This is a genomic window from Pseudomonas sp. KB_15 (assembly GCF_052114525.1).
Lineage (GTDB): Bacteria > Pseudomonadota > Gammaproteobacteria > Pseudomonadales > Pseudomonadaceae > Aquipseudomonas.
In genome coordinates this window covers 1-115,343 of sequence record NZ_JBFREX010000006.1, presented here as the reverse complement: position 1 = coordinate 115,343, position 115,343 = coordinate 1, and the positions used below count along the sequence as shown (strand labels likewise).

The following is a 115,343-nucleotide window of genomic DNA, read 5'->3' as shown; positions in this document are numbered from 1 at the left end:
AACGTTTGCAGCCGTGATCGCCGCAGCAACCGGCGCTTCAACCGTTGGCGGCATCGCATCGGCTACGGCAGGCGCTACTGGCGCCGGCACCACTGGCTGTATGGCTTGCTGCGATGCAGGATCAAGCGCCGGATCGACCGGCGCGGCATCGACGACCTGAGCCGGGCCGGCCTCTGACGCATCATCGCCGGCGGTCTTGTCGTCAGCCTGCAGCGATTTGTCGGCAGGCAAGGATTTGCCGCCATCGGCAACCACCGGCTCCCCGGCGGCAGACTTGTCGTCGCCAGCGTCGTTCTTTGCGCCGACACCGCAGGTTTTGTCACGATCAGGCTTGAACGAAGCATCCGCCAACGCATTGGGCTTGTTCTGGGCCTGATTGGCGTAGACATGAGCGAAGCTTGCGGCCTTGTCCCCGGGCTCAGCGACCAGTGCCGGAGGATTGGCAGACGCCGCTTGAGTCTTGGCCTGCCTGGAGGCCTGAAGAAGAATATTGGGGATAACGGGCATGAAACGGTCTCCGCTGCACGGGGCTCGTAAGTACAGTTGGATGAATTAACTGCAAAGGTCGAGCCAGTTTTACTCGAAGGAGATCAAACGCAGCAAGTACTCAGATTTTCGCCGGGCAACGCTGTCGTTCAGCTTCGTACAGAGGTCGGATTCCGGCGAATTCGCGGTCGATTTCACGGACCAGTTCCTGAACGGCTGCCCATGGCAAATCCTTGGCCTGCTTTTCAAGTTGATGACATAGCTCGGTCAGCCTGAGTGCGCCCATGTTGCTACAGCTGCCTTTGAAGCTATGGGCGGTTTCAACGAGCAGTGCGGCACTGTCAGCCGCTCTCAGGACTTTCAGGCGCTCTTCGGAATCCGCAAGAAAGACATCCAGCAGATCCGGATAGGCGTCTTCCATCACTTCCTGCAATGCACTCAGTACGTCGCGATCCACATGTGTGTCGTCCACTTGTTCACTCCTTGATCAAGAATGCGCGGATTATGCCTGAGCCTCCCAGATAAACTCCACGCGTGCACTTCGACCATCGTCGGTCCAGCGGGCATTACGCCCCAATTGGCGGATCAGACTGACCCCACGTCCCGACAGGCGGATGTCATCCACAGGCCTTGCCATCACCCGCTCGACATCAAAACCCCTGCCGCTGTCTTCGATGTGAATCGTCAGGCAACCGCCGTCGTCTGTTGGCGCCACCTGCAAATGCAACCGGACATAGCCTTCCTGCAGCTCGTCCAGCCGGGTATTGCGCTCTTGATAATACCGCGCAAACCCCGAGGCATCGCGCTTGAGGTTCGAATCCAGCCCCAGTACGCCATGCTCCAGCGCATTGGAATAGAGTTCCGCCAGCACACTGTAGAGCGCTCCGCTCTGCGCCCGAAGGCCATGGACCTCAAGCAGCAACTGCAACAGGTAGGGTAACGGATTGAATCGCTTGAGCGTGGCGGCGCGAAACTCGAAACTCACCGACCAGTCCAGCGGACAGGACTGGCCGCTGTCGGAATAGACCAATGCCGGTGGAGTGATCTGCGCCGGCTCCAGCAAGCTGATTTCGACCATGCTGACATCGTCGCGCGCTTCTCCGCCGAAATGACGCAGCGCTTGCTCGATCTCTTCGAACAGCGCACCCGGCTGGCGATTGGCGGCAAACACCTGCTGCAATCGCTGCACGCCAAACAACTGATCGTTGGCGTCGCAAGTGTCGATCACACCATCGGACAGGAGAAACACCCGATCCCCGAGCGCCATGGGAAACACCTCGGTACGCTCATCGAAGGATTCCGGGCTCAGCACCCCCAAAGGCAGGTGCCGCGCCGGCAGAGGCGTGCGCTCCCCACAGGCTATGCGATGCAGGTAACCATCCGGCATTCCGCCGTTCCAGACTTCCACCGAACGACGCTGAAAACTCAGGCACAACATCGTGGCACAACAGAACATGTCCACCGGCAGGATGCGTTTGAGCTTGGCATTCATCTCGCGCAGGGTTTCTGCCAGGCCGTAACCCTTGGCGGTCATCCCGTAAAAGACTTCGGCCAAGGGCATGGCACCCACCGCCGCCGGCAAGCCGTGGCCGGTGAAGTCGCCCAGCAGCACGTGCATGTCTCCGGCCGGCGTGAACGCGGCCAGCAACAGGTCGCCGTTGAACAGCGCATAGGGCGATTGCAAATAACGGATATTCGGAGCGGCAGTCAGGCAGCCGGAGTGCGCCACCTTGTCGAAAACAGCCTTGGCCACGCGTTGCTCGTTGATCAGGTAGTGGTGATGCCTGGCGATCTGGTCACGCTGTTGCAGCACGGTATCCTGCAGCCGCCGCAAGCGATCCATTGCCTTGATCTTGGCAGCGAGAATCACCTGGTTATAGGGTTTCGCCAGAAAGTCGTCACCGCCGACTTCCAGACAACGAGCCAGGGCTTCGCTTTCGGACAACGATGTGAGGAAGATGATCGGCACCAGGGTTTCCCCGGCCAGGACCTTGATTTGCCGGGCCGCCTCGAAACCGTCCATGACCGGCATCATCGCATCCATCAACACCATGTGCGGTTGTTGCCGGCGAAACGCGTCGACCGCTTCGGCGCCGTTGGCCGCCGTCAGCACTTCGTGCCCCTGGCGGCGCAGGATGCTCGACAACAGCAGGCGATCGGCGGCGCTGTCCTCGGCAATCAGGATCGTCAGCGGCTCCAGTGGCTGCATGACAATCAACTGATGTCGAACAGTTTGTCGAAGTTGGAGATGGCGAGGATTTTGCGCACATCGGTACTGCTGTTGACGACGCGCACATCGGAGTCGTCGCCACCGGCATGATCGCGCAGCAAGAGCAGCATGCCCAGGGCCGAGCTGTCCAGATAGGTTGCGTCTTTCAAATCGACGACTATCGAACTCGGCAACTTGCCGTCGGGGCGCTCATAAGACTCACGAAACTCCTGATGCTTGGCGAAATCGAAACGACCCTTGACCGAGATCGTCAGCTTTCGCCCATCGGGTGAGACTTCTGTAACAACTGGCATGTCATGGCTTCCTTGTCATTGGTAAACCTGCTTGTACAAGGTTTAGCAGTTGGTAGAGGTTGGGGCAAGGCTGGAAACATGTGGAGTCAGCGAGATCGCTTTCGCGGGCAAGCCACGCTCCCACAGGTTTTTCGCCAATTTTGAAATGGCGCAAATCCTGTGGGAGCGTGGCTTGCCCGCGATGAACGATAACGCGGTCCACCTGATTCAATACTGATCCTGCCGTGGCAAGCGCTGGGATAACTCGTCCAACAACTTTTGCTCGCGCTTGTCTTCAAGCGCCCGCGCCTCATCGGCATAGCGCTGAACCAGCTTGCGTAAACCTTCGACCCGGGCAAACGCCTGTTGCCAGGTTTCCCGGGCCTTGTTCAGGTTGTTTTGATGCCAGGCCAGGCTTTGCCGCTGCTGGTCGATGGCCGTGCCCAGTTGCGCGAGAAAGCCCTGATAACCCAGCAGCCATTGGCCCGAGACGCCGCCACTGCCGCGCACGATCCATTGTTCCTGATAGTCGAGACGAAAGGCTTCGAGGTCGGCAAGCTTGCTTTCCGCCAGGCGAACCTGCCCTTGAAAGTGCCCCAGGCGCTGGACTGCGGTTTTCTCGGCCTTTTCGGCCATTTCCACCACCGGCGCCAGCCTTCCTGCCCGACTCTGGGCCATGACCGCTTAACCGCCTGCCGCCGGCGCGAAGATCGAAGCGAGATACGCTTCGCTTTCGCCCAGGCTGATGCTGTCGTTGAGGCCCTGGCGCAGGTACTTGACCAATTGCGGTTGCAGGGAAATCGCCAGGTCGGTCTCACGGTCGCCGCCCGCGACATAGGCGCCAACACTGATCAGGTCGCGGCTTTGCTGATAACGCGACCACAGTTGCTTGAAGTACTGCGCACGAGTCATGTGTTCCGGCGATACCACCGCCGGCATCACCCGGCTGATGGACGCCTCGATATCAATGGCCGGGTAATGCCCTTCCTCGGCCAGGCGCCGGGACAGCACGATGTGTCCGTCGAGTACGCCCCGCGCCGAGTCGGCAATCGGGTCCTGCTGGTCGTCACCTTCGGACAACACGGTGTAGAACGCGGTGATCGAACCACCGCCCTTCTCCGCGTTGCCGGCCCGCTCCACCAGTTTCGGCAGCTTGGCGAACACCGATGGCGGATAGCCCTTGGTGGCCGGCGGCTCGCCGATGGCCAGGGCGATTTCCCGCTGGGCCTGGGCGAAACGGGTCAGGGAGTCCATGAGCAGCAGGACATTCTTGCCCTTGTCGCGGAAATATTCGGCGATTCGCGTGCAATACATGGCGGCGCGCAGACGCATCAGCGGCGCATCGTCCGCCGGGGACGCCACCACCACTGAACGCTTGAGCCCTTCTTCACCGAGAATGTGCTCGATGAATTCCTTGACCTCACGACCCCGCTCACCGATCAGCCCGACGACGATGATGTCGGCCTCGGTGAAGCGCGTCATCATCCCCAGCAACACCGATTTACCCACGCCGGTACCGGCAAACAGGCCGAGCCGCTGACCACGACCGACCGTCAACATGCCGTTGATGCAACGAATACCGACGTCCAGCGGCTCGCTGATCGGCTCACGCTTGAGCGGGTTGATGGTCGGGCCGTCCATCGGCACCCAGTCTTCGGCCTTCATCCCGCCCTTGCCGTCCAGTGCACGACCGGCGCCATCGAGCACCCGCCCGAGCATGCTCATGCCCATGGGCAAGCGACCGCTATCCGACAGGGGAACGACCCGAGCGCCAGGGGCGATACCGGCGACACTGCCGACCGGCATCAGAAAAACCTTGGTGCCGGAAAAGCCCATGACTTCGGCTTCGACCTGCACCGGGTGATAACTGTCGTCGTTGATGACCATGCAACGGCTGCCCATGGCAGCGCGCAGGCCCTCGGCTTCGAGGGTCAGGCCGACCATGCGTAGCAAGCGGCCCTCAAGGATCGGCGCACCGGCAAGCTCCGTGGCCTCGGCATAACTGCCCAGGCGCTTGGCGAAACTGGTGCGTTCAAGGCGCATCAGGCGCATCCGGTTCTGGCCCGGCAACCGGTTTGCTGTCGATCGGCAGCTCCAGGCTCAAGTCCGGCGTGGCCGGGTGCAAGGCTTGTTCGTGCAACTGATCGAACAGCTTGTCCATCACCCGCGCGATGCGGGTTTCAACCGTGGCGTCGATGCGGCTGTGTTCCGTCTCGACCCGGCAACCGCCGGGCAGCAGCGACTCGTCCTCGACAATGCGCCAGGTTTCCTCATGGCGCTCGCGCAGGGCTTTGACCTGTTCGAAATCCTGCGGATTGATGTACAGCCGTACATTGCCCACGCCCAGCGGCAGGAGCTTGAGGGCTTCACGCATGACATGCTGGATCTGCGTCGAGTCGATGGCCAGTTCGCGCTCAATCACCTGTTTGGTAATGTGCTGCACGAGGTCGACCAATGACTTTTCAATCTGGGTGTCCTGTTCGGCGATGGGCTCGAACAGGTGCGCCATCAGTTGCTCCAGACCGGCGATCTTGGCAGCCAGCGCTACTTCGGCTTCCTGGCGAACCTTGAGCGTGGTGCTGTGGAAACCTTCTTTCTCGCCCACCGCGAAGCCTTCGTTGTAGGCTTCCTGGCGAATGCTTTCGAGTTCTTCGAGGGTCAGTGGCTGGACTTCCTCCAGCGGCACTTCCTCCATTTCCGGCGGCTCGGGTTCAGGTTCCGGTTCCGACTCGGGTTCCGGCGGGTCGAAACTGGGCAGCGCCCAGGTATCGAAGCCACTGACATCCCTGGCCCGGATCAGGTCAGTGGGTGCATCATCATTCTTGACCATGGTGTTAGATCATTTCCTCGCCGCCCTTGCCGCCGAGAACGATTTCTCCGGCTTCGGCCATACGGCGGGCGATGGTGAGGATTTCCTTCTGCGCGGTTTCCACGTCGCTGACGCGCACCGGGCCCTTGGCTTCCAGATCGTCGCGCAACAGTTCGGCCGCACGCTTGGACATGTTCTTGAAGATCTTCTCCTTGACGCCTTCGTCCGACCCCTTGAGGGCCAGTACCAGTACATCGGAGGACACCTCGCGGAGCAGCGCCTGGATCCCGCGGTCGTCGACATCGGCCAGGTTGTTGAAGACGAACATGAGGTCTTCGATCTGACCGGACAGGTCTTCGTCGACTTCGCGGATCGAGTCCATCAACTGGCCTTCGATCGAGCTGTCGAGGAAGTTCATGATGTCCGCCGCACGCTTGATGCCACCCAGGGTGGTGCGCGAGGCATTCGAGTTGCCGGAGAACTGCTTCTCGAGAATCTGGTTGAGCTCTTTAAGGGCCGCTGGCTGTACGGTGTTCAGCGAGGAGACCCGCAGGATGATGTCCAGTCGAACCTTGTGGTCGAAGTTGCCAAGTACTTCACCGGCCTGATCCGGATCAAGATACGCCACCACGATCGCCTGGATCTGCGGGTGCTCATATCGGATCACATCGGCGACGGCGCGCGGCTCCATCCACTTCAGGCTGTCGAGGCCGCTGGTGTTGCCACCGAGCAGGATGCGGTCGATCAGGCCGTTGGCCTTGTCTTCGCCCAAAGCCTGGGTGAGCATTTTGCGCACATAGTCGTCGGAGCCGATGCCCAGGCTGGTCTGGTCGCCGACGATATCGACGAACTCGCTCATCACCTGCTGGACCTGCTCGCGGTGCACATTCCCCATCTGGGCCATGGCCACACCCACGCGCTGAACCTCTTTCGGGCCCATGTGGCGCAGCACCTGGGCCGCGTCGGTGGAGCCCAGGGACAGCAACAGGATGGCGGCCTTGTCGACCTTGGACAGTTTGGCGGCAACGGCTCGGTTATCACTCATCTGCGTTAATCCACTCTTTCACGACCTGGGCCACACGACCCGGATCTTCTGCCACCAGACTCTTGATTGCGTTCAACTGAGCGTCATAGCCTTCGCTCGGGCTCGGCAGCAGAATGCTTTGCGGGCCGCCGAGGCTGACGCGGTCGTTGGCCAACTCGCCATCCAGACCGCCCATGCCGCCCAACTCGACGTCACTACCGATACCAGCCAACTGCTTGCCTTTTCCGCCACCGGTGATGTTGTTGAGCACCGGACGCAGCACGCCGAACACCAGCACCAGGATGAACAGCACACCCAGCACTTGCTTGACGATGTCCCAGAACCACGGCTGGGAGTAGAACGGAATATCGGCAATCACCTCACCGCGCTCGGCGGAGAACGGCATGTTGATCACGCTGACACTGTCACCACGGCTGGCATCGAAGCCGACCGCATCCTGAACCAGACGAGTGAAGCGCGCCAATTCATCGGCGCTCCACGGCGCACGGGTGGTTTCGCCATTGGCCGGGTTGATCTTGACCTGGTCATCAACGACGACCGACACCGACAGGCGATTCAATCGCCCCTGTTGCTGTTTGGTATGGCTGATGGAACGATCGAGCTCAAAGTTCCTGGTCGATTGTTGACGCTTGTCCGCCGGGTACGGTGCGAGCATTGGCTGACCGGTGGCCGGGTCCATGATTTGCTGGCCGTTGGCATCGATCAGCGGCTGGCCTGGCTGCACCATGCCGGCCGACGCGGTGGCGCCACCGGTGGTTTGTGGCGCGGAGGCCGGCGACGGTGGCTGATTGCTCAACGCCCCAGGCACACCTTGCGGGCCGTTGCTGGCGGTACGCTGTTCGTTGACCGACTGTTCGCTACGCAGGGCAGGCTGGTCCGGATTGAACTGCTCGGAAGTCGACTCGACGGCGCTGAAATCCACGTCGGCCGAGACTTCGGCCTTGTAACGATCGTTGCCCAACACCGGCTGCAGGATGTTATGCACACGCTGGGTGAGCATGCTTTCCATGCGACGGCTGTAGTCGAACTGCTTGCCGGCCATGGTCAGTTCGGAGTTTTCCGCCTGATCCGAGAGCAGGTTGCCCTTCTGGTCGACGACAGTGATCTGCGACTTGCTGAGTTCGGGAACGCTGGTTGCCACCAGGTTGATGATGGCCACGACCTGGCCTGGTTCGAGGGAGCGACCGGAATAGAGTTCAACCAGGACCGAAGCGCTGGGCTTGCGTTCGTCGCGCACGAACACCGAACTTTTCGGGATCGCCAGGTGCACGCGGGCACCCTTGACGTTGTTCAGGCTGGAAATGGTGCGGGCCAGTTCGCCTTCGAGGCCGCGACGATAGCGGGTCGCTTCCATGAACTGACTGGTGCCCAACCCCTGTTCCTTGTCGAGGATTTCAAAACCGATGTTGCCATCGCTGGGAGTGACACCAGCAGCCGCGAGCTTGAGCCGCGCACGGGACAGGTCATCGGCCTTGACCAGCAAGGCACCGGAATTGGGTTCGACGGTGTACGGAATATCGGCAGAGGCCAGGGTCTCCATGACCTGCTTGGCGTCCAAGCCGGCAAGGCTGCCGTACAGAGGCCGGTAGTCCGGTTGCTGGGACCACAACACCACGGCAAAACCAATCGCCACGCTCGCAGCCAGGCCGACCAACAGGCCCACCTGACGCAACATGGTCATCTCGGAGAGGTTTTCCAGGAAGGACAACCCGAACAGCGGCGGCTTGCCGTCTATCGGAGTGGCCTTGGCCGGAACGTTATCGGCGACTGCTTCTGCCATGACTCAATCTCGTCCTTTAAACCGGCATCTGCATGATGTCTTGGTAGGCCTGAACCAGCTTGTTGCGCACCTGGGTCAACGCCTGGAATGACACACTGGCCTTCTGCGAGGAAATCATCACGTCTGTCAGGTCGACGCCGCTTTTGCCGATTTCGAAGGCACTGGCCAATTGAGTGGAAGCCTGTTGGGTGTCGTTCACTTTATTGACGGCCTGACCGAGCATGTCGGAAAAGCTGCTGCCCACCACTTCAGGGACGGCAGCCGACTTCGGCGCAGACATGGCATCCATTTGCATGGCGCGCATATCCAGCATCAACCGATTGAATTCAATACCTTGGCTCATGGTTTCTCTCTTTGACGACCCGCATTTTTTTGACACTCACTCGGCGGGTTATGAGGTGTTAGCAACAAGGGTGCCAGCTCCATGGCCTCTCTGAATAAAAGCCCTTCCCAGACTCTGATCCCAACGCAACTCTGTAGGAGCGAGCCTGCTCGCGATGGACCCAGGAGCGACGCATTTATCCTGCAACTGCGCGTTATCGTTAACGACCATCGCGAGCAGGCTCGCTCCTACAGGGCCCAGGCGCAGGCTAGCGGTCAGGTGGCGAACAGATAGCCTTCCACATCCATTCCGGCATCGCGCATCTGCGCCAGCTTGTAGCGCAGGGTCCGCGGGCTGATGCCCAGGCGCTCGGCCGCCTCTTTGCGGCGACCGCGCTCGGCGCGCAGGGTATCGATGATCATCTGGAACTCATGGCGACGCAGATCATCACCCAGTGCACCGGCCGACTCGGACTCGACTTCCACAGGACGCACCGTAGCCTGCGCCAATGCCGGCAATGGCGCGCAAGTCACCGACCCGGCCAGGCAGAAATCCTGTGGCTGGATCAAGCCACCCTGCTGCAGAATCAGCGCACGCTGAATCGCGTTGTCCAGTTCGCGCACGTTACCCGGCCATGGATAACCGATCAGGCACGCCTGGGCCTCGGGCGACAATCTGGCAGCCGCATGCTTCATTTTATTGACGTGCTTGGCCAGCAGACGCTCGGCCAGCGGCAGGATGTCGGCGGTGCGCTCGCGCAACGGACGCCAGGCCAGGGGAAACACCGACAGGCGATAATAGAGATCTTCGCGGAAGCGCCCCGCCGCCACCTCACCCGCCAGGTCGCGATTGGTGGTTGCGACCACGCGAATATCCAGCGTGATCGGTTTGCGCGCCCCAACCCTTTCGACCTCGCGCTCTTGCAGCACGCGCAGCAATTTGGCCTGGAGCCCCAGGGGCATTTCGGAAATTTCGTCGAGCAGGAGGGTGCCGCCGTCGGCCTGCTCGAACTTGCCGGCTTGCGCGGCAATCGCGCCGGTGAAGGAGCCCTTCTCATGACCGAACAAGGTCGCTTCGAGCATGTTGTCCGGGATCGCCGCGCAGTTGATCGCAATGAACGGCTGGCTGGCGCGAGGAGAATGCTGATGGATGTAACGCGCCAGCACTTCCTTGCCCGTGCCCGACTCGCCCGAGATCAACACCGTGGAATCGCTGCGTGCGACCCGCGCCGCCAGTTCGAGCAACTGCGCGCTCGCCGGCTCGAAGGCTACCGGCCCCTCACCCTCGGCCAGGCCAAGATTGCCCAGGGCATGACGCGCCACCAGATCGAGCAACGCCTTGGGCTCGAATGGCTTGACCAGATAATCCGCGGCGCCCTGGCGCATCGCATCGACCGCACGCTCGACCGCACCGTGAGCCGTCATCAACAACACCGGCAATTGCGGCTGCCGCGCTCGCAGCATGCCCAGCAACTGGTGGCCGTCCATGCCCGGCATGTTGACATCGCTGACCACCAGGCTGAAGGCCTCGGCGCCGACGGCAACCAACGCCTCTTGCGCCGACCCCACCGCCTTGTAATCGTGTCCTGCAAGCAATAGCGTATCGGCCAGTGCCTCGCGCAATGCACGGTCGTCCTCAACCAGTAAAACCTTGATACCCATCAGTGTCACTCCGCTCCTTGAGCGTTGCTGAACAACGGCAGGATCACCTGCGCGCAAGTGCCGCGACCGAGCCGCGAACGCAACTGCAATTCTCCCTGATGAGCACGCGCCACCGCCTTGACCACGGTCAGGCCAAGACCTGTGCCGGTGGCCCTGGTGGTAAAAAAGGGTTCGCCCAATCGCGCCAGAACGGCGGCATCGATACCCGAGCCACTGTCACTGACGCACAGGCGCAGGTTGTTGCCGCGGGTGTAGAGATGAATCTTGAGGCGCAATTGACCGGCACTGGCCTGAATGGCGTTTTCGATCAGGTTGAGGATCGCGCCGACCAGCGTATCGCGATTGCACAGCAACTCCCCCGAATGACTGTCGCACTGCCAGCGGATCGGCAAATCCTGCACGTGGGTCAGCGCTGCCGCTTGCAACGACTGCATCAATTGACCGGGCGTCACGCGGTCGGTCAGTGGCAACTCGCCCCGGGCGAACACCAGCATGTCGCGCACCTGGTGCTCCAGCTCGTGCAGGCGCTCCTTGAGGCGCCCGGCAAAACGCTGCTGGGTAGCGACCGGCAGCGCTTGCTCGGTCAAATGACTGGCGTACAGCAACGCGGCGGACAATGGCGTACGTATCTGATGAGCCAACGAAGCGACCATGCGCCCCAGCGACGACAGACGCTCATGGCGGGCCAGTTGATCCTGCAGATGGCGGGTTTCAGTCAGGTCGTTGAGCAACACCAACTGGCCGGGCTCGGCGTCCAGCGAACGCGTGGCGATCGACAGACGCCGACCATCCTTGAGGGAGACTTCATGACCATCGTCTTCGCGAGGCGCAAAACAGCGGGCAATGACGTGACGCCACAATTCACCTTCCAGCGGCAGCCCCAGCAACTCGCACGCCGCCGGATTGGCTTCGCGCACGATGCCCTGGGCGTCTATGACGATGACACCGCCAGGTAACAGATCAAGGAGGTTTTGCAGGCGGTTGGCCAGGCGTTCTTTTTCCGCCAGCTCCTGCATGCGCTGTGCGCTGACCACTGCCAATTCACCCTTGAGCTCGGTGACCCGGGCTTCAAGCATGCTGTAGGAGTCGGTCAACTGGCTCGACATCTGATTGAACAGCGCGAATGCCTGCTCAAGGCCAAGCCGGCTCGCCTGCTCTACGGACGACGGTTGCCGCGAAGCATCCCCAAAAGCATCTGAGGCAGGAGATATCTGGGCGGCTTGGGGCATCGTGCTCTCTCGCTTGGCTGACCGTCAGTGAAACGGAACGTTGCGAGGGACGTAGCAATACCCGTGCCTAAAAAAAACTTCTTATAAATGAATGGATTGGAAAACAGGCGTCAATCATCCGCCTGTTCATCTCCATCTCGACGGCTCATGCCGTACTTGCGCATCTTTTCCACCAGCGTGGTACGACGGATACGAAGCCGCTCGGCCGCGCGCGCCACAATGCCATTGGCATCATCCAGCGCCTGCTGAATCAACCCCTGCTCCAGCCCACCGAGGTAGTCCTTCAGGTCCAGGCCTTCCGGAGGCAACATGGCATTGGCCGTGAAGTCTTGCGTATGACCGTTGATGGCCACGCGTTCTTCCAGATCGCTGCGCAGACTGTCGACCATTTGCTCGTCTTCATCGTCGACATAGCGGAACTTCTTCGGCAACTCGACCACGCCGATCACGCCGTACGGATGCATGATCGCCATGCGCTCCACCAGGTTGGCCAGTTCGCGGACGTTGCCTGGCCAGCCATGACGGCACAGCGACATGATCGCCGCCGAGTTGAAGCGGATCGAACCGCGCTTCTCGTGCTCCATGCGCGAGATCAGCTCGTTCATCAGCAGTGGAATGTCTTCGACGCGCTCACGCAGCGGCGCCATCTCGATCGGGAACACATTCAGGCGGTAGTACAAGTCTTCGCGGAAGGTGCCGATCTCGATCATGCTTTCGAGATTCTTGTGGGTCGCCGCAATGATGCGCACGTCGACGCTCTGGGTCTTGTTGCTGCCCACGCGCTCGAAGGTGCGCTCCTGCAATACGCGCAGCAACTTGACCTGCATCGGCAGCGGCATGTCGCCGATTTCATCGAGGAACAGGGTGCCACCATTGGCCAGCTCGAATCGACCGGCACGACTGGTGATCGCACCGGTGAAGGCGCCCTTCTCATGACCGAACAATTCGCTTTCCAGCAACTCCGCCGGGATCGCCCCGCAGTTGACCGGCACGAACGGCGCTTCGCGGCGCTTGGAATGGTAATGCAGGTTGCGCGCAACCACTTCCTTGCCGGTGCCGGACTCCCCGAGGATCAGCACGCTGGCATCGGTATCGGCGACTTGCTGCATCATCTGGCGGACATGTTGAATCGCCCGGCTGGTGCCGACAAGACTGCGGAAAAGGTTGGGTTCGCGATGACGACCGCGCTCGCGAGCCTGGTCGTACATCTCGCGATAGACCTGGGCACGGTGCAGCGAGTCGAGCAACTTGCTGTAGCTGGGCGGCATTTCGAGGGTCGAAAGCACTCGACGACGCTGGTCTTCCGGCAGGTCAATGGAAGAATTATCGCCCATCAGCAAAACCGGAAGGAACTCATCCCAGGTCGAGAGTGTCTTTAACAAGCCCAGAAGTGTACCAGGAGCATTGACCGTCCCGATCAGGACACAGATTACTTCACGACTTGACGACAAAGAGCCGACAGCCTGCTGCCAGTCATGGCTACCGCAGGGTAAATTTTCTTCGCCGAGAAAATTTAAAATCACCGCCAGGTCGCGGCGGCGGACGCTATCGTCATCAATCAGCAGAATTTTGGTTTCACGCCACATGCAATAGCAACTTCCCTAGTCAACTCAATGCCCAAAATGTTGGGGCAAGCTAGACGCTTGCAGACACGTTATGCCTGAAGACGACTGAAATCTGGAACCAGCCACTAGTTAAGTCAAAAAACCGTGCACAGTCAAATTTATGGCGCACTATGTCTGGATTAACTTGGGGTTAATTAACCAAACAGATGGTAAACCTTTGATGCCTTTTGTGCTTGGTTGATCTGCGACATCTCTTCGACTATCGCCTGACGCTCGCCCATTGTCGCCGTCAGCAACTCTTTGTATACCACCAACAACCCTTCCAGATTGCTCCGCACCGCGTCTTCGTCGATCGGCGCTTCACTGAGCACCTCGTCGACGCACTCACGACAGGCCGCATCCAGTTCGCCGATGGCATCCCAGTTACGCTCCGCCAGGGCGTCGATCAGGGCTTCGCGGGTTTCCTCTATGCGCCGCAGTGCTTGACTCATGACGTCATCCTCAGGCCCTCGGGCCTATTGATTGGCAATTGCATCCCAACCGCTTTTCAGGGTTTCAAGCAAACCCGATACCTCGTCGATGATCGCCGCGTTGTTATCGCGATTGGCTTCCATCAGACGGGTCATCATGTAGGCGTACAAATTGTCGAGCTGTTGCAGCGAAGCCGGATCTTCGGTCTTTTCCGGGTTCAAGCCATCACGCAGGCCGATGATGATGTCCACGGCCTTACCCATCATCAATCCCTTGAGTGCGATGTCGCCCCGCTCCATCGCGCCTTTGGCCTGGGCCATGCGGTCCAGCCCGCCCTCCATCAGCATCTGCACCAGGCGATGGGGGTTGGCTTCAGAGATCTGGGCATGGGAATTGACCTTCTGATATTGGCGAAGGGCTCTCATGGGGTTCATGTTTCTACCTCGTGACAGACAACAGCTTGAAATTGGAAAGGCTCTGATCTTTATGTCGACTGGTCGACACATAACTTTAACGCAGACCCGCTACCCAAGAAAAAACCCAGGTACTGTCATTACAGACTGCCTGGGTTTTTTATGCCTGATCCAGATCAGTCCGACTTCGGATTGTTCAGCGCATTGAGCGTGGTCATGATGCTGTCGCTCTGGGCGCGCAGCCTGGCTACCAGGGAGTCCATCGCAGTGTACTTGGCGGTCAGGCTTGTTTGCAGGCTGGTCATCCGCGCATCGAGGGATTCCTGCTGCTTTTTCAGGTCAGTCAGGCTGTCGCTCAGGCTCGACGAACGCGCGGCAAAAACCCCGGTAGTTTTTTGCGCGAAGCTGTCAGTGGCGGACTTCATGCGCGCAAGCAAACCGGTATCGCCTGAAAAGATTCCGTTGATATCAGCGGCATTGGTCAGTGCCGCAGCACTAAACGCCTTGTCATCGATCGAGAGCAATCCTGTCTTCTGGTCAGTCTCTACACCAAACTGGGCGAGGGACTTCATCTGACCGGTGCCACCCATGGCGTTCAACTCTGTCCGTACCGCCGACATCAGCGAACGTAACGAGGCATCCCCCGTCAGACTACCCGATGTCACCGAGCCATCGGCGTTGGTAGTGACCTTGGTCTCGCTGTTGACTGCCGAAATCAGAGCGTTGTAAGTATCAACAAAGCCTTTGACCGATGACTTTAGCGTCGAAGTATTTGCAGAAACCGTGATGGTGGCCGGGGTCGCCGCCCCACCACCCGATGGAACTGGAGAAACACCTGTCAGCTTTAGCGATATCCCGCTAACAGCATCGGCAATGGTATTGCTCTTGGAATCCATTGACACGCCATCGAGTACGTACTTGGCGTTCTGTGGTGTAGAAAGTATCGAAGTGCCGGTTTCCAGGCCAGAGCTGCCCAATAAAGTCAGATCCGAGCCAATACCGGTGGTGGACGAGGTCAAAACCATTCGAGAACCACTGGCATCAGTCAGGATGTTCGCACTCAAGCCCTGGTTCGCATACTGGGAGTTGATCGAGTCACGGACCTGTTGCAACGTCGCGCCGGCAGGAACACTGACATCGAACGAGTTAGTGCCCTGCTTGATAGTCAGCATGGTCGGTGTAGAACCGGCGTTGACCACTGAGGAAGCACCATCAGCGAAGACCTTGGTCGAAATTTTCGACGCAGTTGCCAACTGAGTGACCAACAGCGAGAAATTGCCCGCCGCCGCGCCGTTCCCGGTGGTCACGGTGGCGACTTTTTCGTCAGAGGAATTACCACTCAAGCCGCTGAAGCTTGATGTGGCTTTCATGTTGTCCATCGCGCCGCGGAAAGCGTCCAGCGCTGCCTGGATTTTGCCGATAGACGACAGCGAGGTGGTTGCTTTCAGCGTTTGGTTGTTGATCTGCGTCTGCTTCGGCGCTCTCTCGGAGTCCACCAAAGACTTCACAATCGCCTGGGTATCGATGTTCGAACCAATACCGCTAACCGTTGTACCCGCCATCATCTCTCTCCTTATCCAGTGGCTGCCGTTTTCTTGACCAGGAACGCCTTAAACAGCGACAGCAACAAAATTCATGCCAGCTCAGACCTTGCCGTCAAACAACAAACTACTGGCGTCCGACAGGCTTTGGGCCAGTTTTAGTGCAGCTTCCGACGGGATCTGACGAATCACGAGACCCGTTTCGGTTGCGATGACCTTGACCACGACCCGGCCAGTGGAGTCATCAATGGAAAAATCCAGGTTGCGCTGGGCCGCCTGGACAAATTCCTGAATATCGGTGACCGCTTTTTCCAGCTCGTCCCGTTTTGGCTCGGAGTTCGAGGCTTTCACCTCTTCAACCTTGGGCTGCTCCGGTTTTCCAGCGATATTCGGCATTACGCCCTGAGGGGCAACGGCGGGATAGGACTGGTTCAACTTGACGCTCATATCCATGCCTAATCTCCTGATCATGAAAAAAACAAAAGGGCGCGTAAACGCGCCCTTCCGTCATTCACCAAGCGATGGAATTAACCCAGCAGCTTCAGTACAGCCGATGGCAGCTGGTTAGCTTGCGACAGGATCGCTGTGGAAGCCTGTTGCAGGGTTTGTTGCTTGGTCAACTGAGCAGTTTCCGACGCGAAGTCGACGTCCTGGATCACGCCACGAGCAGCAGTGGAGTTGTCCGAGATGCTGCGCAGGTTGGCAACGGTGTTATCGAAACGGTTTTGTACAGCACCGAGGTCAGCACGCTGGGAGTCGATGTTGCTGATCGCCTTGGTGATCACGTCGATTGCGTTTTGCGCGTTGGCGGCAGTGGTCACGTTGGTATTGGAAACTGTGGTCTTGGCGGAGCTGACAGAAAGAGCACCAAACATGTCGGTCAAACCACCGGCAGCGGCTTCAGTCATCGAGTAGCTGGAGCTGGAGTTCAGAGAGACCGCACCAGTGGCGATAAAACCGTTGGCAAGACCAGCAGAGCCGCCGAGGGCGCCAGAAGCGTTTTTGGTTGCAACGGTGATATCACCCGCTGTACCCAAAGTGACGTTAGTGAATTTAAGGTTTTCGCCGGTATCAGATTTTACCGACAGGGTATTCGCTTTGGCATCAAAGTTGACACTGATACCCAATTTGGCAGCGCCCGACTTCAGTTGATCGGCCAGATCAGAGAGGCTGGTCACACCAACAAAGGAAGTTGTAGCACCACCCACCGTCAAGTCGAATTTAGCGGCAGCAATAGCAGGAGTGGCGGTAGTGAAAGTAGCTTCAGTGCTGGCAGAAGCAGACAGACCGCTAACAGCGCCGTCCAGCGCAGCAGCGATAGTCTTGGCCGAAGCACCTGCGAGGGTGTTCACAGTAACACTTTGACCACTACCGTTTACAGTGATCGCGTTGGCCCGAACACCGGTCGCAGTTGGTGTGATGCCAACGCTTTTTACTTGCTGCGAACCAATGTTGCTAGCCGATACGTCACCCAGAGTCATGTTGATAGTCTGGTTAGCGTTGGCGCCTACCTGGAAAGCGGTGGTACCGAAAGAACCGTCCAGCAGGTTACGACCACCGAAAGTAGTGGTGGTAGCGATACGGGTCAGCTCGGAGCTCAGTGCGGAGTATTCAGCGTCGTTCGACTTACGGTCTTCAGCGCTTGGCGAGCCGTTCGCGGAAGCCAGAGCCAGGGTACGCATTTTCTGCAGGATGTTGGTGGATTCCTGCATCGCGCCTTCAGCCGTTTGCGCGATGGAGATACCGTCACCGGCGTTCTTGATGGCAGTGCCCAGGCCGTTGATCTGGCTGGTCAGACGGTTGGAAATCTGCAGGCCGGCAGCGTCGTCTTTAGCGCTGTTGATACGCAGGCCGGAGGACAGGCGCTGCATCGAAGTTTGCAGATTGCCGGAAGCTTTGTTCAGGTTGTTCTGAACGGTCAAGGAAGCAAGGTTGGTGTTTACGGTTAAAGCCATGACGAAATCCTCGTTGGATGGATACTGCGGCTTCCGGCCCTGGCTACCGCCTGGTGTGGCCTAGAGAACCTACGTAATAGTTATCGTCGTGATGAGGCTTTGCTTGAGGGGTTTTTTTGAAATTTTTAGTGGCAGGGTGCCAGCCCTTTATTTTCAAGGCATTGGAGCCAGAAAGTCGGCGTCAGAAAAACGCAAAACGCCCGGAAATGTAAATTTCCGGGCGTTTTTTATTGCCACTGCGACCGAGCCGGTCAGCCGCGATAAAGAATCGCCGAGCCCCACGACAGGCCTACACCGAAGCCGCTGATGGCCACACGGGTCCACTTGGAATCGAACACGTGGTTCTGCAACAGCAGCGGAATACTCGACGAGACGGTATTACCGGTTTCGAGCATGTCCTTGACGAACTTCTCCGGATCACCTTCTTCAAAGCGGCGTGCCACGGCATCGACGATAGCCGCACTGCCCTGGTGAATGCAGAAGGCATCGATATCCTGCGCTTGCAGATTGGACTCATCCAGCAACTCATGCAGGTGCGCCGGGACTTTCAACAAGGCAAAGTTGAACACCTGACGACCATTCATGAAGAACACACCGTCAGAGACTTTCAGATGCGGCGCACCGGAACCGTCAGTGCCGAACTTCGACTTGCCGAGCTGCCAGACAGCGTTTTCGCCCATCCAGGTGGCGGTAGCGGCATCGCCGAACAGCATCGTGGTGTTGCGGTCTTCCGGGTCGACGATCTTCGAATAAGGATCGGCGGTGATCAGCAGGCCATTTTTCAGCCCTGCCGCTTCCATGAAGCCTTTGATCGCATAGATGCCGTACACGTAACCGGAACAACCGAGGGAAATATCGAAAGCGGCGACATGGGTCGGCAAGCCCAGCTTGTCCTGAACGATTGCGGCGGTGTGCGGCAACCCTTCTTCATCACCGTTCTGGGTGACGACGATCAAGCAGTCAATGGAATCACGCTTGAGTTCTGGACTGGCGGCGAACAGCGCATTGGCCGCTTCGACACACAAATCGGAAGTTTCCTGATCAGCATCCATGCGCGGCAAAAACGCAGAACCGATTTTGCCAAGGATAAAGGTTTCGTCCTTGTCGAACTTTGCACCCTGGGCGTAATTATCAATCCCGGCTGCCGGCACGTAACTCGCTATATTTTTTATGCCAATCATTATGGCTTCCCAATAATAAACAGCTGAACATCGCCGCTCGCTGAATCGAGGGCGTCTACAGTCAGGGCCTGGCCCCAGAGGAGGCAACATCGGGGCTCAAGAAAAACACCTTGAACAGCCCGCCACCTTCACCGCCCGCAGACAGGATACAGTGAAGATGCGCGTTTTGACTGACGGGTCACTCAGAGTTCACCGCTTTATTTGATTTTGTGGTCCAGATCCCGCCCCGCCCCGCCTCGCTCTACCCCCAAAAAAAGCAAAAAAAAGCCAGCCCCCTGTGACAGGGGCTGGCCGCGAGCGGTCAAGACCGACTCAAAGCTTGTTGAACAGGCTCAACTGGGAAACCTTGGCGAAGGCCAGTTGCGCGGCCTGCAGCATGGTTTGCTGCAAGGTCAGACGCGTCAGCACTTCCGCCGGGTCGGCATTCTTGATCGAGTTACCCGTCGATTCGTTGATCAGGCCGGTGCTGGAGTTCTGGTCCGTCTGCATGTCCATCACATTGCCCCGGGCACCGATCGCGCCACGCGCCAGGTCGACCTGATTCTTGCCGTTGTTCAGGTTGGCAATGGCCGAAGCCACCGTGTCTTCCAGAAAACGCTGCGCGGTCGGGTTGCCCTGGGTCGGCGCGTCGAGCGCCGAACGCAGCTGGCTGATGGTGTCGAGTACGCTCTGAGTCTGGTGCGTATTGACCGCGATATCGAACTGGTCACCCGAATTGAGCACGCCGGGAGGCGTGCCGCCACTCAGGGTAAAGTCGACACCGGCCGCTGTCGCCACGCCAGCCACCACGGTCCCTGAGGTTACCGGCGTGCTGCTACCGGTCAACGGACGGGCGTACAGATCGAAGGTCCCGGGACCGGTGAACTTCAGGACCGCCCCGCCTTCAGGGAAAAAGCTGTTGTAATCAGCGGCGTTGCTCACCGTTGCATTGCTCACGACAACCGTCGATCCGTTGCTCGGGGCACGATTGCTGACGAAGCTGTCCGGCTTGGCCGACAACTCGAAACTGTGAGTGGCGATGAAGCCATCGATGTTGGTGGCGTTATCGCCAGCCTGGGGAGTGATGTCCAGTTTGAACGTCACGCCGCGGAAGTTGATGTCGGAGCCGCCCTTGGCATTCGGGTCGAACACCCCTCCGCCAGTCGCCTCGGCAGTCCTGTCGGCGCCGGTGGCATCGGTGATCACGAACTGGGTGCTGCTGGTGAACTGCAACTTGTAAGGCTCGCCGCCGCGGAAGTTCGCATCGAAGGCCGGACCGGAGCTCACCAGGCCTGGCGACAGACTGACGCGCCCATCATCGACGGGTGGCGTGAGCATGGTGGTCGAACTGCGAGCGGCGTTGATCGCCTGCTGGAAAACGTCCCAACCGGTATCGTTCAGGCCCAGCGACATCGAGTCACCGATCTTCAGCTCCAGTTGAGTCTGGTCACCCTGATAGCTGTAGGTGCCGTCACTGTTGCGCACAAACGGCTGAGTATTGTTGCTGGCGCCGGAGAAGATGTACTTGCCGTTGGCGTCCTTGCTGTTCATCAAGCTCAGCAACTGCTCTTCGGACTGCTTGAGTTCTGCGGCAATGGATTTACGGTCATCGTCATTCAACGAACCGCCACCGGCACGTATCGCCAACTCGCTGACTTTTTGCAGTACGTTGTTGACGCTGTCCAGCACGCCCTCTTCTTGCGCTTGAGCCGTGTTCAACGCGTTGATGTTGGTGGTGTACTGACCCAACATGGCTTTTTGCTGCTCAAGTTGCAGAAGGCGGGCTGCGCCGACCGGATCATCCGCCGCCGTCTCAAGCTTGATGCCGCTGCTGGCCTGCTCGGCCGTCTTCATCACGTTATTGAGGTTGCGAGAGTAGTTGGCAGCCGTCGTCGCGTAATACTGTGCTGTAGAAATGCGCATGTTCCACGGCTCCTTAAAGGGCATTGATCAGAGTGCTGAAAATTTCCTGCGCAGTCTTGATGATCTGCGAAGACGCCGTGTAGTACTGCTGAAACTTGGTCAGGTTACCGGCCTCTTCATCGAGATCGACCCCCGACAGCGAGTCACGGGCGTTTCGCGCCCCGGTCAGGATGGTGTCAGTGGCCGTACCGTCCATCTGGGCCTGCTTGGTCTGGGAACCAACGCTTGACACCAGGCCACCATAAGCCTCGGTAAAACTCACACCCGGGCTAGTGGCAGTGGCACCCACCGTTGCCTTGGTTTGCAGACCGAGCAAGGCCGAAGCGTTGCGGTTGTCGGTGCTGCCGGCCGCGGTCATGGAAATGTTGAAACTGTCGCCCGAAGCCGGGCTGCCGCTGACGGTCATCCCCACGCTGAAGGTTTTGGCGTTGCCACCGGCATCGGTGTAAGGCACGGCAATGTTCAGGTCGTTGTTCTGTCCTGGCACGATGTTGCCGGTACCGATGCTGTTGCCCTTGGCGTCGAACACTTCATAGGCCGTGGCGCTGGTCATGAGCATGCGAACCGGCATCGATGCCTTGACCGCCGTCTGCACTTCCAGACGCTGGACCGGATCGTAGATATCCAGGGCAGTGTTCAGTTTCGGCTGACTGACAGCACCGGTGCCGTCATTGCCCGAGGCTTTGGAAGAGCTCAGCGGAGCGGCCGTAGCCAGGGTTTTGGCGTCGGTCATGACCGTGGTCATGTCCGCGGCGGAGCTGCGCGTCGGGGTAATCTTGAAGCTGTCGCCGGCGGTTACCGAACCTGCGTTCAGGCTCAGGCTGAAGCCATCGATGACCGGATCAGCAGCAGGAGGTGTTGCGAAAGCGAAGTTGCCCATGTCGGTGTTATCCGACAAGCGACGCACGTTGTAGCCCGTGGCCGTGATGGACACCTGATAGTCACTGGCCTGCAGCTTGCTGGTGTCCTTGATCGTGACGTTCAGGTTGCCGGAGGCCGGGTTGTTGCTCGCACTGGCGATGCTGCGCTGACTGATGGCCGCCGCGCTGTTGATGTTGTTGAACAGCGCCGCGCCGAAGTTGCCGTTCTGGTCCAGGCCCTGCCCCAACTGCTTGTTGACCTGATCCGCCACAACCATGGCGATGCGACCCAGGCCATTGACCGCTGGCGTCAATACTTCAGTGCGATAGCGCATCAACCCCCCCATCTGGCCGCCGCTCATCACGCCCGTGATGTCGATCGACGAACTGCCACGATCCATGATGATCGAGGAACGGGTCGGGTCGGTCGGGTCTGCCGCCATGCGCAATTTATTGACCGTGTCGCCGACAACCAACGGCTGGCCGCTACCCAGGTAGATATCCAGCCGGCCTTCGGTTTCGGTGACCTGAGTGCCGACCAGCTCGTTGAGCTGGCGAATGGTTTCGTTGCGCTGGTCCAGCAGCTCGTTGGGCGCGCCACTCGAACCGCTGACTTCACTGATTCTCTTGTTGTACGCCGCGACAGTCGATGCCAGCTTGTTGACCTGTTCGGCCATCGAGCCCAACTGATCGTTGATGTAGGTGTTCTGTTGCGTCAACTGCTGGGACATGGCGTTGAAGCGGCTGCTCAAGCCCTGGGCATTGGTCAACAGCGCCTGGCGTGCAGCGTTGTCGTTGGAGCTGGCGGACAGCGTCTGCAACGACGAGAAGAACGACTGCAGTGTTTTGGTGATGCCGGTGCCACTGTCGGACAGCAGTTTGTCCACCTGAGTGGCCTGCCCCAGATAAGCCTGCGCATACCCGTTGAGCGAAGTAGTGGTCTGCAACTGTGCATCGAGGTAGCTGTTGTACACCCGACGCACATCGGCCAGCGTCGTGCCGGTGCCGATGAACACATTGCCGTACTGAATAGAGCCTTTGGTGCCCTGTACAGTTTGTTGGCGCGAGTACCCGACGGTATCGACGTTGGAAATGTTATTACCGGTAGTCACCAACGAAGCGTGGCTGGCGGACAGCCCCGACATCCCGATATTGAGCAAACTCATGGTTCAGACCTTATACCTTGTGCCTATAAAGGCGTGGTGGAAACGCCCGCCGCAGCGTAGTTCTGGTAACTCGTCATCTGCCTGGCTATCTGCGAAATCTTGCTTGCGTAGTCCGGGTCGGTTGCGTAACCGGCCTTCTGCAACTCGCGTACAAACTGTTCTGGGTTATCGGCCGACTTCACGACATCTTGATAGCGATTATTGGTCTGCAGCAAAGTCACAAGGTCGTGGAAGCTGTCCTTGTAAGAGTCGTAGGAACGGAACTGCGCCGTCTCCTTGACCATCTGCCCGTTTCTGAATTCGCTGGTGATCGCCCGCGCCGAATTGCCCTGCCAACTGTTGCCGGCCTTGATGCCGAACAGGTTGTGGCTGCTGCTGCCGTCCTGCTGGCGCATGACCGATTTGCCCCAACCGGTTTCCAGGGCTGCCTGAGCCACCAGGTAACGTGGATCGACACCAATCCGGGCCGCCGCTTCCCTGGCCATCGGCAACATGGTGTTGACGAAATCGTCGGCGGAATTGAAGGCTTTCTTCGCCGGCGCCAGAGGAATCTGCGCCATGGCGCGACCGTAAATCTGCATGCCACCGCCGGCAGCCTGCTGCGCGTTCGCCAGCCAGTCGCCGTTGTACAGCGCCCCCGAGCCGGTGGTCGTCGTACGCTCTGGCAATTGCGTTTTATGGACCGTCGTAGCCGTGGTCGTCGCCGAAGGCACCAGCCCTGCCAACAAGCGATCAGCCAGCTTCGGCGGCAATGCCAGGCGTCGCTGATTGATCAGCGCCATGTCATTGCGATGACCACCCTCACCCGCCTCCTGCGGCGCATGGACCGAGCGCGAAGCCCACAACGGACGCTGGCCATTGACCCGCGACAGCGGTCCGTTGATTGCCGCCGTGCCGGCCGCCACCGGCGTTTGCACGGCTGCTTTCGCGGCCTCTTGCCTGGCCAGAGACGCTGCGGCGGCCTCACCCGGCGCCAGCGGTTTGTTCTTCGACATCTGGCGCATCAGCACGTCTGCCAGGCCGATACCACCGCCCTCGCGGGACATGGAAACGGCCAACTGCTGGTCGTACATTTCCTGGTACTGCTTGGCCGCCGGGGTGTTCATCGGATTGTCCTGCCCCAGCGCCTCGGTGGCCGAGCGCATCGACTTGAGCATTTCCCCGAGGAACAGCGATTCGAACTCCTGCGCCACCTTGCGCAGGTTGCCGTCGCTGTTCTTGTCGCCGACCTTGAGCTGATTCAGACGATTGAGGTCCGAATAGGAGCCCGAATCGCTGCTGCTGACCAGACCGCTCTTGCGCATATCCACGATGGCCGTCCTCAGATCACGATCAGGTCGGCTTGCAGGGCGCCGGCCTGCTTCAGCGCTTCGAGGATGGCCATCAAGTCACCCGGTGCCGCGCCGACCTGGTTCACCGCACGCACGATCTCGTCGAGGGTGGTGCCAGGGCCGAACTTGAACATCGGCTTGGCTTCCTGCTGGGCGTTGACCTTCGAACGCGGCACCACCGCCGTCGTGCCATTGGACAGCGGGCCGGGCTGACTGACGATCGGGTCTTCGGTGATGGTCACGGTCAGGCTGCCGTGGGTCACGGCGGCCGGGGAAACCTTGACGTTCTGGCCGATCACGATGGTGCCGGTACGGGAGTTGATGATGACTTTCGCCACCGCCTGGCCCGGATCGATTTCCAGGTTCTCCAGGATCGACAGGTAGTCGACCCGCTGGCTCGGATCGAGCGGCGCGGTGACGCGAATCGAACCGCCGTCGATGGCCTGGGCCACGCCAGGGCCGAGCATGTCGTTGATCTTGTCGACGACGCGCTTGGCTGTGGTGAAGTCGGAGCGGTTGAGGTTCAGCGTCAGGCTGTTGCCCTGGTTGAAACCGCTCGGTACCGCGCGCTCCACCGATGCACCACCGGGGATGCGACCGGCCGACGGAACGTTGACGGTGATCTTCGAGCCGTCGCGCCCTTCGGCATCGAACCCGCCAACCACCAGATTGCCCTGGGCCACCGCATAGACGTTACCGTCGATACCTTTGAGTGGCGTCAGCAGCAATGTGCCGCCGCGCAAACTCTTGGAGTTGCCGATGGACGAAACAGTGATGTCGACCTGCTGCCCCGGCTTGGCGAACGCTGGCAAATCGGCACTGATCGACACCGCCGCGACGTTCTTCAACTGCACGTTGCCCGAGCCCGGCGGCACCTTGATGCCGAACTGCGAGAGCATGTTGTTGAAGGTCTGCAGGGTGAACGGGGTTTGCGTCGTCTGGTCACCGGTGCCGTTAAGCCCGACCACCAGGCCGTAACCGATCAATTGGTTGGAGCGCACGCCGGAAATGCTGGCGATGTCCTTCAGGCGCTCGGCTTGAGCATTGAAGGCTGCCGACAGCATCAGGGCGGCCACCATAAGGTGTTTGAAGTTCAACATGCTCAACGGGAAAGCCACCTAGAAAGGGAACAGCGGGCTGAGGAAGAAACGGTCGAACCAGCCCGGCTGACTCGCATCGGCAAACGAGCCGGTGCCCGAGTAGGTGATGCGTGCATCGGCAACACGGGTCGACGACACGGTGTTGTCAGTAGAGATGTCATCGGCGCGAACGAGGCCGGCAATCCGTACCAGTTCATCGCCGGTGTTGAGGGTCATCCACTTCTCGCCGCGCACCGCGATGATGCCGTTGGGCAACACATCGGCGACGGTCACGGTGATCGAACCGGTCAGGGTGTTGCCCTGCGCCGCCTTGCTGTCACCCTTGGTCGCGCGGTCGCCTTCGTAGCTGGCGCTCAGGCTCAGGTCGCCATCACCGAACGGGTTGTTGGTGGTGGCGCTGGTGCCGAACAGCGAGGTCAGGCCGATGTTGGCCTTGCTGTTCTTGCCAATTTGCGAGTTGGCGTTTTTGCTGGCCTGGGTCCTTTCGTTCAGGGTGATGGTGATGATGTCACCGATCCGGAACGCCTTGCGGTCGCTGTAGAGGTTCTGTTCGAAACCGGCCTGGTAGATCGAGCCATTGTTCGCGGCCGCCGGCAACGGCGTGCGCGGCAACACCGGAGCGTAGTAAGGGTCATTGGGCTTGGGCGTCGCAGGCACGCAACCTGCGAGCGCGGCGATCCCACTCAGTGCCAGAACAGATACATAGCGATTCATGACCCTACCTCACGGTGTTGCAGGCAGCCTCATGGCCGCCTCATAGACTGATTACAGATTCTGCGTTACGAACGAGAGCATCTGGTCGGCGGTGGAGATCACCTTGGAGTTCATCTCGTAGGCACGCTGGGTGGTGATCATGTTGACCATCTCCTCAACGGTACTGACGTTGGACGTTTCCAGGGTGTTCTGCAGGGTGGTGCCGAAACCGTTCAGGCCCGGTGTGCCGACTTGCGGCGCGCCACTGGCAGCGGTTTCCAGGAACAGGTTGTTGCCCACTGCCTGCAGGCCGGCCGGGTTGATGAAGTCGGCGGTTTGCAGGTTGCCGATCACCTGGGCAGCCGGGTTGCCGGCAACGGTGATGGACACCGTGCCGTCGCGACCGACCGTGAAGGTCTGCGCGTCGTTCGGAATGACAATGGCCGGCTCCAGGGCAAAGCCGCTGGCGTTGACGATCTGACCGTTGGAGTCCAGGTGGAACGTACCGTCGCGGGTGTAGGACGTAGTGCCGTCCGGTTGCAGGATCTGGAAGAAACCGCGACCGTCGATGGCCATGTCCAGTGGCTGCTCGGTGGTTTGCAGGCTGCCGGCGGTGAAGTTTTTCTGGGTGCCGACGATGCGCACACCGGTACCCAGTTGCAGACCCGACGGCAGTTCGCTGTCCTGGGTCGACTGGGCGCCTGGTTGACGCTTGATCTGATAGAGCAGGTCCTGGAACTCGGCGCGGTCACGTTTGAAACCCGTGGTCGACACGTTGGCCAGGTTGTTGGAAATGGTGGTCAGGTTGGTGTCCTGGGCGGACAAACCTGTTTTGGCAACCCATAGAGCCGGAAGCATTCGATTCTCCTCGTGCGCCTGTTTTACGGCGCGACGTTCTGGTAATTAGCTGATCTGCAAGACCCGAGCCATGGCCTGGTCATCGTCTTTGGCGGTGTTCATCATCTTGATGTGCAGCTCGAACTGCTTGGACAAGGCCAGTACCGAGGTCATCTCTTCCACGGCATTGACGTTGCTCGACTCGAGGAACCCGGACACCAGCTTGACGTTGGCATCGGCCTGCGCCGGCTTGCCGTCCTTGGTGTGGATCGAACCATCCAGGCCCTTGGTCATGTTCTTGAGGTCCGGGTTGACCAGCTTGATGCGGTCGACTTCAGCCATCACCCGAGGCCCCTCGCCCATCGCGCGGATGCTGATGGTGCCGTCTTCACCGACTTCGATCTGCTGCTCGGGCGGCACCGCAATCGGCCCGCCATTGCCCATGACCGGCATGCCGTTGCCGGCGCGCAGCACGCCCAGGGCGTCAACGTTCAGGCTGCCGGTGCGCACATAGCTTTCACCGCCGTCGGGATTCTGTACGGCAATCCAGCCGTTGCCTTGCACGGCAACGTCGAGGTCGCGACCGGTTTCCACCATTGAGCCGGGGGAGAAATCGGTGGCCGGGCGCTCGGACATGGCAAACGCACGCGCCGGAAAGCTGTCACCGAACACCGGCATCGAACGGGCCTGCTCCAGGTCTTTCTGGAAGCCGTTGGTGGAGATGTTCGCGAGGTTGTTGGCATGAGCCTTTTGCGCCAGTGCATTCTGGCTGGCGCCGGTCATTGCCACATAAAGGTACTTGTCCACACTCTGTCCTCTGCCTGCCGGACGTTTGCCGTCCACTGCTGTACTGCTGAGCCATAAGCAATTAGCAGACCAACTTGTTTTTGGCGGCGCCAGGCCCGGCAAACAGGGGGCTTTGAGGATTCAGAGGGGATTTGTGATTTGTATCAGAGACGAAAAACCGGCGGTGTCATGCCGCTTACGGCAAACGTCGACCTCAAGAGTTCGCCGAAACCCCTGTAGCAGCTGCCGAGCCTGCGAGGCTGCGTTCGGCGGCGAAGCCGTCGTAAATTCCGCATGCCTGGTCTTCCTGGCACACCGCTGCGTCTGGCCTCACGACGGCTTCGCCGCCGAACGCAGCCTCGCAGGCTCGGCAGCTGCTACAGGACCTAGGCGATACCCGACTCTTTGCCGACGTCGTACTCACGCAACTTGTTGGCAATGGTGGTATGCGAAACCCCCAGGCGCTTGCCCAGTTGCCGACTGCTCGGATGCTCGGAATACAGCCGCTCCAGCACGGCTTTTTCGAAACGCCCGACGATTTCGTCCAGCCCCCCCTCCAGCGAAAAATCGCCAAGGGGCTGACGCACGCCATAATCCGGCAGGCGAATATGCTCGGCCTTGACCGTGCCGCCGTCGCACAGGGAAACCGCCTGGAACAGCACGTTCTCCAGTTGCCGCACGTTACCCGGCCAATGGTAATGACTGAGCCGCTCCATGGCCGCCGGAGCGAGTTTGGGCAGCGGACAGCCAATCTGCCGGCTTGCCTGATCGAGGAAGTGCTCCACCAGCGGCGTCAAGCCGTCGAGGCATTCGCGCAACGGCGGGATGTGCAGCGACAACACATTCAAGCGGTGATACAGGTCCTGGCGGAACTCGCCGCGAGCGCACAATTCGGACAGGTCGACCTGGGTCGCGCAGATCACTCGCACGTCGAGGTAGACCTCTTCATCACTGCCCACACGACGGAAGCAGCCATCCTGCAAAAAGCGCAGCAATTTCACCTGCAAGCGCGGACTCATTTCCCCGACGCCATCGAGAAACAGCGTACCGCCCGCCGTCAATTCCAGCAGCCCGAGCTTGCCCTCGGCCCGCGCCCCTTCAAAGGCACCCGGGCCGTAACCGAACAACTCCGTCTCGGCCATGGACTCCGGCAGACCGGCGCAATTGAGCGCCATCAATGGCGACTGCCCGCGAGGACTGGCCAGATGGCAGGCCCGCGCCAACAACTCTTTGCCGGTACCGGTTTCGCCTTCTATCAACAGCGGCGCATCCAGTGGCGCCATGCGCCGTGCTTCGCGCACCACCGCGGCCATGACTTTCGAGCTCTGGAAGATGCTGTCGAAGCCACGCAACTCCTGCTTGCGCACGTTGTAGATGCGTTCGCCCACCCGGTCGGCGCGGTGCAGCGTCAGCACCGCACCGGCCATGGCCTCGCTGTCGTCGTGTTCCGATTGCAATGGCGCGATGTCGGCCAGGAACACATCGCCCTTGACCTTCACCCGCAGCCCGTTGATCCGCGACTTGTTGGCGCGCACCAGTTCCGGCAGATCGAAATCTTCGGCGTACCGCGACAGGGGAATCCCCGGCACCTCGTCGACCCGCACCCCGAGCAACTGCGCCGCCGCACGGTTGGCCGCGACGATGGAACCGCCCATGTCGATCGACAGCACCGGAAACTCCAGCGCACCGAGCAGTGCATTGAGCTCCATGTGCCGACGCTCGCTGGGCATCAGCCCTACACGCTTGACGCCAAAAACCCCGGCAATCGCTTCGAATTTCGGTCGCAAGGCCTGGAACTGAATGTTGATCAGGTTCGGGCAATGCAGGTAGATGGCATTGCCATGCTCACCGCCCACCTCGCCGCGGGCCACGTTGATCCCGTACTCCACCAACAGATTGAGAATGTCGCGCAGGATGCCGATGCGGTTCTGGCAATGGACTTTGATACGCATATAAAGGCCCGAAAAAGCAGTGATTGAACCTGTGGGAGCGAGCTTGCTCGCGATAGCGGTGGGTCATGCAAATTAATCTCTTCTGACACACCCTCATCGCGAGCAAGCTCGCTCCCACAAGGGTATTGCAGCGCCTTCGGGCATATTTTTCTGCCGAGGCACTCAGAAAGTCGTCAAGATTATGTGACAGACAAAGCGCTTTTCATACCTGCAAATCTCAGTAGCTACGCGCCAACCACCATAACGTAACGAAAACTTTACGATTATCGAGGGGTTTTCCTGCCCGAGACGCCGAGCACCTGCTGCAACGGTGCAATCCTTGGGGTATTTCTAGGTCCATAGCAGTACATAACAAGAACGAAATTCCCTAGCAGGAGAGCAGCATGAAGCAGACGCAATACGTGGCTCGCGAGCCCGATGCGCAAGGTTTTATCGACTACCCCGCCGAAGAACACGCGGTGTGGAACACGCTGATCACTCGTCAACTGAAAGTGATCGAAGGGCGTGCGTGCCAGGAGTACCTGGACGGTATCGAAAAACTCGGTCTGCCCCACGACCGCATTCCTCAACTCGGCGAAATCAACAAGGTCCTCGGTGAAACCACCGGTTGGCAGGTTGCCCGGGTTCCCGCACTGATTCCCTTCCAGACCTTTTTCGAACTGCTGGCCAGCAAGCAGTTTCCGGTGGCGACCTTTATTCGTACCCGCGAAGAACTGGACTACCTGCAAGAGCCGGACATTTTCCACGAGATCTTTGGTCACTGCCCGCTGCTGACCAACCCCTGGTTCGCCGAATTCACCCACACCTACGGCAAACTCGGCCTCAAGGCTTCGAAGGAAGAACGCGTGTACCTGGCGCGCCTGTACTGGATGACCATCGAGTTCGGCCTGGTCGATACCCCGCAAGGCCAGCGCATCTACGGCGGCGGCATTCTGTCTTCACCGAAGGAAACCGTTTACTGCCTGTCGAACGAGCCTGAACATCAAGCTTTCGACCCGCTGGAATGCATGCGCACGCCTTACCGCATCGACATCCTGCAGCCCCTGTACTTCGTTCTGCCGAACCTCAAGCGCCTGTTCGACCTGGCCCACGAAGACATCATGGGCATGGTCAAGCAAGCGATGCAGCTGGGTCTGCACACACCGAAATTTCCGCCAAAGGCTGCGTGAACCGCGACTTTTGCTGACAAGTGAGTCTGTCAGTCACCGTCGCTTTGGTTTAGCGTGACGGTACTGTCGACCGATATAAAAACACTCGATTTCAGGAAACACACCATGTCCACTTTGAACCAAGCCCATTGCGAAGCCTGCCGCGCCGACGCCCCACAAGTCAGCGATGAAGAACTGCCGATCCTGATCAAGCAGATCCCGGACTGGAACATCGAAGTACGTGACAGCATCATGCAGCTGGAAAAGGTCTTCCTGTTCAAGAACTTCAAGCACGCCCTGGCGTTCACCAACGCCGTCGGTGAAATTTCCGAAGCTGAAGGCCATCACCCGGGCCTGCTGACCGAGTGGGGCAAAGTCACCGTGACCTGGTGGAGTCATTCGATCAAGGGCCTGCACCGCAACGACTTCATCATGGCCGCGCGCACTGACGAAGTGGCCAAGGACGCCGAGGGCCGCAAGTAATGCATTTCGACGCCATCGGTCGAGTGCCTGGCGACCCGATCCTCGGCCTGATGGAGGCCTACGCGCAGGACCCGAACCCGCGCAAGTTCGATTTGGGCGTGGGTGTCTACAAAGACGCCCAGGGCCTGACGCCGATTCTCGAATCGGTGAAGCTTGCCGAGCAGCGCCTGGTGGACCGTCAGTCCACCAAGACCTACATCGGTGGGCACGGCGAGCCGGCGTTCGGCAAGGCCATCAATGAGCTGGTGCTGGGCGCCGACTCGAAGCTGATCAGCGCACAACGCGCCGGCGCCACCCAGACTCCGGGCGGCACCGGAGCTTTGCGTCTGAGTGCGGATTTCATCGCCCAATGCCTGCCGGGGCGCGGCGTGTGGTTGAGCAACCCGACCTGGCCGATCCACGAAAGCATTTTCGCGGCCGCCAAGGTCAAGGTCAGCCACTACCCCTACGTCGGCAGTGACAATCGACTGGATGTCGATGGCATGCTGGCGGCGCTCAACGAAGCCCCCAAGGGTGACGTGGTGTTGCTGCACGCCTGCTGCCACAACCCGACCGGTTTCGACCTGTCCCAGGATGACTGGCAGAGGGTGCTGGAGGTAGTACGCAAGCGCGAACTGCTGCCACTGATCGACTTCGCGTATCAAGGATTCGGCGATGGTCTGGAACAGGATGCCTGGTCGACCCGGCTGTTCGCCGCCGAGTTGCCGGAACTGCTGATCACCAGTTCCTGCTCGAAAAACTTCGGCCTGTACCGCGACCGCACCGGCGCGCTGATTGTCTGCGCGAAAACCGCCGACAAGCTGACCGACATTCGCAGCCAGCTGGCCAACATCGCCCGCAACCTGTGGTCGACGCCGCCAGATCACGGTGCTGCCGTGGTCGCGACCATCCTTGGCGACCCGGAGCTGAAAAACCTCTGGGCTGACGAAGTGGAAGCCATGCGCCTGCGGATCGCCCAACTGCGCAGCGGCCTGGTCGAAGCACTGGAGCCTCACGGTTTGCGCGAACGCTTTGCGCACATTGGCGTGCAACGCGGGATGTTTTCCTACACCGGCTTGTCGCCGGAGCAGGTCAAGCAACTGCGTGAGCATCACAGCGTGTACATGGTCAACTCCGGCCGGGCCAACGTCGCAGGCATCGATGCCACGCGTCTGGACCTGCTGGCCGAGGCGATTGCCAAGGTCTGCAAGTAACCTCCCAAGGCCTGCCCCCCCTGTGGGAGCGAGCTTGCTCGCGATAGCGGTCTATCAGTCAATCTCACCGTTGAATGACACTCCGCCATCGCGAGCAAGCTCGCTCCCACATTTGTTCTGCGTCGCTGTTACCGACCTGTCTAGAAGTTCCCATCCGTCGAAACAAATGGATATAAAAGTCTGTTTGTCATTTTCAGTGCTGTATCCTGCCCAGGCTTTCTTTAAAGCGCGGATCTACCAGATCTATCAACAGACTTAGCGAGGAGCGCGACTATGCACGAGATTCCTAATCTCCCCTTCCCAAGCCTGCACGTACCTGAGCAGACGACCACGCAGCAAGCCGGAGCTCAACAGCCCCAGCCGAAAGAAGCCACTGACAGCCGCCAGGCTGACAGAGAAGACTGAAACACCCGCCGTACAGACCGTGTGGAAAGCGCTAACATGCGCTTTCCACACTGCCTGAAACGCGAGCCTGCACCATGACCGATGAATTCAGCGAAACCTTTGATGAAAAGCAGGCCAGCGTCCTGATCGGCACCGCCGAGAAAATGATCGAGATCTGGAATCGCCTCTCCCCCGAGAAACAAGCCGCCTTGCTCGCCCGTTTCGGCACCCAGGAAAATGCGCTGGCCGCCCTGGTCACCACGCAGCTGGTTGCTCCCGCCAAACCTGAATGACGCCGCCCGGCAAATAGTTTTACTTTTTCACAACCTGTGACCGTCCACACCGCTATCATAAGCAGCCTATCTATCCTGCTTTACCGTGGACCTTTACCCATGCCTGAAAACCAGCGCCCCCTGGCGGTCACGCTGCAAGTTGTTTCCATCGTCCTTTTCACCTTCATCGGCTACCTGAACATCGGCATCCCCCTGGCCGTATTGCCCGGTTACGTCCACAGCGACCTGGGCTTCGGCGCGGTGATCGCGGGTCTGGTGATCAGCGTGCAATACCTGGCCACCCTGCTCAGCCGCCCGTATGCCGGGAAAATCATCGACAACAAAGGCAGCAAGCTGGCGGTCATGTACGGCCTGGCCGGCTGCGGCTTGAGCGGTGTGTTCATGCTGATCTCCGCCTGGACCCAGAGCCTGCCGGCCTTGAGCCTGATCAGCCTGCTGATCGGCCGACTGGTACTCGGCAGCGCGGAAAGCCTGGTGGGCTCGGGCTCGATTGGCTGGGGCATCGGCCGGGTCGGCGCGGCGAATACCGCGAAGGTCATCTCGTGGAACGGGATCGCCAGCTACGGCGCTCTGGCTGTCGGCGCGCCCCTGGGGGTGTTGCTCGTCCATCAACTGGGCTTGTGGAGCATGGGAGTGAGTATTGTGTTGCTTGCCATTCTCGGTCTGCTGCTGGCCTGGCCGAAAACCGCCGCGCCAATCGTTGCCGGTGAGCGCCTGCCATTCATACACGTGCTCGGACGGGTCTTCCCCCACGGCTGTGGCCTGGCCCTGGGCTCCATTGGTTTCGGCACCATCGCCACCTTCATCACCCTGTATTACGCCATGCAACACTGGGACAACGCGGTGCTGTGCCTGAGCCTGTTCGGTGCCTGCTTCATCGGCGCGCGCTTGCTGTTCGGTAACCTGATCAACCGCCTCGGCGGCTTTCGCGTAGCGATTGCCTGCCTGTCGGTGGAAACCCTGGGATTGCTGTTGCTGTGGCTGGCACCCGATGCGCATTGGGCACTGGCGGGGGCTGCGCTGAGCGGCTTCGGCTTTTCGCTGGTGTTTCCGGCGCTGGGAGTAGAGGCGGTCAACCTGGTGCCGGCGTCCAGCCGTGGCGCGGCCGTCGGCGCCTATTCGCTGTTCATCGACTTGTCGCTGGGGATCACCGGGCCACTGGCCGGGGCGATTGCGGCCGGGTTCGGTTTCGCTTCGATCTTCCTGTTCGCCGCCCTCGCCGCCCTCAGCGGTTTGATGCTGAGCCTCTATCTGTACCGCCAGGCACCGAAGCAACGCGAAGCGCGGGACGCCCGTTAGAAATCGACCTTACCGCGCCCGGCCTTGATGTTGCCGCGCTTGCTCTTGGATTCGAGACGACGGGTCTTCGAGCCGAGGGTCGGTTTGGTCGGGCGGCGCTTCTTCTCGACCTTGATGGCACTGAGGATCAACTCGGTCAGCCGCAACAGCGCATCGGCGCGGTTCTGCTCCTGCGTCCGGTACTGCTGGGCCTTGATGATCAACACACCGTCGCTGGTGATGCGGCTGTCGCGCAGCGCCAGCAGCCGCTCCTTGTAGAACTCGGGCAAGGACGACGCCGGAATGTCGAAACGCAGGTGCACGGCACTGGAGACCTTGTTGACGTTCTGCCCACCGGCGCCCTGGGCGCGAATGGCCGTCAACTCGATCTCGGCATCCGGCAGATGCACGTTGTTGGAAATGACCAGCATGGAAAAACGTCCGTATTCAGAGCGTGCAGGATACCGCGAATCAGATACTGAACACGCCACTAAACCCTGTGGGAGCGAGCCTGCTCGCGATGAGGGCGTGTCAGTCAACATCTGACTAACCTGACACACCGCTATCGCGAGCAGGCTCGCTCCCACAGGGTTTGGTGTCATGCCATGAATTCGATAGCCACAAAAAACCCGGCACATGGCCGGGTTTGTTGTTTCTGCGCGGAGTTACTCCACTGCGACCTGCAAGGCACGCTGAGCACTGCGCTTGTTCTTGATGCCGTAGCAGACCCACATGAACACGAGCCACACCGGAATCGCATACACCGATGTCTGAATCCCCGGAATCAACAGCATCACGCCCAGGACGAACACCACGAACGCCAGGCAGATGTAGTTACCGTACGGGTACCACAGGGCCTTGAACAGCGGCGTCTGTTTGGTCTTGTTCATGTGCTGGCGGAACTTGAAGTGCGAGTAGCTGATCATCGCCCAGTTGATCACCAGAGTGGCAACGACCAGCGACATCAACAGTTCCAGCGCGTTTTGCGGGATCAGGTAGTTCAGCAGTACCGCGATCAGCGTCACGGCAGCCGAAGCCAGGATCGAACGCACCGGCACGCCGCGCTTGTCGATCTTCGCCAGACCTTTCGGCGCGTCACCCTGCTCGGCCATGCCCAGTAGCATACGGCTGTTGCAGTAGGTGCCGCTGTTGTACACCGACAACGCCGCGGTCAGGACCACAAAGTTGAGGATGTGCGCGGCGGTGTTGCTGCCCAGCATCGAGAACACTTGCACGAACGGGCTGCCGCTGTAGGAGTCACCGGAGGCGTTCAGGGTGGTCAGCAAGCTGTCCCACGGGGTCAACGACAGCAGGATCACCAGCGCACCGATGTAGAAAATCAGGATCCGGTAGATCACTTGGTTGATCGCTTTCGGGATCACGGTTTTCGGCTTGTCGGCTTCGGCAGCGGTGAAACCGAGCATTTCCAGACCACCGAAGGAAAACATGATGAAAGCCATGGCCATCACCAGACCGCTGACACCGTTCGGGAAGAAGCCACCGTGGGACCACAGGTTGCTCACCGCCGCTTGCGGGCCGCCATTGCCGCTGACCAGCAGGTAGCTGCCCAGGGCAATCATGCCGACGATCGCCACGACCTTGATGATCGCGAACCAGAACTCGGCCTCACCAAACACTTTGACGTTGGCCAGGTTGATCGCGTTGATCAGCACRAAGAAMGCKGCCGCGGAGGCCCAGGTCGGGATGTCCGGCGCCCAGTAGTGGATGTATTTGCCGACCGCCGTCAGCTCCGACATGCCCACCAGAATGTACAGAATCCAGCAGTTCCAGCCCGACAGGAAACCGGCGAAGCCGCCCCAGTACTTGTGCGCGAAGTGGCTGAAGGAGCCGGCCACCGGATCTTCGACGATCATTTCGCCCAGTTGGCGCATGATCATGAAGGCAATGAAGCCGCAGATGGCGTAGCCGAGGATCATCGACGGACCGGCGGATTTCAGCACCCCGGCCGAGCCGAGGAACAAGCCGGTACCGATCGCGCCACCGAGGGCGATCAATTGAATGTGGCGATTTTTCAGGCCGCGTTTCAGCTCGCCTGATTGCGGGTGTTGTCCACTCATGAAAAGGGTCTCACGCAAGGTTTGATGATGTTCAGTAGACGTTGCTGCTCAGGAAGTCCGTTAAGCGGCACCGATCAAACCCCAGCGCAAGCACCAGGAGTTCAGCGTATTTACAACGGTCATGCGTCACCTGTTTGTTTTTATCTGTGACGAAATCGAACCCGACACGCTCGTGACGCGACGGAGTGAACAAGGCGGATAGCCTTGAGGTTTGCGCAGATGCGCAGGAGGTCACAGGTAAAACGCGGCGCATTGTACACCCGTAACCCCCTGCTGCCAGACCCGCTGGACAAGCGTGTCTATGGCCGGGATTGCCTGTGTCCGCCCCGAGGGGCTCGGGCGGCTGCAAAAAATGGGTCAGACCCTTGCGGATCATTGACGGGAAAGGCAGGAAAACCGCCTCTCGCAGAGCGATGGAGATGGAATACGGCGTTCATTGCGCCTCCTTTTTGTTATGCACCTGCACGACAGGCATGGCGCGCATGACACCCTGCATGGAGCGTTGAAACAAGCGGGCTAGAGCGCGGGGAGAAGGACACAAGGCAATGGCGCGTAAGTATTTTCTTACGGCGTTCGAGGAGGGGCGATTTCACGGGGTTAATCTGTGGATTTCGTCAGCATTTCTTTACAGCGCGTAAACCCGGGTTTCCATATTGGAGTGCTCAGTGCGGCGACTGACGCCATCGCGAGCAAGCTCGCTCCCACAGGGAAATGAGTTTGCCCGGAGAATCGCGATCAAAATGTGGGAGCGAGCTTGCTCGCGATGGCGTCCTCAAAAACGATACGGACATAAATCCAGACGAAAAAAAACGCCAACCCGAAGGTTGGCGTTTTTAACTTGTCGCTTGCAGCTTGAAGCTTACCGCTGCCTCACTCCGGCTTACGACGCCCAAAGCCCGGACGCTGGCCGGAACCGGCCGGTGCGCCACGGCGCTTGCCCGATGGCGTGTCACCGTCGACCAGCTTGATACCCGGACGCTTCGGCGCCGGCTTGGCCGGGCGCTTGGTGTCGGCCGGGCGATCGGCTACCGGCGTACCACGACCTTCGCCACGCTCGGCACGGCCATTTGTCGGACGTGGCGTGCGTGGACCGCGTTCGCCGTCCTGACGCGCAGCAGGCTTGCGACCTGGACGCTCGCCTTCGATCTGCGGCTCGCGGCTGGCACGTGGCGCGGCAGGTGCGGCAGCTGCACCAGCGGCCGGACGCAGGGTGCGTACACGCTCGGTCTTGGCCATCGGACGCGACGACTTGCGCTGCATCCGGTCAAGCTTGTCTTTGCTCTTGGCGTTCATCTGCGGCATCGCGACCGGCGTCAGGCCGACCTCGGCACTCAGAATGTCGACTTCGTACTGGCTCATTTCGCGCCAGCGCCCCATCGGCAGGTCGGAGTTGAGGAACACCGGACCGAAACGCACGCGCTTCAGACGGCTGACCACCAGGCCCTGGGATTCCCACAGACGACGAACTTCGCGGTTACGACCTTCCATCACCACGCAGTGGTACCAGTGGTTGAAACCTTCACCACCTGGTGCCTGCTTGATATCGGTGAACTTGGCCGGACCGTCTTCGAGGACCACACCGGCTTTCAGACGCTCGATCATCTCGTCGTCAACTTCGCCACGCACACGTACCGCGTATTCACGGTCCATTTCGTAGGAAGGGTGCATCAGGCGGTTGGCCAGCTCACCGTCGGTGGTGAACATCAACAGACCGGTGGTGTTGATGTCCAGACGACCGATGTTGATCCAGCGACCTTCTTTCGGACGCGGCATCTTGTCGAACACGGTCGGGCGGCCTTCCGGATCGACACGGGTGCAGATTTCACCGTCGGGCTTGTTGTACATGATCACGCGGCGCACCGACTCGGCGGCCTCTTCACGCTTGATCACCTTGCCATCGATGGTGATGGCGTCGTGCATGTCGACACGCTGGCCAAGGGTGGCGTCTTTGCCGTTGACCTTGATGCGGCCGTGGCTGATCCAGGCTTCCACGTCACGGCGCGAGCCGACGCCGATACGGGCGAGGACTTTCTGCAGTTTTTCGCCTGCTGGGCCGATTGGCTGGTCGTCTTGCTGGTCTTTGATACTCATCTGGGCACCTCCCGGTGTGGTCTGAAAACTGGGTACTTGGGCGAAGGGATCGCCGAAGGGTCGCGAATCATACGCGCATGCGGGCGATTGCGCATCAGAGACTAGCTGATCAACGCAAGGTTATTTGTTTTTCCGCCGACCGGTGACACGCAACTTTCTGTATACACAACTCCCTGTAGGAGCGAGCCTGCTCGCGACAGCGTCAGATCGGTCACATCTATGCCGGATGTGCCAACGTCATCGCGAGCAGGCTCGCTCCTACAGGGAATTGCATCAGTCTTCGAATTCGCGGCGTTCGGCCTCGATCGCTTCGGCCAGGGCCAATGCTTCGGCTTCTTCGTCGCTCAGTTCAGGCTCAGGCTTTGGCTGCTCAAGCGCAGCAACCGCAGCCAGGAGTTTTTCCCGGGCTTCGGCAACGCCGAGGATGTCGTCGGCCTGCTCCGGTTCAATTTCCGGTTCAGGCTCGGGCTGTGCCGCTTCGACTTCTGGCTCGATGACCGACTGTTCCGAATCGAATTCAGGCGATGCCCCATCACGCAGCAAGTCGTCGAAGTCGGTCTTGAGCCCCTCCTCCATGCTGTCCAGCTCCAGCAATAGCGTGTGGAAACTGGTTTCTTCTTTCGGCTCTTCCGGCTCGGCGCTGGCATCGGCCAACTCTTGCAACCCGGCGGGCACGGGGGCGTCGTCGAAATCGAGCACCGGGTCCGGTTCCAGCTCGCGCAGTTCCGCCAGCGGTGGCAAGTCGTCGAGGTTTTTCAGGTTGAAGTGATCGAGGAACGCCTTGGTGGTCGCGAACATCGCCGGTTTTCCGGGTACGTCGCGGTAGCCGACGATACGGATCCACTCGCGCTCCATCAGCGTCTTGACGATGTTGCTGTTGACCGCCACGCCCCGCACGTCTTCGATTTCGCCCCGGGTGATCGGCTGGCGATAGGCAATCAGCGCCATGGTTTCCAACATGGCACGGGAGTAACGCTGCGGGCGCTCTTCCCATAGACGTCCGACCCACGGCGCAAATTTCTCACGAATTTGCAGGCGATACCCCGAGGCCACTTCCTTCAGTTCAAACGCGCGGCCATCGCAGGACTTCGCCAGAATCGCCAGGGCCTTCTTGAAGACTGGCGGCTCCGGCCGCTCGCCTTCTTCGAAGAGTTCGAACAGGCTTTCCAGGGATTGCGGCTTTCCCGAGGCCAACAGAAAGGCTTCAAGCAAGGGTGCCAGATCACGGGGTTCAGTCAGGTTCATGTTTCGACTCGTTATTCGGCTCGGGCTCGCACGTGGATCGCGGCAAATGGCTCATTCTGCACCAGCTCGACCAGGGATTCCTTGACCAATTCAAGGATCGCCATAAAGGTCACCACCACTCCCAAGCGCCCTTCTTCAGCGGTGAACAGCTCGACAAACGGCACGAATCCGCCGCCTTTGAGCCGCTCCAGCACATCGCTCATGCGCTCTCGGGTAGACAGCGCCTCGCGGCTGACCTGATGGCTTTCGAACATGTCGCCACGGCGCAGCACCTCGGCCATGGACAGCAGCAACTCGGATAAACGCACGTCCGGCAACAACTTGCGCGCCCGGGCTTGCGGGGCATCGAGCCTGGGCACCACCACGTCGCGACCCACGCGACTCAGGCCATCGATGCCTTCGGCGGCGGCCTTGAAACGCTCATATTCCTGCAAGCGACGGATCAGTTCGGCGCGCGGGTCGTCTTCTTCATCTTCGACGGTTTCGGCCCGTGGCAGCAACATCCGCGACTTGATCTCGGCCAGCATCGCGGCCATCACCAGGTACTCGGCGGCCAGCTCCAGGCGCACTGACTGCATCAACTCGACGTAGCCCATGTACTGGCGGGTGATTTCCGCCACCGGGATGTCGAGGATGTTGATGTTCTGCTTTCGGATCAGATAAAGCAGCAGGTCGAGGGGGCCTTCGAACGCCTCGAGAAAAACTTCGAGGGCATCCGGCGGGATGTACAGGTCCAGCGGCATTTCCATGACCGCCTGGCCATAGACCATGGCGAAGGGCAGTTCCTGCTGGGCTCCGGCCTGACTGTCGACGGGTTCTACTGCGGACATCTAGGCCTCGACCATGAACGGCGCAGGGTCGCCGCAACCAACGCGAATGACTTCCGGCTCGCCGTCGGCGAGGCTGATCACGGTGGACGCCTTGATCCCGCCAAAGCCGCCGTCGATGATCAGGTCGACCTGGTGTTCGAGCAACTGGCGCATTTCATGGGGGTCGCTCAACGGATCTTCATCGCCTGGCATGATCAGGGTCACGCTCATCAACGGTTCGCCCAGTTCAGCCAGCAGCGCCAAGGCAATCGGGTGGCTCGGCACGCGCAGGCCGATGGTGCGTTTCTTGGGGTGCAACAACAGCCGTGGCACTTCGCGGGTAGCGTTGAGGATGAAGGTATACGGCCCCGGTAGATGGGCCTTGAGAATGCGGAACGTACCGGTGTCGATCTTGGCGAACAGACCCAGTTGCGACAGGTCGCTGCAAATCAGCGCAAAGTTGTGTTTCTCATCCAGTTGCCGCAGGCGCCGAACGCGCTCCACGGCCACCTTGTCGCCGATCTGGCAACCTATGGCGTAGGAAGAGTCTGTGGGATATATCACCACCCCGCCCTTGCGGATGATCTCGACCGCCTGTTTGATCAGGCGCGCTTGCGGGTTTTCCGGATGAATCTGGAAAAATTGACTCACGTTCTCTACCTGTTCAGACGGCGGCAATAATTGGGTCATGTTTGAATCGACACCATAGCGGCGGCAGATCCTCCGGGAGTGGCCGGTATTCACCGATCTCCGACCAGCCTCCAGGGCCATGAAAATCACTGCCCGCGCTGACCAGCAGACCGAACTCGCGGGCCAGAATGGCCAGGCTGCCCACTTGCTCGGCAGGTTGATAACCATTGACCACTTCGATGGCGTGGCCCCCCGCTTGAATATAGTCGGCAATCAGACGACGACGCTTGCTTCGAGTGAATTCGTAGTGCCAGGGGTGTGCCAGGCTGACCCAGGCCTTGGCCGCGCGCAGGGTCTCGACGGTTTCTTCCAGGGTTGGCCAGTGTTGCTTGACGTCACCCAGCTTGCCGGCGCCCAGCCATTTGCGGAACGCCTCGGCGCGATCCTTGACGAAACCTTCACGCACCATCCAGTCGGCGAAATGCGGGCGGGCCGGCGCGTTACCGCTGTCGCCCAGCTCCTGCTGGATCTTGCGGGCGCCTTCCAGCGCGCCCGGCATGCCTTTCAATGCCAGTTTGCGGCTGATTTCCTCAGAGCGCAGCCAACGGCCATCATGCAATTTGGCGATGGCCTCGACCAGCGGTGCAGCATTCACGTCAAAACCGTAGCCCAATACATGAATGGTCGCGCCGCCCCAGGTGCAGGACAATTCGACGCCGTTGACCAGTTGCATCCCCAGCGCGGTGCCCGCGTGCCGGGCCTCGTCGAGGCCTTCAAGGGTATCGTGATCGGTCAAGGCCAGGACTCGCACGCCTTTCTCGAACGCTCGCGCCACCAGAACCGCAGGCGCCAGGGCGCCATCGGAGGCCGTGCTATGGCAGTGCAAATCAACATTCACAGGGCTTTGTAACCTCAAATCAGCTGGCGCTATCGCGCGCCCATATGTTTGTTATTATGCCGCCACATCCTGCTTCTGGCTGCCACTGTGAAACAATTCATCGATTTCATCCCGCTCCTGCTGTTTTTCATCGTCTTCAAAACCGATCCACGGGTCGTCGACATCGCCGGCCATGAGGTCACTGTAGGCGGTATTTACAGCGCCACCGCGATGCTGATCATCAGTTCCCTGGTGGTCTACGGCACGCTGTTCGTCAAACAGCGCAAGCTGGAGAAGAGCCAGTGGCTGACCCTGATCGCCTGCCTGGTCTTCGGTAGCCTGACCCTGGCGTTCCACAGCGAGACGTTCCTGAAGTGGAAGGCGCCGGTGGTCAACTGGCTGTTCGCCCTGGCGTTCATCGGCAGCCACTTCGTCGGTGACAGCCTGCTGATCAAACGCATCATGGGCCACGCGCTGACCTTGCCGGAACCGGTCTGGACGCGCCTGAACATCGCCTGGATCGTCTTCTTCCTGTTTTGCGGTGCCGCCAACCTGTTTGTCGCGTTCACCTTCCAGAGCTACTGGGTCGACTTCAAGGTCTTCGGCAGCCTGGGCATGACTTTGCTGTTCCTGGTCGGCCAGGGCATCTACCTGTCCCGCCACCTGCACGATGCCGACACCACTACGCCAAAAACCGAGGACTGACATGCTTTACGCAATCATTGCCACAGACGTCGCCAACTCCCTGGAAGCCCGCCTGGCCGCACGGCCTGCGCACCTCGAGCGCCTGCAAGTGCTCAAGGGCGAAGGTCGCATCGTATTGGCCGGCCCACACCCGGCGGTCGACAGCAATGATCCGGGCGCAGCGGGTTTCACCGGCAGCCTGATCGTCGCCGAATTCGATTCCCTGAGCGCCGCCCAGGCCTGGGCCGACGCTGATCCGTACATCGCCGCAGGCGTCTACGCCAACGTTCTGGTGAAGCCGTTCAAGCAAGTCCTGCCGTAAAATCCTGCTCCGCGATGAACCTTGTCGGTTCATCGCGTTCTCAATCGCTCATTATTCTCGTTTGCCGGCCGACAACTTGCCCAATACTCGTATTGGAATCAGGAGTCGCGATGCGCAAGGGTCCGTTGTGTCTGATGTTGTTCACGTTGTCGGTCGTGGCGCCCGCCCACGGTGAAGAATACGCCGAGGGTGGCAATTCAACGCCTCTTTCCTTGAGCGCCGGCAGCCAGATCACCGAGTTGCAGCAACGCTTGAAAGAAAGCGAACGGCAACGGGAAGAACTGAACAAACAATTTCAAACCGCCGTAGGCGAACGCGAAAGCCCGCTGCTGGCCCGGTTGCGCCAGGAGAACCAGCGTTTGAAGCTGCAACTCAAGGAAGCCCAGGCCAGCAGTCCACTGCCGCGCCTGCTGACCGACCAGCAACAATGGTTCGTCACTGGCGCCGGGGTAGCGCTATTGGCTCTGCTCTGCGGTATCTTCGCCAGTGGAGCAAGTCGAAAACGTCGACAATGGCTAAATTGAGTGAGTCATGAGCGAGCTGTTACTTATTGATGATGACCAGGAACTGTGTGAGCTCCTGAGCAGTTGGCTGAGCCAGGAAGGGTTTCAGGTACGTGCCTGTCACGATGGCCAGAGCGCACGCCGCGCGCTGGCCGAAACCGCCCCGGCGGCCGTGGTGCTGGATGTGATGTTGCCCGATGGCAGCGGCCTGGAACTGCTCAAGCAGTTGCGCAGCGATCACCCGGATTTGCCGGTGCTGATGCTCTCGGCCCGGGGCGAGCCCCTGGACCGTATCCTCGGCCTGGAACTCGGGGCCGACGACTACCTGGCCAAACCCTGCGACCCACGGGAACTGACCGCCCGCCTGCGCGCAGTCCTGCGCCGCAGCCACCCGGCAGCGGTGTCCAGCCAGATGGAACTGGGTGACCTGTGTTTCAGCCCGGTGCGCGGCGTGGTCAGCATCGACGAACAGGAATTCACCCTCACTGTCTCCGAAAGCCGCCTGCTGGAAGCCTTGCTCAAGCAGCCCGGCGAACCCCTGGACAAACAGGAACTGGCGCAGATTGCCCTCGGCCGCAAGCTGACCCTGTACGACCGCAGCCTGGACATGCACGTCAGCAACCTGCGCAAGAAGATCGGCCCACACCCCGATGGCCGGCCGCGCATCGTCGCCCTGCGCAGCCGCGGCTATTACTACAGCCTCTGAAACTGTGGGAGCGAGCTTGCTCCGGGCGGCGATCCGACGATGGACGTGAACGATGACGCGCACTGTCTGACAAGAAGCGCCGACCTCGAAATCTTCGCGAGCAAGCTCGCTCCTACAGTTATCTGAAGTTTTGTCAGGATCGCTGAAGACCGTCTTTACCCAAGCTTTACCCTTCGCTGACCGCCGCTGACCTTGATCTGCGTAATCTGTACTCATCCGGAACGTACCGGGAACGAGACAAGGAGATACACCATGCGCAAGACTCTTATCGCTCTGATGTTCGCTGCTGCCCTGCCGACCGTTGCCATGGCCATGCCAGAAGGCGATGGCTCGATGAACGGGCCAATGGACGGTTCGCACCATGGCGGTCAGATGCACGGCATGCACGGTAAAGGCCCCTACAGTCAACTGGACCTGAGCCGCGAACAGCGCGAGCAGATCCGCAAGATCATGGGCCAGCAGATGCACGAGCGTAAGCAACTGGTCGAGAAGTACCTGGAAAAACTCTCGCCAGCCGACCAGAAAGCCATGAAAGACGAGATGACCGCCAAACACCAGAAAGCCGAAGCCGATGTGCGCGCGGTGCTGAAACCGGATCAACAGAAGAAATTCGACGAAATCCAGAAAAAACAGGCCGAGCGTCGCGCTGAATGGGCCGAGTTCAAAGCCTGGAAAGCGCAACAACCGCAAAAAGCGCAATAATGAGCTGAACTTGGACCCGACGGCTCAATACCGTTGGGTCTGACACCACACCAATCACTATGGGAGCGAGCTTGCTCGCGATGGCGTTCTTTCAGTCACATTGATGTTGAATGTGCCGACGCAATCGCGAGCAAGCTCGCTCCCACATTAGTTGCGTTTGCTTGAGGATTTTCCGTGCGTTCATTGTTCTGGCGTATCCTGGCCAGCTTCTGGCTGGCCATTGCTCTGGTTGCAGGGCTTTCCATCCTGCTCGGGCACATGCTCAACCAGGACGCATGGATTCTCAGCCGCCACCCGGGCCTCAACACGCTGGCCGAACAGTGGACGCAAACCTACGAAAGCCAGGGCGAAGACGCAGCTCAAGACATTCTCCAGCAACGCAAACGCCAGTATCACATCGACGTTCAGGTGCTTAACGAAAGCGGCGATCCGGTTGTTCGCGGCACCTTCCCCAGACGTGCGGCGGCCTTTGAGGCGCGTCAGAACAATGATGACCGACGCTTGCCATGGCGGCGTCTGACCGATGAGTTCACCAGCGAAAAAACCGGCGACACCTACCTGTTCATCTACCGTATCCCGCACCCGGAACTGGACGCCTGGCACCGCGAGAGTCTGCTCTGGCCGCTCAGTGCGCTGGGGATCGCCCTGGTGGTGCTGACCCTGTTCAGCCTGCTGGTGACCTTTTCCATCACTCGCCCGCTCAGCCGTCTGCGCGGAGCGGTGCATGACCTGGGACAAACCGCTTATCAACAGAACAGCCTGGTCAAACTGGCCAATCGTCGCGATGAGTTCGGCGTCCTGGCCAACGACTTCAACCGCATGGGCGCACGCCTGCAAAGCCTGATTGGCAGTCAGCGGCAACTGCTGCGGGATGTGTCCCACGAACTGCGTTCGCCCCTCGCCCGTCTGCGTATCGCGCTGGCGCTGGCCGAACGGGCCACCCCGCAGGAACGGGAGCAGCTTTGGCCGCGCCTGACCCGTGAGTGCGACCGACTGGAAGCGTTGATCAGCGAAATCCTGGTGCTGGCGCGGGTCGACTCCGATAACGCCAGTGCCGAAGAGGTGGACCTGAACACCTTGCTCAATACCCTGCAAAAGGATGCGCAACTCGGTTCACCCGAGCAGCTCGTCCACCTCGAAGCCGAATCGCAACTGAATCTGAAGGGCTGGCCGACCATGATCGAACGGGCCGTCGACAACTTGCTGCGCAATGCCCAGCGCTTCAACCCGGTGGATGGCCTGCCGATCGAACTGCAGGCGCTGCGTCAGGGTGAGCGGATCGTCGTGACCGTGCGCGATCACGGGCCAGGGGTCAGTGCCGAATATCTGAGCCAGCTCGGTGAGCCGTTCTATCGGGCGCCGGGGCAGACAGCGGCCGGACACGGCCTGGGCCTGGCCATCGCCAGGCGCGCGGCGGAGCGACATGGCGGCAGCCTGGTGCTGGCCAATCACCCCGAGGGCGGTTTCATTGCCAGTCTGGAGTTGCCGTTGGTTCCGGGGGCTGTCGTACAACCCTGAGGCTGTCCCCCCAACTATCTGAATGACACAGATCTACTGTGGGAGCGAGCTTGCTCGCGATGGCGGTTTTTCAGTCACTTCAATGTTAAATGTACTGCCGCTATCGCGCTCCTACAGGGTTTAGGGTTTACCGGACCAGGCGCTGACGAACTCGGCCAGGTCCACCTTCTCGGCCACTCGCGGTTCTTTCTGCGGCGTGCCCAGGTACAGGAAAGCAATCACCTCTTCCCCTTCCGCCAACCCCAGCCCCTTGGCCACATGCGGCGAATAAGCCAGGTCACCGGTACGCCATACCGCACCAATACCCTGCGCATACGCCGCCAGCAAAATCCCGTGGGCCGCACAGCCGGCCGCCAGCAACTGCTCGGACTTCGGATACTTGACGTGATCCTGCAACCGGGCAATTACCACCACCACCAACGGCGCCCGCAGCGGATTACTGCGCGCCTTGTCGATGGCCGCTTCGCTGACTTCGCCGTCCGAAAGCTTCGCCGCTTCGGCCAGCAACTCGCCCATTTGCTCGCGCGCCGCGCCTTCCACCGTCAGGAAGCGCCACGGCTGCAAGTGACCGTGGTCCGGGGCGCGCATGGCGGCGCCGAACAGCACCTCGCGCTGCTCGGCAGTGGGTGCAGGATCAATCAGTCGTGGAACGGAAACACGGTTGAGCAAAGCGTCGAGAGCCTGCATCGGCTACCTCCTGAAAAATTTGTGCGGCTATTCTAGCTGCAACTGCCGCAACAGTGCCGGTTTACATGCCCTGCCTCACGGGTAGAATGGCGCCCTTTCCACCATCAGCCGAGCGGACCTCATGGCGTTGCCGACCTTACGGATCATTGGTTTCATCATCGGCATCTTCCTGATCACGCTGGCGATCTCCATGGTCATACCCATGGCCACGCTGGTCATTTTCGACCGCACCAGTGATCTGCCCTCGTTCCTCTGGGCCAGCATGATCACCTTTGTCGCCGGTTTGGCGCTGGTGATTCCGGGGCGCCCCGAGCACGTTCACTTGCGCCCCCGGGACATGTACCTGCTGACCGTCAGCAGTTGGCTGGTGGTATGCATCTTCGCCGCGCTGCCGTTCCTGCTGACCCAACACATCAGCTACACCGAYTCATTCTTCGAAAGCATGTCCGGCATCACCGCCACTGGCGCAACCGTACTCAGCGGTCTGGACACCATGTCCCCCGGCATCCTGATGTGGCGCTCCCTGCTGCACTGGCTGGGCGGCATCGGTTTCATCGGCATGGCGGTGGCGATTCTGCCGCTGCTGCGCATCGGTGGCATGCGGCTGTTCCAGACCGAATCGTCGGACCGCTCGGAAAAAGTCATGCCCCGCTCGCACATGGTGGCACGGCTGATCGTGGCGGCCTACGTAGGCATTACCATTGTCGGCAGCCTGGCGTTCTGGTGGGCCGGGATGAGCCCGTTCGATGCGATCAACCATGCGATGTCGGCGATTTCCACCGGTGGCTTCTCTACCTCCGACCAGTCTTTGGCCAAGTGGCCGCAACCGGCGGTGCATTGGGTCGCGATCGTCATCATGATTCTCGGTGCCCTGCCGTTCACCCTGTATGTGGCAACATTGCGTGGTAACCGTCGGGCGCTGATCAAGGATGAACAGGTTCAAGGCCTGCTCGGCATGCTGCTGGTGACCTGGCTGGTACTCGGCACCTGGTATTGGTGGACTACCCAGCTGCATTGGCTGGAGGCGTTGCGGCATGTGGCGCTGAACGTGACGTCGGTAGTGACCACAACCGGTTTCGCGCTGGGGGACTACAGCCTGTGGGGCAATTTCTCGCTGATGCTGTTCTTCTATCTGGGGTTTGTCGGCGGTTGCTCCGGCTCGACCRCGGGCGGCATCAAGATTTTCCGCTTCCAGGTGGCCTATATCCTGCTCAAGGCCAACCTTAACCAGCTGATACACCCGCGCGCGGTGATCAAGCAGAAGTACAACGGCCACCGCCTCGACGAAGAAATCGTGCGTTCGATCCTGACCTTTTCGTTCTTCTTTGCGATCACCATCTGCGTGATTGCGCTGCTGCTGTCGCTGCTCGGCGTGGACTGGATGACCGCCCTCACCGGCGCGGCCAGTACCGTGTCCGGTGTCGGCCCCGGGCTCGGTGAGACCATCGGCCCGGCAGGTAACTTCGCGACCCTGCCGGATGCCGCCAAGTGGATTCTGTCGTTCGGCATGCTGCTCGGCCGACTGGAGATCATTACTGTGTTTGTGCTGTGTATTCCGGCATTTTGGCGTCATTGACCGCGTCAGGTGCTTGCATCAGCCGCATCCGGTACTCGCCGGGTGTGGCGTCGAACCAGCGGCGGAAAGCGCGAAAGAAGTTGCTCGGATCGGCAAACCCCAGCAAGTAAGCGATTTCCAGCAAGGTCATGTTCGGTTGCGCCAGATACTGCTCGGCCAGTTCGCGCCGGGTATCGTCCAGCAGCGCCTGAAAACTCGTGCCCTCTTCCTGCAAGCGCCGTTGCAAGGTGCGCTGGGAAAGATGCAGTGTCTGCGCCACGGTGTCGCGCTTGGGCTCGCCCTGGGGCAACAGGCGGCACAACACCTGCCGCGCCTTGTGCGTCACGCGGCTTTCGGAAAAGCGCGCCAGGTACTCGCCGGCAAAGCGGTCATGCAGCAACGCCATCGCCTCGTTGGCCGTCGGCAACGGCGCTTCCATGTCCGAACGCTCGAAAATCAGCGCATCGTAAGGTGCGTTGAACAACAGCGGTGCGTGAAAGGCTTGCTTATAGGGTTCCAGGTTGGCCGGCTCGGCACCTTGGAACAACACTTTGCGTGGTTGCAACGTACGCCCGGTCAACCAGCCGCACAACGCCAAGGCACAGGCCAGCGAAGCTTCGGCGCTTTGCCGGGTCGGCGGCAGATGGTCGCCATGCACCGTCAGAATCAGCGCATAGTCTTCTTCCAGCAGCTTGAAACTCAGGTCGGCGCTTTCGGCGATGATCCGCTGATAACGCACCAGACGCTGAAAACCTTCGGCCAGTGTCTGGCTGGACATCAAGGCGTAACCCGTCACATGAAACTGCGCCGGTCGCACCACCTTGCCCATATTCAGGCCGATGGCCGGATTGCCGGACAGTTCGACCGCGCGTTGCCACAGCCGTGTCATGGAATCTTGCGGGAAGCGTGCATCCGGATCATCCAGTGCCGCGTAGTCGAGCCCCAGCTGTTTGAACAGAACCCGGCAATCCAGGCCGTCCATCTCCAGCGCTTTGACAATCCCCATCGCCCAGCTTGCAGAAGTCGTTCGTTCGCTCATGGCGTTTTCTTACTTGGTGAGCCGCATGCTACGGCTATTGACCGAAGGATACTAAAGTGGCGCCTATTGTCAGTGGCTGATGCCATTGATCACTCTAGACTCAAATAAGCTACCCGCAGAACAACTTGCAGTCAGAACAATAACCACAGAGATCGCAGTCGTGGAAAACATCAGACGTTTCAGCAGTTTCGCTGAGTTCTACCCGTATTACCTCAGCGAACACAGCAACAGTACCTGTCGCCGACTACATTTTATCGGCACGACGCTGGTTATCCTGATACTGGCGCTGACCATTGGTCGGGGCACCTGGATGCTGTTGTGGGCCCTGCCACTGGCCGGTTACAGCTTTGCATGGGTCGGGCATTTCTTCTTCGAAAAGAACCGTCCGGCGACGTTCCAACACCCCTTCTATAGCCTGCTCGGTGATTTCGCCATGTACCGGGACATGGTTATGGGGCGCGTTCCCTTCTAGCTGACATCCGTCACAAGAGAGTTGCCTGTGAATGCCAATGCCCGCTTCACCCACATGAAGGATGGCACGCAGGAAGACTGGGCGATCATCGCCGCAGACTTCAGTGCCTATGCGCGACAATTGCCGGCACGGATTGCCGCGCACCTGCAGTTACTGGAGGGTGATTTTGGCGGGTTCCCGGTGGATCGCCTGACCCACTCCCTGCAAACCGCCACCCGCGCCTGGCGCGATGGCCGCGACGAAGAATACGTGGTCTGCGCCCTGCTCCACGATATCGGCGACACCCTGGGTTCCTACAATCACCCGGACATCGCGGCGGCGATCCTCAAGCCGTTCGTCAGCGCCGAGAACTTGTGGATGGTGGAAAAGCACGGGATTTTCCAGGGCTACTACTTCTTCCATCACCTGGGCATGGATCGCCATCTGCGTGAGCAATTCCAGGACCATCCGCAGTACCAGGCGACCGTCGAGTTCTGTGCCAGGTACGATGCGGCGGCGTTTGATCCGGCGTACGACACGCTGCCGTTGAGCTTCTTCGAACCGATGATGCAGCGGCTGTTTGCGCACCCCAGGAACTCGATTTACAAGGCGGCGATGCAAGAGCACGCGCCGGCCTGACAGGACCGCTTCGCGGTCCATCGCGAGCAGGCTCGCTCCCACAGGTTTTGCGGCGGCCACGGATTTTGTGTTCGCTACAAATCTACTGTAGGAGCGAGCCTGCTCGCGATGAGGTCCGCACGGGCACAGTGATTATCAAGCCAACTCGGCGACTTTCGTCGCCTTCAACTGCGCCTCCCGCGCCTGGGCATCCGCCAGGCGATACAACTCGATCGAGCCATCCCAATGCTCGATCAGCGCGGTGCACGATTCCACCCAGTCGCCGCAATTGAGGTAGTCCACCTCGCCGACCTTGCGAATCTCGGCATGGTGAATGTGCCCGCACACCACGCCGTGCAGCTCGCGTTTGACACACTCGTGGGCGATGGCTTCTTCGAAGTCGCTGATGAAGCTGACCGCGGTTTTCACTTTGTGCTTGAGGTAGGCCGACAGCGACCAGTAGCCGTAGCCATATCGCGCGCGCCAGTGATTGAGCCAGCGGTTGAGGGTCAGGGTGAATTCGTAGGCCGAGTCGCCGAGAAAGGCCAGCCAGCGATGGTAACGGGTAATCACATCGAACTGGTCGCCGTGAATCACCAGCAGATGCCGGCCGTCGGCGGTGACGTGTACGGCTTCGTCCACCAGCTGGATATTGCCCAGGATCAGCTTCGAATAACGGCGCAGGAATTCGTCATGGTTGCCTGTGACGTAGATCACTTCGGTGCCGCGCTTGCTCATGGTCAACAGGCGACGGATCACGTTGGTATGCGCCTGTGGCCAGTACATGCCGCCCCGCAGTTTCCAGCCGTCGATGATGTCGCCRACCAGATAGATCTTGTCTGCGTGATAACCCTTGAGAAACTGCGACAGGTGTTCAGCCTGACAGTCCCTCGTGCCCAAATGCACGTCGGAAATCCATAGCGTCCGCACACGTTGCTTACGAGTGGGCTTGGCGAGCTCGGCGCTGGTCATGGGCAACCCTCTGGACATGTTTTATAAAGTTTGCGCTGGTCGAGTTAATGGTCCATGACAGCACCAAGTCAGTCGTGTGACAGCGCTTATCAGCCTGCCCGGGTGTAGACTGGCGGCCTGATACGGGAGACCTGCGATGAGACCGATCCTCACGCTCCGCCAATACAGCCACGACCTGATCGTCCACAGCCACGAACACGCKCAACTGGTRTTCGGRCTSTCGGGYGCRCTGGATTTCGAGGTCGAKGGSCKTGGCAGYCAGGTGGTGCAGCAGAGCTTCGTCGTGGTGCCGTCCGGCGCCCATCATGCTTGCGGCAGTGCCAATGGCAGTCGCTGCCTGGTGCTGGATGTGCCCAGCGAGCAATGGGTAGCTGAGTCCTTGGGTGATCACGCCRAATCCAGCCGACGCTTGCTCGACAACGCCGGCCGCCTGCCCCTGGACGCCGGGCAAAACCAATTGGTCAGTTGGCTGGCGAACAGTCCGGTCGATGATCCGCTGATCGCACAACAAGGCGCGGTGCTGTTACTGGCCAGTCTCAACAACGCCAGGCACGACACGCTCGGCGGTCGGCGCCTGCCCTATGCCGCGCTGAATGCACACATCGATCAGTACGCGGCGTATCCGCTGCAGGTGGCCGACCTGGCCCGTGTGGCAGGCCTCTCCAGTGCCCGTTTGCATGCTCGATTCGTGRCCGAATGCGGGCAGACGCCAATGGACTACATCCGCAGCCGACGCCTGCATATTGCCGTGGGCTTGCTGCGCAACTCGGCGCTGCCCATCGGTGAGATTGCCTGCCGTGTCGGCTACAGCTCCCAGAGTGCCTTTGCGGCGGCGGTGCTGCGCGAGTTCGGGGTATCGCCCGGGAAACTGCGACGCGAGGCTGGCGACAAAGGACGATAGTCTGCCGACAGACTTGATGGGCGATTACGCGCTTCAATGAGGCCTCTGTTCGTTTGTCGTTAAGGATTGCAATGACTCCCCGTACTGCCCTTGGCGCCTTGCATATCGGCGCATTGATGTTCGGCCTGACCGGCGTGTTCGGCAAACTGGCTGCCGCGTCACCGGCGATCATCGTATTCGGCCGTGCCGCTTTCGCCGTGCTCGCGCTGGCGTTCTTTGCACGGTTCGCCAGCCAGACGCGCTGGCAGAAACTCGAGGCCGTGGACTGGCGTCGACTGCTGCTCAGCGGCTTGTTGCTGGCCGGGCACTGGGTGAGTTTCTTCATTGCGGTGAAAGTCGCAGGCGTGGCGATTGCAACGCTCGGCTTCGCCAGTTTCCCGGCATTTACCGTGGTCCTTGAAGGTCTGATCTTTCGCGAGCGCATTCGCACCAATGAAATTGTACTGGTGCTGCTGGTGAGTGTCGGCCTGGTGCTGGTCACGCCTGATTTTGATCTGGCCAGCGGCGCCACCACCGGCCTGCTGTGGGCCGTGGGTTCCGGATTGTTGTTCGCCCTGCTGTCGCTGACCAACCGTGCCAGCTCCGGGCGCGTCCCGCCAGTACAAGCAGCGCTGTGTCAGAACGTGGTGGTTGCCCTGTGCCTGCTGCCGGTGGCGGCGCCGCAATTGAGCGAAGTGCGTGCCATCGACTGGCTGTGGATCGGCCTGCTCGGTGTGTTCTGTACCGGTGTCGCCCACAGTCTGTTCGTCGCCAGCCTCGCGGTGATCAAGGCACGCACTGCCGCCGTGGTGTTTGCCCTGGAGCCGGTCTATGGCATCACCGTCGCCTGGTTGCTGTTCAACGAAAACCCGACCCCGCGCATGTTGCTCGGGGGCGTGCTGATCATTATGGCGATTGTGGTGTCCAGCAGGTTCTCAGGTGGTTCCAGCAAGAAAGCCGTTGCTGCGGAGGCTGCGTCTCACTGAGTGCGGTCGTTGTGGCCCAGGTCGCGATCCGGGTCGATCTGGTCACGGACCCGCTGCTTGAGCACTTTGGCCTCAGGGAAGCCACCGTCCGCCTTGCGCTCCCAGATCTGCACGGTGTCACAGTAAATATGAAAGACCCCGCCAGTGCCCGGCACCAGAGAGACTTTGCCCAGGTCATCACCAAAGGTGCTGAGCAGTTCCTGGGCCAGCCAGGCCGCACGCAACAGCCACTGGCATTGTGTGCAATAGGTGATGACGATTTCCGGTTTGCTGACGGTCATGATGGGACGTAACTCCAGAGTTTGACGACGCCGCTATGATAGCCCGGCCGGTGGCTGCCGGGACGGCGAAGCAGGTTGCGCCTCTAACTCGAACGCAGGCTCGATCATGGCCAGAGCAGCCGGCTGCTCGTACTCGTTTGGGCTGATCACGTCCCAACTCGACGCCATCGACAGCTCCTCCAGATTGAGCCGGTATTCATCGTCAGTGGCGGATTCGCTGGACATCGCCAAACCCGGAACCACCACCACGGCAGCAGCGACCGGGAGGGAACGACAACTATCGACCCGCTCAAGCCCTTCATTGGCTGGCACCCCGTCGCGATGCACAGTGGGCGGTTGCATGACGGGGGGCCACATCACTGGCTCGGTAAAGAGCTCCGCCAACGGCTCATGCGGCGACGGCAGAGCCACTGACGTTGTGGCCTGATGTTGCCGGTGCCAGCGGCGAACTAACCAGCCCAGCGCCAGCAACGCCATCAGCGCTGACACGCCGGCAATCGGCTGCCAGCCAATCCCGGGGTTTTCAACAATAGCGGGGGCTGGCGCCACGGCGTCATTAGCAATGGGTTGCGCCTTTACCTTCTTGAGTTCCGCCAGTTGGGTTTGCAGCTCAGCCAACTGCTCTTTCTGGCCGGCGATCAGCTCATCCTGGCCTTGAAGCTTCGCGTTGAGCTCATCGACAGTGGTTTGCAACGAGTGGTTTTGCAGGGCGCTGGCGGCCAGTTGTTCGACAGCGGGATCAACCACGGGAACGTCCGTTTCCGGCGTCGCCTTTGCCACGGGTGACGGCAAGACGACCGGTTGAACACTGGGAAATGCAGACGCCGCAGAGCTGGAAACCGGTTCATCGGTGGCGGGAACAACACCTGGCGCACCCGGCGGGTCGATCAGTACCGTGTACTCGCGTAATAGCCGACCGTTGGGCTGATTGAGCTGCACGAGGAAATTCAGGAACGGTTCACTGACCGGTTTGCTGGAGGTCACCTGGATCAAGGAGCGATTACCGCGCAGGACCGGGGTGAACTTCAGGTTGTCGAGGAAAAATACCCGGTCGACCCCGGCACGGCTGAACTCGTCTGCCGTTGCCAGGCGCACCGACAACTCGTCCTCTTCCAGGCCAGCCGCATCCACCAGGGCGATTTCGGCACGCAGCGGTTGATTCAGCGCCGAATGCAGGGTGATTTCACCCAGGCCCAGCGCAGGTGCCCATGCCGAATAAGTGACAGTGGCCCCGGCCAGCAACCACTGAGAACCACCGCGTAAAACCAATCGCCAACACTTGAGCATGAGCATCCTTGAGATCTACAGAAACTACCCGTACGCGTTCGTACATCCGTTACGAACACGATATTGCCGAGTAGTTCTTATAGTCTGCCCAATGCGGTCTCTCAAAAACCTGGGGGTCGGTTATGCCTCAAGACTTTTCAAGGTTGCCCAGGATGTGCCCGTGAACCCGCATGCACACCTTCAAATCCGCCTCATCAACGCCTTCGAACAGCTCGTGACGCAGTTGCGTGGCAATGGTTTCAATTTGTTCGATCAGGGGAAGCGCCGGCGCGCAGAGAACGATTTTTTTCGCCCGACGGTCTTCCAGCACCGCCTGGCGTTGCACCAGGCCCTGACTTTCCAGGCTGTCGAGCAAACGGGCCAGGGTCGGGCCTTCGACGCCGACGCTTTGTGCCAGCTCGCGCTGGGTTGGTGCTTCTTCGAAACGCGCCAAGTGCAGCAGCACCAGCCAGCGTGCCTGGGACAAGCCCATACCCGCCAGTCGGCGGTCCAGTTCGGCACGCCAGCCACGGGACATCTGGGCCAATTGCATGCCAAAGCGGTGTTGATCGGTTAACGGCATAAAACACTCATGATCAGACTGAAATAAATAAAAACTAATTATTAGTCAGCTAAGCATGAGCCTCGACTTGAGGCAAGGCTAGATCTGTACTGAATCGTTACATCAGCACTACAGGTGCCTCAAATCTCGAATTCCGACTGCAAGGCCGCCCRAACGCAGTACAACACCCCTTCCGGCACCCTGCCAGCGAACAACGCGGCAATCTCGGAAACCGCCGGCAACTCGCCTTCGCCGTCAAGGAAGGCGTCCTGCACTTCACCCATCAGATCTTCAGGCAGATCCAGCGCCTGTTCCAGCGACAACTGCTGCTTGCCGATCGCTTCGGCCAGCATGGTGTAGACGTTCTTTTCCGAGCATTGCAACTGTCCGGCGATCTGTACCGGCGTCATTCCGGCCCGCGCCAGAGTGATCAGTTCATGACGCACGTCAGCCACCGGTTTCGGCGCCTCGACCTGGCCGCCGAGCACCTCGAGGAAGGCCTCGCCGTAACGCTCCAGCTTGCGCGCACCAACGCCGCTGACCGTGGCCATTTCCGCCAGCGAGGTCGGCTGGCTGCGCAGCATCTCCAGCAAGGTCGAGTCGGGGAAGATGACATACGGCGGCACGCCATGTTCTTCGGCGAGCTTGCGCCGCAGGGCACGCAGGGCTTCCCACTGTTCGCGCTCCTCGCCACGGACCAGCTGGCTCGCCTGGCTCTTGCTGCTTTTCGCCACGGTTTGCGCCTTGAGATCGCGGCGCAACTCCAGGGTCACCTCACCTTTGAGCAGCGGCCGGCAACTGTCGCTCAGGCGCAGGCCACCGTAGCCTTCGAGGTCGATGTCGGCCAGACCTCGGGCCACCAGTTGGCGGAACAACGAGCGCCACTCGCCCTCCGCCATCGCCTTGCCAACACCAAACACCGAAAGATGCTGATGGCCGAAGTTGCGGACCTTTTCGTTGTCCTTGCCCAGCAATACATCCACCAGGTGTCCGACACCGTAGCGTTGACCGGTGCGGTAGATCGCCGAAAGCGCCTGTCGCGCGGGCTCGGTAGCATCCCAGGTCTGCACGCCGTCGACGCAGTTGTCGCAATGACCGCAAGGCTGGGGCATGTCCTCGTCGAAGTAGGCCAGCAGCGTTTGCCGACGGCAGCGGGTTTCTTCACACAGGGAAAGCATGGCGTCGAGCTTGTGCTGCTCCAGGCGTTTGTGGCGCTCGTCGCCTTCGGAGTTCTGCAGCATCTGCTTGAGCATCACCACGTCTTGCAGGCCGTAGGCCATCCAGGCGTCCGCCGGCAGGCCGTCACGGCCGCCGCGACCGGTTTCCTGATAGTAGGCCTCCAGGGATTTCGGCAAATCGAGATGCGCGACAAAACGCACGTTGGGCTTGTCGATGCCCATGCCGAACGCCACGGTGGCAACCATGATCAGGCCTTCTTCGTTGAGGAAGCGCTTCTGATGGTAAGCCCGCAAATCGTTGGGCAGACCGGCGTGGTACGGCAGCGCCGGGAAGCCTTGCTCGCTGAGAAACGCAGCGACTTCCTCGACTTTCTTGCGCGACAGGCAATACACGATGCCCGCATCGCTACGGCGTTCGGCGAGGAACGCCAGCAACTGCTTGCGCGGCTGTTCCTTGGGCACAATGCGATAAAAGATGTTCGGTCGGTCGAAGCTCGACAGGAAGCGCTCGGCGTCTTGCAGGTGCAGACGGGTGACGATTTCTTCCCGGGTGCGCTTGTCGGCCGTGGCGGTCAGGGCGATGCGCGGCACATCGGGGAACATTTCCGCCAACTGGCCCAGTTGCAGGTATTCCGGGCGGAAATCGTGGCCCCATTGCGAAACGCAGTGCGCTTCGTCGATGGCGAACAGGGCGATGTTCAGCCCCTGCAGGAAGGACAGCATGCGCGGCTGGACCAGACGTTCCGGCGCCAGATAGAGCATCTTCACTTCACCGCGGCGGATGCGGGCGGCGAGGTCGCGCTGTTGCTCGGCGCTGAGGGTGGAGTTCAACGCGGCGGCGGCCACGCCCAGCTCTTCAAGGGTGGCGACCTGGTCGTCCATCAGAGCGATCAGCGGCGAGACCACCACTGCCAGGCCTTCGCGCAACAGCGCCGGCACCTGGAAGCACAGGGACTTGCCGCCACCGGTAGGCATCAGGACCAGGGCATCGCCGCCGCTGGCCACGCGCTCAATGATTGCACCCTGACGGCCACGGAAACTGTCGTAGCCGAAGATGTCCTTGAGGACGCGTTGAGCCTGTTCGAGCATAGGAACTCCAAAAATCACCGAAACATCCCTGCAAGGCTGGTTCAGAACCCGCAACGTTGCACCGACAAATCGTAAGTGCGCATTGCATGACGCTTCACATTTCAGCCGTGACGCCAGCAGGGCATCACAAAACGCGCGAGTATACCCGAGCCCCGTCCGGCAAAGGGCACCGCTGATAAGACACCCGCAAACCTGTGGAACATAAAACCTGTGGGAGCGAGCTTGGTCCGGGCGGCGTTCCGACGAAGAGGCCATCACAGCCACCATGGATGTTGCCTGCCCCACCGCCATCGCGAGCAAGCTCGCTCCCACATTGATTGCGCCCTTAACTCAATGGTATTTGCCGTGCGGCTGGCCCAAGCGCTCAAGAAGGCCTAGAATTCCCGCATCGAACATTCCCCAAGGTAGTCCTTTAATGTCCTTCGCTGAGCAACTAACCCGCCTGCAAGTCTTCCTCGACGCTGATGAACTGCATGACGAGGCGCTGGACTACGTGGCCGCCCACGGCTACCTCACCGCGCTGTCGATCTGTTCCGAAGTGGTTCCCGACCGTGAATGGATCGACGCTCTTTTCGCCGAAGAGCCGCATTACAGCGGCGAAGCCCAGCGCGAAGAGATCGAAGCCACGCTGATCGGCCTCAAGGCCCACATCGCCCGCCAACTGGCCTCCGACGAAGAGTTCGAGCTGCCGTGCGACCTCGATCTGGGCGACGACCCGGACGATTCCGAACTGCGCGGCTGGTGCATCGGTTTCATGGAAGGCGTGTTCCTGCGCGAAGAAGCCTGGTTCGAAACCGCCGAAGACGAAGTCAGCGAAATGCTGCTGCCGATCATGGTCGGTTCGGGCCTGTTCGACGAGCAACCGGAGTTCTCCGACATTGCCGCCGATGCCAACCTGATGGACGACATGATCGTGCAGATCCCGGAAGCCCTGACCGCGCTGTACCTGCTGTGCAACGCACCAGACGAAAAACCGGCGATTCTCAAGCCCCGTCACCACTAAGGTTCTGCCTATGGACAACCCCATAGGCAACCGCCCCCTGATGTTGCGCTACGTGCTGCTGACCATCGGCTGGCTGAGCGTAGCGCTGGGGGTGATCGGGATTTTCCTGCCGGTATTGCCCACCACCCCCTTCCTGCTACTGGCGGCCGCCTGCTTCGCCCGCAGCTCCCCGCGTTTCTATCAATGGCTGGTTGAGCATCCACGGCTTGGTCCATGGATCCGTGATTACCTCGATGGCAACGGCATCCCGCTCAAGGGCAAGGTCTACGCCATCGGCCTGATGTGGGCGAGCATCCTGTTCTCCTGTTATCTGGTGCCGCTGCCTTGGGCACGGGGGTTCATGCTGACCAGTGCGGTGCTCGTGACTTTCTACATCCTCAAGCAGAAAACCCTGCGCAAATCCTGAAGTCACCGTTAGCTATTTGTGGCGAGCCCCGTCCGACGACCTGCCCTACCCCGGCAAAAACTCCACCTAAACTTCACCCACCTACACTCGAGCAGCCAGACATGGCCCGTAGTCTGCGTAGTCCAGGATGGCCAGCGCTCCGGATTCGGCTCGGCGGCCGGTTACTGCTGGCCGGTTTGCTACTGACCGTATTCAACGGGGTCCGGGCCGACTGGGATTTTGCGCTGATTCTGCAATCCGTTGAAAATCGCTACGGCCCCCTTGGACCGGCGCGAGGCCGGATCGAGGCATGGAGTCAATTGCTGCAGAGCGCACGCGGCGCCCCCGAACCCGAGCAGCTCAACGCGGTGAACCGCTTCTTCAATCAGCAGTTGAATTTCCAGGACGACACGCGCATCTGGCAACAGACCGATTACTGGGCCACGCCGGTCGAAGCCCTGATCAAGGGTGCCGCCGACTGCGAGGACTACGCCCTGGCGAAATATTTCAGCCTGCGCCGGCTCGGCATTCCCAGCGAAAAACTGCGCATCACCTACGTCAAGGCCCTGAGCCAGAACCAGGCGCACATGGTGCTGACGTTCTACAGTACCCCCACGGCTGACCCACTGGTGCTGGACAACCTGATCGGCGATATCCGCCCCGCGTCCCAACGTAAAGACTTGCTGCCGGTGTACGCCTTCAACGCCGAAGGCCTGTACCTGCCGGGCAAGAACGGTGGCAAGCGCAGCAGTAACTCGAAAAAACTGTCGCGCTGGCAGGACGTGTTGAAAAAGATGCAGGCCGAAGGGTTCGACATCGGCGACGGTTAGCCGCCATGGCAAGGAGCGATATATGACACTGCGTAAACAGTTGTTCCTGGCCATCTGCCTGTTCCTGCTGGTGGCGTTCAGCGGCAGTTTTTATGCCAGCCTGGAAAGCTCCCGCGAGCAAACGCTCAGTCAGCTGCGCGCCCACGCCCAGGACGCGGCCACCGCGCTGGGGTTGTCGCTGACAGCACAGGTCGATGACCTGGCAATGATGGAGCTGATGGTCAGTTCTATTTTCGACAGCGGCTATTTCAGCAGCATTCGCGTCATCAGGCTCAAGGATCAGCAACCCCTGGTGGAACGCAGCGCTCCGACGAAAATCGACGGTGTGCCTGACTGGTTCGTCAACCTGGTCGACCTGCGCCCGGAAGGTGGCGACGCCTTGATCATGCGTGGCTGGGAACAACTGGCACGGGTCGAAGTGCTGAGCAATCCGCAATTCGCCCTGGCCAAGCTCTGGGACAGTACCCTCGGCAGTCTGATCTGGTTGCTGTTGTGCGGGCTGTTCAGTGCCGTGATTGGAGGATGGATGCTGCGCAGGCAATTTCGCCCACTCGACAGCATGGTCCGACAAGCTGAGGCCATCAGTAAACGCGAGTTTCTCAGCCTGCTGAAACTGCCACGGACACCGGAATTGAAACGGGTGGTGCTGGCGATGAACCAGATGGTCGAGAAACTCAAGGCGCTCTTCGTCGAAGAGGCTGCACGCAGCGAAAAACTGCGGGCCGAATCCTATCTGGACAGCCTTACCGGCCTGGCCAACCGGCGCCTGCTCGACGAGCAACTGGCCGACCATTTACGGGTGTGCGAACAGAGCCGCGATGGCCATTTGTTGATGTTGCGGATCAATGACCTGAACGGGCTCAACCAGAGACTGGGCGGCCAACGGACTGACGCACTGATCTGTGCCGTAGGCGAATTGCTCAAACGCCTGACTCAACTGCCGGAACGTCGCACCTGGCTGGCGGCGCGCAATCGTGGTGGCGAATTCAGCCTGTTGACACCGGGTCTGGACGCCGAAAGCGCTGCGCGCCTGGCCGCCGATGTCAGCGCCAGCCTGGAGAACCTGCGCCTGACCGGCGCCAGCGATTGCATGCCCGTCGCCCATCTGGGCGTGGTCGCCTACCGACCCGGTGAGCCGGTCAGCACCGTACTCCTGCGCCTTGACCAGGCACTGACGGAGTCCCGGCAGCATCCCGAACGACCCTGGGTGTATTTGGGCCACCGTGACACCGCGCCGAATCACTCCCAGCACGATTGGCGCACCTGGATTGACGATGCCTTGACCGAGGGAAAAATGCAGCTGTACTTCCAGCCCGTCGTGCAATGCGTCGACACCCGCCAGGTGCTGCATCACAAAGTGCTCGCACGCCTGCTCGACCCACAGGGCGAGGCGATTGCCGCCGGGCATTTCCTGCCGTGGATCGAGCGTCTCGGCTGGTCGGCACGCTTCGACCTGACGATGCTCGAGGCCACGCTGGACGACCTGGTGGCCAACCGCAGGCCCTTGGCACTGAGCCTGTCCGGGAGCACCCTGCGCGACCCGGTGCAATGGCGAACAATCCTCGACCTGCTCGACTCCCTACCGGAACTGGCGCCGCTCCTGACCCTGGAAATCGATGAGCGCCAGTTGCCGTCCCCCGAAGAACTGCAGCGTTTGAGTCACAGCCTGCTGAACACCGGCTATCGAATCGGCCTGCAACACTTTGGCGGCCGCTTCAGCCAGATCGGCAACCTCACCCATTTGGGCTTGGCGTACCTGAAAATCGATGGAGCCTACATTCGCAACATCGACGAGCAGACTGACAAGCGGGTGTTCATCGACGCGATCTTTCGCGCGACCCACAGCATTGATTTGCCGCTGATTGCCGAGATGGTCGAAACGTCGGGGGAGTTGGTGGCCATCAGAGAGCTGGGTGTTTTTGGCGCGATGGGGCGGTTGATCGGGCCGCCGAAACCAAGCTTGCCAGGCCTCCAATGCAACCTCGACCATTGACCTGAAACCAACTTGCACCTGTTACTTAGGACAGTAGGCAGGCTATCTGACGAGGTTTTAAATCACTCCGGCACCCAAACTTTTTCAATACCCGGAGTTATCATGACCGCTAAACCCCCGAAAACCTCGGCAATCACGCCAAACACACAGAGTGAAGCAATAGCGAAAGTAACCTTCGATGAAGTCCGAGACAGCAGCGGTAATCTCGTTGGCAAAAACAGCGTTACTTTTGACAGAACCCTGAATTTCAAGGGTACGGCCGGCGCAACTACGGAGCTCTGGATTCGCGATGACGAGATCAGATTCACTGACGTGACGAGCGATGGTTCAGGAGGCTGGACCAAACAGTTCACACTGCCGGGCCTCAAGCGCTACAGCCTTGACGCTTTGGAAAAAAAACCGCCTCAAAGTTCTTCCTTACAGTACATTTTCGTTTTGGCGACCGAGACGCCGATCATCGACAAAGTCACTGGCAAGGATGGCCTGATTCAAGATGGCGATACCTACGACGGCGACTCGCTGGAGTTCTCCGGCTACGCACCTCCCGGTATGGAAGTAGAAGCGTTCAACGGCGACACCTCCACAGGCAAGAAAGCCACTGTCGATCGTGACGGGCTGTTCAAACTCCCCTTCGACGGGCTTACCGCTGGCAACTTCAGCATCAAGATCAGGGCCGCCAATGGCAAAGAGTCCAGCGCGTTCACCTTCCGCGTCGTATTGGATGTGGAACTGAGCCTGGATGATGTCCTCGAATCCGAAGGCGGCCCTTCTGTTCCTGAAGCTGGCACCACCGACAAGAATCAGTTGATCATCAAGGGGCATGCCATGCCCGGTGAGAGCATTCAGCTACTCAATGGCGGCGCCCCCATAAAAGATGCCGTCGCAACTGCTGATCCCGGCGATGGTGCCTGGAAAATTCTGCTCGATGTGACAGACGGCGCCTACAGCCTCGCTGCCAAGGCGGACTATGGCGATGGGGAAATCACCGCACCGCCCCGCACCTTTACCGTGGAATCCACCATCAAACCGCACAATACCCGTGTGTACGATTCGGACGGCCTGATCGAGGACAGCGGTAACACCCCATACAACTATGTAATTGTCAGGGGTGATGCGGCCCTGTCAGCGCAGATCAAGCTAAAGATCAATGGCGTCACCGAGCCGAGGCCGGAACCGACCGACGATACGGGTAAATGGGCCAGATTGGTTACACGCCTGGAATACGAAACCACTTATCAATTCATCGCGGTGGCAGACTATGGTGACAACTCAGAGTCTAATCCCTGGACGATTACTACCGGGGTACTGCACGTATAAGCAGTCATCGGAAGCGTTAAAGACTCCAGTGGCCAGGCAGAGCCCTGGTTAGAAACTATTGAATGAAAAAACCGCTTAACGCGGTTTTTTCATTCCTTTATACCAAGCCATTAAAACCCGCCATCCCTTACACAGGAATGACGGATTTTTTCGTCCAGGCTTTCAGCTCACACCGTATCCACCTTCAACGAATGATCGTTGAGCATGCCGTTGATGATGGTCGCCGTGTCATGCCCGCCCGCGATCACCCCACCCGCCCCCGGCGTTACACCGTAATGGCTGGCCAGGTTGACGCCGGCCAAGTCGATGGTCTGGTTCGGGGCGGCACCGGCCATGGCGCTGACGTCGATGCTGGTCACCGTCGACGGCCCGCTGCCGGTGACGGTGAAGTGCAGGTAGTCATCCAGCGAAGCCGTGGTGCCGTTTTCTCCTTGCAACAGTTGCGACAGATCGAGCTTGTCGGTGCCGGGCGTGAAGTCGGTGATCAGGTCATGACCACTGTTGCCCTTGAGCCACTGGAAGGTATCGGCTCCCGCCCCGCCGGTGAGGGTGTTGTTGCCCAGGCCACCGATCAGCCAGTCATCGCCGCCCCCGCCATTGAGGATGTCGTTGCCCAGGCCACCGTTGATCACGTTGCTGTTGTTGTCACCACTCAGGGTGTCGTTGAAGTTCGAACCGGTGAGGTTTTCGATACCGGTCAGGGTGTCCGTGCCCGCCCCCAGGGTGTTCTGCGCAGCGAGCAGGCTGAGGTCGACCGTCACCCCGGCGGTGGCGTGGGCGTAACTGGCCGTGTCGATGCCCGTGCCGCCATCGAGGATGTCATTGCCCGGGCCGCTGAAGAGCAAATCATTACCGGCACCGCCATGCAGCTCGTTGTTGCCAGAGCCGGCGGTGAGCACATCGTTGCCGTCGCCGGCATTGATGATGTTGTTGCCCGTGCCCGCCACCAGGGCATCATCCCCGCTGGTGCCGGTGAGGGTGTGGCCATTCTGATAGCTGATGGTCAGGCTGGCCGAGTCGCTGCCGCCATGGTTGTCGTTGGCGGTGTAGGTGCCGTGGTAGTCCGGGGTGACATCGTGCGCCCCGGCGTAGTTGACGGTCATGGTCAGTTGATAGTTTTCCGCCGCATTCGTATTGCCGCCACTGGTGTTCGTGATGTTGGTCATGTGGATCTGGTAAGTGCCATCCGCGCTTGCGGTGATGGTGCCGCCATCGGCGATGCTTACGAACGCCCCACCATTGAGCGAATACTCCATCGTGACGTGCCCGGCTGCCAGGTTGTGATCCAGGTTGAGCGTCTCACCCTGTTTCAGCTTGACCGTGATGAGGTCTTCATTGTTGCCATCGGAGCTGTTCGCTTTGTCGAGATAGCCACTGATCACCAGCAGCGCCGTCATGGTCGCTGCGTTGGCCGCAAAGGCATTGCGCACGTCTGCCAGACTCTGGTTGGCGGGGGTGCTGTTGGTGCCGGCGAAGCTGATCGCACCGGTGCCGGTGAAGTCCGCGCCCTTCGCTATCCAGCCGGTGTTGAACGAGGTTGGTGTCGCCGAGAGTTGATCGCCGTTGGGGTCGGTGTCATTGGCCAGCAACAGTTCGCCCGGCACCACGACGGTGCCCGAGAGCACGTTGGTGATGACGTGGTCATCGGTGGCCACTGGCGGTGAGTTGGGGATCACTTTCACGGTCAGCGTCGAACTGGCCAGGTCGCCGTCGTTATCGCTGGCGGTGAATGCGATGTTTTCGGTGATCAACACCGACGTGGTTTTCTGCGAAATGTAGACGTACTCACCGGTGTCGAGATTGATCTGCAAGGTACCGCTGTTGTTGGTGGCAATGCTCAACGTGTTGTCCACGGTGTTGAACGTGCCGTGGTTGAGCCCGCCGCTGAAATTCAGCGAGCCCTGGTTACTGTTGCCGCTCGGATCGTAGGTGTACGTGGTGCCGTCCACCGTGATGGTTTTGATGAAGCCGCCATCGGCGCCGAAGGTACCGCCCTCGCCCAGCAGCGAACCGGTCACCGGTGCGCCGATCACAGTACCGGATAGCACCGAGTTGAGCTGGTTGAGGTCGGTCACCACCACCGAATTGGTGTCGGTGTGACTGCTGCCGTCATAGGCCAGTGGATTGAGGTTGGCGTTGCTCACGCCGCTGCCCAGGCCGATCGCGTAGTTCTTGATGTTGTTGGCATCGAGGAAGGCTTTCAGCGCGGTCTCGTCGGCAGTGCCGATTTCCTGGCCGGCAGTGGGCTTGCCGTCGGAGAAGAAGTAACCGACGTTTTGCGCGCCGACCAATTTGCCCGAGGTATTGAACGCGGTCTGCATGGTCGCCACGGCCGCGTCGTAGTTGGTGCCGCCGTTTGCAGTGAGGCCGGCCAGCAGTGTCTTGGCGGTCGCAACATCGACCCACATCGAAGTCCTGTCGGTGGCGCTGCTGCTGAAAGTGACGAGTTGCACTTTCACATCGCCGAGGTCGTCGTATTTATCCAGCAAGGCACTGATGGCCTGTTTGGCCAGTTCCAGCCGCGACAGGCCCGACACGCCGGAAGGGTCGGCCATGCTGCCGGAGATGTCGAGCACGATCAGCAGGTTGGAATCGATCTCCACTGCCGCCACCGAGCGATCCGTTGCCACCGCCTTGGGCACGTCATCGACAATGTTGACCACGATGGTGCTGGTGCTGCTGTTGCCCAGCGCATCGGTGGCTTTGTAGGTGAAGCTTTCACTCAGGCTGTTCGGTCCGTCGTTGGCATTCGGCGAGGTTTTCGGCGCCGAGGTCAGGGTGTAGGTGTAGCTACCGTCGGGGTTGAGCAGGATTTGCCCGTAAGTACCGGTGGCACTGCCGACCAGGGTGTAGGTGAGCGCACCGCTGGCACCCGTGACCGAACCGACCAGGGTGCCGGACGCGGTTTCGCCAGTGTTACCCGGGTCGCTGCCGGTGACCGTACCGGCGGCCAGGTCCTGCCCGTCCTTGCTCAGATCGAGGGCTTTTTCGTAGACCGTCACATCGCTATCGGGGTTGGCCTTGATGTTGCTGTTGGCCACATCGATGGTGATGGTGGTGGTGCTTTCATCGCCATCGGAATCACGCACGGTATAGGTAAACGTATCGGTGGCCCCCGGCTCGCCGACCGAGTTCTGGTTGCTGTGATACACCGCGTTGCCGTTGGCATCGAGGGTCAGGTAGCCATAGGTGCCATTGATCTGGTTGCCCAACCCGCCGATGGCCGACGTCGAGGTATTGCTACCGGCTCGCACGCCGACCACCGTCGCTGGACCATCGGCACCGCTGATGTCGTTGCCCAGCACACTGATGTTGACGGTGCCCCCCTCCACTACCGACGACGAGTCAGGTTTGGCGCTCGGCAAGTCATCGACGATGTTKACATTGATCTGCCCGGTCGCACTGTCGCCATCGGTATCGGTGGCTACGACGTTGAAGTTCTCGGTCAGGCTGTTGGCGCCGTTGGCCGTCGGATGGGCTTCGTTATCGTTGAGGGTGTAGCTGTAGCTCACGACGCCCGTGGCGGCGTTGAACCCGGTGATGGTCAGGGTGCTACCCAGCGGGGTGGTGATCGATTGCGGGAAGCCGGTGGTCACGCCAGCCGTGACCACGGCGATCCCGCCGACGGTCAGGGTTTGCAGGCCATCGAGAGCATTCACGGTGAAGGTGCCGCTCTGGGTCAGGGCCGACGCGTTGGGGCTGCTGCCGTCGCTGAGGTTTTTCTCGAAGACGGTGAGTTCGCCACCCTGAACGTTCAAACCGCCAATCGTGATCGGGTCATCGTTGTTGTGGATCTGCAGCACCAGGTAGGCGTTGCTGCTGTCACCGTCCGAATCGGTGAGGGTGTAGGTGAACTTCTCGATGCCGTCGCCGCCGCCGTGCAACGCCTTGAAATCGGCATCGCTGGTGTTGAGGGTGTAGGTGTARGTRCCGTTSGCRTTSAGCACCAGRGTGCCGTAAGTSCCGGTAAAGGTGCCGGGGGTAATGGGGCCGGCGTTTTCGCCGAGTGTCACGCGGTCGGCGCCTTGCACATCATTGCTCAGCACATTGCCGTTGAGGGTCAGCAGGGTTTCCGAAGCGGTACTGGTGTTGCTGTCGTCCACGCCATACGGCAGGTCGTCGACGATGTTCACATCAAGGCTGCCGGTGKCAGTGCTGCCGTTGTCGTCGACCACGGTCACGGCGAACTGTTCGGGCAGGCTGTTGGCGCCGTTGGCGGTCGGGTGGGCTTCGTTATCGTTGAGGGTGTAGCTGTAACTCACGACGCCCGTCGCCGCATTGAATCCGGTGATGGTCAGGGTGCTACCCAGCGGSGTGGTRATCGATTGCGGGAAGCCGGTGGTCACGCCAGCGCTGACCACGGCGATCCCGCCCACGGTCAGGGTCGTTACGCCATCCAGCGCGGTGACGGTGAAGGTGCCGCTCTGGGTCAACGCTGTGGAGTCCGGTGCGCTGCCGTCGCTGAGGTTTTTTTCGTAGACGGTCAGCTCACCGCCATACACGTTGAGGCCGTTGAGGGTCACCGGATTGTCGTTGTTGTGGATCTGCAGCACCAGGTAGGCGTTGCTGCTGTCGCCGTCCGAATCCGTGAGGGTGTAGGTGAACTTCTCGATGCCGTCGCCACCGCCGTGCAGGGCTTTGAAATCGGCATCGCTGGTGTTGAGGGTATAGGTGTAGGTGCCATTGGCGTTCAGCACCAACGTGCCATAAGTCCCGGTGAAAGTGCCGGGGGTGATCGGCCCGCTGTTTTCACCGAGCGCTACCCGGTCGGCGCCTTGCACATCATTGCTCAGCACGTTGCCGTTGAGGGTCAGCAGGGTTTCCGARGCGGTACTGGTGTTGCTGTCGTCCACGCCATACGGCAGGTCGTCGACGATGTTCACATCAAGGCTGCCGGTGGCAGTGCTGCCGTTGTCGTCGACCACGGTCACGGCGAACTGTTCGGGCAGGCTGTTGGCGCCGTTGGCGGTCGGGTGGGTTTCGTTATCGTTGAGGGTGTAGCTGTAGCTCACGACGCCCGTGGCGGCGTTGAACCCGGTGATGGTCAGGGTGCTACCCAGCGGGGTGGTGATCGATTGCGGGAAGCCGGTGGTCACGCCAGCGCTGACCACGGCGATCCCGCCGACGGTCAGGGTCGTTACGCCATCCAGCGCGGTCACGGTGAACGTCCCGCTCTGGGTCAACGCCGTGGAGTCCGGTGCGCTGCCGTCGCTGAGGTTTTTCTCGAAGACGGTGAGCTCGCCACCCTGAGCGTTCAAACCGCCAATCGTGATCGGGTCATCGTTGTTGTGGATCTGCAGCTCTAGATTGGCGGTTCTGCTGTCGCCGTCCGAATCGGTGAGGGTGTAGGTGAACTTCTCGATGCCGTCGCCACCGCCGTGCAACGCCTTGAAATCGGCATCGCTGGTGTTGAGGGTGTAGGTGTAGGTGCCGTTGGCGTTGAGCACCAAAGTGCCGTAAGTGCCGGTAAAGGTGCCGGGGGTAATGGGGCCGGCGTTTTCCCCGAGTGTCACCCGGTCGGCACCTTGCACGTCGTTGCTCAGCACGTTGCCGTTGAGGGTCAGCTGGGTTTCCGAGGCGGTGCCATTGCTGTCGTCCACGCCATACGGCAGGTCGTCGACGATGTTCACGTCCAGTGAACCGGTCGCGGTGGTGCCGTTGTCGTCGACCACGGTCACGGCGAATTGCTCGGGCAGGCTATTGGCGTCGTTGGCCGTCGGGTGCGCTTCGTTGTCGTTGAGGGTGTAGCTGTAACTGACGACCCCGGTCGCCGCATTGAATCCGGTGACGGTCAGGGTGCTGCCCAGCGGCGTGGTGATCGATTGCGGGAAGCCGGTGGCTACGCCAGCGGTGACCACGGCGATGCCGCCCACGGTCAGGGTMGTTACGCCATCCAGCGCGGTSACGGTGAASGTSCCGCTYTGGGTCAGGGCYGGTGCGTCGGGGTTGCTGCCGTCGCTGAGGTTTTTTTCGTAGACGGTCAGCTCACCGCCATACACGTTGAGGCCGYTGAGGGTCACCGGATTGTCGTTGTTGTGGATCTGCAGCACCAGGTAGGCGCTGCTGGTGTCACCGTCCGAATCCGTGAGCGTGTAGGTGAACTTCTCGATGCCGTCGCCACCGCCGTGCAGGGCTTTGAAATCGGCATCGCTGGTGTTCAGCGTGTAGGTGTAAGTACCGTTCGCATTCAGCACCAGGGTGCCGTAAGTCCCGGTAAAGGTGCCGGGGGTAATCGGTCCGGCGTTTTCCCCGAGCGGTACGCGGTCGGCACCTTGCACGTCGTTGCTCAGCACGTTGCCGTTGAGGGTCAGCTGGGTTTCCGAGGCGGTGCCATTGCTGTCGTCCACGCCATACGGCAGGTCGTCGACGATGTTCACGTCCAGTGAACCGGTGGCAGTGCTGCCGTTGTCGTCGACCACGGTCACGGCGAACTGTTCGGGCAGGCTGTTGGCGTCGTTGGCCGTCGGGTGGGCTTCGTTGTCGTTGAGGGTGTAGCTGTAACTCACGACGCCGGTGGCGGCGTTGAACCCGGTGACGGTCAGGGTGCTGCCCAGCGGCGTGGTGATCGATTGCGGGAAGCCGGCGGCCACGCCAGCCGTGACCACGGCGATGCCGCCCACGGTCAGGGTCGTTACGCCATCCAGCGCGGTCACGGTGAAGGTGCCGCTCTGGGTCAACGCCGTGGAGTCCGGTGCGCTGCCGTCGCTGAGGTTCTTTTCGTAGACGGTCAGCTCACCGCCATACACGTTGAGACCGTTGAGGGTCACCGGATTGTCGTTGTTGTGGATCTGCAGCACCAGGTAGGCGGTGCTGCTGTCGCCGTCCGAATCGGTGAGCGTGTAGGTGAACTTCTCGATGCCGTCGCCACCGCCGTGCAGGGCTTTGAAATCGGCATCGCTGGTGTTCAGGGTGTAGATGTAAGTGCCGTTGGCATTCAGCACCAGGGTGCCGTAAGTCCCGGTGAAAGTGCCGGGGGTGATCGGTCCGGTGTTTTCCCCGAGTGTCACCCGGTCGGCGCCTTGCACGTCGTTGCTCAGCACGTTGCCGTTGAGGGTCAGCAGGGTTTCCGAGGCGGTGCCATTGCTGTCGTCCACGCCTTGCGGCAGGTCGTCGACGATGTTCACGTCCAGTGAACCGGTCGCGGTGGTGCCGTTGTCGTCGACCACGGTCACGGCGAACTGTTCGGGCAGGCTATTGGCGTCGTTGGCCGTCGGGTGCGCTTCGTTGTCGTTGAGGGTGTAGCTGTAACTCACGACRCCCGTGGCCGCATTGAACCCGGTAATGGTCAGGGTGCTGCCCAGCGGGGTGGTGATCGATTGCGGGAAGCCGGCAGCCACGCCAGCCGTGACCACGGCGATGCCGCCGACGGTGAGTGTCGTCACGCCGTCGAGRGCGGTGACGGTGAAGGTGCCGCTCTGGGTCAGCGCGGTGGMRTCCGGTGCGCTGCCGTCGCTGAGGTTTTTCTCGAAGACGGTGAGCTCGCCACCCTGAGCGTTCAAACCGCCAATCGTGATCGGGTCATCGTTGTTGTGGATCTGCAGCWCCAGGTTSGCGGTTCTGCTGTCGCCGTCCGAATCGGTGAGGGTGTAGGTGAAGGATTCGCTGCCATTGCCACCGCCATGCAGGGCTTTGAAATCGGCATCGCTGGTGTTSAGGGTGTAGGTGTAGGTGCCRTTGGCATTSAGCACCAGGGTGCCGTAAGTCCCGGTGAAAGTGCCGGGGGTGATCGGTCCGGTGTTTTCCCCGAGTGGTACGCGGTCRGCGCCTTGCACGTCGTTGCTCARCACGTTGCCGTTGAGGGTCAGCAGGGTTTCCGAGGCGGTACTGGTGTTGCTGTCGTCCACGCCTTGCGGCAGGTCGTCGACGATGTTCACRTCRAGGCTGCCGGTGKCRGTGCTGCCGTTGTCGTCGACCACGGTCACGGCGAACTGTTCGGGCAGGCTATTGGCGTCGTTGGCCGTCGGGTGCGCTTCGTTGTCGTTGAGGGTGTAGCTGTAACTCACGACGCCCGTGGCCGCATTGAATCCGGTGACGGTCAAGGTGCTGCCCAGCGGCGTGGTGATCGATTGCGGGAAGCCGGCAGCCACGCCAGCCGTGACCACGGCGATGCCGCCGACGGTGAGTGTCGTCACGCCGTCGAGGGCGGTGACGGTGAAGGTGCCGCTCTGGGTCAGCRCGGTGGCATCCGGTGCGCTGCCGTCGCTGAGGTTTTTCTCGAAGACGGTGAGCTCGCCACCCTGAGCGTTCAAACCGCCAATCGTGATCGGGTCATCGTTGTTATGGATCTGCAGCACCAGGTTGGCGGTGCTGCTGTCGCCATCGGCGTCCGTCAGCGTATAGGTGAAGGTTTCCGTACCGTCGCCCCCGCCGTGCAACGCTTTGAAATCGGCATCGCTGGTGTTCAGGGTGTAGGTGTAGGTGCCATTGGCATTGAGCACCAACGTGCCGTAAGTGCCGGTGAAGGTACCGGGGGTGATSGGCCCGCTGTTTTCCCCGAGCGGTACGCGGTCAGCGCCTTGCACGTCGTTGCTCAACACGTTGCCGTTGAGGGTCAGCAGGGTTTCCGAGGCAGTGCCATTGTTGTCATCGACTGCTTTGGGCACGTCGTCGGTGATGCTGATATCCAGCGTACCGGTAGCGCTGTCGCCATTGCTGTCGCTGGCCACCACGGTGACGTGTTCGACAAGACTATTGGCACCCTCGCCGCTTGCATGGGTTTCGGCACCGTTGAGGGTGTAGCTGTAACTGACGACGCCCGTGGCCGGGTTGTAACTGGTGACGGTCAGCGTGCCGCCCAGCGGGGAGGTGATCGACTGCGGGAAACCTGCCGCCACGCCGCCGCTGATCAAGTTGATCCCGCCGATGCTGAGGCTGGTCAGCCCGTCTGGCGCATTGATGGTGAAGGTGCCGCTTCGTGTCAGCAAGCCTTCGTTCCTCGCCGAACCATCGGCCAGGTTGGCTTCATTGACGGTCCGCTCGCCATTCTGCTCCGACAGGCCATTGAAGGTGACCGGATTGTTCGGCACCTCCGGTGTCACTGGCGGCACCACAGGCGCATCGGCCGCTACAGTGTTGTCCGGATTAGCGTTCAGGCGCTCTTCGGGAAGTTCGGGAATGCCATTGAAACCGGCAGTGGGGAAGCCGATGATCGGGTCGACTCGCCCGCCCACTTCTTCAAGCAGGACGAAACTATGGCCACTGCCCTGAACGCCGCCCGGCACACCGGTAGTCGTGGCAGGCCCGGCAGCGGTGGCTTCAGCGGTCTGCGTCGGGTCGTCGCCCGCCGCAATGGCTTTTTGCAGCTGTTCGACATCGGTCAGTTGCGCTTGGCTCGGCGTCACCGCTTCAGGCGAGTCCACATGGGGAATCTGATTGGCGAGCAGCTGTGAAGTCATCTGCATGCTGCTGCCGCGCCCGAGGGTCAGTTCCTGGCCATTTTGCAGATGCACCGCCACCGCCCCTTCAGCGCCGGTGTTCAGTTGGTCGCCGGCGAACAACCGGTCCCCCTCGACCAAAGCACGCCGGGTACCGTCGCTCGCAACCGCGAACACCTGGCCGATGACCTTACTGACGATACCGATGAGCGTTGCCATGGTGCACTTCCTCCGCTGCCAACCGCTGTCGGCACCTTGTTTGAGCGAAGAACGTGCGCATGGCTCAAGCGGGTTGTCTGGCGGATCGTGTTCCGGGTGCCGGTTTACTTGAGTAAGCCGCAGCCCCGGCAACAATCTCGCCCAGCCAGTCGCTCACGGCGCTGTTTACGGTTTGGGGAAAAACCCTCTGCAATCAATGGCATCGGATCCCCGTGCGCAACAACGTTGCCTGTGAGCAATGCGTAACGATCTCGAATCAGTAAAGTGACAAAAAACCGTCGCCTCCAGATCGTTCGCATCCCTCCCCTCCAGCACTTCTCCGCTCTATGTCGATAAGTGGATTGGAACTTTCCTCAAACCCCGATGAGCGCCCTAGAGCCCATAAAACAAGGGCTTTCGAATTGAACAATGTGCTGGATTTTGCAGAGCTCATAAGTTTTTTTTGGCATACACGCTATGAAAAAAATTTCTTAGCTACGCTCCAGAATGTTCTTAGCTCTTTTGTTAAAGAGGTGAAACAACTTTACCTATAAAAGTCGTCAAATAATTGGCGACTGATAAGCACCATCAGGAATCAGGGAGATGTAAATGCGCCTATTAACCCCCCTCTGCAGCGCGGTTCTTTTAGCCATGGCCTGCTCGTCCCAGGCTCATGCCATGACGCTGACCGAAGCAATCCAGAGCACCATCGCGACCCACCCGGAGCTGGCATCGCGGGTGGACAGCCGTCTGTCGGCTGATGAGGACGTGAAGGTCGCCAAAGGGGGCTATTATCCATCGGTTGATCTGAACGCCGCCTACGGGCGCGCGTACAGCGATAACACCAATACCCGGGCGCTCACCCCCAGCGGGCACAACACTGAAACCTTGAACTACACCCAGTCGGAATTGCGCCTGCGGCAAATGCTCTTCGACGGGTTCAACACCGCCAATGAAGTCCAGCGCACCCAGGGTGTGGTCAACTCGCGAGCCTATTACGCCCAGGGTACGGCTCAGGACTTGGCCCTGCGCACCACCGAGGTCTACCTCGAAGTGCTCAAGCGCCGCGAACTGGTGACACTGGCCAAGAACAACCTGCAAGCGCACTTGCGGGTCAACGACCAGATCGGCCTGCGCACCCAGCGCGGTGTGGGCAGCAACGCCGATGCCGACCAGTCCTCGGCTCGCCGGGCACTGGCAGAAAACAACCTCGACACCGCCGAAGTTGATCTGGCCGATGCCGAGTCGAACTTCTACGCCGTTGTGGGGCGCATGCCCGATGAACTGGAAACCCCGCCGTCGATTCGCGGCGAAGTCCCCACCTCGCTGCCCGAAGCCCAGCAGAGCATGGTGGAAAACAACCCTTACCTGAAATCCGCCCAGGCCGACGTGCAATCGGCTGAAAGCCAGTACGAAGTCGCCAAGTCGCCGTTCTACCCACGCTTCGACGCCGAGGCGGCAGTGGGCGCGAACAACAACGTGCAGGGTGACGAAGGCCATGACAACGAATGGCGGGTCGGCGTGATCATGAACTACAACCTGTTCCGCGGCGGCAGCGACAAGGCGCGCCTGGCCTCTGACTCGCACAAGATCAACCAGGCCATGGACATCCGTAACAATGCCCTGCGCCAGCTCAACGAAAACATTCACCTGGCCTGGAACGCCATGGTCAATGCCAAGAAACAAACCCCGACCGCCCGTGAATACGCCGACACCAGCAAGCGCGTACGCATTGCCTATCAGGATCAGTTCGGCCTCGGTCAACGGACCCTGCTTGACCTGCTGGACAGTGAAAACGAACTCTACAACGCCAACCGTCGCTACACCGAAGTGCGCTACACCGAAGAGTTTTCGATGTACCGCGTCCTGGCGAACATGGGCCAGTTGTTGAGCAAACAACGGGTCGTACTGCCCGCCGACGCGATCGCCCAGACCGAAGTGAAAAACGAAGCTCGTCTGCCTGAAATGAAGTAGTGCATGGGAGGGTTCAATGACCAGCATGGAACCCGGCAACACCGGTGTCGATCCGCGCCTGAGCTTCGATGACCCGCTTCTGGACGGTCTGTTGATCCTCTGCAAACTCCACGGCGCGACAGTCAGTCGCGCCAGCCTCAGTGCCGGGCTCCCCATGGCACACCAACGCCTGAGCCTGGACCTGCTGCCCCGTGCAGCGGCCCGGGCCGGTTTGCAGGCGCGCTTGCTGCGCCGTGACCTCAAGGACATTTCCCCGCTCAACCTGCCCGTGCTGTTGTTACTGAACAACGGCCGCACGGCTGTCCTGCGCCGTTATGGCGAGGACGGCAAGGTGCTGATCCTGCCCAGCGAAGCCGACGGCGGCGAGCAATGGCTCAGCCCTGAAGAGCTGGCCGAACACTACAGTGGCCAGGCGTTGTTTGCCCGGCCACGCCACGAACTCGAAGACTTGCGCTCGCCGCTGGTGCCTCGGGTCCACGCCTGGTTTCGCGATACGCTGAAGCTGTCGAAATGGCTGTACAGCGATGCAATTCTGGCGAGTTTCCTGATCAACCTGCTGGGTCTGATGGTGCCGCTGTTCGTRATGCAGACCTACGACCGSGTGGTGCCGAACCAGGCCACTTCGACTTTGTGGGTGCTGGCGATCGGTCTGCTGATCGGCACCGCTTTCGAACTGGTGCTGCGGATCGTGCGCGCGCACTTGCTGGATACCGCCGGCAAGAAAACCGACGTGATCCTGTCGGCCACCCTGTTCGAGCGCATCACCGGCATGGCGATGAAAGCGCGGCCGGCGACCATTGGTGGTTTTGCCCAAAGCATTCATGACTTCCAGGGCCTGCGGGAATTCCTCACCGCCGTGACCCTCACCAGCCTGATCGATCTGCCCTTCTGCCTGTTGATGCTACTGGTGATCGGCCTGCTCGGTGGCTGGCTGGTGGTAATCCCCATTCTGGCGTTTCCCATCACGATCATCTTTGCCATGGTGATCCAGGTACGCCTGCGCGACACCGTGCAAAAGAGCCTCAGCCTCGGCGCCGAACGCCAGGCACTGTTGATCGAAACCCTCAGCGGCCTGGAAACCCTCAAGGCCTGCAGCGCCGAAAGCGAACGCCAGCACAAATGGGAAAGCACCCACGGTACCCTCACCCGCCTCGACAGCCACGCGCGCAACCTCTCGGCCCTGGCCACCAACGGCACGCTCTTCATCCAGCAACTGTCCGGTATGGCGACCATCGTTGCCGGGGTCTACAGCATCATCGCCGGCAACCTCAGCGTCGGTGCCCTGGTGGCCAGCTACATGCTGGGCAGTCGGGTGCTGGCGCCACTGGGACAGATCGCCGGCCTGATCACCCGCTACCAGCAAGCGCAACTGACCATGAAAAGCACTGACGCGCTGATGGGCCTGCCCCAGGAGCGCGACGCCAGACAACGGCCGCTGGAGCGCACCCAACTGCAAGGCGCGCTGGATGTTGTCGGCGTGAACTTCCACTACAACGGCCAGAGCTCTCCGGCCCTGGCCAATATCAGCTTCAGTGTGAAACCCGGCGAGCGCGTCGGCATCATCGGCCGCAGCGGCTCAGGCAAAAGCACCCTGGCGCGGCTGGTGATGGGGTTCTACGAACCGGATGAAGGCCAATTGCTGCTCGATGGCCTGGACCTGCGGCAACTGGACGTCGCCGACCTGCGCCATCAAATCGGCTACGTCGCCCACGACCTGCCGCTTCTGGCCGGCAGCCTGCGCGACAACCTGACCCTCGGCGCGCGCTATATCAGCGACTCACGCATGCTCGAAGTGGCGGAAATGACCGGAGTTACCGAACTGGCCCGGCAACACCCGCACGGCTTCGACCGGCCCGTGGGCGAGCGCGGACAGTTGCTGTCCGGTGGTCAGCGCCAGGCGGTTTTGCTGGCCCGGGCATTGTTGCTCGACCCGCCGATTCTGCTGCTCGACGAACCTACCAGCGCCATGGACAACAGCAGCGAAGACGTTCTGCGGAAAAAACTCCACGACTGGGTCCAGGGGAAAACCGTGCTGCTGGTGACTCACCGCACCTCGATGCTGAGCCTGGTGGACCGGCTGGTGGTGCTGGACAACGGACGGATCGTCGCCGACGGGCCGAAAGAAGCAGTCATCGATGCACTGCGCAAGGGCCGTGTCGGCTCTGCGGCTGTTTAGGAGTGGCCCTCTAGATGCGAATACACAACCTGTGGCGAGGGAGCTTGCTCCCGCTGGGTTGCGAAGCAGCCCCCTCGTTGTGTCATCTGGATCGCGCCAGCAGTTTTTGCGACGGCTTCGCCGCCGGACGGGAGCAAGCTCCCTCGCCACAGGATTGTGTTCGGCACTATTTCTCTTAACTGACGGGTATCGCCCATGTCTGCTCAAACGCCAGATTCAGCGCCCCGAGGCTACTTCAACAGCTTCGGCAAAAGCGCCGAAGTCGAATTCATGCCGGAAACCGCCGGCGCCTCATTGCAGGACTCACCACGCTGGTCGCGGATCACCGTGTGGCTGGCCGCCGCGCTGCTGATCAGCGCGCTGGTCTGGGCCAAATTCGCCGTGTTGCAGGAAGTCACCATGGGCGAAGGCAAGGCGATTCCCTCGAGCAAAGTCCAGGTGATCCAGAACCTCGAGGGCGGCATCGTCACCGAGATCTTTGTGCGCGAAGGGCAAATGGTGAACAAGGGCGACACTTTGCTGCGCCTCGATGACACCCGCTACCTGTCGAACAAGGGCGAAAGCGAAGCCGATCGCTATGCCTTGACCGCGCAAGTCGAACGGCTTTCGGCCGAGGCTGAGGGCCGGCCGTTCAAGCTATCAGAAGAAGTGATCGCCAAAGCCCCGCAAGTGGCCGAAGACGAGCGTTCGCTGTACGAGCAGCGGCAACGTCGACTCGCGAGCGAGCAGCGCACACTGACCGAGCAACTTCGGCAAAAAACCCAGGAGTTGGCAGAGTTCCGCTCGAAACAGGGGCAGTTCAGCTCCAGCCTGGCGCTGCTGCAACAAGAGATGAACATGTCCACCCCGCTGGTGGGCACCGGCGCCGTGTCACCGGTGGAAATCCTGCGGCTCAAACGCAGCGCCGTGGAGATTCGCGGCTCGCTGAACGCCACCACCCTGGCCATTCCCCGGGCCGAATCGGCGATCAACGAGATCAAAAGCAAGATTGATGAGTCGGAACAGACCTTCCGCTCGGAAGCCGCCAAAGAGCTGAATGAGAAACGCACCGACCTGTCGAAAATCACGGCATCGAGCATCGCCATCGACGACCGTGTGACCCGTACCACGGTGGTATCGCCGGTACACGGCATCATCAAGGTGTTGAAGGTCAATACCATCGGCGGCGTGGTCCAGCCCGGCAACGACATGGTGGAAATCGTGCCGCTGGAAGACAACCTGCTGATCGAAGCCAAGGTCCGCCCGCAGGACGTTGCGTTCCTGCATCCGGGTCAGAAAGCCATGGTCAAGTTCAGTGCCTACGACTACACGATCTACGGCGGCCTGAGCGCCAAGCTGGAACTGATCGGCGCCGACACCATCACCGACGACAAGGGCAACAGCTTTTATCTGATTCAAGTGCGCACTGACAAAAACCATCTGGGCGGGGATGTGAAACCGCTGCTGATCATCCCGGGGATGGTGGCGACAGTGGACATCATTACCGGGGAGAAAACGGTGCTGGATTACTTGCTTAAACCGGTGTTGAAAGCGCGGACCGAGGCGATGCGGGAGCGGTAGTTTCTGGCTGAGATTTTCTGGTGATTGATCTGGCCTCATCGCGAGCAAGCTCGCTCCCACAGTGTCCGTGTTGTACACAAAATCTGCGAACACGACAAAACCTGTGGGAGCGGGCTTGCCCGCGAAGAGGCCGGCACATACAACGATCACCTGTCGGCATGATTACGCTGGTAAACCTCCTCCCCCATCGCCGCAATCTGCCCCTCGATCAACGCTTCAAACGGCTTTAACAACGGCGCAAACGACGTCGGTGCCTCAAGGGTTTCAAGCGCCTGCACAATCGCCTCCACCGTCGACAGCGCCCCCGGTCCCGGTGCCTTGCGCAGCCGATAACGGGACACACCGCCTTCGGCCAGCGTCACCCTCGGCAACGCCGCCAGCAGCGGATTGAGGTGCAGCATCTTGCGCGCCTTGCGCCAGGTGCCGTCCGGGACCACTAACAACATCGGTTCATCAGATGAGCTATAGGCTTTCATCGGTTGCACTTCTTCGCCCGGAAACAACAACCGCGCCTGATATCCCGGCTGATTCAAAAGCGTGGGCAAATTCTCAAATACTTCTCCCACGATCAACTCGGCATTGTTCAAGCCCAACGCCGCCAACCGCGCCGTATTCAGCGCATGGTTCACTTCGCTCGGATGCTGCAACAGCAACACCCGGGTGCGGCTGTCGAGGTTCGGGATCAACGGGCACAGGCAGTGGGTTTGCGGGCGCAGGCAGCGCGGGCACTGGATTCTGGACATATTCTCAGGCCTGATTCAGTTGGGCTTTAAGCAAGTCGCGGAACGTCTGGATCAGCGGCTCGCGGCTACGGCCCCGACGCACGATCATCGAGAACGGCGCCTGATAACCGAAGGTTGCCGGCAGCAACACCCGCAAGTCGCCCTTGTCGGCCCAGGCCTGGGCGTAGTGCTCCGGTAGATAGCCGATGTAGGCGCCGGACAGCACCAGTATCAACTGGGCTTCCATACTTTCTACTGTCGCGGCGCTGTGCTTGAAGCCGTGACGCGCCAGTTCAGCCTGGCTCCAGTAGCCGCGGCCGACCATGCGCTGCTGGGTGATGACTTGCTCGGGAATGCGCCGCTCGTTGAACAGCGGATGGCGCGTGCTGCAATACAACCAGTGTTGTTCACGGTACAGCGGCATGTACACCAGACCGCTCATGCGCGTGGAAAACGCGCCGATGGCCAGGTCGAGACGGTTGTCCTGCACACCGAGTTGCAATTCGTAAGGGCTCATCACCGACAGGTGCAAGTGCACGGCCGGGTGTTCCTGGCTGTAGGCGCCGATGGCTTCGGCGAACGGCAGGGCCTTGTCGCTGACGGTGGAGTCGATCACTCCAAGGTTCAAGGTACCGCGCAACTCGCCCTTGAGCGCGGCGGCGTATTGCTCGAAGCCTTCGAGTTCACCCAACAGGCGCAGGGTTTCCTGATGGAACAGTTCGCCCTTGCTGGTCAGGCTGAATCCGCCACGGCCGCGATGGCAGAGCACCAGGCCGAGGGCTGCTTCGAGCTGACTCATGTAGGTACTGATGGCCGACGTCGAGAGGTTGAGCTCCTGCTGGGCGTTGGCAAACCCCTGATGCCGCACCACGCTGACGAAGATGCGCAATAGTTTCAGGTCGGGTAAAGCGTTGGCCATGGGGGCTCCAGCAGCAACACAAAAATCAGGTGGACGATAACGCTCTGTAGCAGCTGGCGAAGCCTGCGTCCGGCGGCGAAGCCGTCGTGAAATCAGGCGACGCGCTGTTTCAGGAAAACCTCGCGTTCAGGTTTTGACGACGGCTCCGCCGCCGAACGCTGCCTCGCGGTGCTCGGCAGCTGCTACAGAGAATACGACAAGTCTATCGCCGTCCTCGTCATTAGTTTAGAAAAATCTGAACTAAGTATTTGCCCGTAGCGATTCTTCCCGGCCACTACATTTCGCAGAATCGGCCCACAACGGTGCCCGTACCTTCCGTGAACGGCGCAACCCTATAAATAAAACAACGACGATGAGGCCCTACCCGTGGACAAGATTCTTCACCAACCACTGGGCGGCAACGAAATGCCGCGCTTCGGCGGCATCGCCACCATGATGCGACTCCCCCACTTGAGTACCGCTGCCGGTCTGGACGCTGCCTTCGTAGGCGTGCCACTGGACATCGGTACCTCGCTGCGCCCTGGCACCCGCTTCGGGCCTCGCGAAATCCGCGCTGAATCGGTAATGATCCGCCCGTACAACATGGCGACCGGCGCTGCGCCGTTCGACTCGCTGTCGGTTGCCGACATCGGCGACATCGCGATCAACACCTTCAACCTGCTGGATGCCGTGCGGATCATCGAAGAGTCCTACGACAATATCCTCGAACACGATGTGATCCCGCTGACCCTGGGCGGCGACCACACCATCACCCTGCCGATCCTGCGTGCCATCCACAAAAAGCACGGCAAGGTCGGYCTGGTKCACATCGACGCTCACGCKGAYGTGAACGATCACATGTTCGGCGAGAAAATCGCCCACGGCACCACCTTCCGTCGTGCTGTCGAAGAAGGCCTGCTGGACCCGGACCGCGTTGTGCAGATTGGCCTGCGCGCCCAGGGCTACACCGCTGACGACTTCAACTGGAGCCGCAACCAGGGCTTCCGTGTGGTTCAGGCCGAAGAGTGCTGGCACAAATCGCTGGAGCCTCTGATGGCTGAAGTCCGCGAGAAAGTCGGCAACGGTCCGGTCTACCTGAGTTTCGACATCGACGGCATCGACCCGGCCTGGGCACCGGGTACCGGCACCCCGGAAATCGGTGGCCTGACGACCATTCAGGCGATCGAGATCGTTCGCGGTTGCCAGGGCCTCGACCTGGTCGGTTGCGATCTGGTAGAAGTCTCGCCCGCATACGACACCACCGGCAACACCTCGCTGCTGGCCGCCAACCTGCTGTACGAAATGCTCTGCGTACTGCCTGGCGTAGTCCACCGCTGAGGATGGTTCATGAACGAACGCGATCAGGTTTTGAAAGCCGCCGCCGATCTGGTGTCCGCTTTTGCCCGTAACGATCGCGAAGCCTACTTCGGCGCGTTCAGCGCCGATGCCAGCTTCGTCTTCTATACCCTCGAACAGCCCCTGCTGTCGCGCGACGCCTACCAGGCGATGTGGGACAGCTGGCGCTCAGAGGATGGCTTCGAGGTGCTCTCGTGCACCTCAAGCAACGCTTTCGTCAGCCTGCAGGGTGATGTGGCGATTTTCATCCATGACGTAGCCACCGAGCTGCGCATGCAAGGGGAGCAGCACTTTAGCCAGGAGCGCGAGACGATTGTTTTCAAGAAACAAGCGTCTGGCCAAGAACAACAAGGCCTATGGCTGGCCTGCCACGAACATTTGTCCGCGATGCCGGAAGGGCTGCCACCCCCTTAGCCAACACAGGTGACGCTCACGCACGATGAGCGCGCCTTTATGATCGGAGCTGATCATGAATAACAACAACAAAGACCAAAGCCTTACGCAAATTGAAACCTACGGGGTCGAACAGATCCCGGACAACGAACGCACTGCAGGCCCGACGGACTTGTTCCGGATGATCTTCGGTGGTTCCAACACCTTTGCTACCGCCGTCCTCGGCAGTTTCCCGGTACTGTTCGGCCTGTCTTTCCAGGCAGGCGTCTGGGCGATTGTGCTGGGCGTATTGCTGGGTTCGCTGATTCTCGCGCCAATGGGCCTGTTCGGCCCGATCAACGGCACCAACAATGCCGTGTCTTCCGGTGCGCACTTCGGCGTGCACGGGCGGATCGTCGGTTCGTTCCTGTCGCTGTTGACCGCCATCGCCTTTTTCTCGCTCTCGGTATGGAGTTCGGGTGATGCGCTGATCGGTGGCGCCAAACGCCTGATCGGCCTGCCGGAAACCGACCTGACCCTGGGCCTGGCCTACGGTCTGTTCGCGATTCTGGTACTGACCGTGTGCATCTACGGCTTCCGCTTCCTGCTGTGGGTCAACAAGATCGCGGTGTGGAGTGCCAGTCTGCTGTTCCTGCTGGGCATCTTCGCCTTCGCCGGTCCTTTCGATGCGAACTACGCCGGCACCGTGAACATGGGGCAACCGGGTTTCTGGGCGGCTTTCATCGGCGCGGCGCTGGTGGCCATGAGCAACCCGATTTCCTTCGGTGCGTTCCTCGGCGACTGGTCGCGCTACATCCCGCGTGACACCTCCAAGCGCCGSATCATGGCGGCGGTGGTGATTTCGCAGATCGCGACCTTCATCCCGTTCCTGTTCGGCCTGGCCACCGCGACCATCGTAGCGATCAAGGCACCGGACTACATCGCGGCCAACAACTATGTCGGCGGCCTGCTGGCAGTCTCGCCGAGCTGGTTCTTCCTGCCGGTGTGCCTGATCGCAGTGATTGGTGGCATGTCCACCGGCACCACCTCCCTCTATGGCACCGGGCTGGACATGTCCAGCGTGTTCCCACGGGTGCTGTCGCGGGTCAAGGCCACGCTGCTGATCGGTGTGATGTCGATTGCCTTCATCTTCATCGGGCGCTTCGCGGCCAACCTGGTACAGAGCGTGTCGACCTTCGCCGTGCTGATCATCACCTGCACCACCCCGTGGATGGTGATCATGATCATCGGCCTGCTGGTGCGTCGCGGTTTCTACTGCCCGGATGACCTGCAAGTGTTCACCCGTGGCGAGAAAGGCGGCCGCTACTGGTTCACCCACGGCTGGAACTGGCGTGGCCTGGGTGCCTGGATTCCGAGCGCGGCCGTCGGCCTGTGCTTCGTGAACCTGCCGGGACAGTTTGTCGGGCCACTGGGCGAAATGGCCGGTGGTATCGACATCAGCCTGCCGGTGACCCTGGGCCTGGCCTCGCTGGTGTACCTGGCGCTGCTGAGCCTGTTCCCGGAACCGCGCGAAGTGTTCGGCCCGAACGATTCACGCAGCAAGAGCACGGATTCGCTCGCTAAACCGGCGATGCGACAAGTCGCCTGATGTAGCACAAGACCTGTGGGAGCGAGCCTGCTCGCGATGAACGATAACGCGGTGCCTATGACAGACCGCAGCGCCTGAATCGCGAGCAGGCTCGCTCCCACAGAAATGCCTTTGTTTCACCATAAAAAAGACAATCGGAGACACGCCGTCATGGCTTTGGATTTATTCGTCGTACTCATCTACGCCGCCGCGATGCTGATACTCGGCTACTACGGCATGCGCAAGGCCAAGACCAACGAAGACTTTTTGGTCGCCGGTCGTAACCTCGGCCCAAGCCTGTACATGGGCACCATGGCTGCCACGGTTCTGGGCGGCGCGTCCACCGTGGGCACCGTGCGTCTGGGCTACGTGCATGGCATCTCCGGTTTCTGGCTCTGCGCCGCACTGGGTTGCGGGATCGTGGCGCTGAACCTGTTCCTCGCCAAGCCGCTGTTGAAACTGAAGATCTACACCGTTACCCAGGTACTGGAAAAACGCTATAACCCGATGGCCCGCTCCGCGAGCGCAGTGATCATGCTGGCGTACGCGCTGATGATCGGCGTGACCTCGATCCTGGCAATCGGCACCGTTCTGCAAGTGCTGTTCGGCCTGCCGTTCTGGATCTCGGTACTGCTCGGCGGCGGCGTCGTGGTGATCTACTCGGCCATTGGCGGCATGTGGTCGCTGACCCTGACCGACATCGTCCAGTTCGTGATCAAGACCGTAGGCCTGATGTTCATCCTGTTGCCAATCTGCCTGTACCGCGTTGGTGGCTGGGATGAGCTGGTGATGAAACTGCCGGCGGCAAGCTTCAGCTTCACCACCATCGGTTGGGACACCATCATCACCTACTTCATGATCTACTTCTTCGGCATCCTGATCGGTCAGGACATCTGGCAACGGGTGTTCACCGTCAAGACCGCCAAAGTGGCTCAGGTTGCCGGTACCGCTGCCGGTATCTACTGCATCCTCTACGGTCTGGCCTGTGCCCTGATCGGCATGGCTGCACACGTACTGATCCCGGATCTGGACAACGTCAACAACGCCTTCGCCGCCATCGTGAAACTGTCCCTGCCGGACGGTATCCGTGGCCTGGTCATCGCTGCCGCACTGGCCGCCATGATGTCCACCGCCAGCGCTGGCCTGCTGGCCGCTGCCACCACCCTGACCGAAGACTTGCTGCCGAAACTGCGTGGCGGTAAACAGTCGAGCCTGGCGATCAACCGCCTGTTCACCCTGTTGACCGGCTGTGTGGTTCTGGCCATTGCCCTGGTCGTGAACGACGTGATCAGCGCCCTGACCCTGGCCTACAACCTGTTGGTGGGCGGCATGCTGATCCCGCTGATGGGCGCCATCTTCTGGAAACGCGCCACCACCGCCGGCGCCATCGCCAGCATGGGCATGGGCTTCGCCACCGCGCTGCTGTTCATGTTCAAGGACGGTCTGGACGCCAACACCCCGATCTACTACAGCCTCGGCGTTGGCCTGGTGAGCTTCGTGCTGGTCAGCCTGCTGTCCCCTCGCCCGGTGACTGTGGCCAGCGCTGCCTAAACTGAAAAGAACGGATTAACTTTTTCTTCGACGAGTGTGGCGTCGGTTGCCACACTCGTTTTTTTTCGTCTGAAGGAAACGGGCTATGAAAATCGTCAGTCGCGACCAATGGTTCGAGGTGAAACCGCTCAGTGACGGCATCCGCCTGATTCACGAGCCGTACATCCGGCCTTTCTACCGCTGCAATCTCTGGCACATCCAGGGTCGTGACAAAGACCTGCTGCTGGACAGCGGCTCGGGCCTGGTCAGTCTGCGCGAGCAACTGCCGTGGATCACCGAGCGGCCGCTGGTGGCCGTGGCCAGCCACTGCCATTTCGATCACATCGCCGGTCATCACGAATTCGCTGAACGGCTGGTGCATCCGGCCGAGGCGGACATTCTCGCCGCACCGGATGGCGACAACGACCTGAGCAAAGCCTTTGTCGGCGACGACATGTTCGAGGCGCACCCTGATTGTCCGCTGTGCTACGCCGAATACCGGGTCAAGGCCGCGCCGGCCACGGGGTTTGTCGAAGATGGAGATGTGCTGGACCTGGGTAATCGGGTGTTGCAGGTCGTGCACACACCGGGACACTCGCCGGGTGGTATCTGCCTGTACGAAGCCGCCACCGAGACCCTGTTCAGCGGCGACATCATCTACGACGGACCGCTGATCGAAGACGCCTACCACTCCAACCTCGATGACTATGCCCGTAGCCTGCAACGCCTGCACGCGTTGTCGATCCGCACGGTGCATGGCGGGCATTTCGGCAGTTTTTCCGGAGAGCATTTGCGCAGCATGATTGACGAATGGCAGCGTTCACACGGCTAAAGCCTGCTGTACTCAACGGCAGGAACTGCATCGGCAGGAAGAATTACAACTACCTCCTAGAAGAACGTTCATGAAAGAAGCTGCCGTTCGTGCTGTCGTGCATCGCTTTATCAGTCGCCTGCTGGAAGGTCGGGATGACTTCGACGACAACACCAGCCTGGCGCAGTTGGGACTGGATAAAGAAGATATCGCAGAGCTGATCTTCCATCTGGAAGATGAGCTGGGTGTAACGGCGTTTTCCGTTGAGGAAGACCGGATACTCAAGACCGCTACGACGGCGAATGACTTGAGTCGGTTTTTACTGGAGATTGGGCGGTATTGAGGCGGTGAATGGCAAGCATGCTGTTCTGTGGCGAGGGGGCTTGCCCCCGTTGGGCTGCGGAGCAGCCCCAAGACCCTTCAACCCGGTTACATCTGGCGGACCACATCAGGCGATTTACGACTGCTTCGCAGCCGAACGGGGCGGTGCGGCGTTCCGACAAGCCCCCTCACCACAACAAGCCCACCCTCACTAGCGATCCGGAGCCGTTACCGGCGACGCTGCTGGCGTCGGCGCTGTTCGTCGTCTGTACGAACAGGCACGGGTTGCAGCGGCGGTTCGATCAAACCGAGAGCCACGCCCAGGTCATGCAGCCAGTTTTGAATTTTCTCTTTCATGGTGCCCCCTTCAGGGTAGTGCCGAGCGGCCGAAATTCTGTAGCCCCTTCGCACAGATAATAGTCCGAAGTCCTACGCAATGCTCGCGCAAAGTCGCAATGATCTGTTACTGAATCCATCACAATCAGCCTGTGTTCAGGCAATTTCCTGCGCCTGCACCGGTGCCGGCGGAAAAACCACCTGTTGTTGCTCGATCCAGGCATTCAGGTTGGCCCCGACCATGCCCTTGCGCCACATCAGCCAGGTGGTAGCACTGGCGAACGGTTCGGCCAACGGATGCACGGCCACACTCTCACGGCCCGGCAGGCTGGCGAGCATCGACTCCGACATCAGCGCCACACCGGAACCGGCAATCACACACGCCAGCATGCCCGGATAGGACTCGATCTCCATCGCCCGGCCCATCGCCGCATGGTCATGGGCGAACCAGGCCTCCAGGCGCATGCGGTAGGAGCAGCCCTGGCGAAAGGTAAACACCGCGCGACCTTCCACATCCAGCGCGCTGCGCACGGGCGGATGATCGGCCTCGCTGATCAGCACCAGGCGCTCGTCGCACAAGGGCACTCCGTCGAGCCCGGCCAGTTCCATGGGGCCATCCACCAGCGCCGCATCGAGTCGGCCGGTGAGCAGGCCTTCGAGCAATTCACCACTGGGTCCGGACTGTACTTGCAGGTTCACGGCCGGATACAGGCGGTGGTAGCGCGCCAATAGCCCCGGAAGGTGAATAGCAGCCGTGCTGTACATGGTGCCGAGCACGAAGTCGCCCGCCGGTTGCCCGCCCTGCACGGCTGCGCTGGCTTCGTCGCGCAAGGCAAACAGCCTGGCGGTGTAGTCCAGCAGGACTTTTCCCGCAGGCGACAACTGCAAGCGCTGACGCTCACGCAGGAACAGTTCGACACCCAGTTGCTCTTCCAGCTGCTTGAGCCGGGTCGACAGGTTCGACGGCACTCGATGCAGCCGTTCGGCGGCCCGGGTTATGGACCCTTCCTCCGCCACCGCCTGGAAGATGCGCAATTGGCTGAATTCCACGACATTCTCCAAAAAAGAACAAGTTACTCACTATTATTCATTTTTAAAGAAAGTCAATCAGTCCTAGCCTGACGGTCATTGATCCACTAAACGGAATCCAGACCATGTCTCCCCTGATTCGCTTATCCGCCAGTTTCGTTGCCCTGATGATGGCCATGGGCATCGGCCGGTTTGCCCTGACACCGCAACTGCCGCACCTGCTCAGCGAAGGTCAGATCGACCTGACCGCCGCCGGGCTGATTGCCGCCGCCAACTACCTCGGTTATTTCATTGGCGCGGTAGACGCCATGTTTTCCCGGCGTCCCGCGCAAGTGCGCCGGCGTTTGCTCGGCGGATTGTGGCTCTGCGTACTGCTGACCCTGGCTTCGTTCTGGGCCAATGGTTTCTGGTCGCACCTGCTGCTGCGCTTCGGCACCGGCGTGGCCAGCGCCTGGGTGCTGGTGATGATCACCGCCCTGAGCCAGCCGCTCGCGGCAGCGGCCGGGCGTCCAAGGCTCGGTGCCCTGGTCTTCGCCGGACCGGGTTTAGGGATTTTTCTGACCGGTTTGTTGGCACTGGGCTCGAATCTGCTGGGCCAGACATCCGCTACCTTGTGGCTGGTATACGCCGCCGTAGCGCTGGCGATGTTGCTGGGGATTGTGCCGTTCCTGCCACAACCGGACGCGAACGCGACCGCAGCACCCAGCGCCAACGCGTCGCACACCCGAGGCATCGGTCGCCTGGGCTTGATCTATGCCTTGTACGGATTGGGCTACATCATTCCGGCGACCTTTTTGTCGCAAATGGCCAACGCGCAATTCCATGGCCAATGGCAGGCCGATCTGTTCTGGCCGTGCTTTGGCCTGGCGGCGGCAACCGGTGTAGTGCTGGTGAGTCTGCGACGGCAAAAAACCGGCGCCACGCGTCACTGGCTGATGGCGACATTATGGCTGCAAGCCGCTGGCGTGTTCGCCTGCCTGCTGGGCAACGGGCCAGGTCTGGCATTGGGCGTGATCCTGTGCGGCACGCCGTTCCTGGCCTGCATGCAGCTGGTGATGCAACGCTCCCGGGAACTGGCGCCCCACGCCACCCAGCGCAATGCCGGCCTGCTGACAGCGTGCTTTGCCGTGGGCCAGCTCAGCGGGCCATTGCTGGCGGCGCTGAGCAGTCATTTCAGTGGTGGTTTGCAGCCGGCACTGGTGGTCGCCGGCTGCGGCCTGCTGATCGCCGGCGGCCTGTTGCTCGCGCCGCTCAGTGCTGCCCGAGGGCTTTGCGCAAACGACGGCGCAACCACTGCTCAGCGCTGACAAAAGTGATGCCCGCCAATACCAGTACTGCACCGATGATGAAGTTCAGGCTCAGTTCCTCGCCCAGCAGCACCACACCGAACGTGACGCCGAACAACGGCGTCATGAACGAAAACACCGCGAGGTTCGCCGCCAGGTAACGGCGTAGCAGCCAGAACCAGACCAGGTAACTGAAGAACGACACGACGATGCCCTGAAACAGCACACTGGCAACCGCCACGGTGGTCAGGCTGACATGAGTGATCTGGCCGCTGAGCAGCGCGATCAACAACAGACCGAAGAAACCGACAATCAACTGATAGAACAGCGTCAGAGTCACCGGCGCTTCCGACAGGCGCGAGGCGCGTACCACTACGGTGGTCGCGCCCCAGGCGGCACCCGCCAGCACACCCAAGGCATCGCCCATCAACATGCGGTAATCCAGATTGTCCCAGGACACGCCCCCGGCAAACGCGATGGCAATCCCGATGAAGGCCAGGACAATCCCCAGCCATTGCAACGGCCGCAAACGCTCACTCGGCAGCAACCAGTGCACACCCAATGCGGTGAAGATCGGCGCGGTGTAGAGGAACACCGACATGTGCGCCGCCGTGGTGAGTTGCAGGCCTTCGGAAATGAAAAAGAACTCCAGGCCGAACAAGGCACCGGCCAACAAGCCGCCCCGCCACGTCGAACCCACCTGGTTCCAGCCACCCTTCCAGCAGATCAGCAGCCCGACCAGCAAAGCCGACATGCCGGAACGTCCAGCCGCCTGCATCACCGGCGCGATATCGGCCGCCGCCCACTTGATCATCACCTGCTGGACGCCCCAGACCAGGCACAACCCGACCATCACTTGCAGGGCAAACCCGTCGGTGCTGCGCCGGGTGGCGCTCACCGGAACACCTCGATTACACAATTCATGGCAGAGACTCGACAGTCAAAACAAAGCCCCGGCCTACTGGTTGAACAGAAAGACCGGGGCGAAAAAGGATGCTGTCGATTATTAACCAGATGGCCAGAAAATGCCGCCTGTCAGAGACCTTTACTTCTCTGGTGGCGCCATCCTGGCCCTCTGTATTGTCAGGCAATCAACTGAGTTCGATACGGTCGGCATGAATGACAATCTGGCCATTCTTGTACAATGTACCGATGGCCTTCTTGAAGTTGCCTTTGCTGACACCGAACAGGCTGCTGATCAACGCCGGATCGCTCTTGTCGCTGACCGCCAGGGTGCCGTTGTTTTCGCGCAACCTGGCGAGAATCTTCGAGTTCAGGCTGGTGGCCGCTTCCTGACCGACCGGTTGCAGGCTCAGGCTGATCTTGCCGTCGGCGCGAACTTCCTTGATGAATCCCTTTTCTTCTTTACCGGCGCGCATGAACTTGAAGATTTCGTTCTTGTGGATCAGACCCCAATGCTTGTTGTTGATGATGGCCTTGAAGCCCATGTCCGTGGCTTCGGCCACCAGCAGGTCCACTTCCTGGCCCGCGGTGTAGTTGGCCGGGGTCTTGTCCAGGTAGCGGTCCAGGCGCGCGGTCGCGGTGATGCGACGGGTGTGCTTGTCGAGGTAGACATGCACCACCACATACTCACCCGCCGTCATCTGACGCTTCTCTTCGGAGAACGGCAGCAACAGGTCTTTCGGCAAACCCCAGTCCAGGAATACGCCGATGCTGTTGACTTCAGCAACTTTCAAACTGGCGAATTCACCGACTTGAACTTTCGGCTTTTCAGTAGTTGCGATGAGTTTGTCATCGCTGTCCAGATAAATAAAAACGTTGAGCCAGTCTTCATCTTCGCTAGGAATATCTTTTGGAATATAACGATTAGGCAGAAGGATTTCGCCATCCGCGCCACCGTCCAGATATAAACCGAAGTTAGTGTGTTTAACCACTTGCAAACTGTTGTAACGCCCGACTAAAGCCATGTCCAATACCCTCATTGCGTGGGCGACATTCTACCCGGTTTTAAGCACCGCGTTCGGCCCCCGGCCCGGTGGCACGAGAAAATCCTCTGAAGGCCTCAATTTTCCTGGGTTTGCATCGCACGCCTGGCCGCTCGTCAGACCGATCCGGGCATTTACGCCACGCTCAGGCAAGCGTAACGCTGTATTTCACCAGGCAATGTTCTTAGTTAAAACAGCGGCTTAGACGTCTATTTCGAATAGTGACCGATGACTGATTACCCCGACCTCATGAGTATTGCGAGGGGATATTTGCCAAGCAATTATCAGGTGTTTCCTGTACGATGCCTGGCCAAGTTAATTTTCTACAGGTTAATGGCCGCCATGCGTGTAAAAGCATCCACCAGCAAAGCAAAGCCAGCTCCAGCCGTCGAAACCAGCGAATCGATCAACAGCCAGATCGCAGCGTTCCTCAAGTCCGGCGGTGAAATCCAGCAAATTGCCAAAGGCGTCAGTGGCCAGACGTTCGGCCCGTCCAAGCAGATCACCCTGGGCAAAAAGTAATCCCCTCGCGTCACCTGGTCCCAAAGCGCTTTGAGCTTCGAAGCGCTTGGACTGGAACCCTCGCTTCTCCCCTGCGCCACTCCATCAGATCCTGTGAAAATCATCGACCTCGACTTGAACTACAGTGATTTCAGCCTGCGCGATGGGCTGGTTACCCTCAAGGCCGAAAGCGCATTCTATTGATCGGCTGAACTGCCGGGCTCATCCTGGGTTCACATGAGAATCAGACCCGAAGGCTGGCTTTCGCAAGGATTCGCCCATGTCCCGCTGGTTTAAACTTTTCGCCGTTGTGCTGACTGTCGCTCTCGCCCTCGGCGCGTGCAGCCGCGTGGGCCTGGCCTACCGCAATCTCGATGTGATCATCCCGTGGACGCTCAGCGACTACCTGGACATGAACGGCGAGCAAAAAAACTGGCTGAACGAACGCCTGAAGGAACACCTGAGCTGGCACTGCACCACCCAGTTGCCCGGCTACCTCGACTGGCTGGACCGCCTGCAAACCATGATCGCGACCGACCAGGTCACCGATGCCGCATTGCAGGCCCGCTCCCACGAAGCCGAACAAGCGATCGCCGAGATCGCGCGGGAAATCACCCCATCGGCCATCGAGTTGTTGCAAGGGCTGGATGACAAGCAAGTCGCCGAGATGAACGATGCCTTTGCCAAGGACCAGCGCAAATACGAGGAGAAATACCTCAAGCCCTCCCTCGACCGGCAGATCAAAGAGCGCGGCGAGCGCATGGAGAAGCGTCTGAACGACTGGCTCGGGCCACTGAGCGCCACCCAGCGACAGCGGGTAACCACATGGTCCAGCGCCTTGGGCGAGCAGAACACCCAGTGGATTGCCAACCGTGTCCATTGGCAGAAGCAATTCAGCGCGGCCGTTGCGCAACGCCAGAGTCCACAATTCCCACAACGAATCGAGACACTTCTGGTCAACCGTGAGAGTTTGTGGACACCCGCCTATCGCCAGGCCTTTGCCAACACCGAAGCTCAGGCACGTTCGCTGTTCGTGGATCTGATGGCTGAAAGCACACCGAACCAGCGCGAACGATTACTGAAGAAGATCGAGGGTGTAAGGAAGGACTTCAGCGACTTGAAGTGCTTGAAAGCGGCGAAGCAAAGTTAAGCCCGGCACAATTCCAATGTGGGAGATTCTATGGTTGAGGAAATGCCCTCAACCTGCTTTTGGTTGGTATTCGCACTGCCCCTTCAGCCGGGCATTTGCTGACGACCGACCGGCGGTATGTCGAATTCCACGCAAGCCAAACGACTAGGCTGTGTAAGTCACCTCCCCGCCCCTCGCAGGAGAACACAGCATGAACATTCAGAATCATCCCGTCGTGTCGCGGGAAGAATGGCTCGCCGCACGCAAACAGCACCTTGCCCACGAGAAAGCCTTCACCAAGGAAAGAGACAAACTCAGCGCCGAACGCCGCGCCCTGCCCTGGGTGAAAATCGACAAGGACTACCGCTTCCAGGGGCCAAGCGGCGAACTGAAACTGGCCGACCTGTTYGGCGRCCGCAGYCAGTTRGTCATCTACCACTTCATGTTCGCCGAGGGCTGGGACGAGGGCTGCCCCGGTTGCTCGTACCTCAGCGATCACATCGACGGCGCCAACCAGCACCTGGCTCACCACGACATCGCAGTGGTGGCGGTTTCCCACGCGCCGTTCGCTGAATTCCAGGCGTTCAAACGGCGCATGGACTGGAAGTTCGACTGGGTGTCGTCAGCAAGATCTGATTTCAACTACGACTTTGGCGTCACTGCCCGAGCCGAAGATGTCGCCGCCGGAAAGGCTACGTACAACTACGAAAAAACCGACGGCTCCGAGGAAGAACTCCCCGGTCTCAGCGTGTTTTATCGCAATGACGCCGGGGAAATTTTCCATACCTACTCCACCTATGCCCGGGGCCTGGACATGCTGGTCGGTGCTTACAACTATCTCGACCTGACACCCAAGGGCCGCAACGAGGAGGAGATCATGGAATGGGTGCGGCATCATGACAAATATGAGGAACAGGAGAGGTCGAGCTGCTGCCATGGTGGTTAGCCCCAGACACCGAGGCGCGGCCTTCGTCGGATCGCCGCCCGGAGCAAGCCACGCTCCCACACACAAAATATGTGTTCACACACAGCCCCCTGTGGGAGCGGGCTTGCTCCGGGCGGCGATCCGACGAAGAGGCCCGACCATTCAACACAAAGTCCCCAGATTAGAAACAAGGCCCGGACAATGAACGTCACCCTCAAAACCTTGCCCCCCGCCCGTGTCGCCTACCTGCGCTACACCGGCCCCTACGGCCCGGAAATCGGCACCTTCTGGCGCGAAACCGTCGCCCCGTGGATGATCGAAAACAACCTGCTCAACCGCGTGCGTTACGGCATCGGCCACGACGACCCGAGCACCACGCCAGCGCAATACTGCCGCTACGACGCCTGCGTCGAAGTGCCTGCCGACTTCGAACCGAAATACCCGTTCGCCGTCACCATCCTGCCCGGCGGCCGCTATGCCGTCGCCGAATTCACGGGGCCAGCCAGCGAAATTCCAGCCGGCTGGTGCGAAATGTGTACACAGTGGATGCCGCAAAGCGGCCTGGAATACGACCAGCGCCCGGGGTTCGAACGCTATCCGACAGAGGCTTCCTACGATGAAAAGACCGGGGTGATGGCGCTGCAGATGTGTATTGCGGTGAAAGACTGATCGAGACGGGCATCCCAGGCCCGCCCATACCTTTGACTGAACTCCCCCCCGAATAGTGTCAGTTGATTGATCAGCGCTTGAGGGAACTGGAATCGGCAGAAAAAAAATGAGAGTTGATACACATCAGACATAAAAAAACCCGGACACTGTCCGGGTTTTTCGTGGGGCGCATACAACGACTTACTCAGCCGCTGGCGCTTCCGGCTTGCGGCGCTTGAGCGGCGCCATGCCGTCCTTGCTGACCAGGGAGTCGCTCTTCGGCCGGTTGGCGCTCTTGCGCTTGGTCGGGGTCTTGGCGGCAGTTTTTTTCTTGTCGCCCTTGGCGTCGGTCTTTTTCTTCTTCACGCCGACGGCCTTGCCCGAGGCCTTGACCTTTTTCGGTCCGCCGTAGGTGCCTTTGACTTCCTTGATGGTACGGCGCTCGAAGCTCTGCTTGAGGTAGCGCTCGATGCTCGACATCAGGTTCCAGTCGCCGTGGCAGATCAGCGAGATGGCCAGGCCATCGTTGCCGGCGCGGCCGGTACGACCAATGCGATGCACGTATTCGTCGCCGCTGCGCGGCATGTCGAAGTTGATCACCAGGTCCAGGCCGTCCACGTCCAGACCGCGAGCGGCGACGTCGGTGGCCACGAGAATTTTCACGCCGCCCTGCTTCAGGCGGTCGATCGCCAGTTTGCGATCCTTCTGGTCTTTCTCGCCGTGCAGCACGAACGCTTTGTATTCCTGCGCCACCAGGCGGCCGTAGATACGGTCGGCCATGGCCCGGGTGTTGGTGAAGACGATGGCTTTCTGGTAGGTCTCGTTGGCCAGCAACCAGTTGACGATCTGTTCTTTGTGCTGGTTGTGGTCAGCGGTAATGATTTGCTGGCGGGTGGTGTCGTTCAGCTGGCTGACCGCGTTGAGCTGCAAGTGCTCAGGGTTGTTCAGGACCTTGGCGATCATTTCGCGCAGGCCGGAACCGCCAGTGGTGGCAGAGAACAGCATGGTCTGCTGACGGTTGGTGCACTCGTCCACCAGACGCTGAACGTCCTCGGCAAAGCCCATGTCGAGCATGCGGTCGGCTTCGTCGAGTACCAGGACTTCGACTTCCTTGAGATCGAGGTTGCCGGCGTTCAGTTGCTCGATCATCCGGCCCGGCGTACCGATCAGGATGTCCGGCACCTTGCGCAGCATGGCGGCCTGGACCTTGAAGTCTTCGCCGCCGGTGATCAGGCCGGACTTGATGAAGGTGAACTGCGAGAAGCGTTCAACTTCTTTCAGGGTCTGCTGGGCCAGTTCGCGGGTCGGCAGCAGGATCAGGGTCTTGATGCTGACGCGGATTTTCGCCGGGCCGATCAGACGGTTGAGGATGGGCAATACGAATGCAGCGGTTTTGCCGCTACCGGTTTGCGCCGTCACCCGCAGGTCACGCCCCTGGAGCGCCAGCGGAATGGCCGCGGCTTGCACAGGCGTTGGCTCGACAAATTTCAGCTCGGCCACGGCTTTGAGCAGGCGTTCGTGCAGGGCGAATTGGGAAAACACGGGTGCTACCTCGAAGAAATGCAAAAAAACAGCTGCATAGGGTAACGGTTTCGAGCGCTCAGGCCGAGTTTCTTTATACAAATGGCGGTAAACAGTTGGTTTTTTGTTGCCTGATTTTTCCTCAAACGTAATACAAAGCGTCTTAAATGCTCTAATCCCCTCTCGCGCCCTACAGAAGAATCGTTTTTAACCATGGATATCAAACAGCTCTGGATCAACGCCCTGGACCTTTGGGGCGCCCTCGACCAGCACCCGCTCGTGCATTCCAGCCTGGCGCTGCTGCTATTGCTGGCCATTGCGCTGTTCCTCGGACGGGTGGCGCGCTACCTCATTCTGCACGCGGCCAAAATGCTYGGCCGCCAGCCGGCCTTGCACTGGGTCAATGATTTCCTGCAGAACAAGGTGTTCCATCGCCTGGCGCAGATCACGCCTTCGCTGGTGATCCAGTTCGGTCTCAATCTGGTGCCGGACCTGAGCAAGACCAGTCTGGGTTTCCTCGGCAACGTCGCGCTGTCCTTCACCTTCCTGTTTCTGCTGCTGGCAGTCAGCGCCCTGCTCAATGCCCTGCTGGACATCTACGCCCGCACCGAGCACGCCCGCACCCGCTCGATCAAAGGCTATGTGCAACTGGCGAAAATGGTGTTGTACGTGTTTGGCGCGATCATCATCGTCGCGACCTTGATCGACCGCTCGCCGCTGTTGCTGCTGTCGGGGCTGGGTGCCATGTCGGCGGTGATTCTGCTGGTCTACAAGGACACGCTGCTGTCGTTCGTCGCCAGCGTGCAGTTGACCAGCAACGACATGCTGCGGGTCGGCGACTGGATCGAAATGCCCCAGGTGGGCGCCGACGGCGATGTGGTGGACATCACCTTACACACAGTCAAGGTGCAGAACTTCGACAAGACCATCGTCTCGATTCCAACCTGGCGCCTGATGTCCGAGTCGTTCAAGAACTGGCGCGGCATGCAGGCTTCCGGTGGCCGACGGATCAAGCGCAGCCTGTTCATCGACGCCAGCGGCGTGCGCTTCCTGCGCGACGACGAGGAGCAGAAGCTGTCCCAGGTGCACTTGCTCACCGACTACATGAGCCGCAAGCAGGCCGAACTCAAGGCCTGGAACGAGGCCCAGGGCAACGTCGCGGCCATGTCGGCCAACCGCCGGCGGATGACCAACATCGGCACTTTGCGCGCCTATGCGCTGGCCTACCTGAAGAGTCATCCGGGGATCCAGCCGAACATGACCTGCATGGTCCGCCAGATGCAGACCACCGCCCAGGGTATTCCACTGGAAATCTACTGCTTTACCCGCACCACGGCATGGGCCGACTACGAGCGGATCCAGGGGGATATTTTCGATTACCTGCTGGCGGTGCTACCGGAGTTCGGGCTGAACCTGTATCAGCAGCCGAGCGGGACGGATTTGAGAGCCGGGTTGTTACCGGCGGTGTTGGGCGCAAGCCATATTCCCGAGCAGGAAAAACACTTCATGTAATTCCGAGCGATTGAGGAGTGGCGCCGATCCGATCATAAGTGATCAAGAACCCACTTTTGAACTGCCGCCGTATCGTTTATATCCCCATCAAAAACAAACTGGGGATCATAACTTTGGTTATTTCCTCGCGCTCGGCCTCTCCATACCTTTAACGGTAGCCAGAACTCGGCACCACTCGGCAGCGTTTGAGCGCCTATATCAATGTAAAGCGTATCGGCGCTCGTTGGTAACCCCAAATGGACAACCCCCGGAACAGCAAGAACGACGTCCGCAAAGTCGAGACAGGCACTCGCGCAAAATGAGTCAGTAACCAACGCAAGCTTACCTTTAAAACCCTGGGTATCGCCTCCTCTCGAACCATCTTGATCGACCGAGGAAGCGCTGGGCTGACGCAACCAGTCTTTCTTTTCGTGAAGTGCGAACTCCATCGACCTGGTTAAACTAAAAACAAATTTATAAGCTTCACTATTTTTTCCATAGTCGTTTTCCATGGTAGTGAGAGCTTTATTTAGCGTTGAGAGTGCAAAAGGAGAAACTCGCCACATCGCATACGCACGAGATGACTCATCCAGGCTTTTTACCCATTTCGAGCCTAACAGAGCAGACAGCATTTCAGCCCCCACTAAACTGTTACCTCCGCGATTGCCTCGTGTATCAAGCACAACCAGGTTGGCATCATCGAGACTCTTGATGACGTCGAGCATTTTATTGAGGGAAGCATTCTCGGCTGCTGATGGCATGAAGTTGGATACATGTATCCAATATCGCCCGCCTCCCAGATTCTTGAGCGTTTGGGGTGGTTGAGGCTGGCGCAGGAAAGCCTCCAATTGCCCGGAATCTTCTTGCCATAACAACGTAAAGTTTTGTCTTACTCCATTTGGGAGAGCAACCAAACAGCTTTTTGACAAGTCCCTCGCCAGTACGGGATAGCTTGCATCATCGACAGTTAACTGCTTAGCCAAATGTAACCAGGTCGACTTCAGATCAAGTCTACGATCAACATAAGGAGATATTTCGCTCCCTAGTATCTCGCGGACTGATTTGTTATCACACGATATAACCTTGGAATCAATCGGTGGTAGCGGTACAGGCCAATTTTTAGCAACGTGCTTTACAACGAAACTCTGACCTCGCATATCCAAAATGAAACCCGCCCAGGAAGAACTCCCTTTACCAGGTTGATTCAGCCCTACGTGTCCATCCTTGAAGCCCGCGATGTAAAAATCAAGTACGGCTTGAGAGTCTTCCCTTGAATTGACACGTTTCGCCAGCTGACTAGCTTCCAGATAACCCCGTTCGACCCAGTCTGTAAAAGACTCATTATTACTGTCTATAGCACCCGGATGAGAATCAACTATCAGTTGCCGAATAACAGAAAGATCATTAACAGTTAGCTCCCGCCAATTTTTTACAGGCACTTCATCAGCCAATACAAAAGGCGACAACACAACAAAAAGAAGCATCAAGCATAAGCTTTTAAGGGGAAAGGCATTAGCATTACAAGTCATTTAAAACACCAAAAAAGCAGACAAATGATGATCACATAGATGTCATCTGATCATTGCGCGGCTAATGCCCAACCGACTGATCCACACCGCCAGCAAAATCACCGAACCACCGAGCAACAACCGCCCCAGTTCTTCATGCTGGTTCCAGATCAGCAGATTGATCAGCAAGCCCACGGGCACATGCAGGTTGTTCATCACCGCCAGGGTTCCGCCATTCACCATGCACGCGCCCTTGTTCCACCAATACAAACCCAGCGCAGTGGAGACCAGACCGAGGAACAGCAGCACGCCCCATTGCAACGCGGCTTCAGGCAGGAAGTTCTGTTTGCCGAACAGCAGGAACGCCGGCAACGCAACCGCCAGTGCGCCGAGATAGAAATAGCCGAAGCGTCGGTAATGCGGCAAATCGCTTGGGTGGCGGGCGACCAGGTGTTTGTAGAGCACCTGCCCGGCGGCATAGGTGAAGTTGGCCAGTTGCAGCAACAGGAACCCCATGAAGAAATCCGGGTTGATCCGGTCAAAGCGAATCACCGCCGCCCCCGCCACCGCCACCAGGGCCGCGACCAGGGCCCAGGGGTTGAAGCGACGATTCAGAGCATCTTCGATCAGGGTCACGTGCAACGGCGTGAGGATGGTGAACAGCAGCACTTCCGGCACCGTCAGTACGCGAAAGCTCAGGTACAGGCAGACGTAGGTCACGCCGAACTGCAAGGCGCCGATCAGCAGCATGCCGCGCATGAACGCCGGCTCCACCGAGCGCCAGCGGGTCAGCGGGATGAACACCAGCCCAGCCAGCAGCACACGCACCAGCACTGCGAAGTAACTGTCGACATGACCGGCCAGGTATTCGCCGATCAAACTGAAGGAAAACGCCTGAATCAGCGTGACAAAAAGTAGATAGCCCATGCTCGCCTCGTTTCGAATGGCGGCGACGATAACGGGTTTTGCTACTGATCGCGAACAGTCAGCTAATACAAAACCTGTGGGAGCGGGCTTGCTCGCGAAGAGGGAGTGTCAGTCGACATAAATGTGGGATGAAACACCGCTTTCGCGAGCAAGCCCGCTCCCACAAAGGTTGTGTGTCCGCTCAAAAAATCCCGGGCAAAAAAAAGCCCGATCTCGCTAAAGCGTTCAATCGGGCCAGAGCACTCAGGAGCAACAAGTGCGAAGGGAGGTTCGATGCGCGTACAGGCTTGAAGGGTTGCGCCAGGTCACTAGACCATCCAGCGGTTATCTGGCGATTAACCGGTCAGGCCACTTGCGAAAGCTTGGCGTTCGCCTGGTTCAGGCCTTTCTCCTGGAAGTCACCGCCCAGGTTCATGCCTTCGGCGTGGATGAACGTCACGTCGTGGATACCGATAAAGCCCATGACCTGACGCAGGTACGGTTCCTGGTGATCGGCGGCGCTGCCGGCATAAATACCGCCGCGAGCCGTCAATACATAGGCGCGTTTGCCGCTGAGCAGGCCTTGCGGGCCGGTTTCGGTGTACTTGAAGGTCACGCCGGCACGCAGCACATGGTCGAGCCAGGCTTTCAGGGTGCTGGGAATCGCAAAGTTGTACATGGGTGCGGCCATGACCAGTACATCGGCGGCGAGCAATTCGTCGGTCAGCTGGTTGGAGCGTTCCAGGGACGCCTGTTCGATGTCGCTGCGCTGCTCGGCGGGTTTCATCCAGCCACCCAGCAGGTTGATGTCCAGGTGCGGCACCGGCTTGACGGCCAGGTCCCGGACGGTGATCTGGTCATTCGGGTGGGCGGCTTTCCACTGGCTGATGAACGTCTGGGTCAGTTGGCGGGAAACCGAGTCTTGCTGACGGGCACTGCTTTCGATGATCAGAACGCGGGACATGGGATGTAGCCTCCATCTGAGAATGCTGTAGGTCGATGGAGTGAAGGTTAAACAGAGTCATATCGATGAAAAAGCGCAAATAACTGCTATAACCCATCAATAAATTCGTTTATAAGCTCAGCATGCATTACCTCTGTAGGAGCGAGCCTGCTCGCGAGGCGTCGTGTCATTCAATTTTTCTGTTGCCTGACACTCCGCTATCGCGAGCAGGCTCGCTCCTACAGAAGACCCTGGCGTCATTTCGGGGTGCAAGTCAGCTCGATGCGCAGCTTGATAATGTTGCGGCTGAACTTGACGGTGGCATTTTTGTGCTTGCCGGCCGGTACGTCGATCTTGCGGGTACGCGGTGCTTCCGGGCCATTGATGAAAACGGCCTTGCAGCTTGCATCGACGTCGCCGTAGTTGGCCACCTGAATGGAGCCGATGTCGTTATCCGTGTCGTAGGTCTGGTAATCGATCTTCATGCCGTTGAGGTCTTTCTTCACATCGATCGGGTAAGCCATCGCCGTCAGCGGCAGCAGCGCCAGCAGCACACAACAGATTTTTTTCATTCAGCAGCCTCCAGTAAGGGCTGCCAGCTTAGGACAAGAGGAGCTCAACATGAAAGCGCCCCGCGTGACCCTTGATCAATGGCGAACGCTGCAGGCCGTGGTCGATCACGGTGGTTTCGCCCAGGCCGCCGAGGCGCTGCATCGCTCGCAATCATCGGTCAGCTACACCGTGGCACGCATGCAGGATCAGCTCGGCGTGCCGTTGCTGCGCATCGACGGACGCAAAGCCGTGCTGACCGAAGCCGGCGGCGTGCTGTTGCGCCGCTCCCGGCAACTGGTGAAACAGGCCAGTCAACTCGAAGACCTGGCCCATCACATGGAACAGGGCTGGGAAGCCGAAGTGCGCCTGGTGGTCGATGCCGCTTACCCAAGTGCCCGCCTCGTCCGCGCCTTGACCGCGTTCATGCCGCAAAGCCGTGGCTGCCGGGTGCGCCTGCGTGAGGAAGTGCTGTCGGGTGTGGAGGAAGTTCTGCTGGAAGGCGTGGCCGACCTGGCCATCACCGGGTTCAGTATTCCCGGCTACCTGGGCGCGGAATTGAGCGACGTCGAGTTCGTCGCGGTCGCCCACCCGGAACATCCCCTGCACCGCCTCAACCGCGAACTGAACTTCCAGGACCTGGAAAGCCAGATGCAAGTGGTAATTCGCGACTCGGGCCGCCAGCAACCACGGGACGTCGGCTGGCTCGGTGCCGAACAGCGCTGGACCGTCGGCAGCCTGGCCACCGCCGCAACCTTCGTCAGCAGCGGCCTGGGTTTTGCCTGGCTGCCCAGGCACCTGATCGAGCGGGAACTCAAGGAAGGTACGCTCAAGCTGCTACCGTTGGATCAGGGCGGTAGCCGCAACCCGAGCTTTTACCTGTATTCGAACAAGGACAAACCACTGGGACCTGCCACGCAGATTCTCATCGAACTGCTGCGCACCTTTGACACCGCACCACTGGACGCGCCGTTCGCCGCCCCCGAACAAGCCTGACACGGAGTGTATGCATGGCCTATTTCGAACACGAAGGTTGCAACCTGCACTATGAGGAATATGGCCACGGCACGCCGCTGCTGYTGGTCCACGGCCTCGGTTCCAGCACCCTGGACTGGGAAAAGCAGATCCCGGCATTGGCCACCTGTTACCGGGTGATCGTCCCGGATGTACGCGGTCACGGTCGCTCGGACAAACCCCGGGAGCGCTACAGCATTGCCGGATTCAGCGCTGACCTGATTGCACTGATCGAGCACCTCAATCTCGGTCCGGCACACTATGTCGGCCTGTCCATGGGTGGCATGATCGGCTTCCAGCTGGGCGTGGATCAGCCGCAACTGCTCAAGAGCCTGTGCATCGTCAACAGCGCGCCGGAGGTCAAACTGCGCAGCCGCGATGACTACTGGCAGTGGTTCAAGCGCTGGAGCCTGATGCGCGCCCTTAGCCTGGGCACCATTGGCAAGGCGCTGGGCGACAAGCTGTTCCCGAAACCCGAGCAGGCTGACCTGCGACAAAAAATGGCCGAACGCTGGGCAAAAAACGACAAACATGCTTATCTCGCCAGCTTCAATGCCATTGTGGGCTGGGGGGTCCAGGAACGACTTTCCAAGGTTACCTGTCCAACCCTCATCGTCAGTGCCGACCGTGACTACACACCGGTGGCGCTGAAGGAAAACTACGTAAAACTGCTGCCCGATGCGCGGCTGGTGGTGATCGCCGATTCACGCCACGCCACGCCGCTGGACCAGCCGGAACACTTCAACCAGACACTGCTGGAGTTTCTGACCGCAGTCGACACCACCACTCAGGATCACTGACCCATGCTGAAAAAAATCGCCCTCGCCGCAGGCTCCGTCCTGTTTGCCGCCAACCTGATGGCGGCAACGCCTGCCAAGGCACCGCACGTGCTGCTGGACACCACCAACGGCCAGATCGAAATCGAACTGGACCCGGTCAAGGCCCCGATCAGTACCAGGAACTTCCTTGAGTACGTCGACAGTGGCTTCTATAACAACACGGTTTTCCACCGGGTGATTCCGGGTTTCATGGTCCAGGGCGGTGGCTTCACCCAGGCCATGCAGCAAAAAGACACCAAGGCACCAATCAAGAACGAGCACAACAACGGCCTGGTCAACGTTCGCGGCACCTTGTCGATGGCCCGTACTTCGGTGCCTGACTCGGCCACCAGCCAGTTCTTCATCAACGTCAAGGACAACGACTTCCTTGACCAGGGCGACGGTTACGCGGTGTTCGGCAAAGTGGTCAAAGGCATGGACGTGGTCGACATCATCGTCAATTCGCCAACCACCGTTCGTAACGGTATGAAGGACGTGCCGGCCGACCCGGTGTTCATCAAGTCGGCCAAGCGCATCGACTGAGACTAAGCTGGACAAGGATGTCCGAGCCGTTGCCGGTGTTTGCCGGCAACGCTCAAACCGTTAAAAGGAGAGCCCGTTCGCGGGCGAACAACCGATGCTTTATCGCCGCTTTGAAAAACTGATCGATGTTTTCCGTGAAGCACCGACGGCGTCTCCGCCGGACCGGGTTTTCCCTTTTTACACTTATTACCTCAAGCAGGTCTGGCCGAGCTTCGCCGCCCTGTTGATCGTCGGCCTGATTGGTGCATTGATCGAAGTGGCGCTGTTCAGCTACCTGAGCCGCATCATCGACCTGGCCCAAGGGACGCCGAACATCAATCTGTTCCAGGAACACGCCCTCGAACTGACCTGGATGGTGGTGGTTGCTCTGGTGCTGCGCCCTATATTCGTGGGCCTGCATGACCTGCTGGTGCACCAGACCCTGAGCCCCAGCATGACCAGCATGATCCGCTGGCAAAACCACAGTTATGTGCTCAAGCAGAGCCTGAATTTTTTCCAGAATGATTTCGCCGGGCGCATCGCCCAACGCATCATGCAAACCGGCAACTCACTGCGCGATTCCGCCGTGCAGGCCGTCGATGCGCTGTGGCATGTGCTGATCTACGCCATCAGTTCGCTGGTGCTGTTCGCCGAAGCCGACTGGCGCCTGATGATCCCGCTGCTGACGTGGATCTTCGCCTTCATCGGTGCCCTTTGTTACTTCGTGCCACGGGTCAAGGATCGGTCGGTGGTGGCGTCTGATGCGCGCTCCAAACTCATGGGGCGGATTGTCGACGGCTACACCAATATCACCACCCTGAAGTTGTTCGCCCACACCAACTTCGAGCAGCAATACGCCCGCGAAGCCATCAAGGAGCAGACTGAGAAAGCCCAGCTGGCGGGTCGCGTGGTCACCAGCATGGACGTGGTCATCACCAGCATGAACGGCTTGCTGATCGTCTGCACCACCGGCCTGGCCCTGTGGTTGTGGACGCAGTCATTGATCAGCGTGGGCGCGATTGCCCTGGCCACCGGCCTGGTGATCCGTATCGTCAACATGTCCGGCTGGATCATGTGGGTGGTGACCGGCATCTTCGAAAACATCGGCATGGTGCAGGACGGTCTGCAGACCATCTCGCAACCGGTCTCCGTCACCGACCGCGACCAGGCCAAACCCCTGGCGGTGGCCCGTGGCGAAGTGCGCTTCGAACAGGTGGATTTCCACTACGGCAAGCAGAGCGGGATCATCGGCGACCTCAACCTGAGCATCAAGCCCGGTGAAAAAATCGGCCTGATCGGCCCGTCCGGTGCCGGCAAATCGACCCTGGTGAACCTGCTGCTGCGCCTGTATGACGTCGAAGGCGGACGCATCCTGATCGACGGCCAGAACATCGCCGACGTCAGCCAGGAGAGCCTGCGCGAACGCATCGGCATGATCACCCAGGACACGTCGCTGCTGCACCGCTCGATCCGTGACAACCTGCTGTATGGCAAACCAGACGCCACCGATGCCGAACTCTGGGAAGCCGTGCACAAGGCCCGGGCCGACGGTTTCATTCCTTCACTGTCGGACGCTGAAGGCCGCACCGGTTTCGATGCCCACGTCGGTGAGCGCGGGGTGAAACTCTCCGGTGGCCAGCGCCAGCGCATTGCCATCGCCCGCGTACTGCTCAAGGACGCGCCGATCCTGATCATGGACGAGGCCACGTCGGCACTGGATTCGGAAGTCGAAGCGGCGATCCAGGAAAGCCTCGAAACCCTGATGCAGGGTAAAACCGTGATCGCCATCGCACACCGGCTCTCGACCATCGCCCGCATGGACCGGTTGGTGGTGCTGGAAAACGGCCAGATCGCCGAAACCGGCAGCCATGCCGAACTGCTGGCCCATGGCGGTTTGTATGCGCGCTTGTGGCAACACCAGACCGGTGGGTTTGTCGGGATCGATTGATCTAATGAACAACACACTTCCCCTGTGGGAGCGAGCTTGCTCGCGATAGCAGATTGACATTTAACATTGGTGTCGACTGACAAACCGCCATCGCGAGCAAGCTCGCTCCCACAGGGATAAGCGCCATACCGTAAGATCGAAAAAACCGCCAGACCCCGTCAATCACGGGGCCTGGCGGTTTTTTGTGCCTGCTGGAATTCTGAAAAAACCCTGCTGTACTCACTGCAACGTTCTGGAGGTGGTTCTGCAGTCCATCGGCTGGATGCTCAAGGCGGCATAATCTCGAAAGGGCTCACTCTCATGTCTCTGTTAAAACGTTCGGCTACAGAGTTGGTAGGTACGTTCTGGCTGGTGTTGGGTGGTTGCGGCAGTGCGGTGCTGGCGGCGGCTTTTCCGGATGTGGGGATCGGTCTTCTCGGGGTGTCCTTCGCGTTTGGCCTGACCGTGCTGACCATGGCCTTCGCCATTGGCCATATTTCCGGTTGTCATCTCAATCCTGCGGTATCCCTCGGCCTCGTGGTGGGTGGGCGGTTTCCGGCCAATGAATTGCCGGCCTACATCATTGCCCAGGTCATTGGCGGTGTGATTGCAGCCGCCCTGCTGTATTTCATTGCCAGCGGCAAACCCGGTTTCGAACTGGCGGGAGGATTGGCATCCAACGGCTATGGCGAACACTCGCCTGGCGGCTATTCGATGGCGGCAGGGTTTGTCTGTGAACTGGTGATGACGGCGATGTTCATCCTGATCATCCTCGGCGCCACCGACAAACGTGCACCGGCAGGACTGGCACCGATTGCCATCGGCCTGGGGCTGACGCTAATCCACCTGATCTCGATCCCCGTCACCAACACTTCGGTCAACCCGGCGCGCAGCACCGGCCCGGCGCTGATCGTCGGCGGCTGGGCGATTCAACAACTGTGGATGTTCTGGGTCGCACCGCTGCTCGGTGCAGTCGTCGGTGGCGTGCTGTATCGCTGGCTGGGCAAGGAAGACAACTGACACGCTGCACGGTGAAGATCAGCCCTGTCGATAAGGCAAGGCTGACTTCGCGTCTTCTGCATAAGCCAGTACCCCCAACCGCTCCTGCTCCAGAAAGTCCTTCACCGCCGCTTTTAATCCCGGATGCCGCAAGTAGTGCCAGGAATGCGTAATGACTGGCTCGAATCCGCGAATCAGTTTGTGCTCACCCTGGGCTCCGGCATCGAAACGCTGGAAACCGTTGGCAATTGCGTAGTCCATGCCCTGGTAGAAACAAGTCTCGAAATGCAGGCGGTCGAACTCCGCCAGACAGCCCCAGTAACGCCCGTAGAAACTGTCGCCCCCCACCAGGCTGAAAGCCATCGCCACCGGCCGTGAACCCTGCCTGGCCAACACCACGCGAATCGACTCGGGCATGCGTTCGGCCAACAGGCTGAAAAATTCCCGCGTCAGGTATGGCGCCTGGCGGCGCACCGCATAGGTATTGGCGTAGCAGGCATAGACGAAATCCCATTGCGCCTGGTTCAGCTCCCGCCCTTGCAACCATTCGAACTCAAAGCCCTGCCCCGCCACCTGCTCTCGCTCCTTGCGCATCTGTTTGCGCTTGCGCGAACTCAGCACGTCAAGGAAGTCCTGGAAATCCCGGTAGCCGCGATTCTGCCAGTGGTATTGACAGCCAACGCGCTGCAGCCAGCCGGGCTGCTCGCTCAGTGCCGCGTCGGTGAACGAATCGGTGAAGTTGATGTGGGCGCTGGAGAGCCCTTCGAGCTCAAGGTAGCCCGGCAGGCTTTTCATTAACTCGAAGCCGTCTTCGACCTTGGCCGCCAACAGCCGCGGCCCGGTGACGGGACTGAACGGCACGGCAGTCAACAGTTTGGGGTAGTAGTCGATGCCAGCGCGTTCACAGGCATCGGCCCAGGCGTGATCGAACACGTATTCGCCGTAGGAATGCCACTTGCGATAACTGGGTAGCGCGGCGATCAGGCGGACACCTTCAACGTGCAGCAAATGCTCGGGCTGCCAGCCGGAATGGGGGCCGACGCTGCCGCTGTCTTCCAGTGCGCTCAAAAAAGCGTGACGCAGAAAAGGCTGAGTCTCGGGCACCAGGGCGTCCCAGGTCTGCGGGGCGATTTCTGACAGTCTTTGCAGGCGTTGCAACGGCATCACCATCCTCACTCTTCATGGCGTGAAAGCCCCGCGAGTATCGCCTATCGCTCTGTATTGCACACGAGCAAAACGACGACAGTGCTCTAACTCAATAGTTCAAGACGACTCTGTATCGTCATCGACATGACATCACATCGCCACCGCTCTGTCATAAACCATCGCGATACTGGCGCCTGTTTTTAGAGCGCCGGGTTATACCCGGTCACTGTTTTCCGCCCCTAAGTGGTCGGTTGTGCCCCGGATGGCTCTGTCATCCCCTCTCATCTTCGGAGATTGATATGCGTCTTGCTTCCACGAAAACTGCGGCGGCCTTGTGCGGTGGCCTGCTGTTGGCCATGAGTGTTCCGGCCAGTGCCGCAGTCGACGCCAAACTGCTCGACATGCTCAAGGCTAACGGCTCGATCACCAACGCGCAGTACAGCGAACTGCAAGCCGAGCTGGCCAGGGATCAGAAAGACCAGCAGATCGCCCGTCAGGCTCAGCAAGAGACTAACGAGCAAATCGCGGCCACCGCGAAGAAAACCGACGCACTGAGCACCTTCGACCAGAAGCTGGCCTGGGCCGCCAAGACCCAATTCAAGGGTGACGTGCGTTTCCGTGAAGAAACCGTGCACAACGATGGCGTGCCAAACAACAAGGACCAGGATCGTCAGCGCATTCGTGCCCGCCTGGGTGCCTACAGCGAAATCAACCCGCAGGTCGACACTGGTATCCGTATCGCTACCGGCAGCAACGACGACGCTCGCTCGACCAACCAGGACCTGAACAACTACTTCGACAAGAAGCAGATCTGGCTGGACCAGGGTTACATCGACTACCACCCTGACGCGATCAAGAACCTGCACCTGGTTGGCGGCAAGATGCCGCAACAATGGGTGAGCATGGGCGACATCATCTGGGATAGCGACATCAACCCGGAAGGTCTGGCAGTCACCTACAAATACCCGTTGAGCGGCAGCACCGAGCTGTTCGGTAGCGCCGGTCACTACACCCTCAAGGACAACGTCGACGGTGAAGGCGTGCAGTTCAAACACGACCTGCGCCTTTACGCTGGTCAGTTGGGTGGTCGCTTCGCCATTACCGACAGCATGAAAATGACGTTGGGCGGCAGTATCTACTCCTACGACAACGACAGCAGCAGTGCCTGCCCTACCTCCGGCACCGTTACCACGCCATGCGCCCTGGCCGTCAACGGCAACAGCCCGAACGAAACCTTCAAACTGTACGAAGGCTTTGGTCAGCTGGACTTCAGCAACCTGCCAGTTCCGCTGTCGATCTACGGTCAGTACGTCAACAACACCGATGYAAGCAACGACCAGGACACTGGCTGGTTGGCCGGTGTGAAGTCCAAGGTCTACGGCTTCAATCTGGACTACAACTACCGCGACGTACAGCGTAACGCTGTGGTGGGTGCCTTCACCGACTCCGACTTCGCCAACGGCTTCACCGGTTCGCGCGGCAGCAAGCTGAAAGTGAGCTACGACCTGGACAAGAACTTCGCCCTGGGCGCGACCTACTTCATGGCGACCTCGGACCAGACCAACGCCAACATCAAGAAAACCGATTCGGACATCAACACCCTGCAACTGGATGCCGAAGCGAAGTTCTGATTCACCCGCTACACGACCCGGGCAAGGAAGCCCGGGCCGCTTTTACAGCCTGGCGTTGATGTATCGGTCCCCATCATCCTCCGATACATCAACGCCGGGCTGTTTTCACATCCCCGCTGCACCCATTCAATTGTGGCGAGCGAGCTTGCTCGCGCTGGACTGCGAAGCAGTCCCGGAACCAGCCACCGAGCTCTGCAAGTAGAACTTCCCCGTAAAAAACGTGCGCATTGCACTTGATGGGCAATTTCCATCCGTTCATTGAAATCGAAGCCGAGGCTGACAAACAGCGGCCCCGCCGTGTCACGTTTAGCTGCTTTATCGTCGTCCCCCCTCGGAAAACCACTGGCGGTCATAGTCGTATTGCGCCCGGGTGGAGTACTGCATTGCCCGATCCTGGATGCGGAGCAAGCCTTTGCCGGGCAAGTTGGCTTCACCCGCGATGCCTGCGGCATTGAACGGCATTTCCCAGCCCAGCAAACGCACTTGTGTACCAAAGCTGCGCGCAGCAGAGACCTCGCAACGGCGTAGCCCCCCCAAATAGCGACACGGCGCGATATCGACGCGTCACCCGAGCAGGTACCATTCAACCGCTTGTTCGTGTCGTGTGATCCTGTCGGAAAAGGGCCAAGTGCGCATCTGGTAGCGCTCAACCAGCTGCGTCGGCAAGATCTCGCCCTGTTCGAAATACCGAGCGACGCTCCTGTCCACTGAGTGATGGCGGGGAAGCCAGCCAACCTTCCAGTATCCACTTACCGGACAGACTTGGCCGCTGTGGCAGTTCGGTGCCGATAAATGAGATTGGCTGAATGCAGGCGATCCCGGTAGCCCCTGACCCGTGGCCGGGTCGAGAAGCTTGGCTTTGGCCAGTTGGTTGATCAGCGCTTCGCTGGGTTTTTCAGGCGGGACATTGGCCAGGCGCTCTTCGAGCCATTGGAGCTTGCCGTCCCAGGCGGGCAACGTGGCGGGTGGCAGAGGAACAATCTCGTTGATCTCGGGGACTTTGGGATTGGCGTAGGAGTAGCCCGAGAGGATTTTCCAGATTTTTTCGTAGCGATCGGCGCGTTCGAGGTCTTCCTGTTGGCCGAGGTAGTGCAAGCGATCATCTGGCGTAGGGCCACGGAAGCCTTCTTCCAACCACCCGGCAGCGCCGTCGTTACCAGCTGCAACGCCCATCTGGAAGACCTCAAGCACTTCTTGGTACTCCCCTTTGTTTTTAAGGTTGATACCCAGAGCGACGGCTGCCTTGCCATTGCCCTGTTCAGACGCACAGCGGCGCATCTGCCGCGCAACATCCGGGGCAATGTTGATCGGCGCCAACTTGTCTGCGACAGAGGCTTGAGCCAGCGCACTACCTTCATCAGCGGCTTTACGGTAGTAACGCAACGCCATTTCGTGATCCTGCTGCAACCCAGCCACACCGTGCTGCAGGAAGATACCGACAAAGTAATATCCCGTTGCCACTCCCGCGTTGATCAGTTGCTCACTCATGCGCAAATGCTCTTCACCACGGAGTTTGAAAGTACCGCGCATCGCACCGTTCTGCAGATTGATATTGGCCTTGTAGTGGCCGTTTTCACTGGCGATGCGATATAGACGTTCGATCTCGCCATCGACAGTCTTGTCCTGCTTGAGTTGGTTGTTCTTTTGCAACCAGCGCGCGTAATGGAACAGCACATCGGCCTCTGCGGGCGGCGCCGGAATTGCTTCCTGTTGGCAGGTGAACGCGAGATTAACGTTGATATCGGTGAGCGGGTTTACAACGTCCGCAGACAAAGGCTCGGCACTGTTGGCACCACAACCGGTCAAGGCGATGAGCATCCAACAGCCCCATAAATACTCAGGCCTCACCGAACAGCCTCCATTCGATATTTTCCTCCTCGACCGTCACTCGGTCGGCGAGCAGGAATTGGCTGTGACGATGTTTGACGTTCAGGGTCGGCATGATCTCGCCCTTCTCGAAGCGCCGGGGTTCGCCTTTTTCCAGGCGCGCCCCGGATTGACCGGCGATACTTTCCGCCAGCCAATAACCGGTATGCGTGCAGGCTTGGCCGCTGTTGCAGGTCGGTCTTTTGATGTAGTCGATCTGTATAAAGGCCGGGGAGCCCGGCATGGGCCGGCCGGTGGCGGGTTCGAGGACTTTGGCCTTGGCCAGTTGATGAATCAGTGCTTCGCTGGGTTTTTCGGGCGGGACATTGGCCAAGCGTTCTTCGAGCCATTGGAGCTTGCCGTCCCAGGCGGGCAACGTGGCGGGTGGCAGCGGGACGATCTCGTTGATCTCGGGGACTTTGGGATTGGCGTAGGAGTAGCCCGAGAGGATTTTCCAGATTTTTTCGTAGCGATCGGCGCGCTCGAGGTCTTTCTGTTGGCCCAGGTAGTACAGCCGATCATCCGGCTCCGGACCACGGAAGCCTTTGCTCAAAAAAGAAGCCGAAGTACTGTCACCGGCAGTTGCCCCAAGTTGGAATGCTTCGAGCGCTTCCTGATAACGCCCTTTCGTCGATAAATTAACCCCTAGCGCTCTTGCAGCTTTGCCGTTTCCCTGTTCAGCGGCGCAACGGCGCATTTGCCGAGCAACGTCCGGTGCAATGTCGATCGGCGCCAACTTGTCGGCGATATATGCCTGGCCTTGTGCATTACCCTGGTCGGCGGACTTGCGGTAGTAACGCAACGCCATTTCGTGATCCTGCTGCAATCCAGCCGAACCATGCTGCAGGAAAATGCCGACAAAGTAATATCCCGCCGCAACGCCCGCGTCGATCAATTGCTCGCTCATGCGCAAATGCTCTTCACCACGGAGTTTGAAGAAACCACGCACGGCACCGTTCTGCAGATTGATATTGGCCTTGTAGTGGCCGTTTTCACTGGCGATGCGATATAGACGTTCGATCTCTGCATCAACAGTCTTGTCCTGTTTGAGTTGGTTGTTCTTTTGCAACCAGCGCGCGTAGCGGAATAGCACATCGGCCTCGGCGGAGGCCGTGGGGATCTGCTCGTGTACGCAGTTGAAAGCCATATTGGCCTTGGCTTCAGTCAAAGGGTTCAAGGGCATTTTCTCGGTCGAAGTAGAAGTAGGATTACTGGTATCGCAGGCGACCAGCAGCAGGCATGACAGCAGCAAGAGCCGGCGCATCAGTCGAGGTCCGACAGGTCGGATTCGCCGAAATAGAACTCGACGAGGGGGGCGTAGGGAGTCAATTGTTCCGATTGAAAGTCTTTATTCCGATTGATGATTTCTTCCCACGCTTCGAACGCCTTTTCCGGGTCATCCTGCGCACCCAATCCATTCGTATGCATCTCCCACAACCGCCGCCGCAGCCCCTGCGTCACGCTCGCCCACTCATGCGCAATATTCAGTTCGCTATCCACCTGCATGCTGCGGGTGTTGATGTTGGCTGAGCCGTGAGTGGTGAACACATCGTCGACGATCATCAGCTTGGAGTGGATGTACACCGGCATCCAGGGCTTACCGGCGGGCGAGTCGGGGGCGACCAGTGAGCACACATGGACTTTCAGGCCGGTTAATTCCGGGAGTTGGGTAAAAGTCTCACCCTCGATTGCCTCGATTTGGCTCTGGAGTGAGGCTTTGCGCCAATCGTTGTCCAGAGTCTTGCGCCGCTGCGCTTCCTTGGCCTCGTCGCTGAGATCGGTTCCGCCCAATGCGTCGGTGAGTTTCGTTAGCGTGACCAAGGCATGCTGCTCCAGGCGTTCGCCCAGACCGGACTCCAGCGCGGCGGCCTCGGCTTTTGCCTTTTCAATCCGCCGTAACCTTGTGATTGCAGGCATGGTATGGCCGCGCCCGAGGCTTTCGAGCATGCGCTGGGTGTTCACGGTGCCGGAGCCTATGCCGGCTTTGCTTGCATTGGTGATCACAAACAGGTGCAAGGGACCGTGTATGGCGGGGTCGCGCCCGGCCTTGGTCTGGCCGGCGGCAACGGCCTTGATCAATTCGGCCAGGGGCGGCCAGCGGAAATACTGGTTTTCGATATAGATGAACTGGGTCGCGTTGTTCACCGCTTGCAGGTAAAGCTTCTCGATATCCCGTTTGCCCTCCTGGGCCTGGGTGCGCAGGATCTGCGCGATCTGTCGGTTGGCGTCCGGGGAGCATTGCAGTTGCGGCCCTACCTCTTTGGCTCGGCGCAGGTCGAGCAAGTCCTCACCGGTTTCCTTGCGCCAGGCGCTGGCGAAGTTGTGATGCAGGTGTTCCAGGATCGGTCCGCTGACCTGGCTTGAAATGTCCTGACGAGGGGTATCGCCACGCGGGCCCTTGTTGGGGGCGGGTTTGGTGTCCTTGTCACGGTTCACCGCAAAATGGTCATTGGTGTCCCAGTACTCGTCGAGCATGTTGTGCCCCATCACGAAACCGACGGCGCGGTCCGGCAGTTCATAATCGACGAGGACCGTTTTTTGATGATGGGTCGCTGTCGCCGTCAGGATGAATTGCGTAGTGGCGCTGACCTGCGGGTCGAGACTTTTGTATTTCGCCTGATGGGCTATTTCGGCCCGTTCAAACACGCTGAAACCACGACTGACGAATACCGGCACGTTGCGCGCCACCCGCATCGCAGGCGCCAGATGGTCACTGAACGCGCATCGGGCAAACCACTGGCGGTCGTAGGCATATTGATCATCCGTGGAGGGTTGCAGCTCCCGATCGTAGTATCGGAATGGGCCTTTACCGGGCAGGTTGGCTTCTCCGGCTTTGCCGGCGGTATTGAATGGCATTTCCCACCCCAGGATCCGCACCTTGACGCCTTCGCGTGCCATGGCCATCAGTAATTCACCGATACACGGCTCCTGGCCATTGCGGATGAAGTACATCGACGGCTGGAAACCCCAGCAGATGATGTCGACAGTTGCCTTGGCCTTTGAAATGGCCTGGTGCACGGCCCGGAAGGCTTCCTCGCCATTGATCAATGGTTGATAAGTCGCCATGGCGGGAGGGTATTCGGTATTGCGCACATACCATGGCGGGGTACAGGTCACCTCTTGGGTGTGCTGGAGTGCGACCGGTGTGACGATCTCGTATTGGCTCATGGTGTTTTCCCTTCCTGATCACTGGCTCCTTCCATCACCGTGGCATACAGGCCTCGGTGATCCGTGTGCGATGTGGGTTGACTCACCTCGGCGTGGGCTCGCGAGGGATGGTTATGCAAGCCGCGATTGGCCAGTTGCGCCTGTTCGGCATTGCGGTAATCGGTAGGCACCGGGATCTGGTAGGTCACACCGTTGGCCATGACCAACCGGTAGCCCCGTGTCACGACCTGATGATCGATTAGCAGTTGCCCGGAAGCGTCCAGCACACCTTGCTTGAGCTCGGCACCGTCGGCGTAAAGCGTGTAGGGCATGCCTGCCCAGACTTGGTGGTTGGCGTTGGGGGCTTGCGATACGTTGAATCGCAGCATTTGTTTGGACAGGCTTTGCGGGTAATCCGGATGTGTGGCCGTCATGCTCGCCGCACCGCTGTATTCGAAATGCGCCGCCTTGACCTTGTGGTCGCCCGCCGTGCCCGATTCGATGCCGCTCTGTTCCAGGCTGAGGTAGCTGCCACCGCCGTTGAGGACGATTTTCTTTTTCGCGGTGATGCGGACTTCGTCTTCGGTGCTGGTGATGTCCAGGCCCAGCCGGGCGATCAGTTCCAGCTTGTCGTTTTGCGCTTGGACGCTTATCGGCCCCTGATTGGCAATCAGCTTGATCCCCAGCTTGCGCACGAACAGGCTCAGCCCCTGGCCGACGCCGATGAACAGGCGCTTGACCACGCTGAGGTGCGCTGCGCCGCCGGCGTTGAGCATCAGGTTGTCCTGCGCCGCCAGTTGCAGGTGCTTCCCGCTGGTGAAGGCGATGCCTTGCGGGGCGCTGAGCAGCAAGACCTGGGACTTGAGCTGTTCGAGGTCCTGGCGCAGCAGGTTCAACTGCGCGGCCACGTCCGCCGGCTCGGCGTGGGCGGCCTGGGCGTCGACCGACAGCTGCTGCAGCTGTTCGCCGGCCTGTTGCAGGCGGCCGACGGCAGCGTCCATGTCCAGCACCGGGCCCTGCGCCTTGGCCTGCGCATCCGCGCTGATGAACAG

101 protein-coding genes (1 of these 101 running past the window's edge) are annotated in these 115,343 nt (G+C 60.0%); 42 read left to right on the top strand and 59 right to left on the bottom strand.

The genetic code is table 11. The features are described 5' to 3' along the window. The 27 genes from AB4Z35_RS09905 to AB4Z35_RS09775 all read right to left on the bottom strand — a co-directional run. Positions 1-507, bottom strand: partial view of a flagellar hook-length control protein FliK gene (locus AB4Z35_RS09905; RefSeq protein WP_442096852.1) — the beginning only. Its footprint begins 852 nt before the window's first position; 507 of the gene's 1,359 nt are visible here — the first part of the coding sequence; it begins with the start codon at positions 505-507; the stop codon falls past the left edge of the window. 100 nt (positions 508-607) lie between these two features. Then, a complete protein-coding gene (locus AB4Z35_RS09900; RefSeq protein WP_442096851.1) occupies positions 608-958 on the bottom strand; it encodes an Hpt domain-containing protein in 351 nt (116 codons plus the stop codon). Between the two features lie 30 nt (positions 959-988). Continuing rightward, positions 989-2,695, bottom strand: coding sequence for a SpoIIE family protein phosphatase (locus AB4Z35_RS09895; RefSeq protein ID WP_442096850.1), 1,707 nt, complete (start codon positions 2,693-2,695; stop codon positions 989-991). 5 nt (positions 2,696-2,700) lie between these two features. After that, a complete protein-coding gene (locus AB4Z35_RS09890; protein ID WP_108231295.1) occupies positions 2,701-3,009 on the bottom strand; it encodes an STAS domain-containing protein in 309 nt (102 codons plus the stop codon). A 207-nt stretch (positions 3,010-3,216) separates the two neighbouring features. Continuing rightward, positions 3,217-3,666: a flagellar export protein FliJ gene (fliJ, locus tag AB4Z35_RS09885; protein ID WP_007983386.1), complete on the bottom strand. Its 450-nt coding sequence runs from the start codon at positions 3,664-3,666 to the stop codon at positions 3,217-3,219. Between the two features lie 6 nt (positions 3,667-3,672). Next, on the bottom strand, positions 3,673-5,031 hold the full coding sequence (fliI, locus tag AB4Z35_RS09880; RefSeq protein WP_008001767.1) for a flagellar protein export ATPase FliI: 1,359 nt from the start codon (positions 5,029-5,031) through the stop codon (positions 3,673-3,675). Then, positions 5,021-5,818: a flagellar assembly protein FliH gene (fliH, locus tag AB4Z35_RS09875; protein ID WP_442096849.1), complete on the bottom strand. Its 798-nt coding sequence runs from the start codon at positions 5,816-5,818 to the stop codon at positions 5,021-5,023. Before fliH ends, fliI begins: the two co-directional genes overlap by 11 nt. A gap of 4 nt (positions 5,819-5,822) precedes the next feature. After that, the gene (gene fliG / locus AB4Z35_RS09870; RefSeq protein ID WP_442096848.1) at positions 5,823-6,842 is read right to left on the bottom strand and encodes a flagellar motor switch protein FliG; all 1,020 of its coding nucleotides are present in this window, start codon (positions 6,840-6,842) and stop codon (positions 5,823-5,825) included. Beyond that, complete coding sequence (gene fliF, locus AB4Z35_RS09865) at positions 6,835-8,622, bottom strand: flagellar basal-body MS-ring/collar protein FliF (RefSeq protein WP_442096847.1); 1,788 nt, start codon at positions 8,620-8,622, stop codon at positions 6,835-6,837. The genes fliG and fliF overlap by 8 nt, the downstream gene beginning before the upstream one ends. A 16-nt stretch (positions 8,623-8,638) precedes the next feature. Continuing rightward, positions 8,639-8,965, bottom strand: a complete 327-nt coding sequence (gene fliE / locus AB4Z35_RS09860; protein ID WP_442096846.1) for a flagellar hook-basal body complex protein FliE — start codon at positions 8,963-8,965, stop codon at positions 8,639-8,641. Positions 8,966-9,219: 254 nt separating this feature from the next. Beyond that, the gene (locus AB4Z35_RS09855; protein ID WP_442096845.1) at positions 9,220-10,605 is read right to left on the bottom strand and encodes a sigma-54-dependent transcriptional regulator; all 1,386 of its coding nucleotides are present in this window, start codon (positions 10,603-10,605) and stop codon (positions 9,220-9,222) included. Between the two features lie 5 nt (positions 10,606-10,610). Beyond that, the gene (locus tag AB4Z35_RS09850) at positions 10,611-11,816 is read right to left on the bottom strand and encodes a sensor histidine kinase (RefSeq protein ID WP_442096872.1); all 1,206 of its coding nucleotides are present in this window, start codon (positions 11,814-11,816) and stop codon (positions 10,611-10,613) included. A gap of 128 nt (positions 11,817-11,944) precedes the next feature. Further along, positions 11,945-13,420 carry a sigma-54 dependent transcriptional regulator gene (locus tag AB4Z35_RS09845; RefSeq protein WP_442096844.1) on the bottom strand — a complete coding sequence of 492 codons (1,476 nt, stop codon included), beginning with the start codon at positions 13,418-13,420 and terminating at the stop codon, positions 11,945-11,947. Between the two features lie 173 nt (positions 13,421-13,593). Continuing rightward, positions 13,594-13,890 carry a flagellar protein FliT gene (fliT, locus tag AB4Z35_RS09840; RefSeq protein WP_442096843.1) on the bottom strand — a complete coding sequence of 99 codons (297 nt, stop codon included), beginning with the start codon at positions 13,888-13,890 and terminating at the stop codon, positions 13,594-13,596. Between the two features lie 24 nt (positions 13,891-13,914). Continuing rightward, positions 13,915-14,304: a flagellar export chaperone FliS gene (fliS, locus tag AB4Z35_RS09835; protein ID WP_008001785.1), complete on the bottom strand. Its 390-nt coding sequence runs from the start codon at positions 14,302-14,304 to the stop codon at positions 13,915-13,917. Positions 14,305-14,459: 155 nt separating this feature from the next. Further along, complete coding sequence (gene fliD / locus AB4Z35_RS09830; RefSeq protein ID WP_442096842.1) at positions 14,460-15,845, bottom strand: flagellar filament capping protein FliD; 1,386 nt, start codon at positions 15,843-15,845, stop codon at positions 14,460-14,462. 81 nt (positions 15,846-15,926) lie between these two features. Then, positions 15,927-16,277, bottom strand: coding sequence for a flagellar protein FlaG (locus tag AB4Z35_RS09825; protein ID WP_442096841.1), 351 nt, complete (start codon positions 16,275-16,277; stop codon positions 15,927-15,929). A gap of 74 nt (positions 16,278-16,351) precedes the next feature. Continuing rightward, on the bottom strand, positions 16,352-17,779 hold the full coding sequence (locus AB4Z35_RS09820) for a flagellin N-terminal helical domain-containing protein (protein ID WP_442096840.1): 1,428 nt from the start codon (positions 17,777-17,779) through the stop codon (positions 16,352-16,354). A gap of 251 nt (positions 17,780-18,030) precedes the next feature. Further along, on the bottom strand, positions 18,031-18,960 hold the full coding sequence (locus AB4Z35_RS09815; protein WP_008001793.1) for a ketoacyl-ACP synthase III: 930 nt from the start codon (positions 18,958-18,960) through the stop codon (positions 18,031-18,033). A gap of 312 nt (positions 18,961-19,272) precedes the next feature. Next, the gene (locus AB4Z35_RS09810; protein ID WP_442096839.1) at positions 19,273-20,862 is read right to left on the bottom strand and encodes a flagellar hook-associated protein 3; all 1,590 of its coding nucleotides are present in this window, start codon (positions 20,860-20,862) and stop codon (positions 19,273-19,275) included. Between the two features lie 13 nt (positions 20,863-20,875). Further along, a complete protein-coding gene (gene flgK, locus AB4Z35_RS09805) occupies positions 20,876-22,888 on the bottom strand; it encodes a flagellar hook-associated protein FlgK (RefSeq protein WP_442096838.1) in 2,013 nt (670 codons plus the stop codon). 23 nt (positions 22,889-22,911) lie between these two features. Next, positions 22,912-24,198 carry a flagellar assembly peptidoglycan hydrolase FlgJ gene (gene flgJ / locus AB4Z35_RS09800; protein ID WP_442096837.1) on the bottom strand — a complete coding sequence of 429 codons (1,287 nt, stop codon included), beginning with the start codon at positions 24,196-24,198 and terminating at the stop codon, positions 22,912-22,914. Positions 24,199-24,209: 11 nt separating this feature from the next. Next, on the bottom strand, positions 24,210-25,319 hold the full coding sequence (locus tag AB4Z35_RS09795; RefSeq protein WP_116263173.1) for a flagellar basal body P-ring protein FlgI: 1,110 nt from the start codon (positions 25,317-25,319) through the stop codon (positions 24,210-24,212). Positions 25,320-25,337: 18 nt separating this feature from the next. After that, the gene (gene flgH, locus AB4Z35_RS09790; RefSeq protein WP_008001801.1) at positions 25,338-26,033 is read right to left on the bottom strand and encodes a flagellar basal body L-ring protein FlgH; all 696 of its coding nucleotides are present in this window, start codon (positions 26,031-26,033) and stop codon (positions 25,338-25,340) included. 51 nt (positions 26,034-26,084) lie between these two features. Then, positions 26,085-26,870 (bottom strand): flagellar basal-body rod protein FlgG, encoded by a 786-nt coding sequence (gene flgG / locus AB4Z35_RS09785; RefSeq protein ID WP_007975316.1) that lies wholly within the window; start codon positions 26,868-26,870, stop codon positions 26,085-26,087. Between the two features lie 45 nt (positions 26,871-26,915). Further along, entirely contained in the window at positions 26,916-27,656 is a 741-nt protein-coding gene (locus tag AB4Z35_RS09780) for a flagellar basal body rod protein FlgF (protein ID WP_442096836.1), read from the bottom strand. A 365-nt stretch (positions 27,657-28,021) separates the two neighbouring features. Next, positions 28,022-29,587: a sigma-54-dependent transcriptional regulator gene (locus AB4Z35_RS09775; protein ID WP_442096835.1), complete on the bottom strand. Its 1,566-nt coding sequence runs from the start codon at positions 29,585-29,587 to the stop codon at positions 28,022-28,024. 383 nt (positions 29,588-29,970) lie between these two features. Here AB4Z35_RS09775 and phhA point away from each other — a divergent pair, with 383 nt between their 5' ends. The 5 genes from phhA to AB4Z35_RS09750 all read left to right on the top strand — a co-directional run bounded on the left by phhA (position 29,971) and on the right by AB4Z35_RS09750 (position 34,387). Beyond that, a complete protein-coding gene (gene phhA, locus AB4Z35_RS09770; RefSeq protein ID WP_442096834.1) occupies positions 29,971-30,756 on the top strand; it encodes a phenylalanine 4-monooxygenase in 786 nt (261 codons plus the stop codon). A gap of 105 nt (positions 30,757-30,861) precedes the next feature. Continuing rightward, entirely contained in the window at positions 30,862-31,218 is a 357-nt protein-coding gene (locus AB4Z35_RS09765; protein ID WP_007975310.1) for a 4a-hydroxytetrahydrobiopterin dehydratase, read from the top strand. Then, positions 31,218-32,411, top strand: a complete 1,194-nt coding sequence (locus AB4Z35_RS09760; RefSeq protein WP_442096833.1) for an amino acid aminotransferase — start codon at positions 31,218-31,220, stop codon at positions 32,409-32,411. The genes AB4Z35_RS09765 and AB4Z35_RS09760 overlap by 1 nt, the downstream gene beginning before the upstream one ends. Before the next feature lie 479 nt (positions 32,412-32,890). Then, positions 32,891-33,088 carry a hypothetical protein gene (locus AB4Z35_RS09755; RefSeq protein WP_008001814.1) on the top strand — a complete coding sequence of 66 codons (198 nt, stop codon included), beginning with the start codon at positions 32,891-32,893 and terminating at the stop codon, positions 33,086-33,088. 99 nt (positions 33,089-33,187) lie between these two features. After that, positions 33,188-34,387, top strand: a complete 1,200-nt coding sequence (locus AB4Z35_RS09750; protein ID WP_442096832.1) for an MFS transporter — start codon at positions 33,188-33,190, stop codon at positions 34,385-34,387. Here AB4Z35_RS09750 and arfB read toward each other — a convergent pair. The 7 genes from arfB to AB4Z35_RS09715 form a co-directional block, all read right to left on the bottom strand. Next, a complete protein-coding gene (gene arfB, locus AB4Z35_RS09745) occupies positions 34,384-34,797 on the bottom strand; it encodes an alternative ribosome rescue aminoacyl-tRNA hydrolase ArfB (RefSeq protein WP_108231271.1) in 414 nt (137 codons plus the stop codon). The genes AB4Z35_RS09750 and arfB overlap by 4 nt on opposite strands. 234 nt (positions 34,798-35,031) lie before the next feature. Next, entirely contained in the window at positions 35,032-36,444 is a 1,413-nt protein-coding gene (locus tag AB4Z35_RS09740; protein ID WP_442096831.1) for an amino acid permease, read from the bottom strand. 870 nt (positions 36,445-37,314) lie between these two features. After that, the gene (gene rluB / locus AB4Z35_RS09735; RefSeq protein WP_442096830.1) at positions 37,315-38,535 is read right to left on the bottom strand and encodes a 23S rRNA pseudouridine(2605) synthase RluB; all 1,221 of its coding nucleotides are present in this window, start codon (positions 38,533-38,535) and stop codon (positions 37,315-37,317) included. Positions 38,536-38,808: 273 nt separating this feature from the next. Next, a complete protein-coding gene (gene scpB, locus AB4Z35_RS09730) occupies positions 38,809-39,780 on the bottom strand; it encodes an SMC-Scp complex subunit ScpB (RefSeq protein WP_442096829.1) in 972 nt (323 codons plus the stop codon). A gap of 11 nt (positions 39,781-39,791) precedes the next feature. Continuing rightward, a complete protein-coding gene (locus AB4Z35_RS09725) occupies positions 39,792-40,550 on the bottom strand; it encodes a segregation and condensation protein A (RefSeq protein WP_177323286.1) in 759 nt (252 codons plus the stop codon). Between the two features lie 60 nt (positions 40,551-40,610). After that, the gene (locus AB4Z35_RS09720; RefSeq protein ID WP_032829738.1) at positions 40,611-41,240 is read right to left on the bottom strand and encodes an L-threonylcarbamoyladenylate synthase; all 630 of its coding nucleotides are present in this window, start codon (positions 41,238-41,240) and stop codon (positions 40,611-40,613) included. Positions 41,241-41,253: 13 nt separating this feature from the next. Further along, the gene (locus tag AB4Z35_RS09715) at positions 41,254-42,117 is read right to left on the bottom strand and encodes a PHP domain-containing protein (protein ID WP_442096828.1); all 864 of its coding nucleotides are present in this window, start codon (positions 42,115-42,117) and stop codon (positions 41,254-41,256) included. An 87-nt stretch (positions 42,118-42,204) separates the two neighbouring features. Between AB4Z35_RS09715 and AB4Z35_RS09710 the strand changes: the two genes are divergently transcribed. The 6 genes from AB4Z35_RS09710 (at position 42,205) to AB4Z35_RS09685 (ending at position 46,531) form a co-directional block, all read left to right on the top strand. After that, on the top strand, positions 42,205-42,801 hold the full coding sequence (locus tag AB4Z35_RS09710) for a septation protein A (RefSeq protein ID WP_442096827.1): 597 nt from the start codon (positions 42,205-42,207) through the stop codon (positions 42,799-42,801). Position 42,802: 1 nt separating this feature from the next. Continuing rightward, positions 42,803-43,102: a YciI family protein gene (locus AB4Z35_RS09705; RefSeq protein ID WP_007984134.1), complete on the top strand. Its 300-nt coding sequence runs from the start codon at positions 42,803-42,805 to the stop codon at positions 43,100-43,102. A 110-nt stretch (positions 43,103-43,212) separates the two neighbouring features. After that, positions 43,213-43,626, top strand: coding sequence for a translation initiation factor 2 (locus AB4Z35_RS09700; protein WP_442096826.1), 414 nt, complete (start codon positions 43,213-43,215; stop codon positions 43,624-43,626). 7 nt (positions 43,627-43,633) lie between these two features. Continuing rightward, positions 43,634-44,311: a response regulator transcription factor gene (locus AB4Z35_RS09695; RefSeq protein ID WP_007984138.1), complete on the top strand. Its 678-nt coding sequence runs from the start codon at positions 43,634-43,636 to the stop codon at positions 44,309-44,311. 252 nt (positions 44,312-44,563) lie between these two features. Further along, positions 44,564-45,013: a Spy/CpxP family protein refolding chaperone gene (locus AB4Z35_RS09690; RefSeq protein WP_442096825.1), complete on the top strand. Its 450-nt coding sequence runs from the start codon at positions 44,564-44,566 to the stop codon at positions 45,011-45,013. A 174-nt stretch (positions 45,014-45,187) separates the two neighbouring features. Then, positions 45,188-46,531 carry an ATP-binding protein gene (locus AB4Z35_RS09685; RefSeq protein ID WP_442096824.1) on the top strand — a complete coding sequence of 448 codons (1,344 nt, stop codon included), beginning with the start codon at positions 45,188-45,190 and terminating at the stop codon, positions 46,529-46,531. Positions 46,532-46,651: 120 nt separating this feature from the next. Here AB4Z35_RS09685 and AB4Z35_RS09680 read toward each other — a convergent pair whose 3' ends face one another. Beyond that, positions 46,652-47,218 (bottom strand): NAD(P)H nitroreductase, encoded by a 567-nt coding sequence (locus AB4Z35_RS09680; protein WP_442096823.1) that lies wholly within the window; start codon positions 47,216-47,218, stop codon positions 46,652-46,654. 121 nt (positions 47,219-47,339) lie between these two features. Between AB4Z35_RS09680 and AB4Z35_RS09675 the strand changes: the two genes are divergently transcribed. Next, positions 47,340-48,794, top strand: a complete 1,455-nt coding sequence (locus AB4Z35_RS09675; RefSeq protein WP_442096822.1) for a TrkH family potassium uptake protein — start codon at positions 47,340-47,342, stop codon at positions 48,792-48,794. Here AB4Z35_RS09675 and AB4Z35_RS09670 read toward each other — a convergent pair. Beyond that, entirely contained in the window at positions 48,751-49,812 is a 1,062-nt protein-coding gene (locus AB4Z35_RS09670; protein ID WP_442096821.1) for an AraC family transcriptional regulator, read from the bottom strand. The genes AB4Z35_RS09675 and AB4Z35_RS09670 overlap by 44 nt on opposite strands. A 160-nt stretch (positions 49,813-49,972) precedes the next feature. Here AB4Z35_RS09670 and AB4Z35_RS09665 point away from each other — a divergent pair, with 160 nt between their 5' ends. Both AB4Z35_RS09665 and AB4Z35_RS09660 read left to right on the top strand, forming a co-directional pair. Further along, positions 49,973-50,284: a DUF962 domain-containing protein gene (locus AB4Z35_RS09665; RefSeq protein ID WP_008002802.1), complete on the top strand. Its 312-nt coding sequence runs from the start codon at positions 49,973-49,975 to the stop codon at positions 50,282-50,284. Positions 50,285-50,311: 27 nt separating this feature from the next. Further along, the gene (locus AB4Z35_RS09660) at positions 50,312-50,902 is read left to right on the top strand and encodes an HD domain-containing protein (protein WP_442096820.1); all 591 of its coding nucleotides are present in this window, start codon (positions 50,312-50,314) and stop codon (positions 50,900-50,902) included. A gap of 135 nt (positions 50,903-51,037) precedes the next feature. Here the strand turns inward: AB4Z35_RS09660 and AB4Z35_RS09655 are convergent, their stop codons facing one another. Beyond that, positions 51,038-51,853: a UDP-2,3-diacylglucosamine diphosphatase gene (locus AB4Z35_RS09655; protein ID WP_442096819.1), complete on the bottom strand. Its 816-nt coding sequence runs from the start codon at positions 51,851-51,853 to the stop codon at positions 51,038-51,040. 136 nt (positions 51,854-51,989) lie between these two features. Here AB4Z35_RS09655 and AB4Z35_RS09650 point away from each other — a divergent pair, with 136 nt between their 5' ends. Then, positions 51,990-52,754, top strand: coding sequence for an AraC family transcriptional regulator (locus AB4Z35_RS09650; protein WP_442096818.1), 765 nt, complete (start codon positions 51,990-51,992; stop codon positions 52,752-52,754). A gap of 71 nt (positions 52,755-52,825) precedes the next feature. Continuing rightward, positions 52,826-53,719 carry a DMT family transporter gene (locus tag AB4Z35_RS09645; RefSeq protein WP_442096817.1) on the top strand — a complete coding sequence of 298 codons (894 nt, stop codon included), beginning with the start codon at positions 52,826-52,828 and terminating at the stop codon, positions 53,717-53,719. Here AB4Z35_RS09645 and AB4Z35_RS09640 read toward each other — a convergent pair. The 4 genes from AB4Z35_RS09640 to recQ form a co-directional block, all read right to left on the bottom strand. Next, positions 53,713-54,000, bottom strand: a complete 288-nt coding sequence (locus tag AB4Z35_RS09640) for a SelT/SelW/SelH family protein (RefSeq protein ID WP_008002795.1) — start codon at positions 53,998-54,000, stop codon at positions 53,713-53,715. The genes AB4Z35_RS09645 and AB4Z35_RS09640 overlap by 7 nt on opposite strands. 33 nt (positions 54,001-54,033) lie before the next feature. Then, positions 54,034-55,287 carry a type IV pilus assembly protein FimV gene (locus tag AB4Z35_RS09635; protein ID WP_442096816.1) on the bottom strand — a complete coding sequence of 418 codons (1,254 nt, stop codon included), beginning with the start codon at positions 55,285-55,287 and terminating at the stop codon, positions 54,034-54,036. 127 nt (positions 55,288-55,414) lie between these two features. Further along, complete coding sequence (locus AB4Z35_RS09630) at positions 55,415-55,849, bottom strand: MarR family transcriptional regulator (protein ID WP_007975279.1); 435 nt, start codon at positions 55,847-55,849, stop codon at positions 55,415-55,417. A gap of 119 nt (positions 55,850-55,968) precedes the next feature. Continuing rightward, entirely contained in the window at positions 55,969-58,095 is a 2,127-nt protein-coding gene (recQ, locus tag AB4Z35_RS09625) for a DNA helicase RecQ (protein ID WP_442096815.1), read from the bottom strand. A gap of 415 nt (positions 58,096-58,510) precedes the next feature. On the opposite strand from recQ, the gene AB4Z35_RS09620 reads away from it, so the two are divergent. The 5 genes from AB4Z35_RS09620 (at position 58,511) to AB4Z35_RS09600 (ending at position 63,623) form a co-directional block, all read left to right on the top strand. After that, the gene (locus tag AB4Z35_RS09620) at positions 58,511-59,098 is read left to right on the top strand and encodes a UPF0149 family protein (protein WP_007975277.1); all 588 of its coding nucleotides are present in this window, start codon (positions 58,511-58,513) and stop codon (positions 59,096-59,098) included. Positions 59,099-59,108: 10 nt separating this feature from the next. After that, a complete protein-coding gene (locus tag AB4Z35_RS09615) occupies positions 59,109-59,504 on the top strand; it encodes a YbaN family protein (protein WP_008002791.1) in 396 nt (131 codons plus the stop codon). A 101-nt stretch (positions 59,505-59,605) separates the two neighbouring features. Then, entirely contained in the window at positions 59,606-60,313 is a 708-nt protein-coding gene (gene lapG / locus AB4Z35_RS09610; protein ID WP_442096814.1) for a cysteine protease LapG, read from the top strand. Positions 60,314-60,335: 22 nt separating this feature from the next. Continuing rightward, positions 60,336-62,306 carry a cyclic di-GMP receptor LapD gene (gene lapD / locus AB4Z35_RS09605; RefSeq protein ID WP_442096813.1) on the top strand — a complete coding sequence of 657 codons (1,971 nt, stop codon included), beginning with the start codon at positions 60,336-60,338 and terminating at the stop codon, positions 62,304-62,306. Positions 62,307-62,408: 102 nt separating this feature from the next. Further along, positions 62,409-63,623: a carboxypeptidase regulatory-like domain-containing protein gene (locus AB4Z35_RS09600; protein ID WP_442096812.1), complete on the top strand. Its 1,215-nt coding sequence runs from the start codon at positions 62,409-62,411 to the stop codon at positions 63,621-63,623. Between the two features lie 167 nt (positions 63,624-63,790). Here AB4Z35_RS09600 and AB4Z35_RS09595 read toward each other — a convergent pair whose 3' ends face one another. Next, positions 63,791-73,216 carry a retention module-containing protein gene (locus AB4Z35_RS09595; RefSeq protein WP_442096811.1) on the bottom strand — a complete coding sequence of 3,142 codons (9,426 nt, stop codon included), beginning with the start codon at positions 73,214-73,216 and terminating at the stop codon, positions 63,791-63,793. A gap of 588 nt (positions 73,217-73,804) precedes the next feature. Here AB4Z35_RS09595 and AB4Z35_RS09590 point away from each other — a divergent pair. The 3 genes from AB4Z35_RS09590 (at position 73,805) to AB4Z35_RS09580 (ending at position 78,905) form a co-directional block, all read left to right on the top strand. Continuing rightward, the gene (locus AB4Z35_RS09590) at positions 73,805-75,169 is read left to right on the top strand and encodes a TolC family outer membrane protein (protein ID WP_442096810.1); all 1,365 of its coding nucleotides are present in this window, start codon (positions 73,805-73,807) and stop codon (positions 75,167-75,169) included. A 16-nt stretch (positions 75,170-75,185) separates the two neighbouring features. Continuing rightward, entirely contained in the window at positions 75,186-77,345 is a 2,160-nt protein-coding gene (locus AB4Z35_RS09585; RefSeq protein WP_442096809.1) for a type I secretion system permease/ATPase, read from the top strand. 195 nt (positions 77,346-77,540) lie between these two features. Further along, on the top strand, positions 77,541-78,905 hold the full coding sequence (locus AB4Z35_RS09580) for an HlyD family type I secretion periplasmic adaptor subunit (protein ID WP_442096808.1): 1,365 nt from the start codon (positions 77,541-77,543) through the stop codon (positions 78,903-78,905). Between the two features lie 146 nt (positions 78,906-79,051). Here AB4Z35_RS09580 and AB4Z35_RS09575 read toward each other — a convergent pair whose 3' ends face one another. Both AB4Z35_RS09575 and AB4Z35_RS09570 read right to left on the bottom strand, forming a co-directional pair. Continuing rightward, the gene (locus AB4Z35_RS09575; RefSeq protein WP_442096807.1) at positions 79,052-79,648 is read right to left on the bottom strand and encodes a tRNA-uridine aminocarboxypropyltransferase; all 597 of its coding nucleotides are present in this window, start codon (positions 79,646-79,648) and stop codon (positions 79,052-79,054) included. 4 nt (positions 79,649-79,652) lie between these two features. Next, complete coding sequence (locus AB4Z35_RS09570; protein ID WP_007972518.1) at positions 79,653-80,546, bottom strand: LysR family transcriptional regulator; 894 nt, start codon at positions 80,544-80,546, stop codon at positions 79,653-79,655. Between the two features lie 366 nt (positions 80,547-80,912). On the opposite strand from AB4Z35_RS09570, the gene speB reads away from it, so the two are divergent. The 6 genes from speB (at position 80,913) to AB4Z35_RS09540 (ending at position 86,525) form a co-directional block, all read left to right on the top strand. After that, positions 80,913-81,863, top strand: a complete 951-nt coding sequence (gene speB, locus AB4Z35_RS09565; RefSeq protein ID WP_442096806.1) for an agmatinase — start codon at positions 80,913-80,915, stop codon at positions 81,861-81,863. Between the two features lie 9 nt (positions 81,864-81,872). After that, on the top strand, positions 81,873-82,295 hold the full coding sequence (locus AB4Z35_RS09560; RefSeq protein ID WP_108227710.1) for a nuclear transport factor 2 family protein: 423 nt from the start codon (positions 81,873-81,875) through the stop codon (positions 82,293-82,295). Positions 82,296-82,350: 55 nt separating this feature from the next. Beyond that, positions 82,351-83,862, top strand: a complete 1,512-nt coding sequence (locus AB4Z35_RS09555) for a purine-cytosine permease family protein (protein ID WP_442096805.1) — start codon at positions 82,351-82,353, stop codon at positions 83,860-83,862. Between the two features lie 150 nt (positions 83,863-84,012). Continuing rightward, the gene (locus AB4Z35_RS09550) at positions 84,013-85,392 is read left to right on the top strand and encodes a sodium:solute symporter (RefSeq protein WP_116263202.1); all 1,380 of its coding nucleotides are present in this window, start codon (positions 84,013-84,015) and stop codon (positions 85,390-85,392) included. Positions 85,393-85,477: 85 nt separating this feature from the next. Then, complete coding sequence (locus tag AB4Z35_RS09545; RefSeq protein ID WP_116263203.1) at positions 85,478-86,203, top strand: MBL fold metallo-hydrolase; 726 nt, start codon at positions 85,478-85,480, stop codon at positions 86,201-86,203. A 70-nt stretch (positions 86,204-86,273) separates the two neighbouring features. Beyond that, positions 86,274-86,525 (top strand): phosphopantetheine-binding protein, encoded by a 252-nt coding sequence (locus AB4Z35_RS09540; protein ID WP_442096804.1) that lies wholly within the window; start codon positions 86,274-86,276, stop codon positions 86,523-86,525. Between the two features lie 206 nt (positions 86,526-86,731). Here AB4Z35_RS09540 and AB4Z35_RS09535 read toward each other — a convergent pair whose 3' ends face one another. Then, positions 86,732-86,860 carry a PA1414 family protein gene (locus AB4Z35_RS09535; RefSeq protein ID WP_007972508.1) on the bottom strand — a complete coding sequence of 43 codons (129 nt, stop codon included), beginning with the start codon at positions 86,858-86,860 and terminating at the stop codon, positions 86,732-86,734. Between the two features lie 135 nt (positions 86,861-86,995). Beyond that, positions 86,996-87,889, bottom strand: a complete 894-nt coding sequence (gene ptrR, locus AB4Z35_RS09530; protein ID WP_108227714.1) for a putrescine utilization regulator PtrR — start codon at positions 87,887-87,889, stop codon at positions 86,996-86,998. Positions 87,890-87,993: 104 nt separating this feature from the next. Between ptrR and AB4Z35_RS09525 the strand changes: the two genes are divergently transcribed. Then, entirely contained in the window at positions 87,994-89,175 is a 1,182-nt protein-coding gene (locus tag AB4Z35_RS09525) for an MFS transporter (RefSeq protein ID WP_442096803.1), read from the top strand. Here AB4Z35_RS09525 and AB4Z35_RS09520 read toward each other — a convergent pair. Together AB4Z35_RS09520 and AB4Z35_RS09515 are read right to left on the bottom strand one after the other, a co-directional pair. Further along, positions 89,120-90,052 carry a DMT family transporter gene (locus tag AB4Z35_RS09520; protein ID WP_442096802.1) on the bottom strand — a complete coding sequence of 311 codons (933 nt, stop codon included), beginning with the start codon at positions 90,050-90,052 and terminating at the stop codon, positions 89,120-89,122. The two genes, AB4Z35_RS09525 and AB4Z35_RS09520, sit on opposite strands and share 56 nt — an antisense overlap. Before the next feature lie 193 nt (positions 90,053-90,245). Further along, positions 90,246-91,082 carry a S1-like domain-containing RNA-binding protein gene (locus AB4Z35_RS09515; protein ID WP_108227717.1) on the bottom strand — a complete coding sequence of 279 codons (837 nt, stop codon included), beginning with the start codon at positions 91,080-91,082 and terminating at the stop codon, positions 90,246-90,248. 351 nt (positions 91,083-91,433) lie between these two features. On the opposite strand from AB4Z35_RS09515, the gene AB4Z35_RS09510 reads away from it, so the two are divergent. The 4 genes from AB4Z35_RS09510 to AB4Z35_RS09495 all read left to right on the top strand — a co-directional run bounded on the left by AB4Z35_RS09510 (position 91,434) and on the right by AB4Z35_RS09495 (position 94,324). Next, positions 91,434-91,622, top strand: a complete 189-nt coding sequence (locus AB4Z35_RS09510) for a hypothetical protein (protein ID WP_015096330.1) — start codon at positions 91,434-91,436, stop codon at positions 91,620-91,622. A gap of 259 nt (positions 91,623-91,881) precedes the next feature. Then, positions 91,882-92,751 (top strand): DUF6279 family lipoprotein, encoded by an 870-nt coding sequence (locus AB4Z35_RS09505; RefSeq protein ID WP_442096801.1) that lies wholly within the window; start codon positions 91,882-91,884, stop codon positions 92,749-92,751. 190 nt (positions 92,752-92,941) lie between these two features. Next, the gene (locus AB4Z35_RS09500) at positions 92,942-93,676 is read left to right on the top strand and encodes a DUF899 domain-containing protein (protein WP_442096800.1); all 735 of its coding nucleotides are present in this window, start codon (positions 92,942-92,944) and stop codon (positions 93,674-93,676) included. Between the two features lie 180 nt (positions 93,677-93,856). Next, positions 93,857-94,324, top strand: coding sequence for an AraC family transcriptional regulator (locus AB4Z35_RS09495; protein WP_442096799.1), 468 nt, complete (start codon positions 93,857-93,859; stop codon positions 94,322-94,324). Positions 94,325-94,504: 180 nt separating this feature from the next. On the opposite strand, the gene AB4Z35_RS09490 is transcribed toward AB4Z35_RS09495, so the two are convergent. After that, positions 94,505-95,845: a DEAD/DEAH box helicase gene (locus AB4Z35_RS09490; protein WP_007972492.1), complete on the bottom strand. Its 1,341-nt coding sequence runs from the start codon at positions 95,843-95,845 to the stop codon at positions 94,505-94,507. A gap of 192 nt (positions 95,846-96,037) precedes the next feature. Between AB4Z35_RS09490 and AB4Z35_RS09485 the strand changes: the two genes are divergently transcribed. Beyond that, complete coding sequence (locus AB4Z35_RS09485) at positions 96,038-97,336, top strand: mechanosensitive ion channel family protein (RefSeq protein ID WP_442096798.1); 1,299 nt, start codon at positions 96,038-96,040, stop codon at positions 97,334-97,336. A 32-nt stretch (positions 97,337-97,368) separates the two neighbouring features. Here AB4Z35_RS09485 and AB4Z35_RS09480 read toward each other — a convergent pair whose 3' ends face one another. The 4 genes from AB4Z35_RS09480 to AB4Z35_RS09465 form a co-directional block, all read right to left on the bottom strand. Next, a complete protein-coding gene (locus tag AB4Z35_RS09480) occupies positions 97,369-98,844 on the bottom strand; it encodes a S41 family peptidase (protein WP_442096797.1) in 1,476 nt (491 codons plus the stop codon). A 42-nt stretch (positions 98,845-98,886) separates the two neighbouring features. Further along, positions 98,887-99,750 (bottom strand): carboxylate/amino acid/amine transporter, encoded by an 864-nt coding sequence (locus AB4Z35_RS09475; RefSeq protein ID WP_442096796.1) that lies wholly within the window; start codon positions 99,748-99,750, stop codon positions 98,887-98,889. A 343-nt stretch (positions 99,751-100,093) separates the two neighbouring features. Beyond that, positions 100,094-100,693 (bottom strand): FMN-dependent NADH-azoreductase, encoded by a 600-nt coding sequence (locus AB4Z35_RS09470; RefSeq protein WP_108227721.1) that lies wholly within the window; start codon positions 100,691-100,693, stop codon positions 100,094-100,096. 236 nt (positions 100,694-100,929) lie between these two features. After that, complete coding sequence (locus tag AB4Z35_RS09465; RefSeq protein WP_442096795.1) at positions 100,930-101,244, bottom strand: 3-phosphoglycerate kinase; 315 nt, start codon at positions 101,242-101,244, stop codon at positions 100,930-100,932. Positions 101,245-101,293: 49 nt separating this feature from the next. Between AB4Z35_RS09465 and AB4Z35_RS09460 the strand changes: the two genes are divergently transcribed. The 5 genes from AB4Z35_RS09460 (at position 101,294) to aqpZ (ending at position 106,522) form a co-directional block, all read left to right on the top strand. Beyond that, a complete protein-coding gene (locus AB4Z35_RS09460; RefSeq protein WP_007993836.1) occupies positions 101,294-102,217 on the top strand; it encodes a LysR family transcriptional regulator in 924 nt (307 codons plus the stop codon). 14 nt (positions 102,218-102,231) lie between these two features. Continuing rightward, positions 102,232-103,035, top strand: a complete 804-nt coding sequence (locus AB4Z35_RS09455; protein WP_442096794.1) for an alpha/beta fold hydrolase — start codon at positions 102,232-102,234, stop codon at positions 103,033-103,035. A 3-nt stretch (positions 103,036-103,038) separates the two neighbouring features. Beyond that, complete coding sequence (locus tag AB4Z35_RS09450; protein ID WP_108227725.1) at positions 103,039-103,596, top strand: peptidylprolyl isomerase; 558 nt, start codon at positions 103,039-103,041, stop codon at positions 103,594-103,596. Between the two features lie 94 nt (positions 103,597-103,690). Then, positions 103,691-105,523, top strand: a complete 1,833-nt coding sequence (locus AB4Z35_RS09445) for an ABC transporter ATP-binding protein (protein WP_007993831.1) — start codon at positions 103,691-103,693, stop codon at positions 105,521-105,523. 300 nt (positions 105,524-105,823) lie between these two features. Next, complete coding sequence (gene aqpZ, locus AB4Z35_RS09440) at positions 105,824-106,522, top strand: aquaporin Z (RefSeq protein ID WP_442096793.1); 699 nt, start codon at positions 105,824-105,826, stop codon at positions 106,520-106,522. 18 nt (positions 106,523-106,540) lie between these two features. Here the strand turns inward: aqpZ and AB4Z35_RS09435 are convergent, their stop codons facing one another. Continuing rightward, entirely contained in the window at positions 106,541-107,665 is a 1,125-nt protein-coding gene (locus AB4Z35_RS09435) for a GNAT family N-acetyltransferase (RefSeq protein WP_442096792.1), read from the bottom strand. A gap of 281 nt (positions 107,666-107,946) precedes the next feature. On the opposite strand from AB4Z35_RS09435, the gene AB4Z35_RS09430 reads away from it, so the two are divergent. Beyond that, positions 107,947-109,278, top strand: coding sequence for a putative porin (locus AB4Z35_RS09430; RefSeq protein ID WP_442096791.1), 1,332 nt, complete (start codon positions 107,947-107,949; stop codon positions 109,276-109,278). A 315-nt stretch (positions 109,279-109,593) separates the two neighbouring features. On the opposite strand, the gene AB4Z35_RS09425 is transcribed toward AB4Z35_RS09430, so the two are convergent. From AB4Z35_RS09425 to AB4Z35_RS09405, 5 genes are all read right to left on the bottom strand, one after another. Then, the gene (locus tag AB4Z35_RS09425) at positions 109,594-109,761 is read right to left on the bottom strand and encodes a hypothetical protein (RefSeq protein WP_442096790.1); all 168 of its coding nucleotides are present in this window, start codon (positions 109,759-109,761) and stop codon (positions 109,594-109,596) included. An 81-nt stretch (positions 109,762-109,842) separates the two neighbouring features. Next, positions 109,843-111,096, bottom strand: a complete 1,254-nt coding sequence (locus AB4Z35_RS09420) for an SEL1-like repeat protein (RefSeq protein WP_442096789.1) — start codon at positions 111,094-111,096, stop codon at positions 109,843-109,845. A 19-nt stretch (positions 111,097-111,115) separates the two neighbouring features. Then, positions 111,116-112,408 carry an SEL1-like repeat protein gene (locus AB4Z35_RS09415; protein WP_442096788.1) on the bottom strand — a complete coding sequence of 431 codons (1,293 nt, stop codon included), beginning with the start codon at positions 112,406-112,408 and terminating at the stop codon, positions 111,116-111,118. After that, on the bottom strand, positions 112,408-114,312 hold the full coding sequence (locus AB4Z35_RS09410; RefSeq protein WP_442096787.1) for a phospholipase D-like domain-containing protein: 1,905 nt from the start codon (positions 114,310-114,312) through the stop codon (positions 112,408-112,410). The genes AB4Z35_RS09415 and AB4Z35_RS09410 overlap by 1 nt, the downstream gene beginning before the upstream one ends. Then, positions 114,309-115,343: DUF2345 domain-containing protein (locus tag AB4Z35_RS09405; protein WP_442096786.1), on the bottom strand; the 1,035-nt coding region annotated here is incomplete at its 5' end. The genes AB4Z35_RS09410 and AB4Z35_RS09405, both read right to left, overlap by 4 nt.

Excerpts from the sequence above, each read along its gene's own strand:
- AB4Z35_RS09420 (WP_442096789.1), bottom strand. The coding sequence starts at position 111,096 with ATGCTCATCGCCTTGACCGGTTGTGGTGCCAACAGTGCCGAGCCTTTG.
- AB4Z35_RS09760 (WP_442096833.1), top strand. The coding sequence starts at position 31,218 with ATGCATTTCGACGCCATCGGTCGAGTGCCTGGCGACCCGATCCTCGGC.
- AB4Z35_RS09795 (WP_116263173.1), bottom strand. The coding sequence starts at position 25,319 with ATGTTGAACTTCAAACACCTTATGGTGGCCGCCCTGATGCTGTCGGCA.
- AB4Z35_RS09415 (WP_442096788.1), bottom strand. The coding sequence starts at position 112,408 with ATGCGCCGGCTCTTGCTGCTGTCATGCCTGCTGCTGGTCGCCTGCGAT.
- AB4Z35_RS09445 (WP_007993831.1), top strand. The coding sequence starts at position 103,691 with ATGCTTTATCGCCGCTTTGAAAAACTGATCGATGTTTTCCGTGAAGCA.
- arfB (WP_108231271.1), bottom strand. The coding sequence starts at position 34,797 with ATGCTGGTCATTTCCAACAACGTGCATCTGCCGGATGCCGAGATCGAG.
- AB4Z35_RS09810 (WP_442096839.1), bottom strand. The coding sequence starts at position 20,862 with ATGCGCATTTCTACAGCACAGTATTACGCGACGACGGCTGCCAACTAC.
- AB4Z35_RS09600 (WP_442096812.1), top strand. The coding sequence starts at position 62,409 with ATGACCGCTAAACCCCCGAAAACCTCGGCAATCACGCCAAACACACAG.
- lapD (WP_442096813.1), top strand. The coding sequence starts at position 60,336 with ATGACACTGCGTAAACAGTTGTTCCTGGCCATCTGCCTGTTCCTGCTG.
- AB4Z35_RS09700 (WP_442096826.1), top strand. The coding sequence starts at position 43,213 with ATGCGCAAGGGTCCGTTGTGTCTGATGTTGTTCACGTTGTCGGTCGTG.
- AB4Z35_RS09410 (WP_442096787.1), bottom strand. The coding sequence starts at position 114,312 with ATGAGCCAATACGAGATCGTCACACCGGTCGCACTCCAGCACACCCAA.
- AB4Z35_RS09545 (WP_116263203.1), top strand. The coding sequence starts at position 85,478 with ATGAAAATCGTCAGTCGCGACCAATGGTTCGAGGTGAAACCGCTCAGT.
- fliT (WP_442096843.1), bottom strand. The coding sequence starts at position 13,890 with ATGAGTCAAGCACTGCGGCGCATAGAGGAAACCCGCGAAGCCCTGATC.
- rluB (WP_442096830.1), bottom strand. The coding sequence starts at position 38,535 with ATGAGTATCAAAGACCAGCAAGACGACCAGCCAATCGGCCCAGCAGGC.
- phhA (WP_442096834.1), top strand. The coding sequence starts at position 29,971 with ATGAAGCAGACGCAATACGTGGCTCGCGAGCCCGATGCGCAAGGTTTT.
- AB4Z35_RS09635 (WP_442096816.1), bottom strand. The coding sequence starts at position 55,287 with ATGCTCAAGTGTTGGCGATTGGTTTTACGCGGTGGTTCTCAGTGGTTG.
- AB4Z35_RS09580 (WP_442096808.1), top strand. The coding sequence starts at position 77,541 with ATGTCTGCTCAAACGCCAGATTCAGCGCCCCGAGGCTACTTCAACAGC.
- AB4Z35_RS09525 (WP_442096803.1), top strand. The coding sequence starts at position 87,994 with ATGTCTCCCCTGATTCGCTTATCCGCCAGTTTCGTTGCCCTGATGATG.
- AB4Z35_RS09820 (WP_442096840.1), bottom strand. The coding sequence starts at position 17,779 with ATGGCTTTAACCGTAAACACCAACCTTGCTTCCTTGACCGTTCAGAAC.
- AB4Z35_RS09590 (WP_442096810.1), top strand. The coding sequence starts at position 73,805 with ATGCGCCTATTAACCCCCCTCTGCAGCGCGGTTCTTTTAGCCATGGCC.
- AB4Z35_RS09630 (WP_007975279.1), bottom strand. The coding sequence starts at position 55,849 with ATGCCGTTAACCGATCAACACCGCTTTGGCATGCAATTGGCCCAGATG.
- flgK (WP_442096838.1), bottom strand. The coding sequence starts at position 22,888 with ATGAGTTTGCTCAATATCGGGATGTCGGGGCTGTCCGCCAGCCACGCT.
- AB4Z35_RS09470 (WP_108227721.1), bottom strand. The coding sequence starts at position 100,693 with ATGTCCCGCGTTCTGATCATCGAAAGCAGTGCCCGTCAGCAAGACTCG.
- AB4Z35_RS09495 (WP_442096799.1), top strand. The coding sequence starts at position 93,857 with ATGAACGTCACCCTCAAAACCTTGCCCCCCGCCCGTGTCGCCTACCTG.
- fliG (WP_442096848.1), bottom strand. The coding sequence starts at position 6,842 with ATGAGTGATAACCGAGCCGTTGCCGCCAAACTGTCCAAGGTCGACAAG.
- AB4Z35_RS09725 (WP_177323286.1), bottom strand. The coding sequence starts at position 40,550 with ATGGTCTATGGCCAGGCGGTCATGGAAATGCCGCTGGACCTGTACATC.
- AB4Z35_RS09575 (WP_442096807.1), bottom strand. The coding sequence starts at position 79,648 with ATGTCCAGAATCCAGTGCCCGCGCTGCCTGCGCCCGCAAACCCACTGC.
- AB4Z35_RS09475 (WP_442096796.1), bottom strand. The coding sequence starts at position 99,750 with ATGGGCTATCTACTTTTTGTCACGCTGATTCAGGCGTTTTCCTTCAGT.
- fliF (WP_442096847.1), bottom strand. The coding sequence starts at position 8,622 with ATGGCAGAAGCAGTCGCCGATAACGTTCCGGCCAAGGCCACTCCGATA.
- AB4Z35_RS09825 (WP_442096841.1), bottom strand. The coding sequence starts at position 16,277 with ATGGATATGAGCGTCAAGTTGAACCAGTCCTATCCCGCCGTTGCCCCT.
- AB4Z35_RS09460 (WP_007993836.1), top strand. The coding sequence starts at position 101,294 with ATGAAAGCGCCCCGCGTGACCCTTGATCAATGGCGAACGCTGCAGGCC.
- AB4Z35_RS09750 (WP_442096832.1), top strand. The coding sequence starts at position 33,188 with ATGCCTGAAAACCAGCGCCCCCTGGCGGTCACGCTGCAAGTTGTTTCC.
- AB4Z35_RS09765 (WP_007975310.1), top strand. The coding sequence starts at position 30,862 with ATGTCCACTTTGAACCAAGCCCATTGCGAAGCCTGCCGCGCCGACGCC.
- AB4Z35_RS09755 (WP_008001814.1), top strand. The coding sequence starts at position 32,891 with ATGACCGATGAATTCAGCGAAACCTTTGATGAAAAGCAGGCCAGCGTC.
- fliD (WP_442096842.1), bottom strand. The coding sequence starts at position 15,845 with ATGGCGGGTACAACGGTTAGCGGTATTGGTTCGAACATCGATACCCAG.
- AB4Z35_RS09895 (WP_442096850.1), bottom strand. The coding sequence starts at position 2,695 with ATGCAGCCACTGGAGCCGCTGACGATCCTGATTGCCGAGGACAGCGCC.
- AB4Z35_RS09505 (WP_442096801.1), top strand. The coding sequence starts at position 91,882 with ATGTCCCGCTGGTTTAAACTTTTCGCCGTTGTGCTGACTGTCGCTCTC.
- AB4Z35_RS09890 (WP_108231295.1), bottom strand. The coding sequence starts at position 3,009 with ATGCCAGTTGTTACAGAAGTCTCACCCGATGGGCGAAAGCTGACGATC.
- AB4Z35_RS09855 (WP_442096845.1), bottom strand. The coding sequence starts at position 10,605 with ATGGGTATCAAGGTTTTACTGGTTGAGGACGACCGTGCATTGCGCGAG.
- fliS (WP_008001785.1), bottom strand. The coding sequence starts at position 14,304 with ATGAACCCCATGAGAGCCCTTCGCCAATATCAGAAGGTCAATTCCCAT.
- aqpZ (WP_442096793.1), top strand. The coding sequence starts at position 105,824 with ATGTCTCTGTTAAAACGTTCGGCTACAGAGTTGGTAGGTACGTTCTGG.
- AB4Z35_RS09775 (WP_442096835.1), bottom strand. The coding sequence starts at position 29,587 with ATGCGTATCAAAGTCCATTGCCAGAACCGCATCGGCATCCTGCGCGAC.
- AB4Z35_RS09465 (WP_442096795.1), bottom strand. The coding sequence starts at position 101,244 with ATGAAAAAAATCTGTTGTGTGCTGCTGGCGCTGCTGCCGCTGACGGCG.
- scpB (WP_442096829.1), bottom strand. The coding sequence starts at position 39,780 with ATGAACCTGACTGAACCCCGTGATCTGGCACCCTTGCTTGAAGCCTTT.
- fliE (WP_442096846.1), bottom strand. The coding sequence starts at position 8,965 with ATGAGCCAAGGTATTGAATTCAATCGGTTGATGCTGGATATGCGCGCC.
- AB4Z35_RS09480 (WP_442096797.1), bottom strand. The coding sequence starts at position 98,844 with ATGACTTGTAATGCTAATGCCTTTCCCCTTAAAAGCTTATGCTTGATG.
- lapG (WP_442096814.1), top strand. The coding sequence starts at position 59,606 with ATGGCCCGTAGTCTGCGTAGTCCAGGATGGCCAGCGCTCCGGATTCGG.
- AB4Z35_RS09550 (WP_116263202.1), top strand. The coding sequence starts at position 84,013 with ATGGCTTTGGATTTATTCGTCGTACTCATCTACGCCGCCGCGATGCTG.
- AB4Z35_RS09510 (WP_015096330.1), top strand. The coding sequence starts at position 91,434 with ATGGCCGCCATGCGTGTAAAAGCATCCACCAGCAAAGCAAAGCCAGCT.
- fliI (WP_008001767.1), bottom strand. The coding sequence starts at position 5,031 with ATGCGCCTTGAACGCACCAGTTTCGCCAAGCGCCTGGGCAGTTATGCC.
- flgG (WP_007975316.1), bottom strand. The coding sequence starts at position 26,870 with ATGCTTCCGGCTCTATGGGTTGCCAAAACAGGTTTGTCCGCCCAGGAC.
- AB4Z35_RS09670 (WP_442096821.1), bottom strand. The coding sequence starts at position 49,812 with ATGAGCGAACGAACGACTTCTGCAAGCTGGGCGATGGGGATTGTCAAA.
- AB4Z35_RS09570 (WP_007972518.1), bottom strand. The coding sequence starts at position 80,546 with ATGGCCAACGCTTTACCCGACCTGAAACTATTGCGCATCTTCGTCAGC.
- AB4Z35_RS09620 (WP_007975277.1), top strand. The coding sequence starts at position 58,511 with ATGTCCTTCGCTGAGCAACTAACCCGCCTGCAAGTCTTCCTCGACGCT.
- AB4Z35_RS09560 (WP_108227710.1), top strand. The coding sequence starts at position 81,873 with ATGAACGAACGCGATCAGGTTTTGAAAGCCGCCGCCGATCTGGTGTCC.
- AB4Z35_RS09450 (WP_108227725.1), top strand. The coding sequence starts at position 103,039 with ATGCTGAAAAAAATCGCCCTCGCCGCAGGCTCCGTCCTGTTTGCCGCC.
- AB4Z35_RS09640 (WP_008002795.1), bottom strand. The coding sequence starts at position 54,000 with ATGACCGTCAGCAAACCGGAAATCGTCATCACCTATTGCACACAATGC.
- AB4Z35_RS09845 (WP_442096844.1), bottom strand. The coding sequence starts at position 13,420 with ATGTGGCGTGAAACCAAAATTCTGCTGATTGATGACGATAGCGTCCGC.
- fliH (WP_442096849.1), bottom strand. The coding sequence starts at position 5,818 with ATGGTCAAGAATGATGATGCACCCACTGACCTGATCCGGGCCAGGGAT.
- fliJ (WP_007983386.1), bottom strand. The coding sequence starts at position 3,666 with ATGGCCCAGAGTCGGGCAGGAAGGCTGGCGCCGGTGGTGGAAATGGCC.
- AB4Z35_RS09540 (WP_442096804.1), top strand. The coding sequence starts at position 86,274 with ATGAAAGAAGCTGCCGTTCGTGCTGTCGTGCATCGCTTTATCAGTCGC.
- AB4Z35_RS09705 (WP_007984134.1), top strand. The coding sequence starts at position 42,803 with ATGCTTTACGCAATCATTGCCACAGACGTCGCCAACTCCCTGGAAGCC.
- AB4Z35_RS09435 (WP_442096792.1), bottom strand. The coding sequence starts at position 107,665 with ATGCCGTTGCAACGCCTGCAAAGACTGTCAGAAATCGCCCCGCAGACC.
- AB4Z35_RS09680 (WP_442096823.1), bottom strand. The coding sequence starts at position 47,218 with ATGCAGGCTCTCGACGCTTTGCTCAACCGTGTTTCCGTTCCACGACTG.
- AB4Z35_RS09615 (WP_008002791.1), top strand. The coding sequence starts at position 59,109 with ATGGACAACCCCATAGGCAACCGCCCCCTGATGTTGCGCTACGTGCTG.
- flgH (WP_008001801.1), bottom strand. The coding sequence starts at position 26,033 with ATGAATCGCTATGTATCTGTTCTGGCACTGAGTGGGATCGCCGCGCTC.
- AB4Z35_RS09690 (WP_442096825.1), top strand. The coding sequence starts at position 44,564 with ATGCGCAAGACTCTTATCGCTCTGATGTTCGCTGCTGCCCTGCCGACC.
- AB4Z35_RS09815 (WP_008001793.1), bottom strand. The coding sequence starts at position 18,960 with ATGATTGGCATAAAAAATATAGCGAGTTACGTGCCGGCAGCCGGGATT.
- AB4Z35_RS09645 (WP_442096817.1), top strand. The coding sequence starts at position 52,826 with ATGACTCCCCGTACTGCCCTTGGCGCCTTGCATATCGGCGCATTGATG.
- AB4Z35_RS09515 (WP_108227717.1), bottom strand. The coding sequence starts at position 91,082 with ATGGCTTTAGTCGGGCGTTACAACAGTTTGCAAGTGGTTAAACACACT.
- AB4Z35_RS09535 (WP_007972508.1), bottom strand. The coding sequence starts at position 86,860 with ATGAAAGAGAAAATTCAAAACTGGCTGCATGACCTGGGCGTGGCTCTC.
- AB4Z35_RS09695 (WP_007984138.1), top strand. The coding sequence starts at position 43,634 with ATGAGCGAGCTGTTACTTATTGATGATGACCAGGAACTGTGTGAGCTC.